The following is an 81,913-nucleotide window of genomic DNA, read 5'->3' as shown; positions in this document are numbered from 1 at the left end:
CTCGTTGCCGGCCGCACCGCCGGCCGCCGTGGAGCAGGCCGCGCCGCCCGCGGCCGCCGTGCCCGCCGAGCCGGCCAGTACCTCCGCGCCTTCCGTGCCCTCCGCGCCCGCTGCGCCTTCCGTTCCTCCGGCGCCGTCTGTACCGGCCGCGCTGCCGCCGACGCCGAACGGCCTGCCCCGCCGGGTCCGCCAGGCCGCCGCGAACGGCACGGCGCAGGACACCACCAACGGGGCGGCGGGCGCGCCCCTGAGCCCCGACGAGAACCGCCGCCGCTGGGCCAGCTACCAGCAGCAGACGGTCCGCGGCCGCGAACAGGCCGAGCAGGTTGGACAGGCGTCCGACGGCACCGGTGACCCGGGGTCGGGGGCCGACGACGAGAACCGGACCCGGTAGTGCGGCGGGACCTGGTAGAAGGAGACAGTTCGGTGCAGCAGAAACATCCGGTCGCTGAGTTGCAGTGGTTGCTCAACGACCTCGTCAAACGCGTCGGGCACCTGCAGCAGGCCGTGGTGCTGTCGGCCGATGGGCTGCTGCTCGCGGCGTCCGACGGCCTCACCAAGGACGACGCGGACCACTTCGCCGCGATCGCGTCCGGCCTGCAGAGCATCGCCCGCGGCGCCGGGCGCCGCTTCGGCACCGGCGCGGTGCGGCAGACCATCGTCGAGATGGAGTCCGGGTTCATGCTGGTGACGGCCGCCGGACACGGCGCCTTCCTGGCGGTCCTGACCGGCTCCGACGCCGACATCGGCCTCGTCACGTACGAGATGGCGATGCTGGTCGCCCGGGTCGGCAAGTACCTGGCCACCGCCGAGCGCACCCCCGCGGACCCGGTTGACGCGAAGTGAGCGGTCAGACCGACGGTCCCGGCTGGGCTGACGACGAGGCCGGACCGTTCGTCCGGCCGTACGCGATGACACAGGGACGCACCCGGCCGTCGGAAGGCGAGTTCGACCTCATCGCGGTGGTCGTGTCCACGCAGCCGGCCGCCGCGATCCGCGGCGACCTGCCGCCGGAGCAGGCCGCGATCCTGAACCTGTGCCAGCGGCCGCTGTCCGTGGCCGAGGTGTCGGCGCACCTGCACCTGCCGCTCGGCACCGTGCGGGTGCTGCTCGGCGACCTGCTCGGCGCCGGGCTGATCCTCACCAGCGGCCCCAGGCCGGCCGCGCAGCCGCAACGTCACCACCTACTCAAGGCGGTCATCAATGGTCTCAACGCTCTCTGAACCGGCCGACGGCGGCGGGCTGCTGCCCTCCACGGTGAAGATCCTGATCGCCGGCGGGTTCGGTGCCGGCAAGACCACGTACGTCGGCGCGGTCAGCGAGATCGAGCCGCTGACGACCGAGGAGCGGCTGACCGAGGTCGGTGTCGGCATCGACGACACGTCCGGCGTCGACGCGAAGACCACCACCACCGTGGCCATGGACTTCGGCCGGATCACCATCACCGCCGACCTGGTGCTGTACCTGTTCGGCACCCCGGGCCAGGACCGGTTCTCGTACCTGTGGGACGAGCTGGCGCTGGGCGCGATCGGCGCGGTCGTGCTCGCCGACACCCGGCGGCTGGCCGACTGCTTCCCGTCGGTCGACTACTTCGAACGCCACGGCACGCCGTTCATCGTGGCGGTCAACTGCTTCGACGGCGCGCCCGTGTACGACGCCGAGGAGGTGCGGATGGCGCTCGACCTGGACCCGCAGGTCCCGCTGGTCCTGTGCGACGCGCGGAACCGTACGAGCGCCAAGCAGGGGCTGATCAGCCTGGTGCAGCACGTGATCGCCTCGGAGGAGCCGGCGCCGGTCGGCTGACCGTATGATCATGCGGTGACCGCGATCGCTGATCTCCTCGCGCCGAGGGAGGCCGGCGCGGTCTGCGCCGTCGCCAGCCACGTCCAGCGGGACCTGATCGCCTGCGCCGGCGCGTACCCGGAGCTGTTCCCCGCGAAGCCGTTCGACGGCCCGTTCTTCAGTACGATCGCGCTGGCGAACACGTTCTGCGCCCCGTGGCTCGACGCAGGCCAGCTCCGCCCCGCCAACCGGATCACGATGTGGATCTTCGCGGTCGACCGGTTGATGGACCTCCTCGCCACCTCCCAGGCCGAGATCGACGCGATCGTGGCCCGCTGCCTCGCCGTCGTCGACGGCGGCCCGGCCCCCGCGGGCGACGAGCTGGCCGGCCTGCTCGCCGACATCCGCGCCGACCTCGCCACCTCACCGGCGTTCCCCGGCCTCGCCGAGATCTGGCAGGACGACGTCCGCCGGATGCTCGAGTCGATGACCCGTGACTGGCAGTGGAAGGCCGACCCCGCCGCGGCACTGCCCACATTGGACGAATACCTCGCCGGCGCCGAGTTCGGCTACTCCCTGGTGTTCCTGTCGCACTGGATCGCCACCACCGACGCACCCGTCACCGACACCGGCGCGCTGGTCGACGCCGGCCGACTGGTCCAGCAGATCATCCGGATCCTCAACGACTACGGCACCTACCAGCGGGACGTGACGTGGGGCGACGTCAACGCGTTGCTGCTCGGCGTCGACCGGGAGGTGGTCGACGCCAGGCTGGCCGCGCTCATCGAGGAGGCCGGCGAGCGGCTCGCGCCGCTGATGGAGACGGACCGGCCGCTGGCGACGTTCCTCGCCCGGCACATCACGTTCAACCAGGGCTTCTACGGCCTCGCCGACTACTGGGGCAGCCGCTGACCCACCGCGCCCGTCGCCCGCGGTGCGGCAGCACCGCCCCCGGGGCCGGTGCTGCCGCACCGGTCGTCAGCCGCGGGCGCCGTCGCGTCCGGTGCGTGCGGCGAGGCGGTGGACCTGCCCGTCGTGCACGTCGCTGACCCACTCCCAGCCCGGCTTGGCCGACGGGCCGATCCGCGGGTCGTCGGGGACCCGGCCCTCGCGCAGGGCGAGCACGTACGCCCGGTCCAGCTCGATCCGTGCGCGCACCTCACCGGCGCCGCCGACCGACCCGTGCCCGGGGACGACGACGTCGGCGCCGCCCGCCACGTCCTCCAGCAGCCGCAGCGCGGCGAGGTAGTCCTCGACCGGGTCGGCGGCGTCACCGTGCAGGTCGAGCATCGGGATCAGGACGTCGGAGAGCATGTCGCCGGCGACGAGCACGCCGCGCTCCTCGATGAGCAGCGCCGCGTGGCCCGGGGCGTGCGCCTGATGCTCGATGATCCGGACCTGCGGCCCGTCCCACGGAATCCGCGCCGTCTCTGCGGGCAGGGCGGTGACGAGGCCGTACAGGTCCAGCGGGACCTGGTCGGCGATCTCCGTCTCGGCCAGGTGGGCGGTGATGTTGGCCTTCGCGTCCGGGTCGGACAGCTCCTCCCGGACGCTGTCCGCGCAGCTGGCCGTGCAGTACCGCGGGGGCGCGCCGAGCTTGGCGTGCCAGAGCAGGTGGTCCCAGTGCGGATGGGTCGAGAAGCCGGCCACGACGGTCTGGCCCGAGGTGGACAGGTCGCTCGCCAGGCAGGCCATCTCGTGGTCCTGCACCCCGGGGTCGATGAGCAGCACACCGGCGCGGCCCTGCACGACGATGGCGTTGCTCTTCAGGAACTCGCTCTCGTGGACCAGCACACCGTCCGCGACCCGCGTCAGCACTGGCTCGCCTCCTTCGCGTCCCGCACCGAGTAGCGATGCATCGTGACGCCGTGCTCGAACGATCGCTGCTCGATCAGGTCGAGGTCGATCGGCAGGTCGTAGTCGTCGAACAGCGGCCGGCCGAAGCCGAGGATCGTGGGGTGGGTGAAGAGCAGCAGCTCGTCGAGGAGGCCCGCCCGGAGCAGCTGCGTGGCGAGCGTCGCGCCGCCCACGCCGATCGCGCCGCCGGTCTCGGCCCGGAGGGCGGCGAGCTGCTCGATCGCGTCGTCGCCGCCGATGACCCGGGTGTTGTGACCGGCGGTGTGCCGGGTGCGGGAGACGAGCACCTTGGGCGCGGTGGTCCAGATCTCGCCGTATTCGCGCATGACGTCCGGCAGCGACGCGTCCTCGCGGGCCCGTGGCCAGTACTCCTCCATCGTCTCGTAGACGACGCGGCCCTGGACCATGAGCGCGAGCGCTCGCGCCTGCGCGTTGAACTCGCGGTGCAGCTGCTCGTCGATGCGCAGCCAGTCGCCGGCACCGTTGTCCCCGGGAACCTGCTCGATCCGCAGGTCGAGGGACACGTTCATCCAGTAGACGAAGCGGCCCATCCTCACCCTCACCCTATAGTGGTTGCGTTCTGCAACCACTATATTGGTGGCGTCATACCTGTCAAGGAGGAGTCGTGGAACCACGGTCCGGGTGTCCGATCAACGCCGCCGTCGAGGTCCTCGGGGACCGCTGGTCGATGCTCGTGCTGCGCGACGTCATCTTCGGCGACCGCCGCTACTTCCGGGTGCTGCTCACCGGGTCGATCGAGGGCATCGCCTCGAACATCCTCGCCGACCGCCTCGTGCGGCTCGTCGAGGCGGGCATCCTCACCCGCGGCACCGCGTTCCGGGGGCAGCGCGCCCGCTACAGCCTCACCGAGGCCGGCATCCAGACGCTGCCGATCATCTACGCCCTCGGCAACTGGGGCCTCGACTGGCGCCCGGGCAGCGCCGAGCTGCGGACCCGGCAGCAGCTCATGCGCGACGAGGGCCCGGCGTTCATCGAGGAGCTCATGGACGAGCTCCGGGAGCGGCACCTGGACGCCCCGCCGAAGCCGCGCCACGGCCCGGGACCGCTCGAGCGTCTCGACGCCGCCTACGCCGCCTACGCCGCTGAGCAGGAACGCCTCGGCGAGGCAGGTCGACAGGCCTGACAAGAAGGTCCGTTCGAACAATTTACAAAGCCCACATTTGCCGGTGTTACTGAATGAGGACTGTCGCCGTTAGGGTCGGACCAGGGTTCCTCGCCGGTGAGGGAGAGCGTGGTGGCGCTGTCGTTCGAGGTGCAGAATGAGGCCGCTGGACGGGTGCTCATCGTGCTGCACGGCATGCTCGACAGCCACGGGGTGGCGGTGTTCCATCGCGCCCTCGCCGCGGCGCTGGAGTGGTATCCGACGCTGGTGGGCGTCGACCTGACCGAGGTCACGTGGATCGACTCCGCCGGCATGGGCGCGCTCGCGGCCGCGTTGCGCGTCGGCGGGCAGGTGGGATACCGGCTGGTCGTCGCCGCCGTCAGCGCGACCGCGCACGAACGCCTGCGGCGCAGCGGCCTGGCCGACTCCCTGGACGTCGCCGGGCCGAAGCGTCCCAGGCGCCCGGCGGGCTGACGTCGCTCTACTATCCGACGTGGACGTGCGGCCGGTGGATGCGGTCGGGCTCCTGCCGGCGCAGTACCTCGCGGGTGACCGGTGCGACCTCACCCTGCCCGAAGATCAGGAAGCGGAGGAAGTTGACGGCCGGGTTGCCCTCCGTCCACTCGAAGTAGATGTGCGGGCGCCGGCCCGTGCGGTCCCGGATGCCGAGCAGCAGCGCCGCGATCGCACTCGCGACGGCCGGGTTCTGCAGGGCTAGGACGCGGAAGCGTCCGTGCATGACCTCGCCACGCACGACGACGGCGGACGCGAAGTCGGAGGCGTCGGTGATGGACACCTCGACGAAGATCACGTCGGCGGCGTCGGGGATGTCGTTGTCCGCCAGGATCTGCTGGAGCTTCTCCCGGTAGTCGAGGGCCGTGCGGCGCGCGGGATCCTTGGCGACCAGCCGGATCGTACGCCGGGCGCACTCGTGGATGAAGGTGCTGGCGGTCGCGTCGAACTGCAGGTCGGTCACCCGCAGCTCGAACGACCGGTCGATCCGGGACAGCACCGACACCAGCACGATGCCGACGATGAAGAACCCGGCGATCTTCACCCCGTCCGGGCGTTCGGCGATGTTGGCGATCGTGGTGTACATGAGGACGGCGGCGATGACCACGAACGAGACGAACTTGCGGCGCTCGCGGTGCCGGCGGGCGGACAGCGCGGCAGCGACCGCCGCCGAGGTGATCAGCACGAGGACGCCGGTGGCGTAGGCACCGCCCTGGGCGTTGACGTCGGCCCGGAAGTAGACGGTGATCACGACCGCGATCACGAGGAACACCAGGACCAGCGGCCGCACCGCCCCGGCCCAGTCGGGCGCCATGCCGTAGCGGGGCAGGTACCGGGGCACCAGGTTCAGCAGGCCGGCCATCGCCGACGCCCCGGCGAACCAGAGGATGGCGATGGTGGACAGGTCGTACACGGTGCCGAAGACCGGACCGAGGTGCTCGTGCGCCAGGTAGGCCAACGCCCGGCCGTCGGCCTTCCCGCCCGCCTTGAACTCGGCCGGCGGGATCAGGACCGTGGTGACGACGCTGGTGGTGAGCAGGAACCCGCTCATGATCAGCGCGGCCGTGGTGAGCAGCTTCCTGGTGTCCCGGATCCGCCCCGCCGGCGCTTCCTCGCTGTCGCCCGGGTCACCGCGCACGTGCGGCATCACCGCCACACCGGTCTCGAACCCGGACAGGCCCAGCGCCAGCTTCGGGAACACGACCAACGCGATCGCCACGACCAGCAGCGGATTGCCGTGCTGGGCCGTCAACGCCGCCGACCAGTCGGTGACCGTCGACGGGCGGCTCGCGATCAGCCACAGGCCCTCGACGACCACGACCAGGTTCAGCGTCAGGTACAGCCCGACGATCGCGACCGCGATGCCGACCGCTTCGGTGAACCCGACGAGGAACACCGCGCCGAGCAGCACCAGCAGGACCAGCGTCACCAGGACCTCGTGGTCGCGCAGCGCCGCCGGCCAGAACGGGTTCTCGTCCAGGTGCGCGGTGGCGTCCGCCGCGGACAGCGTCATCGTGATGACGAAGTCGGTGGCGGCGAACCCCAGCAGGACCAGCACGAACAGCTTCCCCTGCCAGAACGGCAGCAGCCGCACCAGCATCGCGATGGACCCCTCACCGTGCGGGCTCTCCTGCGCCACCCGCCGGTACACCGGCAACGCCCCGAACAACGTGACCAGCACCAGCACCACCGTCGCCACCGGCGACAGCAGCCCGGCGGCGAGCGCGGCGATCCCCGGCTGATAGCCCAGCGTGGAGAAGTAGTCCACCCCGGTCAGGCACATCACCTTCCACCACGAGTGCCGACGGTCCGCGGCCGGTTTGGCCCCCGGACCCGCGTGCTGCAACGACCGGTCATTGATCCCCGACAGCAGCCAAGCCCGGAACCCGGCCGTCACCGGGCCCGACATACCTGTCCACCGTGACCGCCTCGCAAAGCGTCGGACATGTCCTGCACGGCGAGCCCCTACCCGACCGGCCCGGAAGTAGTAACCGCGAACGGATGACTACCCGCGCCCCTGAGCCGTCCCGTTACAGGACAAGGCCCTCCGGCTGACGGGATGCCGTTCTCCGTTGGGTGCAACACGCCACCCGTGTCACGGAGGGTCGTCGGTGTCGGCGGGTGGGGTGGGTGGGGCTGATTCCGCGTGGGCGGCGGCGCGGTAGCCGGCCACGGCGTGGTAGACGAACGCGCACGTCGGCACCGCGACGACGGCGCCCGCGATGCCGGCGACGAGGGTGCCCACGCCGATCGCGAGCAGGGTCACCACCGGGTGGAGGCGGACCGCGCGGCGCATGACCAGGGGGTGCAGCAGGTGGCCTTCGGTCTGCTGGACGAGGAGGACCGCGGCCAGGACGAGCAGGGCGGTGGTCGGGCCGCGGGTCACGAAGGCCACCGCCACGGCGATCACGCCGGCGACGGTCGCGCCGACGATCGGCACGAACGCGGCGATGAAGGTCAGCAGGATGAGTGCCAGGGCGAGCGGGACGCGCAGCACGACCAGGGCGATGCCGATGCCGAGCGCGTCCACCGAGGCGATCACGACGATGCCGCGCACATACAAGGTGACGGAGTGCCAGCCCGCTGCCGCCGCGGCCGTCACCCTGGCCCGCCGGTGCTCCGGCACGAGCGTGGTGGCCCGCTGCCACGCCAGCGGTCCGTCCCGCAGCACGAAGAACAGCAGCAGCAGGGTCAGCACGCTCGCGGTGAGGATCTCAGCGGCGCTCGCGGCTGCCGCCGGGCCGGGGATCGCGCTGCGGAGCGCCCGCACCGCCGCGTTCGTCAGTTCCGTGATCTGCCGGGCGTCGAGGTGCAGCGGCCCGGACACCAGCAGCTCGTGCAGCCGGCCCACGCCGGCGGTCAGCTGCCGCCGCAGGTCGCCGAACTGGCTCACGACCCGCACGCCGATCAGCACCAGGCTGCCGAGCAGGACGAGCAGGAGCAGCAGCACCGTCAGCAGCGAGGCCAGCCAGGCGGGCAGCCGCAGCCTCCGCAGCAGCCGGGTCAGCGGGCCGAGGAGCGCGCCGAGCAGCAGCGCCGCCACGACCGCCAGCACGACGGGAGCGATCACCACGAGGACCCGGATGAGCGCGTAGACGCCGGCACCCAGCACGAGCAGGCATCCGGTCACCGCGGCGGCGGTCAGCAGCCACCCGGGCACCCGAGCGGCCAGCCGCACCGAGTCCGGTCGCATGCGGCCGCCGTACCCGGTCCGGGACCTCCGAACCCCACCCGCACGGGCCGCGACGAGCCGCAGTTTCGAGGCCACGGCACCGGGTAGCCGCCCCGGCCACACGGCGAGCATGGAGGTGCCGCATGCACAGACGGCTTCTGGCGGCAGGCGTGTCCGCAGCCGTCGTGGCCCTGCACGCCGGTCCCGCGGTGACGGCGCTGCCCCTGGTCCGCCGGCACCTGCGGGCGCTGAGCGGCACCGGCCGCCCGGGCACCGTCGCGCTCACCCTGGACGACGGCCCCGACCCCGCGTCCACGCCGGCCTTCCTGGGGTCGCTGGCGCGGCTGCGCGTCCCCGCGACCTTCTTCGTGCTCGGTGCCATGGCGGCGAAGGCGCCCGGCCTGCTGCGCCGGATCCAGGAGGACGGGCACGAGATCGGGGTCCACGGCTGGACCCACCGCGATCACCTCCGGATGACGCCGGGCCGCGTCCACGACGAGCTCGCCCGGACCGCCGACCTGATCGCCGGCACCTGCGGGGTCCGGCCCGCCTGGTTCCGGCCGCCGTACGGCATCCTCTCCGCGGGGAGCCTGCTCGCGGCGGCCCGGCTCGGCCTGCGTCCGGTGCTCTGGAGCGCCTGGGGCCGCGACTGGGAGGCCGGCGCCACCCCCGGCACCGTGCTCACCCACCTCCGGTCCGGCGGCATCCGCGGCGGCGCCACCCTGCTGCTGCACGACAGCGACTGCGCGGCGGCTCCGGGCGCCTGGCGGTCGGCCCTCGGCGCGCTGGGGGCGGTCGCCGGCGACTGCGAGCGGCAGGGCCTGCGACTCGCCCGGATGAGCCAGCACGTCCCGTGACGGGCCGGCAGCCGTCGCGCCGGGCGGCGGTGCCGGTTACGGGCGCGGGATTGCGGGTAGCGCGCCGCCATGTGCGGCACGGATCTCTTCGCGGCGTCACGAGCCACCTCCTGCGCCCGGGGCGGGCGCCTGACATGAGCAGCGCGACGAGAGCGCCGGCGGCACCCGTACCGCTGGAGGCGCGGGCCCGGGCGGAGAACTTCCCGGTGGCGCTGCGGATCCTGCCCAGGGCCACCCGCGGGCACCTGTTCGCGCTGTACCGCTACGCCCGGTTCGTCGACGACCTGGGTGACGAGCCGGTCGTGGGGGTGACCGCGGCCGACCGGACGGCGATGCTCGACGTGTTCGAGGCGGAGGTCCGCCGGCTGTACGACGGGCGGCCGGTGCAGCACCCGGTGCTGTGCGCGCTCGCCCCCACGGTGGACGCGTGCCGGCTGCCCGCCGGGCCGCTGCTGCGGCTGATCGAGGCGAACCGCGTCGATCAGGTCATCACCCGCTACGCCACCGTCGAGGAGCTCGTACGGTACTGCTCGCTGTCCGCCGACCCCGTCGGCGAGCTGGTCCTGCACGTGTTCGACCAGGCGGGCCCGGCACAGGTACAGCTGTCGGGCCGCATCTGCACCGCGCTGCAGCTCGTCGAGCACCTGCAGGACATCGCGGAGGACCACCGGCGCGGCCGCGTCTACCTGCCCGCGGCGGACCTCGACCGGTTCGGCGTGCCCGAGACCGACCTGGCCGCGGCCACGGCGAGCGGCGCGCTGCGGGCGGCCGTCCGGTTCGAGGCCGATCGCGCGAAGGCGTGGCTGGACGCCGGCGCACCGCTGCTCGCGACCCTGCACGGCTGGGCCCGGGTGGCGGTCGGCGGCTATCTCGCCGGCGGGTACGCGACGCTACGGGCGCTGGAGCGCCGCGGATATGACCCGCTGCCCGGACCGCCAAGGCCGCGACGGCGCGACATCGCGGCGTCCTGGCTGGCCGCGATGGCCAGGAGCATCGGGTGAGCGCGGCCGCGACGGTCGACGAGGCGTACCGCCGGTGTGAGGAGATCACCGGCCGGGAGGCCCGCAACTTCTCCTACGGCATCCGCCTGCTGCCGAGGCACAAGCGGCGCGCGCTGTCCGCGGTGTACGCCACCGCCCGCCGTATCGACGACATCGGCGACGGCGACCTGCCCGCGGACGAGAAGCTGACCCGGCTCGACCGGGTCCGCGAGTCGCTGCACCGCCTGCCGGAGGCGGACGCAGACGACCCGGTGCTGCTGGCCCTGCACGACGCCACGCGGCGGCTGCCCGTCCCGCTGGACGCCTTCGACGAGCTGATCGACGGCTGCGCGGCCGACGTCCGCGGCACGACGTACGCCACCTTCGACGACCTCGTGTGGTACTGCCGGTGCGTGGCCGGCTCCGTCGGCCGCCTGTCGCTGGGCGTGTTCGACCCGGGCGCACCCGGACGGGCCGCCGGGCCGGCCGACGCGCTGGGCATCGCGCTGCAGCTGACCAACATCCTGCGCGACCTGCGGGAGGACCGCCACAACGGCCGGGTGTACCTGCCCAAGGACGACCTCGACCGGTTCGGCTGCAACCTGGAGCCCGACGGTGACGGCTTCGCCGACCCGCCCGACCGGTTCAGCGCCCTCGTGCGCTTCGAGGCCGAGCGGGCCGAACGGTGGTACGAGACCGGCCTGCGGCTGCTGCCGATGCTGGACGCGCGCAGCGCCGCCTGCACCGCCGCCATGGCCGGCATCTACCACCGGCTGCTGGACCGCATCGTGAGCGACCCGATGGCCGTCACCCGGACCCGGCTGTCGCTGCCGTCCCGGGCGAAGGCCACGGTCGCCGTCCGCGCGCTCGTCAGGCGGACGGCATGACGCCGGGCCCGCCGGCGGCGGACGCGGGCCGCGAGGTGTGTGTCGTCGGCGGCGGGCTCGCCGGCATCACCGCCGCCGTCCGCCTCGCCGACGCCGGGCACCGGGTGACGCTGGTGGAGCGGCGCGGCGAGCTCGGCGGGGCGACGTACTCGTTCGACCACGGCGGTCTCGCCGTGGACACCGGGCAGCACGTGTTCCTGCGCTGCTACGAGCGGTACCGGGACCTCCTGGACCGCCTCGGCAGCACCGGCCTGACGCGGCTGCAGCCGCGGTTCTCCGTCCCGGTCCTGGCGCCCGGGCGGGCGCCGCACGTGCTGGCCCGCGCCCGCGGCCTGCCCGCCCCGGCCCACCTGCTCCCGCCCCTGGCCGGGTACACCCTCCTGAACGTCCGGGAGCGGTGGCACGCGATCGCGGCGGCCAACGCGTTGCGCGCCGTGGATCCCGACGACCCAGGCAACGACCGGATCAGCTTCGGCGGCTGGCTCGCGGACCACGGCCAGGGTTCCCGCGCGGTACGCCGGCTGTGGGACCTGATCACCGTCGCGGCGCTCAACACCCCCGCGGAGCAGGCGTCGCTGGCCCTCGCCGCGCGGGTGTTCCGGACCGGGCTGCTGGAGCGGGCCGACGCCGGTGACATCGGGCGCCCGATCGCACCGCTGTCCAGCCTGCACGGCCGTCCCGCGCTGCGGCTGCTGGCCCGGCTCGGTGTGCGGGTGGACACCGGGCGGCGGGTGGAGCGGGTCGAGCCGGACACCACCGGGTTCCGGGTCGCGATCGGCGGCGCCGGCGGTCGCGCGGGCCGGGACGAGCTCGCCGCCGACGCGGTCGTCCTGGCCGTGCCGCATACGGCGGCCGCGCGGCTGGTGCCGGCCGCGGCCTGCGACGACCGGGCCGGCTGGCAGCGGCTGGGCAGCACCCCGATCGTGAACGTCCACCTGCGCTACGACTCGGTCGTCACCGGGCTGCCCTTCGCCGCGGCGGTGGAGTCCCCGGTCCAGTGGGTGTTCGACCGTACGCCGCCGTCGATGCCCGACGGTCAGTACCTCGTGGTCTCGATCTCCGCCGCGGACGACACCATCACGGTGCCCGCCGGGCGGCTGGCCGCCACCTACACCGCCGCCGTCGCCGGACTCTTCCCGGCGGCGCGGTCGGCGCGGGTGCTGGAAACGTTCGTCACCCGCGAGCCGCACGCCACGTTCCGGCAGGCTCCCGGCACCCGCGCGCTGCGCCCCGGCGCGGCGACCCGCCTGCCCGGCCTCGTCCTGGCCGGCGCGTGGACCGACACGGGGTGGCCGGACACGATGGAGGGCGCGGTCCGCAGCGGTCACCGCGCCGCCGACGTCGTGCTCGCCCACCTCATGTCTTCGAACCGAAATCTGGAGGGCACCCGTTGACCATCGCATCCGTTGCCTGCCTCGATCAGGTACCCGCCCTGGTCGAGCCCCGGATCAGGGACCTCCTCGGTCGCCTCGATCCCCGCAACCAGCGGGTCGGCGCCTACCAGCTGGGCTACTGCGACGCCGGCGGGGCACCCACCGCCGCCGGCGGCAAGGGCATCCGCCCGGCGCTGGCCCTGCTGTCGGCCCGCGCCGCGGGTCACCCACCCGAGCGGGGCGCGGCCGCGGCCGCCGCCGTCGAGCTCGCCCACAACTTCTCGCTGCTGCACGACGACGTCATGGACCAGGACACGATGCGCCGCCACCGCCCCACCGCCTGGGCGGTCTTCGGCACCGCCGCGGCGATCCTCGCCGGCGACGCCCTGATGGTCCTCGCGCACGACGCGCTCGCCGGCGACGGCGGGCCGGGCGGCGCGCAGGCGGCCCGGCGGCTGGACGCGGACGTGCAGCGGCTGATCGCCGGGCAGGCCGCCGACCTGGAGTTCGAGCGCCGCGACGACGTCAGCCTCGACGAGGCCCTCGCGATGTCCGCCGACAAGACCGCGGCGCTGATGTCGTGCGCCTGCACGCTGGGGGCGCTGCTGTGCGGCGCGCCCGAGGCGCTCACCCAGGGCCTGTCCCGCTTCGGCACGCACCTCGGGATGAGCTTCCAGCTCGTCGACGACCAGCTCGGCATCTGGGGCGAGCCCGCGCGCACCGGCAAACCGGTGGGGTCCGATCTGCGGGCGCGCAAGAAGTCGGTGCCGATCGTGCACGCGCTCACCTCCGGTACCGCCGCCGGCGACGACTTCCGGTCGCTGTTCGCGTCCGCGGAAGAGCTGCGGGAGGCCGACCTCACGACCGCCGGCCGGCTCCTGGAGGACTCCGGGTCCCGGGACTGGGTCCAGGATGAGGCCGACCGGCACCTGGCCCGCGCGCTGGACCAGCTCGCCGCGCTCGACCTGCCCGCGGACGTGCACGCCGACCTGGTGGACCTCGCCCGCCTGGTGACGGGGCGGGACCACTGATGACCCAGGTGCTGACGCAGGTTCCCGCCGGCGACGAGCTCCACGACCGGGCCCGGGCCGGGCTGGACCGGGCGGCGGCGCACCTGCTCGGCCTGCAGGACGCGGCCGGCTGGTGGAAGGGCGAGCTGGAGACCAACGTGACGATGGAGGCCGAGGACCTGCTGCTGCGCCGGTTCCTCGGCATCTGCGACGAGCAGCTGACCGCGCAGACGGCCCGCTGGATCCGCTCCCGGCAGCTCGACGACGGCGCCTGGGCGACGTTCCACGGCGGGCCGGGCGACCTGTCCACCACCATCGAGGCGTACGCGGCGCTGCGGCTGGCCGGCGACCCGCCCGGCGCGCCGCACATGGCGGCGGCGTCCGCGTTCGTCCGGGCCCACGGCGGCGTCGAACGCAGCCGCGTGTTCACCCGCATCTGGCTGGCGCTGTTCGGCGAGTGGCCCTGGCACCAGGTGCCCGCCATCCCGCCGGAGCTCGTCCTGCTGCCCGCGTGGATGCCCTTCAACGTGTACGACTTCGCGTGCTGGGCCAGGCAGACCATCGTGCCGCTGGCGGTCGTGCGGGCCACCCGGCCCGTCCGGTCGCTGGGCTTCTCGCTGCCCGAGCTGCGCACCGGGCTGCGGCCGCCGCCACCGCCGCCGCTGTCCAGCCGGGCCGGCTGGCTGCACCGCCTCGACCTGGCCGTGCGCGGCTACGAGCGGGTCGCCGCCCGCTCGGTGCGCCGCCACGCGCTGCGCCGCGCCGCCGAATGGATCGTGGCCCGGCAGGAGGCGGACGGTTCCTGGGGCGGCATCCAGCCGCCGTGGGTGTACTCGCTCATCGCCCTGCACCTGCTCGGGTATCCGCTCACGCATCCGGTGCTGCGGGCCGGGATCGAGGGACTGGAGCGCTTCACCGTCCGGGAGCAGACGCCCGGCGGGACCATCCGCCGGCTGGAGGCGTGCCAGTCACCGGTGTGGGACACCGCGCTCGCGGTCACGGCGCTCGCCGACGCGGGGCTCCCGGACGACCACCCCGCGCTCGCCCGCGCCGGGAGCTGGCTGGTCGGGGAGGAGATCACCACCCGTGGCGACTGGGCCGTGCGCCGCGCGGGCGTCCCGCCGAGCGGGTGGGCGTTCGAGTTCGACAACGACGGATACCCCGACACCGACGACACGGCCGAGGTGATCCTGGCGCTGCGACGCACCCCGCTGCGGGACCACGCCGTGCTGGACCGGGCCACCCGCTGGCTGGCCGGCATGCAGTCACGCGACGGCGGGTGGGGCGCCTTCGACGCCGACAACGACCGCGCGCTCGTCGCCGACCTGCCGTTCTGCGACTTCGGCGAGGTCATCGACCCGCCCAGCGCCGACGTCACCGCCCACATCGTGGAGGCGCTGTGCGCCCAGGGCCTGGCCGGCTCGGCCGTCACCCGCGGCGGCGTGCGATGGCTGGTGCGGGCCCAGGAGCCCGACGGCTCCTGGTTCGGCCGGTGGGGCGCCAACCACGTGTACGGCGTCGGCTGCGTCGTCCCCGCCCTGGTCGCCGCCGGCATCCGGCCGCAGCACCCGGCGATCGTGCGCGCCATGGACTGGCTGCTGCTGCACCAGAACGGTGACGGCGGGTGGGGCGAGGACATGCGCTCCTACGACACCGAGGTCATGCGCGGGCGCGGGGCGTCGACCGCGTCGCAGACCGCCTGGGCCCTGCTGGCGCTGCACGCCATCGGTCAGCACCGTGAGCCCGCCGCGCGCCGGGCGGTCGCGTGGCTGCTGCGCACCCAACGCCCCGACGGCACCTGGGACGAGCCGCAGTACACCGGCACCGGCTTCCCGGGCGACTTCTACATCAACTACCACCTGTACCGGCTCGTGTTCCCGATCAGCGCCCTCGGCCGCGTGCTGCGGGACGCCCCGCAGGAGGACCGATGAGCGCACCGGCACGGCAGCGGGCGGACGGTGACTGGGTGCTCTGCGCACCGATGCGCATGGAGGCGGCGCAGCTACGCCGCGCCCTGCCCGGCTCGGCCGGCACCGTCCTGCACACCGGTGTCGGGCGCCGCCGGTCCGAGCGGGCCACCCGCTCGGCCGCCATGACCGGCGCCGGGGCGCTCGCCGTGGCCGGTGTCGGCGGCGGGCTGGACCCGGCGCTGAAGCCCGGCGACGTCGTCGTGGCCACCGAGGTCCGCACCGCCCCGTGGGTCACCGGTCCGCCGGCGACGACCGTGCTCCCCGCGGCCGGTCTGCTCGCGGGCGCGCTGCGCCGGCAAGGGCTCACCGTCCGGACCGGCCCGGTGGTCAGCACGGAGTGGCCGGCCGGGGGGACGGCGCGGGACCGGCTCGCCGCCACCGGCGCGCTGGCGGTGGACCTGGAGTCGACCTGGCTGCTCGCCGGGCCCACCGACCGGCCCACGGACTGGCCGGCGGACCGGCCCGCGGCCTGCGTGCGGGTCGTCGCCGACACCGGTGCGCTGGTCCGGCCGGGCACCCTGGGGCAGCTGCGCACGGCGCTGGCGGCCCTGCCGACCGTGGCCGCCGGGCTGGACGAGTGGGCAGCCGCCACCACGCTCCGCCGGGTCGTGCTCGCCGCGCCCCGATCGTTCTGCGCCGGGGTCGAGCGCGCCATCCTCGTCGTGGAGCGCGCCCTCGAGCTGCACGGGCCGCCGGTGTACGTCCGCAAGCAGATCGTGCACAACACGCACGTGGTCGCCGACCTCGCCGCGCGGGGCGCCGTCTTCGTCGACGACGTCGACGACGTCCCGGAGGGGGCGGTGACCGTGTTCTCCGCGCACGGCATCTCGCCCGCGGTCCGGTCGGCCGCCGCCGACCGGCGGCTGGACGCCATCGACGCCACCTGCCCGCTCGTCACGAAGGTGCACAGCGAGGCCCGCCGGTTCGCCGACCACGGCGACACCGTCCTGCTCATCGGGCACGCCGGGCACGAGGAGACCGACGGCGTGCTCGGCGAGGCACCCGACCGGATCCGCCTAGTCCAGGACGTCCGGGACGCCGAGCAGGTGCGGGTCGACGACCCGCGGCGGGTGTCGTACCTGGTGCAGACGACCCTCGCCGTCGACGACGTCGCCGACGTCGTCGCGGTGCTGCGGGACCGGTTCCCGGACCTGGCCGCCCCGCCGTCCGACGACATCTGCTACGCCACGACCAACCGGCAGCGCGCGGTGTCCGAGGTCGCGGCCGCCTGCGGGGCGATGCTCATCATCGGCTCCGGCAACTCGTCCAACTCCCGCCGCCTGGTCGAGGTCGCCGAACGCGCCGGGACGCCCGCACACCTGGTGGACGGCGCGGGCGGCATCGACCTGCGGTGGCTCGCCGGGGTCCACACCGTCGGCGTGTCCGCCGGCGCCTCGGCACCACCCGTCCTCGTCGACGAGGTCGTCGGCGCGCTGTCCGGGCTCGGCGCGCAGGCCGCCCACGAGCACACCGCGATCAGCGAGGACGTCGAGTTCATGTTGCCCAAGGAGGTACGGCGATGAGCATTCCACTGCGGCAGCGGCTGCGGATCGGCCGGTACCTGGTCGCGCAGAAGCTGCGGCGCCGCGAGAAGTTTCCCCTGCTGGTCGAGCTGGAGCCGCTGTTCGCCTGCAACCTCAAGTGCGCCGGCTGCGGCAAGATCGAGCACCCGGCCGACGTCCTCAAGCGGCGTATGTCCGTCGAGCAGGCGCTCGCCGCGATCGACGAGTGCGGCGCGCCGATGGTGTCCATCGCCGGCGGCGAGCCGCTGATGCACCCGCAGATCGACACCATCGCCGCCGAGCTCGTCAAGCGCAAGAAGTACGTGTTCCTGTGCACCAACGCGGTCCTGCTGCCGAAGAAGATCGACAAGTTCCGGCCGTCGCGGTACTTCGCGTTCACCGTCCACATCGACGGCCTCCGGGACCGTCATGACGCCTCGGTGTGCAAGGACGGCGTGTTCGACGAGGCCGTCGCCGCCGTACGGGAGGCGCAGCGGCGCGGGTTCCGGGTCACGACCAACACGACGTTCTTCAACACCGACACCCCGCAGACCGTCGTCGACGTGCTCGACCATCTCAACGACGAGCTGCGGGTCGACGAGATGATGATCTCCCCGGCGTACGCCTACGAGAAGGCCCCGGACCAGGAGCACTTCCTCGGCGTGGAGCAGACGCGCGAGCTGTTCCGCAAGGCGTTCGCCAACGGCCGGCGGCAGCGGTGGCGCCTCAGCCACTCGCCGCTGTTCCTCGACTTCCTCGAGGGCCGGGTCGACTTCCCGTGTACCGCCTGGGCGGTGCCGTCGTATTCGCTGTTCGGCTGGCAGCGGCCCTGCTATCTGATGGCCGACGGATACGCCGCCACCTACCGGGAGCTGGTGGAGACCACCGAGTGGGAGCGTTACGGCCGGGGCCGCGACGCGCGCTGCGCCAACTGCATGGCCCACTGCGGCTACGAGCCGACGGCCGTGCTGGCGACGATGTCGTCGCTCAAGCAGTCGCTGCGGGCGTTGCGCAGCGGGTAGGCCCGCGTCAGCCGAACCGGGCGGCCAGCCGCCGGTACAGGCCGGGGGCCGCCCCGCGGACCGCGACCGGCAGCCGCAACCAGCCGGGCGCGTAACGTTCGGCGCTGCCGGTCGCGATCGCCCGGACCAGCAGGTCCGCGACCCGGTCCACGGGCAGCGGCCGGGGGCTGCTGCGCTCGTACGGCCGGCCGCGGCGCCGGAAGAACTCGGTCTGGACGACACCCGGCACGAGCACGCCGACCCCGACGCCCGAGCCTCGCGTCTCCAGCCGCAGGCTCTCGGCGAAGGTGTCGAGGCCGGCCTTGGTCGCCGCGTAGACCGCCTCGCCGGCCACGCCCGTCCGGCCGGCGATCGACGTCACGAACATCACGCACCCGTCCCGGCGGGCGCACATCGCCGGCAGCAACGCCCGGGTGAGCCGCACCGGCGCGACCAGGTTGACCGTGACCAGCCGGTCGATGTCCGGCGGCGTCATCTCGCCGAACGGCCCGGCCCAGCCCACGCCGGCGTTGTTGACGAGGATGTCCACCCCGCCGGCGAGCCGCTGCGCCTCCGCGGCCAGCCGGTCCGCCTCCTGCGGCTCGGCGAGGTCGCCCTGCACCGGCAGCCCGCCGGTGCGCCGGGCCAGCGCCGACAACCGCCGCCGGTCGCGGCCGTGCAGGACGAGCCGCGCGCCCGCGTCGGCGAGCCGGAGCGCCGCCGCCCAGCCGAGGCCCGAGGAGGCGCCGGTGACGAGCGCGACCCGGCCCGCGATCCGCATCGGATCTCCCTTTCCGCGAGCTTCCGGCGACGCCCGGCGGTTAGAACCGCACGGTTTCGCGGTAGATCGCCTGTCGTGTCAACCACCGAGTCTGGTCCGGCCCACGCAGACCCGCACCGCCGCATCGTGGTGATCTCGGCCAGCGTCGGCGCCGGGCACGACGGCACCACCCGCGAGCTGGCGGCCCGGCTGCGCGATCACGGCTTCCAGGTCGACTGCCTGGACCTCACGGACGTGTTCCCGTGGCGGCTCGGGCGGCTGCTGCGCGGCACGTACCACGGCCTGCTGTTGCGGCTGCCGTGGATCTACGACGGCCTGTTCGCGATCGCCTGCCGGTTCCGGGGGGCCGGGCCGGTCATCCGCGCCCTGCTGCGCCCGGTGCGCTCCCGGATGCTGCGGGCGCTGCCCGCCGACGCCACCGCGGTCGTGTCGACCTTCCCGATCGCCAGCCAGCTGCTCGGCCCGCTGCGCCGCGACGGGCGGCTCACCGTGCCGGTGATCACCTACCTGACCGACTTCGCCGCGCATCCGATCTGGTTCTCCCCCGGCGTCGACGCCCACCTCGTGGCGCACGAGACCGGCCGGCTCCAGGGGCTCGCCCACGGAGCCGGCGACGTCCGGGTGGCCGGCCGGGTGGTGTCCCCGCGGTGCCGCCCGGCGTCCGCCGCGGCGAAGCAGCGGGCCCGGGAGCGGTTCGGCCTGCCGCCGGACGGCCGGCTCGCGCTGCTCGTCGCCGGCGCCTGGGGGGTCGGCGAGGTCGCGCCGGCGGCCGCCGAGATCGCGGCCACGGGCGCGGCGATCCCGGTCACGGTCTGCGGGCACAACACGGCGCTGCGGCGCCGGATGACGCGGGCCGGCGCCGGGCACGTCCTCGGCTGGGTGGACGACATGCCGGAGCTGCTGCGCGCCGCCGACGTGCTCGTGGAGAACGGCGGCGGGCTCACCGCGCTGGAGGCCATGGCCAGCGGGCTGCCCGTGCTCACGTACCGGCCGCTGCCCGGCCACGGCAAGGCGAGCGCGGCCACCATGGCCGAGGCCGGGGTGACCACGCTCGTGCGCGGCCCGGACGAGCTCGGGCGGGCGCTGGCCGAGGCCGCCTGTGGCGAGCCGGGCCGGCGGTCCCGCGACGCCGGGATGGCGCTGTTCGCCACGGATCCGGCGATCGGCATCGCCGGCATCGCCGCACGCGGACGGCCGACGCTCGCGGGTGCCGATGCCCGCTCATGACACCCGCGGGCGGGCGTCATGAGCGCTGTCGCGGTTGTCGCGGCGCTGGGTTCGGCGGCGGCCTTCGCCGTCGGTGCCGCGCTCGAGCAGAGCGAGGCCAAGAAGGAGGAGCGGGCGCCGCCGCTCGATCCCCGGCTGCTCCTGCGGCTGGTGCAGCGGCCCAGGTGGCTGCTGGCCTGGGTGCCGGAGGGCATCGGCACCGTGCTGCAGGCCGTGGCGCTCACCTTCGGGCCGCTCATCCTCGTCGAGCCGCTGCTGATCACCGGCCTGTTCCTGGCCATCCCGCTGTCCGCGGCCCTCAACCGGCGACCCGTCCACACCCGCGACTACGCCGTGGTGGCGCTCGGCGGCGCCAGCCTGGCCGCGTTCCTCATCGCCGCCGATCCCCGCCCCGGCATCACCGAGCCGTCGGTGCGGGACTGGCTCGGGGTCGCGCTGTGGGCCGGGCCGATGCTCGGGGTGTGCCTGGCCGGCACGTTGTTCGCCCACAACGGGCTGCGGGCCGTGCTGCTCGGCGTCGCCAGCGGCCTGCTCTACGGCATCGCCGCGTCGTTGCTCAAGGCGTTGACCGAGCAGCTGTCCGTGGATCCGATCGCCGTCCTCACCCGCGGGCAGACCTACGCGCTCATCGTCGTCGGGCTCGCCGCGGTGATCCTCAACCAGAACGCCTTCCAGAGTTCGCGGATCGCCGTGCCGCTCATGGCGATCACCATCGTCGACCCCGCCGTCGGCGTCGCGATCGGGGTCACCGCGTTCCACGAGCAGATCGCCACCGACGGGCCGCGGCTCGCGATCCAGGTGGTCGCCGGGCTCGCCATGATCGCCGGCATCTGGCTGGCCAGCACCACCCGGTCGGACATCCACCAGCAACAGGTCGCGAACGGGCACGCCGGCCCGGCGCCGGAGCGCGGACCGGAGCAGAGCTGACGCTCACACAGAAAGGACGATGCCCTGTGATCGACTCCGGAGACTCGCCGCATCACTCCCGGCCCGGGTCGCTGCTCGATCTGATCACCGGCCCCGAGGACCTCCGCGCGCTCGGCCACGAGGAGCTCGTCCGGCTGGCGGCGGAGATCCGCGCCTTCCTGGTGCGCTCCGTGTGCCGCACCGGCGGTCACCTGGGCCCGAACCTCGGCGCGGTGGAGCTGACGATCGCGGTCCACCGGGCGTTCCGGTCACCGCACGACCGGATCATCTTCGACACCGGCCACCAGGCCTACACCCACAAGATCCTCACCGGGCGCCGGGACCAGTTCGACGCCCTGCGCAGCGCCGGCGGGCCGTCCGGCTACCCCAACCGGGCGGAGTCGCCGCACGACGTCGTCGAGAACTCGCACGCCTCCACCGCCCTGGCCTACGCCGAAGGCCTGTCCCGCGCGTACGCGCTCGACGGCGCCGACCGGGCGGTCGTCGCGGTCGTCGGTGACGGCGCGCTCACCGGTGGGCTGGCGTGGGAGGCGCTCAACAACCTGTCGGCGTCGCCCGGCCGGGTCGTGATCCTGCTCAACGACAACGGCCGCTCCTACGCGCCCACCGCCGGCGGCGTCGCCGCACACCTCGAGCGGCTCCGGAGCGGCGAAGGTGGTGGCGGTGGTGACCTGTTCGGCGCGCTCGGCCTGGCCTACCTCGGTCCCGTCGACGGCCGCGCTCGACGCGGCCCTCGCGCAGGCCCGGGCCTGCGGGCGGACGGTCGTGGTGCACTGCGTGACCCGCAAGGGCCTGGGGTTTCCGCCCGCCGAGACCGACGAGGCCGACCAGCTGCACACCGTGCCGGTGAGCGACCCGGCGACCGGACGCCCGTCCAGGCCGCCCGCGCGCACCTGGACGGACGTCTTCTCCGACGAGCTGCTGGAGCTCTTCACCGAGCGCGCGGACCTGGTCGCGGTGTCGGCGGCCATGACCGGCCCGACCGGGCTGGCCGCGCTCGGCCGGGTGTTCCCGGACCGGGTGGTCGACGTGGGGATCGCCGAGCAGCACGCGGTCACCGCCGCCGCCGGGCTCGCGCTCGGCGGCAAGCACCCGGTCGTGGCGATCTACGCGACGTTCCTCGGCCGCGCGTTCGACCAGGTGCTCCTCGACGTGGCGCTGCACCGCCTGCCGGTCACGTTCGTCCTCGACCGCGCCGGCATCACCGGCCCGGACGGCCCCAGCCACCACGGCATGTGGGACCTCGCCATGCTCGGCGTCGTCCCCGGCCTGCGGATCGCCGCGCCGCGCGACGCGACCACGCTGCGCCGGGCGCTGCGCGAGGCGGTGTCGGACCCCGGCCCGACCGTCGTGCGGTTCCCGAAGGCCGAGGTGACCGCCGACGTGGCGCCGGTGACGCGGGTCGAGGGCCTGGACCTGCTCCGCGCGCCCCGCCGGGCGGCCACGCTCCTGGTGCCGGTCGGCGGGCTGGCCACCGCCGCGACGGCGGCGGCCGACCTGGTGGCTGCGACGGGTGAGGAGTGCACCGTGGTCGACCCGCGCTGGGTGCGCCCGGTCAACCCGGCGCTGGCCGACCTGGCTCGCGCGCACCGCCTGGTGGTCACCGTCGAGGACGGCGTCCGTGCGGGCGGGGTGGGCGCGGCGCTCGCGCAGTACCTGTCCCGGCGCGGTGTGACCACGCCGGTGCGCGCACTCGGGCTGCCGACCAGGTTCGTGCCGCACGGCGGCCGCGACGAGCTGCTCGGCCGCTACGGACTCGACCCGGCAGGGATCGCCGCCGCGGTCCTCGACGGCCTGGCGGACCCGGAACCGCTCCGCAGGCACCCCGCTCAGCGGTGATGCCCGATCCCGACCCGCAGATGGGGCGCGTGGAACCGGTGCTGGTGGTGCGCCTCGACCAGCCGCGAGGCGGCCACCGCGTAGACGCCGGCGACCATCACCGCGAGCGCGACGACCTGCGCGACGATCAGCAGCGGCCCGACCTGCAACGCGCCGCCGAGCACACTGACACCGATGGCGATCCCGGCGAGCGGCTCCGCGGCGGTCACCGCCGGATAGGACACCGACAGCGGCGCCAGCTTGTACGCGCTCTGGGCCAGCAGGATGCCGACGGCGGCGACCGCCACGATCGCGTACGGCGTCCAGGACGTCAGCACCGCAGGCAGCCCGGCGTCGAACAGCCGGTGTGCGGCGGTGCTGGTCAGCGCCGCCTGGAGCCCGAACAGCATGCCGGCGCCGACGCCGAGCACCGACGCCTCGTGCTGTGGCCGCATCCGCCGGGCCACGTGGACCAGCCCCCAGGTGACCGATCCGATCGCCCCGGCGGCGAGCCCCCACTGCCACAGCGGGGCGTCCGCCCGTTGACCCGGCTCCGGCTGGCCGGCCACCAGGAAGGCGGCCAGGCCGAGGACGACGGCGAGCGCGCCGATCCACTCGCGGGGGCCGAGCCGGTACCGGCTCCAGATCGCCGCGACCGGCAGGGCGAACAGCAGCGACGTGACCGTCAGCGGCTCCACCAGCGTGACGGTGCCGAGGCCCAGCGACGCCCCGGTCATGATGTTGCCGGCCACGGCGATCCCGAGACCGGCCAGCCAGAGCCGCTGCCGGAGCAGGTACGCCAGCAGCCGCCAGTGCAGTGCGCTGCCGGCCGGTGCGCGCACCGCCGCGCGCTGCTGGATGGCGTTGCCGACGCCGCTCAGCGCCGCGGCGCACACCGCCAGGACGTAGATCATCGCCGCGAGCTATCCGACGGCGCGGTGCCGGGCATCCGGTGCCGCTGTCATACCCGTCGTTCCTCCTCGCGTCGTCGAAGCAGGACGCCATGCGCGTCACGCGGGCCGGGGTTGCGTCACGCGGGCCGCGGGATCGCGTCGCGCGGGCCCGGGATCGCGTCAGTCAGGCCCGGGGATGTGGAGGTGGCGCCCGAACCGCAACGAGCGCCACCGACTGTCACCACGCCTCACGCTACTCGCGGCACGGACCGGGCCGTCGCCACCGCTGGGTGATTGGCGGCCCGGGTTCCGCGCTCATCCGGTGCTCACCGCGGGCGCTCCGACCCCGTCGGATTGCCGCCCGTCCGGGTCCCGGTCCCGGTCCGGCCCGTCGTGAACAGGATCCCCACCGCGGCGAGGCCGAGCAGCAGCGTCAGCCCGCCGGTCACCGCGTTGGTCCAGATGATGCCGGCGCTCCACTGCCTGGTCACGAACGGCGCGATGATGACCCAGACACCGATCGCCGCCATCGCCCAGCTCAGCCGGTACATCCGCGCCGGCGCCCAGGTCAGGCCGAGCGCGATCACACTCACCATGACCCCCAGGATCAGGTTGTTGATCGTCACGCTGGGCGCGGACATGTTGAAGTGCACGATCCACGGGGAGATCGCCAGCCACGCGCCCGCCAGCAGCACGAGGCCGTCGACGACGATCGCCTGGCCGCTGGCGGTGATTCGCTCATAGCGCTCACGCATCTCGGCGACGTCCGGATGTTCCGAGATCGTCCGGTAGCTCGATACCTCGGACATGACGCACCTCCAAAAGCTCATCTGCGTCGTCCTTACGAATTCAGCTACCCCACCGGCCACGGGAATGCACGTCGGGGCGCCCCTCAGCAGGGCGGTAAACCGGGTGATTCTGGCGCCGCACCCGTGGAGGCGGGGCGCGCCGTGGCTTCAGGAGGACGCCGGCGGAAGTTCGCCGGACCCGCGGACGATGAGCTCGACGCCGATCGTGACCGTCTGCACCGGCCGGGTGTGGTCGGTCATGCGCTGGTGCAGCAGATCGATGGCGGTGCGGCCGATGGTGTCGCTGTCCTGGGCGATGACGGTGATCGCGGGCTGGAGCAGGTCGGCGAGCGCGAAGTCGTCGAAGCCGACGATCGCCAGGTGCGCGGCGGCGGGGCCGAGGTGGCGCAGGACCTCGAGGGTGGTGGACGCGTTGCCGGTGATGAGCGCGGTGGCCCGGGCCGGGCCGTGCAGGGCCGCGTCGAGGGCGGCCGCGATCCGGGCGGGCTCCGCGACGCCGGGGTGGACGAGGCCGGTGACCGGTTCACCGCTGGCGGCCATGCACGCCCGGAACGCGGCGGCCCGCTCGTGGCCGGTGAAGATGCGCTCCTCGTCACCGATGTAGGCGATACGGCGGTGGCCGTGACCGCGCAGGTGCCGGAAGGCCGTGCCGATGCCGGCGGCGTTGTCGGAGACGACCGCGTCGACCATGATGCCGCCGGCCGGCCGGTCGAAGGCGACGATGGGAGTGCCCGCGTCTGGCTCCACTGTGGATGGTCTGTACACGCAGCACACCGACTGGTGGAAGGCGTACTGGCTGCAGTCGTACGTCGACCTGAACGACGACGTGCTGGAGAAGTTCTACTACGGACACCAGTACCTGCTCGGATCGTCCATCCGGGCCGGCAAGACCGCTCCCGGGCTGTACGGCATCTGGGCCACGAGCGACAGTCTCCGGTTCAACGGCGACATGCACCTCAACTACAACTTCCAGGCCAGCTTCTACGGCGTCTACTCCAGCAACCGGCCCGAGCTGGCGCTGCCGTACGTCGACGCCATCCAGAGCTTCGTCCCCGAAGCACGCCGCAGGGCCCAGCAGGACCTCAGCCGGGTCAAGGCCGACTACGTGGCCGCCCGCTTCCCCAGCGGCGGCATGCCGAGCGGACTGTTGTTCCCCGTCGGCATTCCACCGTTCGGGATCGCCGCGGACGACTCCTACCACCAGCAGGTGGTGAACTCGCTGTTCGCGGCCACGCAGTACATCGCCTACTACGACTACACCCTGCTCAACGCGGTCATCAACGCGAGCACGACGCTGAACGTCGACTCCGGGCCGCGGGCCACCTGGCAGAACATCCTGAGCAGGCTCGCGCCCATCCCCACGACCGTCTACAACGGCCAGACGGTCTACGCGCTCGGGGACGCCGGCACCTTCTCCGGCAGCGACACGCGCCCCTTCCATCCGGGGGACAACACGGTCAATCTGGAGTTCATCCACCCGGGCGAGGTCCTCGGGGTCAACTCGTCGGCCGCGGACCGGCAGATGGCCATCAACACCATCAACGCCATGAACTCCTGGGGTCAGGAGAACAGCTTCCCCAAGGTGTTCACCCAGGCGGCGCGGGTCGGCTACCCGGGCCAGGCGCTGATCGACCAACTCAAGAACCAGATCAACCAGTGGACGGTCGCGAACCTGCGGATCTACGACCAGTCCCACGGGCTCGAGAAGGCCGGCGCCGTCGAAGCGGTCAACAACCTGCTGCTGCAGAGCAGCAACGGCATCATCCGCCTCTTCCCCGTGTGGCCCGCCGGCAAGGACGCCGGCTTCGTCAATCTCCGCGAGAAGAACGCCGTGCTGGTGTCCAGCCGCCTCCAGGGCGGCCGGGTCCAGTACGTCGACTTCACCACGCAGGTGGACGGCCAGGTGCGATTCCAGAACCCGTGGCCCGGCCAGTCGATCACCGTCACCCGCGTCGGTGGCGGTGCCGTCAGCTCCAGCGAGAGCGGCGGAGTCGTCACCTTCACCGGAGCGGCCGGAGCGACCTTCACCGTCAACGCACCCTGAGCAGACCGCACAGCCCGCGCCGGCGGCGGCGTTCACCTGCCGCCGGCGCGGTCCTCTTCACCCCGCCATGGTTGCCGCCAGCAGCTTGAGTTGACCCGTGACCGCCTCCAACGGCACCAATGACCGCTCCGCCCGGCACAGCACGACCGCGCCTTCACACGCGGCGAGCATCATCATGCTCAGGTCGGCGGCCTGCTGAGCGTTCAGGCCCGACGCCAGCAGCACCTCGGCGAGCGCCTGCCGCCACGACCGGAACACCGCCCCGGCGCGTTCGACCAGCTCGGGATCGTCCGAGCTCACCGTCACCGCCACCGCGGAGCAGCCGGCACCGAAGTCGGACAGCTCGAGGACGGCCCGCCACGCGCCGGCGAACCCATCGATGATCTCCACCGCGGTACGGCCATGCATGCCGCGCGCCAGCGCGACGGCGCGCGCCTCCGCCACGTCGATCGCCGCCGCGATCAGCTGCTGCTTGCCCCCGGGAAAGTGATGGTAGATCGATCCGCGCGGCGCCTGTGACGCCTTCAGCACCGCGCCGAATGACGCCGCCTCGAACCCGTGCTGGGCCAGCAGCAGGATCGCGCTTTCGATCATTCGCTCGGGAGCCCCGGCCGGCCGGCGCTCGCCCCGCTCCTCCTCAGACATCCCAGCCCATCCAGCCCCCGCCGTTGTCATGTCAATCAGCGGTCCAGGACGCCGCAGCCATCGTGATGGCGGTCGAGCAGGTCCCGAACATCCCGATGTTCCGCAAGAACACCGCCGGGTTCGTGCACGAGCTGCCGGCCACGGCGTTCTCGAACGTCGACGGCGACACCGACCACGTGCGGGTCCAGGTGCTCACCAATGCCGGCGGCCTGGACCGCGACAAGCAGGTCGCCGTCGTCGCCCAGCTCACGGACCTCGTCGTCAAGGCGTCCGGCGACGCCGGCCTCCGGGATCGCACCTGGGTCCTGCTGACCGAGGCCACCGATGGTGGCTGGGGGCTGTCGGGGCAGGCGAACACGAACGCCGACCTCGTCGCCGCCGCCCGGGACCAGATCGCCGAGCTCCAGGCCGGACAGTAGGTCCACCGCTTCCCCGGCCCACAGGCCGTTCCCGCGAGGTCTGACCTGCCGCGTGACGCCGCCGTGCGCCACGCGGCAGGCCGCCCACGCCGGAAGGCCGCTCCTCAGGGTCGCGGGGTATGGTCCGCGGGACGCGGCATGGGCTGGGCAAATTCGTGCCGGGTGGAGGGGGTCCGATGTTCCTGTGGGTGCACTACGCCGACATGGTGATCGCGTTGGTGCAGTTGCCGGTCGCGGTGGTGGCGTGGTGGGCCGCGACGGGGAGGCCCTCTCGGACGTCGGCGGTGGCGTTCGCGATGCTGCTCGGCGCGGCCGTGCTGCGGCTCGCGGCAGGGCTGGTGCTGCTGCGCTGGGGGTGGGAGTTCGCCGGGCTGCGGCTGGTGTGGGTGGCACCGGCGCTGCTGGCGGCGGCGACGGCGCACCTCGTGTGGCTGCGCCCGACCGGGCGGCCGGGTCGAGCGGGCGCGGTGGCCGGCGCCGCGGGCATCGTGTCGGTGGCGGCGATGGCGCAGCTGGCCGGGGTGGGCGCCGCGGCGGTCACGGGCGTGGCGATCGTCGCGGCTTCGGCGATGACCTATGCGTACCGGAGGCTGCCGCGCCGTCCGGTGCCGGCGGGGGCCGGGCGGTGGCGGGCAGCGGTGCGGGCGGCCGTCGGTGTCGTGGCGGTGACCGCGGCGACGTTGGGCCTGTCCATGGCCAGCGCGCTGCCGGCGCGCAGCAGCATGAGCGGCGGCGCCATGGACGACGGCGGCGGCGCCGTGGCGGGGCACCAGCACTCCGGCGGGATCAGCGTGACCGAGCTGACCGGCGCCGATGGTGGCGATGCGGCGGTCCGCCGGTTCACGCTGACGGCGCAGGCGGCCACGGTACGGCTGGACTCCGGCGCACAGGTGGCGGCGTGGACGTTCAACGGCGTCGCGCCGGGGCCGCAGCTGGTGGTGCGGCAGGGCGACCTGGTGGAGGTGACGCTGGTCAACCGGCTGCCCGGGGTCGGGGTGACCGTGCACTGGCACGGCGTCGACGTGCCGAACGCCATGGACGGGGTGGCCGGGGTGACGCAGGACGCGGTGGCGCCCGGGGCCACCTTCGTCTACCGCTTCCGGGCATCGCGGGCCAGCACGTACTGGTACCACTCCCATGAGATGGCTTCCGTGCAGGTCCGGCGCGGCCTGTTCGGCGCCCTGGTCGTGCTGCCCCGGGACGCGCCGGCGCAACAGGACGCCGTCGACGAGACGGTGCTGCGGCACACCTGGGGCGACGAGGACGGGGTGGCGACGCTCGGCCTGGCCGCCGGCGCGCAACGGCGGTCGGTGCCGGCCGGCCGGCCGGTGCGGCTGCGGCTGGTCAACTCCGACGGCAAGCCCGCCACGTTCACAGTGACCGGCGCACCGGTGCGCGTCGTGGCGATCGACGGCACCGACGTGCACGAGCCGGGTGTGCTGCCCGGGGTCCGGATCCTCGTCGGCGGCGGCGCCCGCTACGACGTGGAGTTCACGATGCCGGATGCCCCGGTGACGCTGCGCGCGGACGGGCCGGGCATCGTCTACAGCCCGCGCGGCGACGCTGGCCCGGGCCGTGCGGCGGCGGAGCCGGCGCTGCTGGACCCGGCCCGCTACGGCACCCCGACCGCGACCCCGTTCGCGGCGGGCAGCCACTTCGACCGGCGGTTCGTCCTGCGCATCGACGAGCGGATCGGCTTCTACGACGGCCGCCCGGCGGTGCGGTACACCCTGAACGACGCCTCGTTCCCGGACGTGCCGATGCTCATGGTCACCGACGGTGACCTGGTCGAGGTGGCCTACGTCAACCGCAGCGGCCAGCACCATCCGATGCATCTGCACGGCCACCACATGCTGGTGCTGTCCCGCGACGGCCGGGCCACCACCGGCAGCCCGTGGTGGGTGGACACCCTGGACATCGCCCCGGGCGAGACGTTCCGGGTGGCGTTCCGCGCCGACAACCCCGGCCTGTGGATGGACCACTGCCACGACCTCGAGCACGCCGCGAACGGCATGATCCTCCACCTCGGCTACACCGGGGTCACCAGCCCGTTCCTGACCGGCCCCGGCACCGCGAACCATCCGGAATGAGCCGGGCGGCGCCGCGTCATCCGCGCAGGGTCTGGCTGGGCAGTTCGCCGTAGGCGGCGTGGTAGTGCTGGCTGAAGCGGCTGCCGGTGAAGCCCCACCGGGCGGCGATCGCGGTCACGGGTCGGCTACCTGGGCAACAGCGACGGGCACAACGGCACGCTGACGGTCACCGGCGTGTCCGCGCCGCGGACCGGGCACGCCCAGGCGCAGATCCGCTACACCAACGGCGCCGCGGTCACCCGCATGCTCACCATGACCGTGAACGGCACCGACGCGACCGTCGTGGCGTTCCCGCCCACCGGCGGCTGGGACGTGACCAACACCGTGCCGGTCACCGTCATGCTGCGCGAAGGCGCCGGCAACCAGCTGTCGTTCGCCAACGCCACCGGCGGCGGCGCGGACATCGACGCGGTCGCCGTCGGTGCGCCGATCACGCTCAACGCGGCCGCGCTCACCGGCGGCCCGGTGACCGGCCCTGGCGGCCTGTGCGTCGACGTCGCCGGCGCCAACCGGGCCAACGGCACCGCGGTGCAGCTGTACACGTGCAACGGCAACGGCGCACAGCAATGGACCCTGCAGTCCAACGGCGCGGTCGAGGCGCTCGGCAAGTGCCTCGACGTCCCGGCCGGACAGACCGGCAACGGCACGCGGGTCTGGCTGTGGGACTGCAACGGCCTGCCATGGCAGCAGTGGACGGTCCGCGGCGACGGCGAGCTCCAGACCTCGGCCGGGTCCGGGCGGTGCCTGGAGACCCCCGGCACCGCCACCGCGCCCGGCACCGCCGTGCAGGTGTGGGACTGCGTCGGCTCGCCGTGGACCAACCAGAAGTGGTGGGCACGCGGCGACGGCTCGATCGTCAACCTCAGGTCGAACCTCTGCCTGGACACCCAGAACGGCGCCACCGCCAACGGCACCCGGCTGGTCGTCAACCCGTGCGACGGCCGGCCCTCCCAGCGGTGGCGCCCGCCGGCCCGCTGAACGCACGGCGACACCGCCGTCAGCGGCGGGTCCGCTCGACGAGCGCGGCGACGAACCCGGCCAGACCTTCGGCGCCGCGCGGGTCGGACGCCGGCCAGCGGGTCATCAGCAGCGGCGCGGCCCGGTCCAGCACCACGCCTTCGCGGGCGAGCACGAAGTACAGCGCGAGCGCCGCCGACCGCCCGTTGCCGTCGGCGAACGGGTGGAAGAACAGGACGTCGAGGTACACCCGCGCGGCCCGTGACGGCAGCGGCACGGCCGGGTCGGTGGCCTCGGCGAGGCACACGTCGAACGCCGCCGGCAGCTCGTCGCTGTACGCGTACCGCTCCCGGCCGGCCCTCGCCCAGGCGGACGTCGTGCGGAACGGCGCCGTGGGCACGGCGAGCACCTGCCGTTGCCAGGTCTCGAGGCGCGCGAACGTGAGCGGGCCGCCCTCGGCCGCGTCCGCGCGCACCAGCTGCAGCGCGACGAGGGCGCGGCCGGCGCCGTACTTCCGCTTCGCGAGGTGCTCGGCGATGCCGTCGCGTGCCGTGCGCGCCGGCCCGGAGACGTGCCCGGCGGCGTGCTCCCACCGGGCCGCCTGCCGGATCTGCCGCCAGGCCGCGAGGCTGTCGGGCACCTCCGGTGGTGCGGCCCGCCGTGGCGCCCGCGCGGCAGCGGGCAGCTCGGTGCTGCGCAGGCTCGGCCAGTCCTGCGGCCAGATGTCGGGCCACGCGTCGTCCGGTGGCGGCGTGACACCGGTGAGCGCCGCCGCGAGGGACTCCGCCACGTCGCCCACCTCCGCACCCAGCGGGGAGACGTAGCTCCAGAACCGTCCGCCGATCGCGGCGTCGACGAGCGCGTCGTGCCCGTCGCCCGGCACCTCGGCGACGGCGAGGAACCACTTCAGGGCCAAGGTACACATGGGAAACCAGTGCTCGTCCCTGCCGGACCGCGCCGCCACCGTCGCGACCAGGCCGGCGGCCGTGGCCTCCCAGGCGACGAACGCCGCGCGGGGCTCGGCGGGCAGCGGCAGGTGCCGCGCGAAGATCCCGGCCAGGTCCTCGAGGAACACCCGCCAGTCCAGCAGCGCCCCGGCGACGGCCGCGAGCGTCTCCTCCGGCGTCGTGATCGAGTCCCGGGCGCCGCTCCACCGCAGGATCAGCGCACCGTCCGCGGTGCGGCCGCCCATCTCGGCGGTCCAGCCGCAGGCCCAGGACCCGTAGCGCTCGACGAGAGCGGCGGTCATCGCCTGCTGCCAGTCCCAGCGCGCCTCGTCCGCGGCGCGGTCGAAGCCGCGGTCGGAGTCCCACCGGTACGGCGCCGGCACGCCGCCCGCCGGAGCCACCGCGCGCACGACGTCGAGCACGGTGTCCGGGTCGAACGGGTGCCGGGAGGGGTCGACGTCCGCCCAGGTGAGGTTGTCGATCCGCGGCAGCGGGTCGGCACGCTCGATCGTCATCGCCAGCCATCATGCCACGGTGCCGACCGGGGCGGTGTCCCGCTTCACCGGCGCCGTCAGCGCATTGTGGTAATGCCGCGTGGTCGACGACTGTCAATTCCCGTGCAGGGCATGCCACACAGTCGGATATGCGTCCGGATTTCGGCAACCGGCCCCGGTACCGGCTGGTCAAAGATAGCGCGGGGGCAATGCGACGCCAATGGCGAAGCCGTGCACGCATTGACGCATATACATGGAAGGGGAGGCGTGGCCGAAACGACAACGGAGACGACCGGAGATCTCGATCCGGCCCGGATCGCCGCCGTGGACACCCTCGCGGGGCTGGCGCGCCTGCTGCGCGAGCTGCGCCGCCGGGAGGCGCGGCGGCAGGGTGAGCGCGAACTGACCTACCGGGAGCTGGCCGCCGCCACCGGCTGGTCCAGCTCGGTCATCGGGGCGTACCTCACCGGCGAGACGCTGCCGCCGACGAACCGGTTCGACGCGCTGATCCAGGCGCTCGGCGCCGGCCCGGCCGAGCAGCGGCTGCTCGCCACGGCGCGGGACCGGGTCGAGGAGCGGCCGCGCGGCGGCGGGAAGGGCACGGTGCGCCTCGGCGGGCCCGCGCTCGTCGGACGGTCCGCGGAGCTGGGGGTGCTGCGGGCGGCCGTCGACGCCACGGTGCGCGGGGGCGGCGGCGCGGTGTTCCTGGTCGGCGACGCGGGCATCGGCAAGACGCGGCTGGCCACCGAGGCCGCGCGGTGCGCGGAGGCCGCCGGCCTGCGGGTGCTCAAGGGACGGGCGGTCTCGCCGGCGATGCAGTTCCGGCCGCTGCGCGAGGCGGTGCTGCCGGTGCTGCGCCGCGACGGGCCGCCGGAGGATCCGATGCTGGTGCCGTACCACGCCGCGCTGTCCCGGCTCGTGCCCGAGTGGCGCACCGACCGGCCCGACGGCGCCGACGGCTCGCTCGTCGTCCTGGCCGAGGCGGTGCTGCGCCTGGCCGTGACGATCGGCCGGCCGCGCGGCTGCCTGTTGCTGCTGGAGGACCTGCACGAGGCCGACCCGGAGACCCTCGCCGTCGTGGACTACCTCGTCGACAACGTCGCGGCGGAGCACCTGCTGATCCTCGGAACCACCCGGCCCGCGCCGGGCAGCGCGGTCGAGCTGTTCCGGGCCGCGCGCCAGCGGCGGTCGGCGGACCTGGTCGCGCTCGGGCGGCTCGACGAGGAGGCGGTCCGCCGGCTGGCCGGTGCCTGCCTGGACGCGCCGGACGACGAGGTGCCGGCGGCGGTGCTCGCCCGGCTCGCGACGATCGCCGACGGCGTGCCGCTGCACGTCGAGGAGCTGCTGGCCGGCATGGTCGGCGACGGCGTGCTGGTGCACGACGACGACGGCTGGACGCTGTCCGGCCCGGTCGACGCGACCCTGCCGGCCACGCTCGCCACCACGCTCGCCGGCCGCGTCGAGCGGCTCAGCGGACCAGCGCGCGCAATGCTGCACGCGGCCGCGCTGCTGGGCCGGCAGTTCCGCGCCGAGACCGCGGGCGCGATCGCCGACGTCGCGGGGCTCGCGCTGGTGGCCTGCCTGCGCGAGGCGGTCGGAGCGCAACTGCTGGTCCCTGACGAGGACGACCCCGCGCAGTACCACTTCCGCCACATGCTCACCGCCGAGGTGCTGCGCGCCCAGCTGCTGCCGGTCGAGCGCGCGCTGCTGTCCGGCCGCGCGGCCGCCGCAGTCGAGGCCGCCGCCCCCGACGGCTGGCCGCTGCTCGCCGCCGAGCTGTGGTCGGCGGCCGGCGAGCCGCACAAGGCGGCGACGCGGTTCGCCACCGCCGGCCGCCAGGCCACCGCCGAAGGTGCCCTGAGCACCGGCATCGCCCTGCTGGAGCGGGCCCTGAGCCTGGCCGGCACCGGCGGGTCCGGGCCGCGGCCGGAGATCGTCGTGGCGCTGGTCGACGGGTACGCCGACGCGGGGCGCATCGAGGACGCCCACGCCGTGGCCGCCCGGTTCAGCGGCCATGCCGAGATCCATCTGCGGCTGGCCCGGGTGGCCGCCGCCGCCGGGGACTGGCTGCCGGGCCTGGAACAGGTGGCCGTGGTGCGCGACCTGCTCGGCCCGGACCCGGACCCGGCCGTCGCCGCCCGCGTCGACGAGGTGGAGGCGCGCCTGGCGTTCGGCAACCCGACCGCGGACCGGCGCGCCAGCGCACGGGAGCTCGCCCAGCGGGCGCTGGACGCGGCCGGCGCGACAGGGCAGCCCGATGTGGCGGTGGGGGCGCTGGAAACGCTGGGCCGGTGCGCCCGGCTGCACGACATGACCGAGGCGGACGAGCTGTACCGGCGCGGGCTCGCCCTCGCCGACGAGCACGGCCTGGCCGCGCGCAGGATCGGGCTGCTGTACAACATCGGCGCCCACGACGGCATCCGCGACGGCGACGTCGACCGGCTCGTGGAGGCGCTCGCCGTCGCCCGGGACGCGGGCGCGGTCGTCACCGCGCTCGACATCGAGATCGAGCTGTGCATGGCGCGGATCTGCCGCGGCGAGTACGCGCAGGTGCAGGTGGCGGCCCAGCGCTGCGAGGAGACCGCGGCGCGGCTGCGGCTCACGCACTCCCGGCTGATCGCGCTCGGCGTGCGGATCATGGCGGCCGCGCACCGCGCGGAGCGGCGCGAGGTCGACACGCTGATGGCCCGCTTCCGGGACCTGGGCGGGGAGGAGGACGACTTCTCCGCCGCGGTCCATGGTGTCGGTCTCGCGTTCGGGCATCTGCTGTACGAGGAGCACGACCTCGCCCGCGACGAGCTGGCCCGGTCGGTGGCGCAGGAGTCGCACCAACCGACCTCCTACGTGTCCTTCATCAACGCCCCCCACCTGCTGCTGTCGGTCCGCGACGGCACGGCCGGCCGGGCCGAGTGCGCGGCCTTCGCCGCCTCGCCGCAGGCCGAGGCCGGCTGGAACCGGCAGTTCCTGCTCCTCGCCGAGGCCCTGGCGGCGGCCCGGGCCGGTGCGCCGGCGGAGGCGGCGGCGAGCATGGCCACGTTCCTGGCGTCCTCCGAGCGCTTCCCAATGGCGCGGTTCCTCGGGCTGCGCCTGGTCGCCGACGACGCGGTCGAGCGCGGCTGGGGCGAGCCGGTGGCGTGGCTGCGCACCGCCGAGGCGCACTTCCACGACTCCGCCCCGCACGTCGCCCGCGCCTGCCGGGACCTGCTGCGCCGGGCCGGCGCGCCGGTCCCCCAGCACCGGCAGGGCAGCGCGGTCCTGCCGCCGACCGCCCGCGAGCTCGGCATCACGGTGCGCGAGTTCGAGGTGCTCGCGCTCGTCGGCGAGCAGCTGAGCAACGCCGAGATCGGCCGACGCCTGTTCCTCTCGCCGCGCACCGTCGAGAAGCACGTGGGAAACCTGCTGGCCAAGACCGGGCTGCCGGACCGGGGCCGGCTCGCCGGGTTCGCCGCCGAGGCGGACACCGGCACAGAACATGGGTAGCCGCCCGCAAGAACCTACGGGCGTTCCCCGCCGCCGGGGACCTGTCCACCGTTCCACGATGGCTGCGTACCCGCACAACGAGAGGAATGCTCATGCAAGCCAAACGCTCGATGACCGTCGCGTTCACCGTCGCGGCAGCGCTGCTCGGCGCGCAGCCGGCGCACGCCGACGCCGGGGTGAAGTGGTCCGCCGCGCCGGCGGTGCCGCTGCGCTTCGGTGTCACCGCCGCCGAACTCAACGACGTGACGGTGCTGTCGGCGAACGACGCCTGGGCGGTCGGGGAACAGGCGGACGGCCAGCGCCACCCGATCGCCGCGCACTGGAACGGCGCTGGCTGGACGACCCCGAACCTGCCCGTCCCCACCGGCCCGCAGGGCCAGTACGGGCTGAGCACGGTCGACGCCACCGGCCCGAACGACGTGTGGGCGGCCGGCACCGACGCCTCCACCGCCCCGGTGTTCCTGCACGGCACCGCGACCGGCTGGCAGCGCGTGCCGTCGGCCGTGCCGGCCGGCACCGTCGAGGACCTCGACATGCTCTCCCCGTCCGACGGGTGGGCCGTCGGGAAGACCGCCCGGGGCACCGGGCAGCCGCTCGTGCTGCGCTGGCAGGGCGGCTCCTGGACGTCCGTGGCCGCGCCCGAGATCGACGGGAGCCTCACGGCGGTCCACGCGGTGACCGCCGACGACGTGTGGGCGGCCGGCAGCCAGACGGAGCCCGACGGCAGCACGTCCGGGCTGCTGCTGCACTGGGACGGCACCGCGTGGACGGTGGCGGGGCAGCTGCCGCCGCTGCCGGGCGCGGGCGACGTGGCGTTCGACGACGTGAGCGCCGCCGCGCACGGTGACGTCTGGGTGGTCGGCGCCCGCTGTACCGGCGAGGACGACTGCACGCCGCTCGCGCTGCACCTGGGTGCCGGCGGCTGGCAGGTGGTGCCGAGCGACGAGACCGCGACCCGGCTCACCGGCATCATCGCGTTCGCCGCCGACGACGTCTGGATGACCGGTTACGTCGCCGGCACGCTCGACGCGGAGTCCGTCCACGTCGAACACTGGGACGGTGTCCGCTTCACCACCGACCAGCAGGCCGGGCGGGACCCGTCGTCCCCCACCGACGGCCAGGGACAGCCCGCGTCGGGCCTCACCGCGATCGCCGGCGACCCGGTGAACCGGGACCTGTTCGCCGTCGGCTGGTCCCTCGAGGTGCACGTCACGCCGTACGCGATCCATCGCTGATCAGGTCAGGGGAGCACCCGTGCCGCCGTGGCACGGGCCTCCCCGCTCCGGCGTGAGCGGCCCTTCGCGGTACACGTCGAGGAACCGCTGCAGGCGATCGTCGCCGGCGTCGTCCAGGCGCAGCTGCCGGCCCCACGAGCTGGCCACGACCGGCGCCGGGAGCCCGGGATAGGGGCTGACGATGGTGTACGGCCGGCGCCCGAGCAGCCGCAGCGCCGCCACCTGGCCGGCGGGGAGGTCGGGCCGGTAGGTCACCCACACCGCGCCGTGCTCCAGCGAGTGCACCGCGTTCTCCGCCGGTACCGGCGCCGCGTAGACACCGCAGTTCAGCCACACCGGCGCGTGCGGCCCGCCGGCCGGTGGGGTCCGGTCGTACGGCACCGGATCGGTGGTGTGGTACCGGTCTTGGATCACGAGCCGCTCGACCCCCGGGATCCGCGGCTCCGGCTGCGGCCCGAACCGCCGGTAGGCGACCACGTCGGCGGCGAGCACGAGCCCGGCGACGGCGACCGCGACCGCCGTGGCGGCGGCGACCGCGCCCCGGCGGGGCCGCCGGGCCGGTTTCCCGGTCCACGGATCGACGTGCGCCCCGGACGGCGCGACGGTGGTGTCAGATGCCATCGGACGTTCCCTTCTCCGGCTCCCAGAGCCCGACGAGCTGGCGGTAGCGCGGGCTGCGGTCGACGAGCCGGTCGTGCGGCCCGGCGACGACCTTGCCGGCGTCGACGAGCAGCACCCAGTCGGCCCGGGTGGCGCTGCTGATGCGGTGCGCGATGACGATGAGGGTGCCGCCGCGGCGGCGCATCAGCAGCTCGGCGCGCAGCTCGGCGTCGGGGTCGAGGTGCGAGGTGGCCTCGTCGAGGACGACGATCGGGGCCGCCGCGAGGTACGTGCGGGCCAGCGTCACCAGCTGCCGCTCCCCCGCCGACAGCCCGGCCCCGCCGGAGCTGAGGCGCTCGTCGAGGTCCAGCCGCCCGAGCCCGAACGCGTCGGCGGCGTCGCGCAGGACCTCGTCAGAGGCCCCCGGCGCGAGGTACGTGAGGTTCTCCCGGACGGTGCCGGCGAAGACGTACGGCTCCTGCGGCGCCAGCGCCAGCACGCCGGATCCGGGCGCCGGTGGCGCGCCGCCGACCAGGACCGTGCCACCGGCCGGCGCGCGCACGCCGCAGAGCAGCGCGGCGAGCGTGGACTTCCCGGCGCCGCTGGGCCCGACGACCGCGACGTGCGCGCCGAACGGCACGGTGAAGCCGGCGCCGTCGAGCACGGGCGCGGCATCCTTCGAGTACGCGTAACCGACCGATTCGGCCACCACCACCGGCCGCGCCGACGAGCCGGAAGGGCCGGGCGACCGGACCGGCCGCGGTTCGCCGGCGGTGACGGCCTCGCTCATGAGGCCGCCGGCGGTGACGGCGTCACTCAGGCGGGTCATGAGGCCGAGGAGCTCGGCGAGCCACCCGGCGCCGCCGTAGACCAGGAAGCGCAGCGCGGGGCCGAGGGCGAACATCACGTAGTAGACGGCGGCGACCAGCTCGCCGGTGCCGAGGCGGCCGCGGCCGATGAGGACCGGAGCCAGGGCGAGGAGCATGACCAGACCCAGGTCGACGCCGACGCCGACGACACCGTCGTGCAGCGCGTCGGCCCGGCCGAGCGCCCGCGCCGCCAGCCGGGCCCGCTCGACCCGCTCCAGCACTGGCCGCGCCGCCGCGTCCTGGGCGGCGAAGGCGGTGACGTCCCGCCGGGCGCCGAGCGTCCTCACCACGTGTTCGGCGAGGTCCTCCTCGGCGAGCAGGGAGCGGCGCTGGCGACGCAACACGGCCCGGACCAGCAGCCGGTAGCCCGCCACGGAGGCGACCAGGCAGGGCAGCTCCACGAGCAGGATCGCCGGGTCCAGCACGGCGAGCCCGATGACGGCCCCGACCGCCACCGAGCCGGTGGCGTGGGCGTTGCGCAGCACCGAGGCGACGAGCATCCGCGCCTGCTCGACCTCGTCGACCGCCTGCCGCACGGCCGTCCCCGGCACCTGCGCGTCCTGGCGCATGGCTCGATGCAGCCCCGCGGTGACCACGGCGGTGACGAGCTCGTCGCGCAGCGGCTCGACCACCCGCACCAGCGGCGGGAACAGCAGCCGCCCGGCGACCGCGGCGACCAGCCGCACCTGCACGAGCAGGGCGACCCAGAGCAGCCCGGTCCCGGCCCGGTGGGCGAAGAACCCGTCGTCGAGCGCGTGCGCGACGGCGATCCCGGCGACCGTCGTCGGTGCCGCCAGCACGACCACCAGCCCGCCGACCGCGAGCAACGGCCGCGGCCGCCGGCGCAGCAAGCCCCACAGCAGCCGCCAGCCGCTCATGCCGCGCTCCCCTGGGGCACCGGGTCGTGCTCCACCGCGCCGAACAGCGCGCGGTATCCGGGCGCGGACCACAGCGTCCGGTGCGGGGCGTAGCCGCGGACGCGGCCGGCGTCGAGCCACAGCACGAGGTCGGCCGCGGCGGCCGTCGCCGCCCGGTGGGTCACCACGAGCGTGGTGCGGCCGTGCCAGGCGTCCCGCACCGCGTGCGCGACCTCCGCGGCCGTGGCGGTGTCGAGGCTGCTGGTGGCGTCGTCGAGGACGAGGACCCGGGCGGGCTGGGCGAACGCGCGGGCCAGGCCGAGCCGCTGGCGTTCGCCGCCGGACAGCGGCGCGTCGCCCGGCGGGGTGTCGTAGCCGGCCGGCAGGCGCCGCACGAACGCGTCCGCGCGGGCCAGGCGGGCCGCCCGCACCACGTCGTCGTCGCGCAGGTCCGAACCGGCGGCGATGGCCGCGCCGAGGGTGGCGCCGAACAGGTTCGGCTCCTCGAACGCGTAGGCCACCGCCGCCCGCACCTCATCCGCCGGCACCGTGCGCAGATCGTGGCCGTCGAGCAGCACCCGCCCGGCGTCGGGGTCGGCGAGCCGCCCCACGAGCGCGACGAGCCGCGACTTGCCCGACCCGGACGGCCCGACGACGGCCACGTGCGCGCCCGCCGGGATCGTGCACGAGACGTCGCCGCCGCGCCCGTCGAGGCGCACCCGGTCGAACGTCAGCCGGCCCGGCCCGGACGGGAGGCGGACCGTGCCACCCGGGTCGGGGGGTGGGGCGGCGAGCAGCTCGGCCAGGCGGCGGGTCCCGGCGAGGGCGCGCACCCCGGCCGCAAGCGAGTCGACCTGCTCCAGCACCATGAGGGTGAGCTGGCTGTACAGCAGGACGGCCAGGACGGAGCCGGGGCCCAGCCTGCCCGCGACCGCGCTGAGGCCGGCGACGGCGAGGACGACGGCGTTCAGCAGCGGGTCGAGCAGGCCCATGCGCCAGCCGACGTCGCGCTGGGCGCGCCAGGACAGGCGGCCCGCCGCGCGCAGGTCGGCGAGCGGGGCGAGGACGCGGCGCAGCTCCCGGTCGTGGGTGCCGAGGGCGGCGATGGTCCGGGCGCCGCGGTGGGCGTCGACGAGGAGGTCGGCGAGCGCACCGCGGGCGGCGCGGTAGCCGGCCTCGGGTTCGGCGCTGCCGCGCAGGAACGCCCGGACGACGAACCAGGACACGGCGAGCTCGGCGGCGACGACCACGGCGCTGCGCCAGTCGATGGTGCACAGCAGCACGAACGCGGCGAGGCCGCCCACCGACGTCACCGACGAGCTCAGGACGATGTTCGCGATCCGTGCCGGGGTCTCGGCGTCGGACGAGCAGCGGGCGAGCAGCTCACCGTCGGGGAAGCCGGCGTCGTACGGCGGCCGTCGCAGCGCCGCGGTGAACGCCGCACCGCGGTGGCGGGCGGTGGTGGCGCTGGCCCGGTCGGCCGACGCGCGGCTGGCCAGCGCCGATCCGGCCAGCGCACCGGCGAGCACCAGCGCGAGGACGAGCACCGGCCGGGCCGCCGGGCCGCGGCCGGACATGCTGTCGACCACGGTGGCGAGGGCCATCGGGGCGGCGAGCCCGAAGCCGATCGACGCGGCGAGCCCGAGCAGGCCGACCGCGGTGCGGCCGGGGTGGTGGCGCAGCAGGTCCTGGGCGATGAGTCGGTACACACTCGGCACGGGTCGCTCCACAGTGGACGAGGTGACACCAGGGTGAGCCCGGCACGGTTCGGCCGGGCCCACCCTGGTGTTCAGGCCGGGATCAGTTCGTCTGGCAGGTCTTGCCGCAGGAGTTGCCGCCACACGTGAACGAGCAGCAGCCGCCCTCCGGCGCCTTCGGCGCGTCCTGGTCGGCCGGAACGGCCTGCAGCGCCATGACATCGATGGTCATTGGATTTCACCTCCTCCGCTTCCGACGGGTCCGGGAACGGTGCGGACCCGGGGGCCCGCGCCGGGATCAGTTCGTCTGGCAGGTCTTGCCGCAGGACAGCCCGCCGCAGGTGTACGAGCAGCAGCCCGCCTCCGGGGCGTTCGGCGCGTCCTGGTCGGCCGGAACGGCCTGCAGCGCCATCACATCGATGCTCATTGCATCTTCACCTCCTCCGTGCTCCGATCGGTCGGGGACGGCGCGGCGAACACCGCGCCGGGATCAGGGGCCGTCACCGGCGGGTGGAACAGGCGGTCGCCGCCGTGCCGGAGCCGGGTGAGGAACGCCAGCGGGCCGGCGGCGCCGACGCCGTAGGCGGCCGAGAACTCGTGCCCGGACTCGTTCATGAGCACGGGCCGGCCGTCGCGGTAGACCCGCTCGGCCCACAGCTGGGCCGCCAGGTGCCGCGCCCAGTCCGCGAACTCGTCCAACCCGGTGGCGGCGGCGAGGTCGAGCAGGAACTCGCCGCTGCCGGCCAGGCCATGGCAGTGCGAGGTGCCGACGTCGCAGCGGGTCGCGACGACCGCGCGACCGGCGGCCACGGCACCCTCGCCGTAGCGGGCGTCGCCGGTGTACGTGTAGGCCCGGGCCAGGAACGTGCCCACGCCGGCCGAGCCGTTGCACCACCAGGTGTGCATCGAGGCCGAGCCGGGCCGGTCGGTCCAGTAGGCCGCGTCGCCGCGCCGGACGGCCACCGCGAGCAGCTCGTCCGCGCAGTCGCGGGCGGCGGCGGCGAAGTCGTCCCGGCCGGTGTGGGCGGCCGCGGCGAGCAGGAACGCGCCGATGCCGGCGGTGCCGTGGGCGTAGCCGTAGGAGCGGTGACCGGCGAGCGTGGAGTCGAAGCCGGCCGGCACCGTCCAGGCGGTCGCGCCGGGGTCGCGGGCGGCCAGGATCGCCTCGGCGCAGCGGACCGCGCGGCGGGCCGTCCCCGGTCTGCCGGTGGCCGCCGCGAGGTGCAGCAGCGCCGTGCCGAGGCCGGCCAGGCCGTGGGTCTGGTCGGGGTTCGGCCACACCGTCGGCAGCCCCTCGGCGAGGGCGACGGCCCGGTCGGTGAGGTCGGGCCGGTCGAACGCGGCGCCGGCCTCGAACAGCGCCCAGGCGGTGCCCGCGAAGCCGAAGTGCAGGCCGGGCAAGCGGTGCGGGACCGTGTCGAGGTGGCGGGTGAGCCGCCGCAGCACGACCGGGGCGAGCTCGTCGACGAGGCCGCCGATCGTCCCCCCGACGCCGTGCCGGCGCAGGCCGCTGAGCATCGCGAGCACGCCGCCGCTGCCGTACTGCACGGCGCACGGCTCGGCCGTCTCGCCCAGCCCGTACTCCCGCCACAGCCGGGGCCCGGTGTCGGGCGTCACCGTCGCGGCGAGGTGCCCGAGCACGCCGCCGACGAGCTGCTCCCACCAGCCGTCCGGATCGTCCGGCCGGTCCGTGGTGACACCGGCGGGCGGGGTCTGGCGGGCCAGGGCGATCACCTCGGCGAGCGGCATGCGCTCACCCGGCTCGGCGCGCAGCAGCCCGGTGACGATCCGGCGCACCGGATCGGCGAGCGTCTCCGGCACCGCCGGCGCGACGGTCCGGCCGGCGACGCGCTCCTCGAGCGTCCGGTGCGGCGGCTCGTCCAGCGCCAGTCGCGGGTTGCGCCGGGTCGCGTGGAACAGCACCAGGGCGCCCAGCGAGTACAGGTCGGCGGCGGCGTCCACGGGTGCGTTCCGGAACTGCTCCGGCGCGCTGAAGCCGGGGGTGCCGTGGCCGTCGCCGTGGACCGGATCCGCGGACCCGGGCCCGGTGCGCCGCGCGGACAGCTCCAGGTCGATCAGGCGCAGCGTGCCGTCCGGCAGCGCCAGCACGTTGTTGGGGCTCAGGTCGCGCAGCACGACGCCGCGCCCGTGCACCGCCTTGAGGATCCGGGCCAGCCGCAGCGCGACGCCCAGCGTGTCCGCGGGCTCCGGCGGCGCGTCCGCGCCGCGCACCGACGCCCCGCCCGCCTCGGCGAGGGTCCGCCCGTCGAGGAACTGCTCGACGAGGAACGCGTGGCCGCCCTGCTCGAACTCGTCGACGAACTCGGGCACCACGCCCAGCCCGGCCAGGTGCCGCAGCACGGCGGCCTCGTGCCGCAGGTAGTCGCGGGCGTCGCGGCCCTCCGCGTCGGTGCCGACGTGCGGCCGGGCCTCCTTGACCAGCACGGTGGCGCCGGTGGTGCGGTCCAGGGCGCGGTACACCCCGCCCTTGTTCGCGTGCCGGATCGCGCCGCGCACCTCGTAGCGGTCGTTGAGCAGCACCCCGCCGCCCCCGCCGGCGGCCGGCGGATCGGCGGCGAACGGCAGCTCGGCCCACGCCGGCGGGTCGAACACGGCCGGCCGCTTGTCCTCGACCGGGTTCGTCTCCGGGTCCAGGACGCAGTCGCGGTACGTGCCGTCGTTGCCGAGGACCCGGAAGCCGTCGAACGCGCCGTATCGGTAGTGCACGAGGCTGCCCGGGCGGTAGGCGCGGTCGGACAGGATGACCGGCCCCGGCAGGCCCGCCGTCGCCTCGTGCAGGCGCTCGGCCAGCTCGGTGAGCGTGGCCCGCTCCAGCGGGTACACCGTGATGAACTTGCCGGACTGCCCGCGGGGGCACTGGAAGTCGTTGAGCCGCTGCACGTCCGACGCGGTGCTCGCGAACTTGAACGACGTCGCGGTCGCCGCGATGAGGTCGAGACAGCGGCGCAGCACCTCGGGCGCGGACCACACGGTCGCCGACACGTGCAGCTTCCAGCCCTGCACCCGCTCCGGCCGCCCGGGCGGGTCGAGCACGGTCCACATGTCCCGGGTGGTGACCGTCCAGCCCTGGAGGCGGCAGGCGTCGATCCGGTCGGCGACGAGACTCGGCGGCTCGGGCAGCTCTGGCATGGCGGCTTCCTCAGGATCGGCGTCAGCGGCGAGAGCCACCTTGCCGGTGCGCGACGGACCGCGACGCCGATTCCGGACCCCGGCGGACGCCGGCGGACACGGCCGGACGTCCGGCGCCGTACCGGACGGCGCGATCCCCGGTGCACCCGCACAGCAACGCCGGCGGCCCCACGCTCAGGCCGCCGGCGAAGACGCATGTAGGTCGGTCCGCGTCAGGCGAGCGGGACCACTGCCGGGACCTCGCACGTGCTGCGGACCGTCACCGCGGCGCCGGTCGCCGCCGCCGTGTGCAGGCACTCCATGACGTCCAGGACGTGGTAGGCGAGCTCGCCGTTCGCGCGGGGCGGCGCGCCGGTGCGCAGCGCCTCGGCCAGGTCGGCCACGCCGGTGCCGCGTCCGGCGTCGCGGTAGCCGGCCCGTTCCGCCAGGCGGGTCCAGCCGTCGCCCGCGGCCCCGGTGAACACCTCCACCGGGCCGTCGAAGTGGTTGGGGTCGGGGACGCTCAGGGTGCCGTCGGTGCCGTACACCTCGATGCGCGGCAGCCGGCCGGCCCACACGTCGAAGCTCATCATGATAGTGGTCAGCGCGCCGCCAGCGTGTTCCAGCACGCCGGTCTGGTGGGTCGGCACGCGCACCGGGAAGACGGTCCCGGCGCGGGGGCCGTCGCCGATCGTGCGGGTCGCGCGCGGGGTCGAGGCCAGGCCGGTGACGCGGCGGACCGGGCCGAGCAGGGTGACCAGCGCGGTGAGGTAGTACGGGCCCATGTCCAGCAGCGGGCCGCCGCCGGGCTCGTAGTAGAACTCCGGGTCGGGGTGCCAGCGTTCGTGACCGGGCGTGACCATGAAGGCGGTCGCGGCGACCGGGACGCCGATCTCGCCCGCGTCCACGGCGGCGCGGGCGGTCTGGACGCCGGTGCCGAGCACGGTGTCGGGTGCGCAGCCGACGGTGCGACCGGCGGCCCGCGCCGCGTCGAGGATCGCCCGCCCTTCGACTGTGGTGGCGGCGAGGGGCTTCTCGCCGTAGACGTGCTTGCCGGCGGCGAGCGCGGCCAGCGCCACCTCGGCGTGCGCCCGGGGCACGGTGAGGTTGAGCACGAGGTCGACGGCGTCGTCGGCCAACAGGTCGTCTACCGGCACGGCCTGTACACCGGCGAAATCCGCGGCCAGGGCGCTCGCCCGGTCGGCGGCGAGGTCCGCGACCCGCGTCAGGGCGACGCCCGGCAGGCGGGCCAGGGTGGTGGCGTACTGCCGGCTGATCTTCCCGGCGCCGACGATGCCGACCTTCAGCGACTCGCCCACGTCAGCCCCCGCATGATGATCTCGTTGTGCTCGGGGACCTCGAGGTCCTTGAGCTCGTGGCCGACGGCGGTGACGAAGACGCGGCCGGCGCCGAAGCGGGTCGTCCACACGACCGGCACCGCGACGGTGTCGACGACGGTGACGGCGTGGACCTCGATCGCCGGGTCGACGTGCACCTGGTACAGCTCGGTGTGCACCGTGAACGGCGCGATGCCGGCCACGACCGGGTGGGTGCCGATCGGGGTGACGTCGTACGTGACGAACTCGGCCGGGTGGTGCACGAACTGGCCGCCGGTGATGCGCTGGTAGTCCGGCGAGCCGCGGAACGAGTCGATGATGCCGCCGTGCCAGCCGGCGAGTCCGGTGCCGGCCCGCACGGCGGCGGCCAGGCCGGCGACCTGCTCGCCGGTGGCCGTGCCCATCGTCCAGCAGTGCACGACGAGGTCGGCCCGGCGCAGCAGGTCGGCATCGAGGTACGTGTCGAGGGTCCCGGACGTGACGACCTCGTGCCCGAGCTGACGCAGCCTGGTCACGTAACGGTCGGTGGCCTCGACGGGGCGGTGCCCCTCCCAGCCGCCGCGGACCACGACGACGGTACTCACGAGCTCCGCCAGGTGTGCACGGGTGTGAAGCCGAGCAGTTCCCGGCACAGGTGGGTGGAGACGGGCACGGCGTATCCCTCCAGCGTCTCGGCGAGCATGGCTGAAGGGTGATACTCCGCCAGCAGCCGCGCCGTCGGCAAGGTCGCCGTGGTATCAGGCGCGGCCACGTTCACCACGGCGTGCCCATCCAGCGGCGCGGTGAGGGCGGCGGCGACCGCGGCGACCGCGTCGCGGGTGTCGAGCCAGCTCCACAGGTCGCCGCGGTGGCCGCCGAGGTCGGCGGCCACGTGGTCGAGGTGGTGCCGCAGCCGGGCACCGGTGCCGATGAACGGCAGGCGCAGGCTGACCGCGGGGATGCCGCACCGGTTGCTGACCGTCTCGGTGACGAGCTCGCCGACCCGCTTCGACAGGCCGTAGGGGTCGTCGCCGACGTACGGGTGGTCCTCGGTCAGTGGCAGCCGCACCGGTGAGGCGCCGCGACCCGACCAGGCCAGGCCGACGGCGGAGAGGCTGGACACGTAGACGATGCGCCGCACGCCGGCCGCCGCGGCCGCCTCGAGGAGGTGGAACGCGGAGCCGACGTTGTTGTCGAACACGTCGGGCTCGACCGGGGCCGGGATCGCGGCCGCGTGCACGACCGCGTCGATCCCGGCCACGAGCCCGTCCAGGCGGGTGCCGCGCAGGTCCCCGACGACCGTCTCGTCGGCGAAGGCGGAGGTGGAGGCGGCCGGCGGGGTGCGGTCGTGCGCGCGCACCGAGTGCCCGCCGGCCCGCAGACCGGCCACGACCGCCCGGCCGAGCATCCCGGCGGCGCCGGTCACCAGGATCTTCACGTGGCGTCCGCGACGAACGTGGCGGTCAGCGCGACCGGGGCGGTGACGGTGAACGGATAGGTCGCCGCCGTCGACACCACGACTCCCCCGGCGCTCCAGCCGGTGAACCGGAAGCCCCTCGCCGGCCGCGCCACCGCGGTGACCACGGTTCCCGGTTCGTAGTAACCGGGGCGGGTCGCGTTCCCGGTGAGCCGGACGGTGCCGGCGCCGTCCGGGACGGCCGTCACCGCGTGCTCGACGATGTTGATGACCATGACGTTGTACAGCGTCACGGCGCCCTGGCTCGTCGCGCCGTTGTACCGCATGAGGTTCACGACGGTCGCCCGACCGCCGTCGACCCGCACGGTGTGGCCGTCGCCGCCGAGGTTGTCGGTGCCGAGGTTGACCGCCCGCACGTCACCGGACTTCACCACGAGGCCGTTGTGCAGCCCGTACCCGAACGCGCCCGCGACGGTGAGCCGGCGGGCGCCGTCGACCGTCACCAGGTCGGCGTTGGTGCGCGTCCAGGCGTCGATGACCTGCGGGAACAGGTCGGCGCCCAGCACCCAGCGGGGCACCGCGAAGCCGGTCCGCACGAACGTGTTGCCGTTGGACAGCACGCCCTCGACGCGTCCGTCGGCGCCGCGGGCGGTGACGCCGTGCCGCACGAACGTGCCCTTGATCTTGCGCACGAGGAACCGGTCGCCGGTCATGTCGAGCGCGTTCCAGGCGTTGGGCAGGCCGAGGTTGACCGCGTACGTGCTGTCGCCGAGGGCACGCACGACGTACGGGTAGGGCACCAGACCGCCGGGCGCCGCGGGGTTGTTCTCCGGGTGGAACACCCGCAGCCCGGCGACACCGGCCCGGTCACCCCGTAGCGTGATCGCGGCCGGGTCGGTGTCGGCTGTGGTGCTGCCCCGGCCGGCGTATGCCCAGAGCACGGTGCCGCCGCTGCGGCCGTCCTCGTCGCGGTTGGGCACCGGCGAGGCGCCGAGCAGCTGCACCCCGGCGGGCACGCTGAGGCGCCCGGCGAGGCGGTACCACCCTGCGGGCAGGTAGACCACGCCGCCACCGCGACCGGCCTTGTCCAGGGCCCGCTGGATCGCCGGGGTGGCGTCCGCGGCGGGCAGGTAGCCGTTGCCGTGCGGCGCGTCCGCCTGGAACAGCACCCGCCGCGCCGGGCGGGTGGCGGTGCGGCTGCCGTCGTCGCCGGGCAGCGCGCCGTCCATCTGGTGCACGGTCCCGCGGACGGCGCCGCTCACCTGCGTGCCGGTGAGCTTCACGTAGCCGCCGCCGTTGTTGACCACGGCCGCCTCGTCGCCGCGCAGCTGGCCGCCGGCGATGGCCAGGCCCCACCGCTCGTCGAACCTGTCGACCTGCAGCGCGACGCCGGTCCGCTCGATGCGCACCCGGTCGAACACGCCGGTGAACTCGGCCCGCAGCCCGGCCACGACGTGGATGCCGATGCGGTAGTCGGCCGCGGCGAGGCCGGTGAACTGGTCCCACTCGAGGTCGCCGAGGACGAACCCGGTGCCGTTGGCCCGGGTCCATGCGTCCACTGTGGAGCGTGCCGGCGGCTGGTACGCGGCCGGGGCCTGCGCCCAGTAGGCGTTGCTGAACCGGACGTCCTCCCAGGTGCCGACGTCGGCGCCGTTGTACGCCTCGACGCCGCGGTAGAGCACGGTGCCGCGGACGTCGCGCACGGTCGCCGACTCGTGGGTCTGGCCGTTGCCGGGTGGGCGGCCGCGTTCGTCGCGCATGGTGCTGATGCCGATGCCGCGGAACGAGTTGAGCATCGTCACCTCGGCGACGGTGCTCATCATGTAGTTCTCGTCGGCGCCCGAGGCGCCCTTCCAGGCGCTGCCGGGGATCTCGAAGGTGAAGTTGTAGTGCACCGGGGCCGCCGCGTTCTGCCGCGGGTAGTAGGTGGTGAGCCCGACGACGCCGGCGCTGCCGCCGACGCGGAACAGCACCGGGCCGGCGTCCCCGGCCGGCAGGTCGGCGCTGACGACGGTGCCGTAGGAGCCGCCGCCGCTGTCGGGGTCGCGGCGGTCGCCGCGCAGGGTGCAGAACGCCGGCACCTCGACCGTGCCGGTGACCCGGTAGGTGCCCGCGGGCAGCCACACGGTCCCGCCGCCGGCGTCGTAGCAGTCCCACAGCGCCGCCTGCAGGGCGGCGGTGGCGTCGCGGCGGCCGGTGCCGTCCGCGCCGTACGCGGTCGCGTCGAAGTCGGCGACGACGACGTCCCCGGTCGGGAAGCGGGTGTCGACGAGCCGCGGTGAGGCCGTCACCGTGCGCCGGTCGCGGATCTCGAACGCGGCGACGTCGACGTGGTCGAGCCCGGCGGCGTACCCGGCGACGCTCAGCCGCACATACCGCGCGGTCGTCTCGGCGAAGCGGGTGCGCACCGCCTGGCCGCCGTTGTGCCCGGCCTCGGTGTACCGCACGCCGTCGGTGGACAGCTCGACGCGGTAGTCCGGGGAGAAGGCACCGCCCCACCGGACGAACACCTCGTCGACCGGGCGGGCGGCGCCGAGGTCGGCACGCAGCCACGCGCCGGTGCCGCCACTGGTCCACACGGTGCCGGGATCGCCGTCGTTGGCGTTGCCGGGCGCCGACCCGGCGGCGGTGCCGCTCGCGGTGAGCAGCGCGGCGCGGGCGAGGTCGGTGTCGACCGCGGACGAGCGGAACGCCCCGAGGACGTCGTACAGGTCGCGCAGCGCGGCACGGATCCGCTCCTCGGTCGCCGCGGCGTCGTCGAGGACGGCCCGGGCGCGGCCGATCGCGGCGGCGAGGGTGGCCTTGGCGCCGGCCGGGAACTGCCCGTCGCGGCTGCCTTCGCGGGCCGCGTAGTGGGCGAGGTCGGCGGCGGTGACGAGGTCGCGCAGCCCCGCCTTCGCGTCCAGCTGCCGCGGCACGACGGTGACCCGCACCGCGGCGATGGTCAGCTCGACCGGGGACCCGTCGTGGGTGATGCGGAGGTCGGCGCCGTTGGTGCGGTTGGTGAGCACGGCGTCGTCGAGGACGAAGTCGTGGGTGCGCCACTGCCCGCTGTCGCCGTACGTGACGGCCGCCGACGGCTTGAACCGGTCGGGCAGGCTCTCGCCGGGCGAGTCGTAGTGCAGGTACAGCGTGCCGCCGCCGGCGTCGAGGTAGTCGACGCTGACGAGGACGATGTCGCGGGTGTCGTAGGCGTAGCCGTCGGCGACGTTGAGGTACACGTAGTTGGTGCCCGGCGCGGGCGCGGCGGCGTTGGTGCGCCAGAAGCCGCGGCCGGCGGCCGTGCCGGTGACGAGCCCGGCCTCGTTGTCGCCGGCCCGGGCCGACAACCCGGTGTCCGACGCCGTGGGGCCGAGGACCGCCTGCGGCCCGCTCGCGGTGACCCGCACCTGCGCGACGGTGATGTCGGTGTCGCCGCCGAGCCGCAGCTCACCGGCGGCGAGGTCGGCGCCGGCGAGCCCGATGGCGGCGAGCTTCCAGGTGCCGGTGCCGGTGAGCTCGGCGACCGTCGTCGTCTGCCCGGCCGCGGTGCGCAGGGTCAGGGCGCCGGTCCCGTCGTCGTGGTAGGTGACGACCACGACCAGGCTGTCGCCCGCGACGGATGCGGCGTAGCCGGTGTCGGCGGTCAGCTCGAGGTACGTGGTGCCCGCGGCCACCTGCGTCTGCCAGTAGCCCTTGCCGTCCAGGGTGCCGGTGCGCAGCCCGGTCGCGGCGTCACCCGCGCGCACGGACAGCCCGAGCGTGCTCGGGACCGGGCCCAGGTCGGCGCCGACCCCGCGCGGGTACATGACCGGCCCTGGTCCGGCGGCCGCGGCGGTACCGGGGGCGACGAGCGCCACGACGAGCAGGACGAGGAACAGAAGTCTGCGGGATGTCATGCCTTCACCGCTCCCATGAGGCCGTTGACGACGTACCGCTGCGCGGCGGCGAACAGCAGGATCACCGGGATGACCACGATCAACGCGCCGGCCATGAGCACGTTGTAGTGCTGCACCGCGCCCGACTGCAGGTTCTGCAGGGCGATCGGCAGCGTGTACGTGTCGGGGTCGTTGAGCGAGACGCGGGTGAGCAGGTACTCGTTCCACGTCGGGATCGCGGTCAGCACGGCGATGGTGACGAGCACCGGCCGGGCCAGCGGAAGGTAGATGGTGCCGAAGATGCGCAGCTCTCCGGCGCCGTCGACGCGGGCGGCCTCGCGCAGCTCGGCCGGGACCGCCTCGAAGGCGTTGGTGAGCATGAGGACGGCCAGCGGGGCCGAGCCGTTGACGAACGGCAGGATCAGGCCCCAGTGGCCGCCGAGCAGCCCGAGCCGGTTCTCCAGCAGCACGATCGGCAGCAGGACGGCGACGCCGGGGACGAACAGCAACGCCATGAACATCCGGTACAGCGCGGTGCGGCCGGGGAACCGCAGCACCGCGAACGCGTAGCCGGCGGCGGCGTAGATGGCCAGGACCAGCACCACGGTCAGCGCGGTGACCTTGAGGCTGTTGAGGAAGTAGTCGAAGAAGTGCAGCTCCTGCCAGGTGTCGACGATCGTGCGCAGGGTCGGGCGGTGCGGGATCAGGTGCCCGCCGGCGACGACCTCGTACTGGTCCTTGAACGCGGCCGAGACCATCCACAGGAACGGGTACAGGCTGATCGCGGCGTACAGCAGCAGCAGCGCGCCGACGACGATCCGCGCCGCCCAGGCGCGTGCGGCGGTCATGTCGCCCGCCGCATCACGCGCAGGTTGACCGCGGCGAGGACGAGCGCGGCGACGAACAGCATCCAGCCCAGCGCGCTGGACAGGCCGAGCGTCGGGTCGAGCTGGGAGAGGAACGCGAGCCGGTACGTCTCCAGGCCGAGCACGTTGGTGTGGTTGCCGGGCCCGCCGTTGGTCATGATGAGGAACGTCTGGAAGCCCTGCAGCGAGTCACGCAACGACAGCAGCACGACGATCGCGGTGATGGGACGCACCAGCGGCCACACGATGTCGCGGGTGACCCGCCACGGTCCGGCCCCGTCGATCTGCGCCGCCTCGGTCAGGGCCGGGTCGACCGCCTGCAGGCCCGCGAGGTACAGCATCATCGACACCGGCACCGCGGACCACACGGTGATGACGATCAGCGTGGGCAGCGCGGTGTCGGGATTGCCGAGGAACCCCTGCGGCTGGCGCAGGCTGCCGAGGCCGAGCGCGCCGAGCAGCGCGTTGACGGCGCCGTCGGGTTGCAGCACGTACTGCCATGCGAAGTACACGGCGATGCCGGCGGTCACCTGCGGCACGAAGTACACGGAGCGCAGCAGCGTGCGCAGCCGGCGCACCGAGTTGAGCAGCACGGCGAGGGGGAAGCTGACCACGACGGTGAGCACCGGCACGGCCAGCATGACCCAGAACGTGTTGAGGGCCGCCTGCTGCACCCGCGGCGCGTAGCGGGGGCTCGCCCACAGCAGGTCGGCGTAGTTCTGCAGGCCGACCCAGATCCAGTGCGGCTGGAAGCCGTTCCAGGTGGCGAAGCTCAGCGAGAAGCCGTAGACGATGGTGTAGACGCCCATCACCAGGAACAGGACGATGGCGGGCAGGACGAAGGCGTAGCCCCAGACCGCCTCGGCCGGGGCCCGCCTCTTCGTATGACTCGCCACCGTCATTACTGCTTGGCCCAGTAGGAGTCGATGACCTTCGTCATCTCGGCGCCGGCCTGCTCGGCCGACTTCTTCGCCAGCGGCGTGTAGTCCATCAGCGCCGAGGCGACCGTGGGGCCGTCGTAGCTGTTGGGCCGGTAGGTGGTGTCGCCCGGGTTGTACGCCGACGGGCCGGAGCCGAACGCCTTGATCATCGCGCCCAGGGCGGGGCCGACGGCGGCGGCCGGGTCGGCGCCGAGGTCGGTCGGCGGGACGTCGAGGGCCTCCTTGGCGAACGTGGCGGACACGTCGGCCTTGGCGAGGTACTTCAGCCACTGGATGGCGGCGGCCCGGTTCTTCGTGGTCGAGGAGACCGACACCCCGGTGAGCGTGAACGGGGCAAGGGTCATGTTCTTGATGGCACCGGCGGCCGGCACCGGCACGGGGAACGTGATGACGTTGCCGGCGTCCATACCGTTCTGGGCCAGGAACGCCAGGGTGAACGTGCCGCCGATGTCGAACGTGGACTTGCCCTGCGCGAAGGCGAGGTCGGCGGCGTCGATGTCGAGGCTCTGGGTGCCCGGGTGCCAGTACGGCTGGACCTGCCCGTAGGTCTGCAGCGCCTGCACGCCGGCCGGGGAGGAGAACGTGCCGGCCTTGTCCTTGCCGAACAGGGCGTGGAACTTGTCGGGGCCGAGCAGGCCGTACGCCATGGGCTGCAGGAACCACTCCAGCCCGGTCGTCGGCGCCTTCAACCCGATGCTCACGCCGCCGTTGTCGGGGTACTTCGCCTTGACCTTGCCCAGGGCGGCGATGAACTCCTCCCAGGTGGCCGGGGCGCCGGTGACGCCGGCGTCGGCGAGGCGCTGCTTGTTGGCGTAGACGATGCCGAACGTGCCGACGGTCAGCGGGACGCTGAAGCGCTGGCCGAGCTTGATCCCGTGGGTCTTGGCGTCCTGGGCGAGGGACTGCTTGTAGTACTGCTCGGTGACGACACCGTCCTGGCGGACCGCCGGCAGGTAGTTGGCCAGCCAGGCGTCGTCGACGTCCTTGGCGAGGTCGGTGAGCAGGCCGGGGGCGCCGAACGCGAGGTCGTCGCCGTTGGTGTGCACCTCGAGCAGGTCGGGCAGGTTCTTGGTCTGCGCGGCGGCCTGCACCTTGGTGACGAACGCTTCGTCGGGGCCGTAGGCCTCGACCTTCACGGTGATGCCGGACTCCTTGGCGAAGGAGTCGGCGACCTTCTGCAGCGCCTTGACGTGCGACTGCTTGAACGTCCACATCGTCAGCGTCTTGGACTTCTCGTCGCCGGACCCGTCGCCGCCGCACGCGGCGGTGCCGGTGGCGAGGGCCAGGGTTATCAGGGCGGCCAGAGCCGGCCGCCACGCGCTTCGTGGGGGTGTCATCGCGCGGCCTTCGCGTCTGGGGCGCCATCGACGGGCGCCACTTGCCGAGAACGTAAATCGAATTGATGTACTCTGTCAATCCATGGACGAACTTCGGTACGATCCTTCGAAACTCATCGCCGCGGCGCCCTGGCCCGCCCGGGCGGACGCCGCCCGGATCACCCGGGTCCGCACGTTCCTGTGCGGGCCGCAGGGGTGCCCGTACCTGATCGTCCGGGTCGAGACGGACCAGCCCGGCCTGTACGGACTGGGCTGCGCCAGCGATCCGCAGCGGACCCTGGCGGTGCGGTCCGTCCTCGACGACTACCTCGGCCCGCTGCTGTGCGGCCGCGACGCCGGCGACATCGAGGACATCCACCGCCTGTTGCGCAACTCCGGCTACTGGCGGGGCGGCTCGATCGCCAACAACGCCCTCGGCGCCGTCGACGTCGCGCTGTGGGACATCAAGGCCAAGGCGGCCGGCCTGCCGCTGTACTCGCTGCTCGGCGGCCGGGCACGGCACGGCGCCGCGGCCTACACCCACGTCGACGGCGACGACCCGGCCCGCATCGCCGAGGACGTCCTCGCGGCCACCGAGGCCGGCTACCGGCACGTCCGGGTCCAGGTCGCGGTGCCCGGCGTGCAGAACTACGGCACCGCGTCCACCGGCAGCGCGTGGGACCCCCTGGCGTACCTGCGGCACGTCCCGCCCGCCCTGGCCGACGTACGCCGGCGGGTCGGCGACGGCGTCGAGCTGCTGCACGACGCGCACGAGCGGCTCACCCCGGCCCAGGCGGTCCGGCTGGTCGCCGCGCTCGCCGACGCGCGGCTGTTCTTCCTCGAGGACGCCCTCGCCCCCGAGGACAGCGACCACTTCCCGCGGCTCGCCGGCGCGGCCGGTTCGGCCGGCGCGGTGCCGCTCGCCGTCGGCGAGCTGTTCGACGACGTCGGGCAGTTCCTGCCGCTGCTGACCGCGCGGGCGATCGACTTCGTGCGGCTGCGCATCCCGACCCTCGGCGGCCTGACCCCGGCGCGCAAGCTCACCGCGGCGTGCGAGCTGTTCGGGGCCCGGATCGCCCCGCACGGCCCCGGCGACGTGAGCCCGGTCGCGCAGGCCGCCAACGTCGCCCTCGACGTGTCGACACCCGCGTTCGGCGTGCAGGAGGCGGCCCGGTTCCACGACGCCACCCTCGAGGTGTTCCCGGGCGCTCCGGTGCCGGTCGGCGGGGTCCTGTACCCGTCGGAGTCCCCCGGCCTGGGCGTCGACTTCGACGAGTCGGCGGCGCGCCGCCACCCCGCTCCCCCGCCGCTGCGGCACGACCGCTGGGCCCTCGTCCGGGGCGTCGACGGCGCCGCGGAGCGCCCCTGACCGCCGTTCTCAGCCGAGCAGCAGCGAATGGGGCTGGGCGGAGAGGAACTGCTCCAGCACCAGGCAGGCGGCGCCGATCGCACCGACGTCGATGCCCAGCCCGGTCGTCGTCACCACCGTCGGATGGATCCGCTCCACGAACGGCGAGCTCTCCACGATGCCGGGGACGATCGCCATGAACCGGTCGGCCAGCAGCGGCCAGATCGGCCCGCCGAACACGATCATCTCCGCGTCCACCAGCGTCGCCGCGGCGCTCACCCCCCGGCCGACCCGCACCGCCCAGCGGTCGATGATCTCACCGGCGGTCCGGTTGCCGGCCGCGGCCTGCCGGCACAGCGCGCGCAGGCTCTGCTCGGCGTCCCGCGGCCCGGCCGGCTTGCACTCCGGCCCGAGCACGCCCTCCTCGATCGCCTCGGCGACCAGGGCGTTCGTGGTGCAGGCGGCGTACAGCCCGCCGACCTCGCCGGCGTTGCCGGACAGGCCGCGCAGCACCACGTCGTCGACGACGAGCCCCATGCCGGACCCGGTGCCCAGGTAGAAGAACAGGAAGTTGCCGGTGCCGGTGGCCGCGCCCGCCCAGCGCTCGGCGACGGCGGCGGCGATCACGTCCTTGTCCAGCAGCACCGGCAGCCCGGTCGCCCCGGCGAGGTGGTCGCGCAGCGGCACCCGCCCCCAGCCGACCAGCTCGGGCGGCGCGATGACCAGCCCCGCCGCCACGTCGACCGGGCCCGGCGCGGCGATGCCCAGCCCGAGCATCGCGTCCCGCGCCACCCCGGACTCGGCCACCAGGGCGTTGATCGAGTCGCCCATCTCCGCCAGGGTGTGGTCCGGATCCGCGGCCGGCGGCGTCGGCCGCTGCGCCCGGGCCACGACCCGGCCCAGCAGGTCGAGCACGACCATCGTCACGACGGCCGGGTCGAGGTGGACCCCGACCGCGTACCGCGCCTCGGCGTTGACCTGCAGCAACCGGCGCGGTTTGCCGCTGCCCGTGGCCCGCGTCCCGGCCTCGTGGGCCAGCCCCGAGTCCAGCAGCCGCCGGCAGATGTTCGACACCGTCTGCGCCGACAGGCCGGTCGACTCGATCAGCTCGACCCGGCTGAGCCCCTCGGGCACCCGGCGGATCGCGTCGAGCACCACCGACTCGTTGAAGTCGCCCATGCGCGGCAGGTTGGTGCCGCGCCGCATCGGCAACTGTCTGCCCATCGCCGTCCTCTGCTCGCCCACCCGGAGGAATTTATCCATCGAATTGATTTAGGGTAGCATCGACCCTCACCGACGCCCCGCACAGGCTATCGGCGGTCGGCATCGTCGGGCAGCAGGGTGGCGGTCCTCCGCCTGACCGGCACGACCGCACCGAACCCGGATCTGGCGGATGTCCGTTCGATTGATCGGAGTCAGGCCACTCGTGTGAGAGTTCGGTGACGGACCGGCACGCATCGACGGGTACAGTCGTGACCGTGAGCTGGTGGAGACAGCGCAACGACGTCCGGGTCGTGCCAGTTGTCTCGCTCACCATCCCGCTGCAGCGCCGCCTGCTGGACGCGCTGTCCGTCGTTCCCGGCATGGGCGAGCTCGCGTTCCGGCACACCCTGCTCGCCGCGCTGCGCGAGGACCTCGGCGAGGTGCACTGCGAGGAGTCCCCCATCGCCCGCACACACATGCTGGCGATGATCCGCGCGTGTCACGACGCCGGCGGCTTCGAGGGCATCAAGTTCCTGCACCGGGCCGTCGACCTGCACCGGCCGGGCGCGGCGGCGGACCGGCTCGCCGCGCTCGTCGAGGAGTGCGAGACGCAGGCGAGCATCCTGTCCACCGACGAGCGCGCCGAGCTGGAGCGGCTCCTCGGCGTCCTGCCCCCGCCCGCACCCGCGCAACTGCAAATCCTGGTGCAGCGGGCACTCGGGACGAGAGTTCCCGGCACGGTCGGCGCGGCGCGGACGGTCGCCGAGACCTTCGGCGCGCTGGAAGGAGCGACCTGGCCGCCGGGTGGGCCGCATCCGCTGGTGATGTTCGCACTGTGCCTCGCCGACGAGCAGCTGGCCAGACCGGCGCGGGCACTGCTGACCTGGACGGAGCGGGTCGCGACCCGGATCGGATGCGATCCGACGGCGGTCCGCGAGGCCCTGCACGGCCTGCGTGCGGCGCGGGACGAGATCCCGGCCGACGCCTTCCTCATCGTCAAGATCGACGATCGCGTGTTCCCCGACGGCTACCAGCTCAGCGCCTGGTGGTACCGGTCAGACGGAGGCATGTCGGCGAAGGTCGAGGATGCCGCGCCGTGCCGGCGGGACCAGCTCGACGCCCGCGGTGAGGATCTGCTGGAGCGCACGTCGCAGTTCCTCACCGCCGGATTCGGCGAGCTCACGATCGAGTTCCTGGTGCCGCACCAGTTGCTCGGCCATCCGTTCGACGGCTGGCGCATCGCGGTCGGGCAGCCCGGCCAGCGACGGATCGGCATCTGCTACCCGGTGGTGATCAGATCCCTCGACCGGTTGCGGGACCGCTGGTCGCACGGCGACTGGCGGCGGCGCTGGCAGCGGCTGTCGGCCGATCCGTGTTCGGCGGCGAGCGTCCAATGGTTGCGGCCCGGCACCGGCACACAGCCGGCGCCGGACGCGGACGACATCGTCGAGACAGCTCACGGTGAGCCGTTCCTGCAGGCACTCCGCAGGCGGGAACAGCTCGTGTGCGTCGGGCTGACCTATCCGTACGTCCACGCTCAGGAGGCCGGCTTGGCATTCGCGATCCATGCCGGGGTACCGGCCGCGGTGTGGCGACGCGACGACGGCGCCGTGGCCCCACTGCGGCAGGCAGTGTCGGGGTTCGTCGCCACCGGCACGCTGGCAGCGCTGCCGGAGCGGGTCCTCGGCCTGCGCCAGGCCGCGGTGGAGAGCGACGTCGCGGCCGTCCGCGAGGTGAGCCTGGTGTGGGACGACCCCGAGCGGCTGCCGGAGCTGCAGGCGTCGCTGCGCGGGCCGTCGGTGGCCGGGGATGCGGCATGACCGGCCCGGAGCGCGACTGGTGGATCTACACCGGCAGCGGGGAGCCGCACGACGCGGTCGAGCATCGCCTCCCCGAGGCGCCGCCCTGGCGGACGTTCGCCGCGGCCGCGGACGACAACGACACCGCCAGCGAACGCCGTATCGGCCGGCACCACCTCGCCACCGCATACCAGCCGGACTTCAACGAGATCGAGCTGATCAACGCCGCGCTGTATCTGCGCCGCCCGCTGCTCGTCACCGGCAAACCCGGCACCGGCAAGTCGACGCTCGCCTACAGCATCGCGCACGAGCTGAACCTCGGCCCGGTGCTGCGGTGGTCGATCACCAGCCGCTCGACGCTCGCCGACGGGCTGTACCGCTACGACGCCATCGGCCGGCTGCAGGCGGCGAACCTCAACCGCACCGCCGCGGGCGGCGAGGACACCAACCCCACCGACATCGGGTCCTTCATCCGGCTCGGCCCGCTCGGCACGGCGCTGCTGCCCGGTGCCAAACCCCGGATGCTGCTCATCGACGAGATCGACAAGAGCGACGTCGACCTGCCCAACGACCTGCTCAACGCGTTCGAGGAGGGCGAGTTCGTCATCCCGGAGCTCGAACGCGTGGCCGGCGACGGCCGTCCGGTCGAGGTCCGCACCGGCGACCGCGACGGCCGCGCCCGCATCGCCGACGGCCGGGTCCGGTGCACCGCGTTCCCGTTCGTGCTGCTGACCAGCAACGGCGAGCGTGACTTCCCGACCGCCTTCCTGCGCCGCTGCGTGCGGCTGGACCTGCGCACCCCGAACCGGGAGCGGCTGATCCGGATCGTCGAGGCACACCTGGGGATGGTCACCGACGACGTCGCCCGGCGCATCGACGACTTCCTCGAACGGCAGCTCGACGGCCGGGACCGCGCCACCGACCAACTGCTCAACGCCCTGTATCTCGCCTCGGCGGGCACCGGGCGGACCGATCCCGAGCGCCGCGACGCGATCGAGGCGCTGCTGCGGCCACTGACCGACGACGACGAACGATGAGCCGGGGGGCGGCGTTCCAGGAGCTGGTGGGCCAGTGCCTGCAGTCCCAGCTCCTCGACGCCGCCGAGGTCGCCGACGCGCTGTGGCTGGCGACCTACATGTATCCGCAGCAGCGCCGTCCCCCTGCGGCGACACACGTGCCGGAGCCGCCACCGGCGCCGGCGGCCGAACCGCCCGACCTGGAGCCGGTGTACGTCGCGCCGCCGCCGGTGGTGCCGTTGCAGACGCCGACGGTCGCGTTGCATCCGGTCCACCGCCAGGAGCCGCCGGCGGCGTCCGGCACTGCCGAGGCCGGGCCGACCAGCGGCGAGTTCGCCCGGGCGCCCGGGGTGGCCGGACTGCACGACGGTCTCGACCTCTCCCGGGCGATGCGGCCCATGCGGCGCCGGGTCCCGGCGCCGGGCCTGAAGGTCATCGACGAGGAAGCCAGCGCCGTGCAGTCAGCCGCGTCCATGACCTTGGTCGCGGTGGAACGGCACGCCACGGAGCGCTGGCTCGAGGTCGCGCTCGTCGTCGACGACGGCCCCGGGATGGTCGTGTGGGAACGGGTGGCACACGAGCTCGCCCGGCTGCTGGAACGCCAGGCCGCGTTCCGCAACGTCCGCTCGTGGCGGTTGCGCGACGGGCGGGCGGGACTGTCGATCGTCCCGCTCAGCGCATCGGGGAGCATCACCCCGCGCAACTCCAGCGAGCTGCTCGACCCGACCGGCCGGCGCCTCGTGCTGTTGCTGACCGACGGCGTCGGCGCGAGCCACCACCAGGCCCGCGTGCTCCGCCTGCTGCAGCGCTGCCGGCAGGTCGGCCCGACCGCTGTCATCAACGCGCTGCCGAAGTCGATGTGGCACCGGACGGGCTTCGACATCCGTCCGGTCTGGCAACGCAGCTCAGGTGAGGGCGGCGGCCGGCCGCGGCTCCGTGCGGCCTCGTTCGCCGGGTCGCGCCCGACCGTGCCCGGCACGCTGATCCCGGTGCTCGAGCTCACCCCGAACGACCTGTCGCTCTGGGCGAGGATGCTGGCCGGACAGCTCACCGACGAGGTGGGCGGATACGCCCTCGACCCGGCACAGACCGGCCTCGCCGACCCCGAAGACCCTGTGCCGGCGGTGCCCAGCCCGGCCGAACGGGTCCGGCAGTTCCGCGCATCGGTGTCCGCGCAGGCGTTCGAGCTCGCCACCCAGCTGTCCGCGGTGCCGCTCACATTGTCGATCATGCGGCTGGTCCAGGCATCGATGCTGCTGGACAGCCGGCCCTGCCACCTGGCCGAGTTCTACCTCGGCGACCTCATCCAGCGGTTGGCGCCGCCACAACCGGGCGAGGACCCGGACACCGTCATCTACGAGTTCCGGCCCGGCGTCCGGGAGGAACTGCTCGGCCTGCTCAGCCGCATGGACGTCATCGACACCCTGGACGTCGTCCGGCAGGTGTCGGCGGTGACCGCGGCCCTGTTCGGCGGCTCGCTGGACTTCCGTGCGCTGGTCGACACCGGCACCGGCAGAGTCAACATCACGGCTGAGAACGAGCCCTTCGCGCGGGTCGCGGCGACGGTGCTGCGCAGCCTCGGCGGACCGTACGAGGAGATGGCGCGCCTCCTGACGGATCGCCTGGCGCGGGACACCGCCCACGCACGGCGGCTGCCCGAGGGCCGGGTCGCCGGCCGTGCCGATGTTCCGGCCACCAGTGTCGTCGTCGAGTCGGTCCACCCGGAGGTCTTCAGCGCCACCGTGTATGACCTGGTGGACGGTCCCGTCCCCAGGATCGACGGCGGCGAGGCGCTGACCCGGCGGGTCGTGGTGTTGGGACTGCGGTTCGAAGCGGACGAAGAGTCGCCGGATCTCACGATGCTCCAGGCCATGCTGGAGCGCGAGGCGGAGGCACGACGAATCCAGCTGCCGTCGGGCACCGTCGTCGCACCGAACCGGTACGTGATCGAGGTCGCGCCGGAGGTGCTCGCCGCGTACGACCAGGATTCGCTGAAGTCGACCGCGGCGGCGCTGGCCCGGTACACGGCCTGGTTCATCGGTGCAAGAGGCTGGCAGGTCGTCGACGACGTCTTCATCGACGTGTGGGTCAAACCGGGCCTCGACGCGCGGGTCGCCGTGATCATTCCGGAGATCTACGTCGATCCCGCGCGCGGCGGCATCACCGCATCCGAGGACACGGCCCAGGAACACTTCGAGGAACGGGCCGCGGACCTGCTCGCCCGGATCCGCGAAACACCCGGCCTCAACGTCGATCCGATCGCGGTGCTGCGCTCGATGCAGGTCGCCGCCCGTCAGCAACGCCGTTCCTCGTCCTCGGGACTGGCGCTCGTGCCCAACCGCTACGTCGTGACCCTGCCCGCGGACGACTATCAGCGCATGGGAGTCTCCGTCGCCCAGGATCTGGCGCAGGCGCTCGCCGACGCGCAGGTCGAGCTCATCCACGACGTGGCCTGGTCGGCGCCCGGTGACATCATCGTCGAGGTCGTGATGAGCGCGGGTCTGCAGTCGCGGCGGCACCTCGTGGAGGCCGAGTTCTACCAGACCGGCAGCATCGCGGAGACCGGCCAGACGCCGCTGGGCAACGCGCTGCGAAGGCTCCGGAGCCGCCTGCGGTACACCCTCGGCCACAGGGTGGACACCCTGCTCACCGGCTCGTTGCAACCCGCATACGTCCTGACCCAGCTGGATCAGTGCGCTCGGTCGGAGCACTGGACCGGCGCGGACGGAACCAACGTCGTGCCGAACCGGTACGAGGTGATCTGCTCCGAACACGACTTCGGCGCCGTCCGTCAGGACCAGGGACTGCTGGTCGCGGAGCTGTCGCGGGCGCTGTCCGAATGCATCGCGGAGTACGGCTGGAACGTCGTCGGCGACGTGCTCGTGACGTTCCGGCCCGCGCTGTTGATGGTGCGAGGTGCCATGGAGGTGGTCGGGTCCACCGACCCGCGGGCCATCCGGAGCCCACGCGTGCCGCTGCTGCCGGCGCCCCAGTTCACGTTCGCCGACAACGGGGCGAGATATGAGGCGGCGGGCGTCCACCATCTCGCCGTGGAGGTGGCTCGGCTGCTCGGCTCGGCCGGTGGATTCATCGGCCCCGGGGAACGGGCACAACAGCTGCGGGCGCTGGACCTGTTGCAGGCGCAGCAGCCGCAGCTGCAACTGACGGACAGCTCGATCGCCTACTCCAAGCTCGACGCCGACCTGTGGATCAGCCACGCCGTGGCGTATCTGGAGTACCTCACCGGCCAGCGTTGAGCCGCTGCGGGATCAGCCGGGCAGCAGCCCGAGTCTGACGAGTTCGGCCTTGAAGCGGGCCACGGCGCGGGAGTTCGGGAACACCGCCTCGACGGTCTCGATGAACAGCGGCCAGGGCGACGGGTCGACGGTGCCGAAGTAGCGGAACAGGTTGAGCGCGTCGACGGCCAGGACGCTGTGCTGCTCGTAGCCGGTGGTCAGGTCGGCCGGCAACCATCCGACCAGCTGCCGCCAGGTGGCGCTCATCGCGTGCTGGTCGAAGAGCAGGTCCACCAGCTGCCGCAGCTGCGCCGGAGTCAAGGGTGCCGGCTGCGCTCGGGCTGCCGATGGGCCGGCCGGCTGGTCCGCCGTCCCGGGCGTCCCGGGCATGCTGGGCACCGGGACCTTCGCGATCGAGTCGGCGGTGGCCCGGCCGGCCGCCCGGAGGTAGTCCAGTGCGGCCTCGGCGGCCAGCTCGAAGAACCACCAGCGGGCGCGTGCCTCGTGGTTGCGCCGGCCGACGAACAGCAGCCCGCCGACCACCGTGGCGAGCCGGATCTGCTGGCGCCATTCGTCGCTGAGCCCGCTGTCGCCGGCCGCGACCCAGGCCAGGCCCGCCTCGAGGATCGCCTCATGCGCCTCGGACAGCGCCATCGGCACCAACCCCCGGTCGCCGCCCGGCCGGCCCAGCAGCAACCCCCGCACGGCGGTGCGGGCGTCGTCGTCCAGCCGCGGCAGGTAGAGCGCGACCAGGGACAGCAGCAGGTGCACGGGGTCGCGGGCCAGCGACGCATCCGTGCGGAACATCGACAGGTCGATCAGCCGGAACTTCGCGTACCCGTGCTGCTCGGGCTGCTGCGGGAACAGGATGTTGCCGACGTGCAGATCACCGTGGGCGTTGCCGAGGAAGTCGGCCACCTCGGGGCCGTCGAACGCACCGGCGGCGAGCGCGAACGGGTTGGGCATCGGCTCGGCGACTCCCGGCAGCTCCAGCCAGCGCTGCTTGGCGTCCAGCTCGGGGTGATCGGCCAGCCAGTCGGCAAGGCCGTGGCGCGGCACGAGCCGGCTGCCGAGGGCCGCGGAGACGGTCGCGGATTCGGTGCGGAACGCCAGGTCGTAGGTCGAGCTCGGGTTCCAGTCCGAGAGCACCGCCGACACCACCGCCCGCGCGGCGGGTGCGACCCGCCGGTCGAGCACCATCGCGGCCATGCCCTGGTAGTCGGTGAGGCTGCCCCCGGCCAGACCTTGGAACATGAGGCAGCCGCCGTCCTCGAGGGCGACCGGCGGGAACGGCTGTGTCACCAGGTGTTCGGCGGCGAAGCCGGGGTGGGCGGCCAGCGCCTGCTCATGGGCCCGCGGTTCGCTGCGCAGCGCCGCTCCGGTGCCCGGTGGGCAGTACTTCAGGATGCACTTGGTGCCGCCGCCCTTGACCGGTCGCACGTACACCACGAACACCCGGGCGTCGGTCGTGCCACCGGTCATCATGCCGTCGGACGCGAGCCGGACCGCCATCTGGTGGTGGACCGCCCAGCTGTCCAGGACCCGCGCCGCGGGCCCGCTGAGCATTCCTTTGAGCCGCTCGTCGACGGCCGGCTGGTCAGGCACCCGGCGGGTCCGTGCCGGGCCGCAAGCGGTCGACGATCCGGGTCGCCGGCTTGCGGCGTTCCCTGCCTTCGCGGACCCGGCCGTGCGGACCCATCTGATAGTCGAGCACCGACAGCAGCCTGGTGCGCTGGGCGGCGGTGAACGTCAGGTCGTCACGGTCGAGGACGACGAGGGCGTGGTACTGCTCGAAGGCGGACCTCGAGTGCTCCACCGCGTCGATCGCGCAGTCGAAGTCGACCAGCCGCACGTCGCCCTGCATGAGCCCGAGCACGAAGATCCGGTCGCCGTCGGTGGCCCGCCAGAACATGTCGGTGACCTGCTCCGGCTGCCACTGCCCGCCGGTCGCCGCGGACCTGGCGGTGGCGATCAGCGTCTCCATCTCCGCGGTGCGTCCGGGGGTGGACGGGGTGGTGCTGCGCAGTTCCTCGTACCGCCGGGCGGTGTGCGACGCGAGCGCCGCCGCCGAGCGCCGCAACCGGCCCGCCTCCTCCGGGTTGCCGCGCGCCTCGACGACCTCGGCTCGGACGAACTGGTCCAGGGCGGCCCTGTCCGCCGACGACAGCGCGGGCGCCAGCCGGATCCGGGCGGTGAGCCAGCCCAGCAGGAAGCCGTACACGACGAAGTAGATCACCAGCCCGGCGCTGAACGCCTTGCCGCCACCCAGCTCGGGCGCCACCACGTCGAGCCCGCGCCCCGCGGCCCGCAGGATCCTGCCGAACTCGACGAGACCGACCCCAATGATGATCTTCGTGAGCCAGTCGGAGATCTGCTCCAGGTTGGTGTTGGGTGCGTACGCCCCGAGCGGCGCCTCCCCGTCCGCGCCCGGGTCCCGGGCGAGGACCCGCGGGATGCCGAACAGGAACCCCAGCAGCGCCCCACCGGCCGCGGCCGCCGCCGCCAGCATGCCCGCCGTGCCGAGCGCCGCCACGGGTTTCGCCGTGGTGAGGCTGTACGTGACCGTCGCGACCACCCCGACCGCGAGCGGCACGATCGCCAGCCACCTCGACCCCGCGGCCGCGGCGCGCCCGCCCGTTCCGCCGTTCACCGGCATCGCAGTCCCTTCAGCAGGAGCAGAGCGCCACTGTATCGGATCGTCACAGCACCGCTACCCACCCAGATAGAAGTTCGAGACGTCGTCGGCCAGCAGCTCCAGCACCGGCAGCCCGGCGTCGAGTCCCGCCGCGAACGCCGCCCACGAGTCGATCCGTACCCCATCGACCTCCGCGAACCCGTCGCCGGTGAGATACCGGGGCAGCAGGAACGCGTTCTGCACCAGCCAGTGCAGATAGCGGCCCTCCTCGGCCCAGCCGGGCAGTTGGCTGGCGGCCGAGAGATAGGAGCGAAGGTCGGCGCCGGTGGACCACCGCACCAGCCTCGACCGGTTGCCCAGATTGCGCAGATGGGGGTTGTACAGCAGGCTGCCGCCGGACCCGAAGTGGGCGCGGAACTGCTCCCACATCAGGCGGTCGTCACTACCGGCGTAGGCGAGGACCTCGGCCGCCGGCTCGGTGCGCAGCACGTCCTGGAACATCGTCCAGACGACCAGCGGGGTCAGCAGCCGGTTCGTGTTCCTGCTGAGCAGACTCTGCACGATCGCCGGGGCGTACTGCTCGAGGTCGCGCAACGCCAGGTGGGGCACCACGTTCGCGGCGGCCAGGACGCTGTACAGCGACGGGTTGCCGTCACCGTAGAACGTCCGGGCGATCGACCACGGGTGGTTGCCCGGCCCTCCGCCGTCGATGAAGTCCTGCAGCGACACCACCGTCGCGTCGGCGGCCGGGTCGACACGGTGCATCCATCGGCGGATGTCGCCGGCAACCGCCGCGCTCCAGGCGTGCCGTTCACGGACGCCGAAGTCGTCGAAGCAGATCATGACGCGGGTGCCCCGACGGCTCAGGGCCGCCGCGGTGACCGCCTGGACCGCGTTGATGAGGGATGCGGCGGGACGCAACCGGATCGGCCAGAACAACGTCCGCGGCACTCGCGGCGCGCCGTTCCAGTCCACCCCCCAGCCGAAGCGCCGCTCCAGCTGCACCAGCAGCGGCAGGGTCTCGGCCGGTGCCGTGTTGCCCGGGTGCGAGAGCAGCTCCCGCTCCCAGTCCAGGTGTCTGACCCGCCGGCGCGGGTCGGTACGCCGGTCCCCGGCCGGCACCTGCAGCCGCTCCGCCAGTCGGTTGAAGAACCGATCGCTGTCGACGCCGCGGTAGTAGACGGGCAGGTCGCCGAGCGCGTCGACGAGCTGTGGACGCGGCTCGCGTTCATGGAGCGCCCAATGGACCCGGACGCCTCGCACCCGACCGGCGGTTCGCACCGCGGCGAGGATGCTCGGGTCCCAGCCGCTGTGCCCGACGACGAGCAGATGCCCGTGCGTCACGAGCTCAGGACGCTCGACGGTCGTCGCGCCCTGCTGCAACAGCACCTCGGATGCGGCCGTCGGCCGCCAGTAGCCGTGCAGGTGCACGATGCGCACTGCGGCGGTGTCGTCGTGGTGCTCCGCGATGACGCCGTCCAGGTCCGCCGGTAGGCTGACGGCGAGCCGACCGGCGGTACGGACCGCGATCTCGATCAGGGGATCGAAGTTCGTCGTGAGCAGCCAGTCGCCGAACTCGCCGTGCCGCCAGGCGAGAATCCTGCCGAGGGCACGCACCCCGGGCGGCAGGTCCCACCAGTCCAGGCTGTTCTCCAGCCGCTCGCCGAGGCGCAGGTCTACGCGTTGCCAGATGCCGTGCGTGGCCAGGGGCGAGTCCGCGAGGTCCGGTGCGCGGTAGGCGCTCAGGACCGCCTGCTGGGCGATGACGTCGAACCCGCGCGGGGAGTACCACTCGGCGAACACCCGCCGGTAGGCCTGGTACGCATCGATCGGCTCGGCGTCGGGTGGCAGGGCCGCGCGGGACTGCTCCAGTGCGGCACTGAGCGCGCCGTCGTCACCGCGGCCCGTGCTGAACTGGTCGGCCAGCTGGAGGAGTCCGGTCACGCCGGGGACGGCCGGCGTGCTGACTCCCGATCCGACGAGCAGGGTGATTCGCTCGCCGCGGTTGACCGCGTCCACCAGCGTGCTGATCATCTGGTCTTCGCCGATGCCGGCGCCGGGACCGGTCATGGCCGGCCCAGGAGGTTCGCGTGTTCCCGCGCCCACAGCCGCTGCGGCGTCGGCGTCAGGACGATCCGGGCGTCCGCGGCGCTGAGCAGCAGCAGACCGTTGTCGATGTCGGTCTCGAGCTGATCCGGGCCCCAGCCGAGATATCCGGAGAACAGGCGCAGGCCGGCGACGGCGCCGGCCAGCGGTCCGGGATCAGCTGACAGCGACACCACGCCGATCCGGTCGCGAACGGAGCGGAAGTGCAACGGGTGCTCCGCGTCGGGGCGGAGGTCGGCGAGCGCGACGAAGCCGTCACCGCGGCTGAGCGGCCCACCGTCGAAGATCACCGCCGGCGGCGTGAGCAACTGTCGCCAGCCGGCGGCGAGGTCGGTCGGCAGTGGCCGGTCGATCGGCGTGTCGATCCGCACGCCGACGGTGCCGCGCGCCCGGTCGTGGCGCAGGATCAGCACCACGGCGCGGTGCAGGTCGATGTCGTCGACGGCTTCGGCCGCCACGACGATCCGGCCGACCAGGTCACGGTTGTGCCGGGCGGCGTTGCGCACGAGCCCCATCTCGGCGCCGGAGTTGCGCGCGCGGAGCTCCGGTAGTTCGTACCCTCGCTGGCGCAGCCGCCTGGTGAGCTCACGCCAGATGGTTTGCACGTCCAGGACCGCGGGACCGGTCGGCAGCCCCTCGTGCATGATGCGCAGCAACTCGCCGGTGAAGGCCGTGTACGGCTCGCCTTGCGGCGCCTGGGCGGTGCGGTTCCGGGCGGCCGAGACGAGCAGGACCGTCTCGTCGGTCTCCGACTGGTCGGCGATCGCCTGGCTGGCGGAGTCTCCGGCGGCGAGGTGTCCCGCGGCCCTGCCCGCGTAGCAGCAGTCGAGAATGACGATCCGCCGGCGGGCGCGGCTGCCCGCGACGGCGCGGCGGATGTGCTCGAAGGGCAGACCGTTCTCGTACGGCACTGCCGGGTCGGTGTCCTTGAGGCCGAGCACGAGACTGCCGTCGACCGGGTCGACGAGGCCGTGGCCCGCGTAGTACACCAACAGCAGGCCGTCGGTGTCGACGTCCGTCGCGGCCTGCCGCACCGCGCGGCCCACATCGCGCGGGTCGCCGGGGTTGGCCAGGACGGTGCAGTGTTCGGGAGCGAGCCCCCAGATCTCGGTGTTGGTCAGCGCCCCGGCGAGGGCGGTGACGTTCCGGCCGATCGACGGGACCTCGGGCAGGTGCTCGTGCTCGGCACTGCCGATGATGACCGCACGGGAGAGCCACGGATCGGCGAGGGGCACTCCGGCCGTCCGCGGCGGGGGCACCTGCGCGTACGTCCGGAGCACGGCGCCGGTGGGGGCTGGGCCGTCGCCGGACGTTCTGGACGGTGCCGGGTCGAGGTCGCGCAGCCGGGTGCGGATGCGTTCGGCGAGCTGACGGTGCTCGCCGCCGAGCCCGGCCAGCACCGCGGCCGCCACCCGTGCGAACGGCAGACCTGCCGCGGTCCGGGCCGGGTCGGTGCTGGACTGCTCACCGGCCAGCACCCGGAAGTCGAGCGTGCCGCCGAAGGCCGCCGCAACCGGTCCGGACACGTCGGCGAGCACGTTGAGCACGCGCTTGGCCTCGGCGCGGGACAGGCAGCTGAGCAGGACCGGCCGGACGCCGGGGCGGAATTCGTACAGCGGTTCGCGGTGGTCCCAGGCGACCCTGGCCAGCAGCCCCGACAGCATGACCTCGGCCAGCTCCGCGGTGCCGGACGAGGGCAGCACCGACTCCTGCACGAGCCGCATCACCGATGGGGTCAGCGGCGCGGCGGACAGGTGGCAGGCGAGCTCGAACGCCACCGGAGACGCGCCCGCCCGGAACTCGTTGACCAACCCGGCGACGCCGGTGGGCAGGGCGGGGGCGGGCTGCCGTCGCGGCGTGCTGTGCAGGGGCATGACCTTCAACGAAACCGGCCGGCTGGAGGGCTTCGCCATGAGATCGGACCAGTTGCCCAGCCAGTCGGGGCTGAGCTCGAGCACCGGCAGCGCCGGCCGGCCGTGCAGCGAGTCGAACGGTTCGCGGACCGTGACCTGCCAGCTCACCTGCGGGGCGCCGGGCCGCGGGCAGTGCACCGACGCCGGGAGTGGCTTGATCCCGGTGCGGTGCCAGAGCGCCTCGGGCAGCAGGTGCACGATCGCTACGGGGCACCGCCGGGACCAGCGGTCCAGCATGCCGTGCAGTTCGGTGGAGCGCCACGCCGTGCCGATCCCGTCGGTGAGCACGAGCACCGCTCGCGGGCCGCTGCCGTCCATGACCTGCCGCGGGTCGCGTTGCTTACCCGCGGACCGGCCGTGCCGCCAGCCACCGGCGGTCCGCAGGACGGGGCGGGACTCGTCGGTGTCGACGCCCCAAACCTGCACGGTCCGGAAGAGGCCGCTGCCCTGCAGCAGGTCGTGGAGCTCCTCGACGGTGCGCCCCCACAGGCCCATCGAGGTGGACCGGTCCAGCACCAGCGTGAGGGCCAACCTGCGGCCGCGGACCGGACGGAACACCGGCACCAGTGACCGCGCCTCCGCGCTGGCCCGGGCGGTCCGCGCCTCGTCGATCGTGACCCGGCCGGTCGGGCCGGTGAAGTGCCGCAGGCCGCGAAGCTGCCGGGTGATCTCCAGCCGGCCGTCCACCGCGGGACGGCCGGGCAGGCGGACCGGGTCGCCGAAGACCGGCGCCAGCTCGTCGGTCGCGGGCAGGTGCAGGGTGACGTCCGTACCCGCGGTGGTGCCGGGCTGAGGGACCGGCATCGCGCGGCGAAGCTCACCCGGGTCGGGGATGCGCACGATCCCTTCGGGCGGTGGCGGACCGGCCCCGGGTTCCGCGGCGGCCGGCGCCGCCGGCAACGGTCCCGGCGTGGGCGGCGGCCCGAGTCTCGGCACGAGCCAGAGGGCGTCGAGGACCTCCAGCGGGCTCATCGTGGTCCGCGCCGCGAGCACGTCGATCAGCCCGTCGGCCGCCCGGCCCGGATGCGCCGGCGGGTCAGTCATCGAAGGACCGGTTCAGCGGTCGCAGGGCTTCGGCAACCGCGACGGCGGTGCTCTGTGGATCGTCCTGTCCGCTGCTGGCCAGGAAGATCGCGTTGAGCAGCTGGTCGGCGGCCAGGTCGTCGCCGGCCTGCTGCTTGGCGAGGAAACTCTGGATGTACGGGTCGGCCGCGTCGAGTCCCGCCGTGCCGAGATGGGCCTCCACGATGTCCCGGAGCCGCTGCTCGTCCGGCTGCAGGATGTTGAGGCGGATGCAGCGGCGCAGGAACGCCGGCGGGAAGTCCCGCTCACCGTTGCTGGTCAGCACCACCACCGGGAACTGGTGGCACCGCACGACGCCGTGTTCCACGGTGGTGGAGCTGCCGTCGTGCAACCTGACCCGGACGGTCGGCTGGTCGGCCAGCCGGGCCAGCTCGGTGATGACGAACTCGGCCTCCTCGAAGATGGTGAGCAGGTCGTTGGGCAGGTCCATGTCGCTCTTGTCGATCTCGTCGACCAGCAGCACGCGGGGGCGCCGCCAGGGCACCAGCGCGCTGCCGAGCGGACCGAGCCGCAGGAACCGGCCCACGTCGGTGTCGCTGTCGTCCGCGCGACCGGGGTCGGCACCGGCCATGTTCAGCGCCTGCAACCGGCCCATCGCGTCGTACTCGTACAGGCCGTCGCCGAGCGTCGAGCGGCTGGTGATCGGCCAGTAGAGCACCGAGCCCAGCCCGAGCTCCGCGGCGATGCTGTGGGCGAGGGTCGACTTGCCGGTGCCGGCCTTGCCCGTGACCAGCAACGGGCGGCGCAGCAGCAGGGCGGAGTTGACCACGTCGAGCACCCGGGTGTCGAGGCGGACCGGTGACTGGCCACCACCGAACTCGCCCAGGCGCCGTTTGGTCGCGGCCACGGCCGGCGCCGGCGGCTCGGGCCAGTCCACCCCGGCGGGCGGGGCGCCGTCGAACGTGCGCCACGGCGGGGGTTCGGGGAACTGCACCGGCCCGGCCTCGGACACGCTGCCCGTCCCGCGGTAGACCCACCAGCTGCGGTCGATCGGCATCGGTCCGGTCATGTGCGGGGTACCTCCAGGCCGGGAAGGGCGAGATCGGTGAGCGGTTCCGGGGTGGTGGTCGGGTCGTCGTACAGCAGCGCCACGTGCCGGCCGCAATGCTCCCGGCCCGTCGTGCCCGCCCGGGCCTGCCGGCGCAGGTGCAGGACCTGCCGCGGCAGTTCGGCGAGCTGGCGCGCCGACTGCAGCAGCGACAGGGTCTCGCGGATCTCGTGCATCGGTCCGCCGTCGCGCCGCCAGACCGCGATCGGCACGCCCGCGCGCACGACCGCGGCCATCGGGTCGTACCGCACCGCCGCAGGTGGGTCGGTGCAGGCCGGGTAGCCGAAGGTGAACCCGACGCAGACAACCTCGCTGTCCCGCGTCGTGAGGATGGCGTGCAGCTCGTCGCTGTCGGCGCCGCCGACGACGACGTCGGCCGGGTCCAGCGGCACCGGCGGGTGCAGGTGCAGCCAGCAGGTCTCGCCCCCGGCCGGCAGCGACGACCAGGATCGGCGCCACTGCGGCAGCGCGTACGGAAAGAGCAGCCGGTCCAGGGAACGCACGACCACCGGGCAGTGCAGCGCGAGCTCGCTCGCGTCGCGCAGCCGCCATGACTCGACGGGAGTGCCGAGCTGTGACCACGGCAGCAGGAACTCGACCATGACCTCGCCGTAGCCGCCGCTGAGCAGCCCCCGGCCGATGTCGTGCAGCAGTGCCTCACCTTCGCGGGCGAGGTGTTTGCCCAGCACCGGCTCGGTCCGCTGGATCTTGTCGACCACGGTGCCGTCGCTGTACAGCCAGGCGGACAGCCGGAACTGCGCGGCACCGTCGTGCTGGCGGCTGGTGGTGCCGACCTCGTCGATCTTCAGCAGGACTCGAGCGGCCGCTGCCTGATCCGGACGCTGCGGCCGCGTCGGCGGCGGCCCTACGGGTCGTCCGGTCAGCTCCGCCGACCATGCGCGGAGCTGGGCCGCACGCAACGGTGCGAGGTCGCGGGTGCCGGCCAACGCGTCCACGAACGCGATCAGCGGTGGCGGGGTGACGCCGTCCGGGTCGAAGTACGCCTCGTCGAGCTGGCGTGCGGCGCCCAGCAGGCCGCTCGGCGGTTGCTTGAGGGTGAGCACGGACCGAAGGGCAGGACGCCAGCAGTCCGCCGGATGGGTGTCCTGGATCCCGGTGAGGATCTCCCGGAGCCGGCGGCGCTGCGGCAATGTCACCTGCGAGCTCTGCGGCCGGTCCACGTCGATCGCCGCGGCCAGCCGGCCGGCGAACTCCGGTCCGTCGGTCTCGCGGACGGCGGCGATGAGCGCGGCGAACCCACCCCACTGCTCGTCGCAGGCGCGGATGACCGACACCGCCCGGAGGCGGAAGGTGCCGGCGTCGACGACGTTGAAGTCGGAGACGCCGAGGATCTCGATGATCTCCTGCAGCAGCAGCGCGAACCCCTGCTGCGTCTTCACCGCCTCCGCCTTCAGCAGCACCTCGCGTGCCTCGCTCAGCGCAACGCCGCCGGCCAATGCGCTCCCTCCGTCACCGTGGTCAGATCGACGCCGGCTTGCCGGCCAGTTGCGCGAACTCGCCGACGCCCGCCGAAGCGTCGCCGAAGACAACGCGGAGCACGACGACGAGCTCCTGGAGTCCGTCCGGCTGGTCCCGCAGCACTGACAGCAGCGACATTCCCTGCAGCCGCGGGGGGCCGTTGCGGTCGACCATGGTCGCCGCCGGCGGAGGCAGCAGGTCCAGCACGATGTTCCAGGTGGCGGGGATCGTGATGCCTGGGATCGCCAGCAGCGCATCGGCGAGCTGGGCGTGCTCGGCGGGCGTCACCACGGCACCGTGCCGAGAACCGCCCGTCGCATGCGATCCATGATGCCGTATCTCCGCGCGGAGATGCGGCACATGATCGATGGACCATGCGTCCGGGCGGGCAACTGCAACCGATCGGACCAACCGCGCGGTCGGGCTTCAGGACGGGGTACGGCGGCGGTAGTACCTGGCCTGGCGGTCGCGGTGGGCGCAGGACTCGTGGCAGTACCGGCGGCGCGGGTGGTGCTGCACGAAGAACAGGCAGCAGTCCGGGGTCTCGCAACGGCGCAGCAGGCGGGCCGGGCCGTCGGTGAGCAGTCCGGCGCAGGCGGCGGCCAGGGAGCCGAGCAGCGCCGCGTCGCCGGTCGCGGCGCCCCGGCTGTCCGCCACCAGCTCGCCGGTGGGTCGCCGGACGAGGTGTGGGTACGTCGGCGCCTGCGCCGCGGCCGTGTTCACGTGTGCGATCGCGGCGGCGGGTGGGGCGGTGCCGGTGACCGCGGCCGTGAACAGCGCGTGGACGCTGTCGCGCAGGGCCCTGGCCGCGGCCGCGTCGCGCGGCGGTCGGGCGCCGGCGGTGGTGAACCACAGCCTGGACAGCTCGGCCGTGCCGAGGAAGTCCTCGCCGCCGTGCAGCGTGTTGGCGAACTCCACCACCAGCGGTTCGGTGCCCAGGATCGGCAGCTCCACGTCGTGCATGCGAAATATTCTATGCTGACGGTAAGAGGATGCTGTTACCGTCAGCGGCATGATGACCTGGCGGCACGTCACCCCGCGGGACTTCCCGTTGCTGGCCCGGTGGCTGGCGGCACCGCACGTGGCCCGGTGGTGGGATCACGAGACGTCGGCGGAGGCCGTGGAGCGCGACTTCGGGCCCTCCGTCCGCCGCGAGGAGCCCAACGAGGACCTCCTGGCGCTCCTGGACGGCGCGCCGCTCGGGCTGGTGCAGCGCTCGTTCTGGCACGACTACCCCGAGTACGTCCAGGAGATGGCGCCGGCCATGGCGGTGCCGCCGCGGGCGATGACGATCGACTACCTGATCGGCGACGTGGCGGACGTCGGGCGCGGGATCGGCACCCGCATGATCCGCTCGGCGCTCGAGCACCTGTGGGCCGAGCACGACGACGCCGAGTGCGTGATCGTGCCGGTGCACGCCGACAACATCGCGTCGTGGCGGATGCTGGAGAAGGCCGGCCTGGTCCGCGTCGCCCACGCCGACCTGGAGCCCGACAACCCGATCGACGACCGGCGGCACTACGTCTACCGGGTGGACCGCCCCTCGGCCTGATCGCCGGCGGCACGGTCCCGTTCGGGTGTCGTGCCCCCGGATCCGTGGCCCACCTGACCGGATCCGGGGACGATTGTCCTGTGCGCGTTCGATCGACCGCCGCGGCGGGTACCAGGTAGCCGACCCCGATCGAAGGAGGCGGCTCATGCAACCCAACGCCGTGGCCACGCTACGGGCCGCACCGCAGCAGGCCCGCGTCTGGCTGCGCGCCGCGGGGCGCCAGGCCGGCCCTCTGAACGGCGTGCTCGGCTGGTGGGCAGTGACGAGCTTCGGCCTGCTGAGCCTGCTGCTCGCGGTCTTCGCGATGGTGTGGCCGTCGTCGGTACGGACGTTCGGCGCCGCCGCGGTCGGCTCCTGGCTGCTGTTCGTCGCACTCGGCCGGTTCGGCGGCGGGCAGCTGCTACGGGCCCGGTACGGCGGCGCCCGATGGTTCCAGGCCGGTGCCGCGCTGCTGGCGGTGGCCGGTGTGATCGTGATCCAGCTGCCGGCGTACGACCCGACGGTCGCGGTCGCGGCGATCAGCCTCGCCCTCGGTGTCGCGGCGGCCGGCGACGCCGGGGCCGCGGCGCAGTTCCCCCGCCTCGCCCGCGGCTGCCTGCGGATGCGGGCCCTGTGCGGACTGGTCGCCGCGATGACGGTCGCCGTCGCGCCGGCGACCGGCCTCGTCGTCGCCGCCGCGTGCGTGGGCCTCGGCGAGCTCATGTTCGCGGCACGCCTCCTGCCGGAGGTGGAGCGGCTGTCCGGGATGCTCGACCGCGAAGCACCCTGGACAGACCCCGACGACGACCTCGGTTTCGTGCTGCCGCTGCCGGACGCCGACCGGCCGTAGGCGCCCGCCCGGTCGCCCACGGCATCGGGTCATGCCGCGCGTCAGGGCTGCAGAAGGACCTTGACCGCGCGGCGCTCGTCCATCGCCCGGTACGCCTCGGCGGCCTGCTCGAGCGGGAGGGTCAGGTCGAACACCTTGCCCGGGTCGATCGTCCGGCTGGTGATGAGGTCGATCAGTTCGGGCAGGAACCGCCGTACCGGAGCGGGCCCGCCGTGCAGGTGGACGCCGGAGTTGAACAGCTCCCGCCCCGGCAGGCTGACGTCGTGGGAGACGCCGACGAAGCCGACGTGCCCGCCGGCGCGGGTGGCCCGGATGGCCTGCAGCATCGACTCCTGCGTGCCGACGGCCTCGATGACCGAGTGCGCGCCGAGCCCGCCGGTGAGGTCCTTGATCCGGGCGACGCCCTCGTCACCGCGCTCGGTGACGATGTCCGTGGCGCCGAAGTCCAGGGCCAGCTTCTGCCGGTCGGCGTGGCGGCTCATCGCGATGACCCGCTCGGCGCCGAGCTGCCGGGCGGCCAGGACGCCGAGCAGGCCGACGGCGCCGTCACCGACGACGGCGACGGTCTTGCCGGGTCCGGCCTGCGCGGCGTCGGCGGCGAACCAGCCGGTGCCGAGCACGTCGGACGCGGTGAGCAGGCTCGGGATCAGGTCGGCGTCCGGCTGGCCGGGCGTGGCGACGAGGGTGCCGTCGGCGAGCGGGACGCGGGTGTACTGGGCCTGGGAGCCGGTGCAGCCGGGCTGGCGGTTGACGCAGTGGGTCTGGTACCCGGCCCGGCAGATCTCGCACGTGTTGTCGCTGGCGAAGAACGTGCCGACGACGAACTGCCCCGGCTTGACCGTGCGGACTTCGCTGCCGACCTCCTCGACGACGCCGACGTACTCGTGGCCCATCGGCGCCGGCTCGCCCACCGTGTCGGCGCCGCGGTACGGCCACAGGTCGGAGCCGCAGACACAGGCCGCGGCCAGCCGGATGACCGCGTCGGTCGGCTGCTCGATGGCCGGGTCCGGGCGGTCCTCGACGCGGACGTCGCGGGGGCCGTGCAGGACGGTTGCTCGCATGGTGCTGCTCCTCCGTGGATGTGCTGTCAGCCGGTGAAGACCTGCTTGGCGACGGTGATCGCGGTCATGGCCTTCGGCCAGCCGGCGTAGAACGCGAGATGGGTGATGGCTTCGACGAGCTCGGTCTCGGTCAGGCCGTTCTCCCTGGCGCGACCGAGGTGGAAGCGCAGCTGCTCGGCGTCACCGCCGGCGACCAGTGCGGCGACGGTGACCAGGCTGCGGTCGCGGGCGGCCAGCTCACCGCGGTTCCACACGTCGGCGAAGAGCACGTCGTCGGTGAGCTCGGCGAGCTTCGGCGCGATGTCGCCGACGGCGCGGCGCCCACCGCCGACCTGCTTCGGCTGCTCGGGCATCGGGAGGTCCCTCCGGTCGGGATGGTCGATGGTCGGGATGGTCAGGCCTGGTTGCCGGCGACGTACTGGACGGCTTCGGTGGCGGCCCACGAGGCGAGCAGGGCGAGGGCCTGCGCGGCCGGTGAGTCCGGCGCGGCGGCGTAGATCGTCATGCCGACGCCGTCCTCGGCCCGCAGGTCCATGGTTTCGTAGGCCAGTTCGAGCTCGCCGACGATGTGATGGCGGAACGTCTTGGTGCCGGTGCCGTGGATGCGGACGTTGTGCGCCGCCCACCGCCGGCGGAAGTCGTCGCTGCGGGTCGACAGCTCGCCGACCAGGTCGTGCAGTCCTCTGTCGTGCGGATCCTTGCCCGCGGCGGTCCGCAGGTTCGCCACGAGCATGTCGGCGGCGAGGTTCCAGTCCGGGTAGAAGCGGCGCGCCGCGCTGTCGAGGAACGTGAACCGGCCGAAGTTCGGCGCGCCGGCGGCGCCCGCGTAGACGTCGCTGTACATGGCGCGGCCGAGCAGGTTGGCGGCGAGCAGATCCTGCCGGTTGTTCACCACGATCGCCGGTGCGGTGATCGAGTCCAGCGTCCACTGCAGACTCGGCCGCACGGTGAAGCTCTTGGGCCGGCGGCTCGGCCGGACCAGCACGGTGCTGCCGTTGGCCTCCTGCGCCAGGCGCATCAGATGCGCGCGTTCGGCGTCGTCGAGCCGCAGGGTGCGGGCGATCGCCTCCAGGACACCGGCGGAGACGCCGGCCAGCGCGCCGCGTTCGAGCTTGGCGTAATACTCGACGCTCATTCCCGCCAGCGAGGCCACCTCGCTGCGGCGCAGCCCGGGCACGCGCCGCTGCCCGGCCGCCGGGATGCCCGCCTGCTCCGGGGTTATCTTCGCGCGGCGCGTGGTGAGGAAGTCGCGCACCTCGGCTCGGTTGTTCACACCTTCGACGGTACGGCGCGACCTGCTGAGCTGCGATGTACTCCTGGTACACGCCTCAGCGTCGCGACAGATGTCGAACGGCGACATGGCATAATGCATTGGCACGCGAACGGTTGCCCATTCATCGGGCTTGTGCGACGAATGTCGGTCATCGCTATTGGTGAACATTCGCGCAAATAAAGCCGTATCCGGAAGTTCCCGTAAATCACCGGGCACGCCCGTTGATCGATTTGCCCGTTGTCGCCCGAAGCGCCGCGCCGACCGTCCGTGCGGGCCGGGCCGGCTCCGAGCTGGCTCCCAGCTGTCCATTGTGGACGACGATGTGCGCAACCTGGTGTCCCTGCGCAGGCCCGTGATAGGCCCTATGAGATCAACTGGCGCCCCCGGAGCAACACACGCGCCCCCAACCAACCAGAGGAGAACCGATCGTGCGCACATCTGGGTTGAACCCCAGGCGCTGGCGGGGCAGGACGCTAGCCGCGTTCACTGCCGCCGCCGTCGTGGCGACGGGTGCGGTGACCGCCGCGCCCGCCGCTGCCGATCCCAAGCCCAACCCCGGAAAAGCCCATGACGTCGAGGGGCACGGCCCGCACGACGTCGACAACCGCCGCGGCGGCAAGGCGCCGACCGCGAAGCAGAAGGCGGCCGCCGACCGTGTCGGCGCCGCGAAGATCCGCTGGAACTCGCTCGGTGAGCCCGAGGCCGTCGGCCCGGACAAGGCCCTGGCCACCGGCCTGACCGGCGACCCGGTCGCCGCGGCCCGCCAGTACCTGCTGGACAACCACGACCTGTACGCGCTGAACGCCCCGGCCGTCGCCGCGATGGAACCCCTGCTGGTCCAGAAGCTCGGCACCGGCAACGTCGTGCTGCTGCGGCAGACTTTCGGCGGCCTGCCCGCCGGGCACGACGGGCTCGTGTCGATCCTGATCGACAAGGGCAACGTCGTGCGGGTCACGTCGTCGCTGACGCGGGACACCGCCGCACCGGAGCCGGCGACGCTGTCGGCGGCCGACGCCGTCGCCGCGGCCCTGACCGACGCCGGGCTCACGGCCGGTCAGGTCAGCGAGCCCGACGTCATCGAGGTGGGCGTGCCCACTCCCGAGGACGGCGTGCGCGCCGCCTACCAGGTGAGCCTGGTCTCCACCGATGCCGACAACCCCACGGCGTACTCGACCTTCGTCGACGCGCGCTCCGGCGGCATCCTGGTTCGCGAGGACATGGTCGACTTCGACTCCGACAACCCGACCTGGGCCGTCTTCCCGGCGACCGCGCCGCAGACGCTCCCGGCGGGCACCGACCCGCGGGTGACGTGGTGCTTCACCCCGGCGCTCAACTGCATCAAGCCCGTGAAGGACGCCGCGTCGGGCAAGGCCTGGGACGTCAACCAGGTGACCGGCCAGCCGACGTTCACCTCGTCGGGCAACGCGGCCAACAACGTGGTGCAGTGGGGTGGCGGCGTCGCCGCGTTCCCGGCGGCGACCCGGACGGACCGCAACTACACCTACCCGTTCACCGACGCGTGGCACGAGGCCAAGTGCAACCTCGACGTGTTCACCGCGGCCGGGCGCAACGACGGCGACGCGGCCGTGGCGAACCTGTTCGCCATGCACAACCGGATGCACGACTTCAGCTACCACCTGGGCTTCACCGAGGCCGCGTGGAACATGCAGGTCGTCAACATCCAGCCCGGCGGCCTGGGTAACGACCCGGAGCAGGGGCGCGCGCAGTCCGGCGCCCTCAGCGGCAGCCGCAACAACGCCAACCAGAGCACCGGCCGCGACGGCCAGGCGCCGACGACCAACATGTTCCTGTGGCAGCCCGTGGCCGGCTCGGCGTACCCGCCGTGCGTCGACGGCGACTACGACATGACCGTCATCGGCCACGAGTACACCCACGCCATCACCAACCGCATGATCGCCGGGCCGAACAACGGCATCACCGGCACGCAGGGCGGCTCGATGGGCGAGGGCTGGGGCGACCTGGTGGCGGCCGAGTACCTGTTCGAGAACGGCCTGCGCGCCGCCGGCGACACCCCGTTCGTCACCGGCGCGTACGTCACCGGCAACATGCACGAGGGCATCCGCGACTACGACGCCAGCAAGAGCCCGCTGAACTACTCGGACTTCGGGTTCGACCTGGTCGGTCCCGAGGTGCACGCCGACGGCGAGATCTGGGTGGCCACCAACCTGCGGGTGCGGCAGGAGTTCGTCAACCGCTACGGCCTGGGCACGCCCGAGCTGCAGCAGCAGTGCGCCGACGGTGCCGTCGACGCCGCCTCCTGCCCCGGCAACCGGCGCTGGATCCAGCTGATGTTCGACTCGTACCTGCTGCAGGCGGCCAGTGGGGCCACCATGACCAGCATGCGCGACAACATGCTGGCCGCGGACCTGGTCCGCTTCGGCGGGGCCAACCAGGACATCATCTGGAAGGCGTTCGCCGAGTCGGGCCTTGGTGAGGGCGCGACGGGCGCGGCGTCGGACACCGACCCGACGCCGAGCTTCCACTCGCCGTACGCCGACAACGCCACGGTGACCCTCCGGCCGATGGCCGGCTCCTCGGGCGCGAACGTCACGCTGTACGTCGGCGACTACGAGGCACGGGTGACCCCGGTGGCCGACACCGACCCGTCGACCCCGCTGCCGGCCACGTTCCAGATCCTGCCCAACACCGAGTTCCACTTCGTGGTCAACGGCAAGGGCTGGGGCAGCCAGAAGTTCACCGCTTCCTTCAAGCCCGGCAAGGCGCAGGACCTGAAGCTGAAGCTGCCGCAGAACGTGGCCTCCTCGACGCTGGGCGCGGTGGCGTCCGGCGACGGCGTCAACGTCGACAAGATCAACGACGAGACCGAGGGCACCAACTGGGCGTCGGTGAACGGCGTGGCCGGCAAGCAGGTCACGATCGACCTGGCCGGCGACAAGCCGGTCAACGTCCAGTCGCTCAACGTCAGCGCCATGCTGCGCCCGGCCCTCCGGGGCGACGTCGACGCCAGCACGGCGAACCAGAACAGGTTCAGCGCGCTGCGCTCGTTCGCGGTCCTCACCTGCGACGCCACCACGGCCGACTGCAGCAAGGACGCGAGCTACACGGAGGCGTTCCGCAGCACCGACGACGCCTTCCCGGGCGGCGCCTGGCGTCCGGTGGCACCGCAGCTGAACCTGCGTGCCTTCGACATCCACCCGACGCTGGCCACGCACGTGCGTGTGGTCGTGCTGACCAGCCAGTGCACGGGCAACCCGCTGTACGCCGGTGAGCAGGACAACGACCCGCGGGCGAACACGGACTGCGCTGCCAACAGCCAGTTCCGCAACGAGGTCCGCATCGCCGAGGTGCAGGTCTTCGGCGCCAGCGGCAAGATCACACCGGAGCAGTAGCCCGGCACCGTCAGGGCCCCGTCGGCGTCGTCCGGCGGGGCCCGCCCGCGTTCTCAGGCGCCTACCCGATCAGGCCGAGCTGCTGCAGGTGGCTGACGTCGTCGCGGACGCCCCAGTGGTCGGTGACCCGGCCGTCGGCGCCGAAGCGCATCCAGTGCATCTGCCGGAACCGGAACGGGCGCCGTGTCGGGGCGTTGCCGAGGAATGGGCCGAGGTGGGTTCCGGCGTACCAGTTGCGCATCACCACCACGTCGCCGGTGCCGGTCATGTCCTCGATCTCGGTGCGGGCGTCGGGGAAGGCGGTGCGCAGCATGGAGACCAGCCCGGCGACCGCCTCCGTGCCGGTGCGCAGCGGCTCCGGCGCGGTGTGGTTGACCAGGCCCGGGGCGAAGTGCTCGGCGATCAGGTCGGTCCGGCCCTGATCCATGATCAGCTCGTAGATGCGGCGCATGGTGCGCTTGTTGCGCTCGACGGTGTCGTCCGCCGGCAGTGAGATCGTCATGACCCGAACGGTAGGGACGCACCGGCGGGCCGCCCATCCCGAGAATTCGGGGGTCCCCGCCGCGGGGCGGGGCACTAGCGTTGAGTCCATGCCCGAGACCGCCCAGGATCGCACCCGCCGCGCGGTGCTGCGCCTGTCGCATCTGGGGCTGGACCTGACGGCGTACCGCACGCGGCTGGACGCCGTGCTGCGCGCCGCGGTCGGCTGGGACCTGGCCGCCTGGTCCACCACGGACCCGGCGACGCTGCTGTTCACCAGCTGCGTGCTCGTCGGCCGCGACGAGGACCACGCGCTCGAGCAGCGGCTGTTCGACCTGGAGTTCGGCGAGCCGGACGTGAACACGTTCGCGGCGCTGTTCGCGGACGGTACCGTCGCCGCCGGACTGCACGAGTCCACCGGCGGCGACCTCGCCCGCTCGCCGCGCTGGCGCGGACTCCTGGCCGGGCTCGGGGTGAGCGACGAGCTGCGGGCCGTCTTCACCGACCGGGGCGAGTGCTGGGGCACCCTCGTCGCCTACCGGCTGGGCGGCCCGCCGTTCACGACGGCGGACGCGCAGCTGCTCGCCACGCTCGCCCCGGTCATCGGCGACGGGCTGCGGCGCTGCCTGCTCAGCGCTGCCGCGGACGCGCCGCCCGGCCTGCCGGAGCCGCCCGGGGTCCTCGTCATCGACGCCGCCGGCGCGATCACCGGGCGCAGCGCCGCCGCCGAGCGGTGGCTGGCCGAGATGGACGGCCCGGACGCGCTGCCGAGCGCGGTGCGGTCCGTGGCCGCGATGGCCAGGGCCGCGGGCGCCGGCACCGG

The 81,913-nt window shown here is 73.8% G+C and carries 66 protein-coding genes and 2 pseudogenes; 32 read left to right on the top strand and 36 right to left on the bottom strand.

Features of this window, described 5'->3' with window-relative positions; all coding sequences use genetic code 11:
- From AB0J72_RS45715 to AB0J72_RS45695, 5 genes and pseudogenes are all read left to right on the top strand, one after another.
- Positions 1-394, top strand: a pseudogene (locus AB0J72_RS45715) (hypothetical protein); the annotation flags it as partial.
- Positions 395-426: 32 nt separating this feature from the next.
- Positions 427-846, top strand: coding sequence for a roadblock/LC7 domain-containing protein (locus AB0J72_RS45710; protein ID WP_344500208.1), 420 nt, complete (start codon positions 427-429; stop codon positions 844-846).
- A 65-nt stretch (positions 847-911) separates the two neighbouring features.
- Positions 912-1,223 (top strand): DUF742 domain-containing protein, encoded by a 312-nt coding sequence (locus AB0J72_RS45705; RefSeq protein WP_363411769.1) that lies wholly within the window; start codon positions 912-914, stop codon positions 1,221-1,223.
- A complete protein-coding gene (locus tag AB0J72_RS45700; protein ID WP_363411767.1) occupies positions 1,204-1,803 on the top strand; it encodes an ATP/GTP-binding protein in 600 nt (199 codons plus the stop codon). The genes AB0J72_RS45705 and AB0J72_RS45700 overlap by 20 nt, the downstream gene beginning before the upstream one ends.
- A 15-nt stretch (positions 1,804-1,818) precedes the next feature.
- Complete coding sequence (locus AB0J72_RS45695; protein ID WP_363411765.1) at positions 1,819-2,694, top strand: terpene synthase family protein; 876 nt, start codon at positions 1,819-1,821, stop codon at positions 2,692-2,694.
- A 66-nt stretch (positions 2,695-2,760) separates the two neighbouring features.
- Here the strand turns inward: AB0J72_RS45695 and AB0J72_RS45690 are convergent, their stop codons facing one another.
- Together AB0J72_RS45690 and AB0J72_RS45685 are read right to left on the bottom strand one after the other, a co-directional pair.
- On the bottom strand, positions 2,761-3,600 hold the full coding sequence (locus AB0J72_RS45690) for an MBL fold metallo-hydrolase (RefSeq protein ID WP_363411763.1): 840 nt from the start codon (positions 3,598-3,600) through the stop codon (positions 2,761-2,763).
- The gene (locus AB0J72_RS45685) at positions 3,594-4,190 is read right to left on the bottom strand and encodes a dihydrofolate reductase family protein (RefSeq protein ID WP_363411761.1); all 597 of its coding nucleotides are present in this window, start codon (positions 4,188-4,190) and stop codon (positions 3,594-3,596) included. The genes AB0J72_RS45690 and AB0J72_RS45685 overlap by 7 nt, the downstream gene beginning before the upstream one ends.
- Before the next feature lie 74 nt (positions 4,191-4,264).
- Between AB0J72_RS45685 and AB0J72_RS45680 the strand changes: the two genes are divergently transcribed.
- Both AB0J72_RS45680 and AB0J72_RS45675 read left to right on the top strand, forming a co-directional pair.
- The gene (locus tag AB0J72_RS45680; RefSeq protein WP_363411759.1) at positions 4,265-4,783 is read left to right on the top strand and encodes a helix-turn-helix domain-containing protein; all 519 of its coding nucleotides are present in this window, start codon (positions 4,265-4,267) and stop codon (positions 4,781-4,783) included.
- A gap of 96 nt (positions 4,784-4,879) precedes the next feature.
- On the top strand, positions 4,880-5,236 hold the full coding sequence (locus AB0J72_RS45675) for an STAS domain-containing protein (RefSeq protein WP_363411757.1): 357 nt from the start codon (positions 4,880-4,882) through the stop codon (positions 5,234-5,236).
- A 10-nt stretch (positions 5,237-5,246) separates the two neighbouring features.
- Here the strand turns inward: AB0J72_RS45675 and AB0J72_RS45670 are convergent, their stop codons facing one another.
- The gene (locus tag AB0J72_RS45670) at positions 5,247-7,058 is read right to left on the bottom strand and encodes an amino acid transporter (RefSeq protein WP_363411755.1); all 1,812 of its coding nucleotides are present in this window, start codon (positions 7,056-7,058) and stop codon (positions 5,247-5,249) included.
- Between the two features lie 312 nt (positions 7,059-7,370).
- Positions 7,371-8,468 (bottom strand): AI-2E family transporter, encoded by a 1,098-nt coding sequence (locus AB0J72_RS45665; RefSeq protein WP_363411753.1) that lies wholly within the window; start codon positions 8,466-8,468, stop codon positions 7,371-7,373.
- A gap of 122 nt (positions 8,469-8,590) precedes the next feature.
- Here AB0J72_RS45665 and AB0J72_RS45660 point away from each other — a divergent pair, with 122 nt between their 5' ends.
- From AB0J72_RS45660 to hpnH, 8 genes are all read left to right on the top strand, one after another.
- Complete coding sequence (locus AB0J72_RS45660) at positions 8,591-9,304, top strand: polysaccharide deacetylase family protein (RefSeq protein ID WP_363411751.1); 714 nt, start codon at positions 8,591-8,593, stop codon at positions 9,302-9,304.
- 134 nt (positions 9,305-9,438) lie between these two features.
- A complete protein-coding gene (hpnC, locus tag AB0J72_RS45655) occupies positions 9,439-10,305 on the top strand; it encodes a squalene synthase HpnC (RefSeq protein WP_363411749.1) in 867 nt (288 codons plus the stop codon).
- A complete protein-coding gene (gene hpnD / locus AB0J72_RS45650) occupies positions 10,302-11,171 on the top strand; it encodes a presqualene diphosphate synthase HpnD (RefSeq protein ID WP_363411747.1) in 870 nt (289 codons plus the stop codon). The genes hpnC and hpnD overlap by 4 nt, the downstream gene beginning before the upstream one ends.
- Positions 11,168-12,565, top strand: coding sequence for a hydroxysqualene dehydroxylase HpnE (gene hpnE, locus AB0J72_RS45645; RefSeq protein WP_363411745.1), 1,398 nt, complete (start codon positions 11,168-11,170; stop codon positions 12,563-12,565). The genes hpnD and hpnE overlap by 4 nt, the downstream gene beginning before the upstream one ends.
- Complete coding sequence (locus AB0J72_RS45640) at positions 12,562-13,575, top strand: polyprenyl synthetase family protein (protein ID WP_363411743.1); 1,014 nt, start codon at positions 12,562-12,564, stop codon at positions 13,573-13,575. Before hpnE ends, AB0J72_RS45640 begins: the two co-directional genes overlap by 4 nt.
- On the top strand, positions 13,575-15,485 hold the full coding sequence (gene shc / locus AB0J72_RS45635; protein WP_363411741.1) for a squalene--hopene cyclase: 1,911 nt from the start codon (positions 13,575-13,577) through the stop codon (positions 15,483-15,485). The genes AB0J72_RS45640 and shc overlap by 1 nt, the downstream gene beginning before the upstream one ends.
- Positions 15,482-17,047: a 4-hydroxy-3-methylbut-2-enyl diphosphate reductase gene (gene ispH, locus AB0J72_RS45630; RefSeq protein ID WP_363411739.1), complete on the top strand. Its 1,566-nt coding sequence runs from the start codon at positions 15,482-15,484 to the stop codon at positions 17,045-17,047. The genes shc and ispH overlap by 4 nt, the downstream gene beginning before the upstream one ends.
- Entirely contained in the window at positions 17,044-18,048 is a 1,005-nt protein-coding gene (gene hpnH / locus AB0J72_RS45625; protein ID WP_363411737.1) for an adenosyl-hopene transferase HpnH, read from the top strand. Before ispH ends, hpnH begins: the two co-directional genes overlap by 4 nt.
- A gap of 7 nt (positions 18,049-18,055) precedes the next feature.
- On the opposite strand, the gene AB0J72_RS45620 is transcribed toward hpnH, so the two are convergent.
- Entirely contained in the window at positions 18,056-18,808 is a 753-nt protein-coding gene (locus AB0J72_RS45620) for an SDR family oxidoreductase (RefSeq protein ID WP_363411735.1), read from the bottom strand.
- Positions 18,809-18,883: 75 nt separating this feature from the next.
- Here AB0J72_RS45620 and AB0J72_RS45615 point away from each other — a divergent pair, with 75 nt between their 5' ends.
- The 3 genes and pseudogenes from AB0J72_RS45615 (at position 18,884) to AB0J72_RS45605 (ending at position 22,801) form a co-directional block, all read left to right on the top strand.
- Positions 18,884-20,035, top strand: a complete 1,152-nt coding sequence (locus AB0J72_RS45615; protein WP_363411733.1) for a glycosyltransferase — start codon at positions 18,884-18,886, stop codon at positions 20,033-20,035.
- An 18-nt stretch (positions 20,036-20,053) separates the two neighbouring features.
- Positions 20,054-20,962 (top strand): DMT family transporter, encoded by a 909-nt coding sequence (locus AB0J72_RS45610; RefSeq protein ID WP_363411731.1) that lies wholly within the window; start codon positions 20,054-20,056, stop codon positions 20,960-20,962.
- Between the two features lie 26 nt (positions 20,963-20,988).
- Positions 20,989-22,801, top strand: a pseudogene (locus tag AB0J72_RS45605) (1-deoxy-D-xylulose-5-phosphate synthase).
- On the opposite strand, the gene AB0J72_RS45600 reads toward AB0J72_RS45605, so the two are convergent.
- The 3 genes from AB0J72_RS45600 to AB0J72_RS45590 all read right to left on the bottom strand — a co-directional run bounded on the left by AB0J72_RS45600 (position 22,792) and on the right by AB0J72_RS45590 (position 25,229).
- Positions 22,792-23,694 carry a DMT family transporter gene (locus tag AB0J72_RS45600; RefSeq protein ID WP_363411729.1) on the bottom strand — a complete coding sequence of 301 codons (903 nt, stop codon included), beginning with the start codon at positions 23,692-23,694 and terminating at the stop codon, positions 22,792-22,794. The pseudogene AB0J72_RS45605 and the gene AB0J72_RS45600 sit on opposite strands and share 10 nt — an antisense overlap.
- A gap of 305 nt (positions 23,695-23,999) precedes the next feature.
- On the bottom strand, positions 24,000-24,482 hold the full coding sequence (locus tag AB0J72_RS45595; protein ID WP_363411727.1) for an SPW repeat protein: 483 nt from the start codon (positions 24,480-24,482) through the stop codon (positions 24,000-24,002).
- A 147-nt stretch (positions 24,483-24,629) separates the two neighbouring features.
- Positions 24,630-25,229, bottom strand: a complete 600-nt coding sequence (locus AB0J72_RS45590) for a substrate-binding domain-containing protein (protein ID WP_363411725.1) — start codon at positions 25,227-25,229, stop codon at positions 24,630-24,632.
- Position 25,230: 1 nt separating this feature from the next.
- Here AB0J72_RS45590 and AB0J72_RS45585 point away from each other — a divergent pair, with 1 nt between their 5' ends.
- Complete coding sequence (locus tag AB0J72_RS45585) at positions 25,231-26,526, top strand: hypothetical protein (protein WP_363411723.1); 1,296 nt, start codon at positions 25,231-25,233, stop codon at positions 26,524-26,526.
- A gap of 57 nt (positions 26,527-26,583) precedes the next feature.
- Here AB0J72_RS45585 and AB0J72_RS45580 read toward each other — a convergent pair whose 3' ends face one another.
- Entirely contained in the window at positions 26,584-27,171 is a 588-nt protein-coding gene (locus tag AB0J72_RS45580; RefSeq protein WP_363411721.1) for a TetR/AcrR family transcriptional regulator, read from the bottom strand.
- A gap of 62 nt (positions 27,172-27,233) precedes the next feature.
- On the opposite strand from AB0J72_RS45580, the gene AB0J72_RS45575 reads away from it, so the two are divergent.
- The 3 genes from AB0J72_RS45575 to AB0J72_RS45565 all read left to right on the top strand — a co-directional run bounded on the left by AB0J72_RS45575 (position 27,234) and on the right by AB0J72_RS45565 (position 30,658).
- Positions 27,234-27,590 carry a hypothetical protein gene (locus tag AB0J72_RS45575; protein ID WP_363411719.1) on the top strand — a complete coding sequence of 119 codons (357 nt, stop codon included), beginning with the start codon at positions 27,234-27,236 and terminating at the stop codon, positions 27,588-27,590.
- A 176-nt stretch (positions 27,591-27,766) separates the two neighbouring features.
- Positions 27,767-29,680, top strand: a complete 1,914-nt coding sequence (locus AB0J72_RS45570; protein WP_363411717.1) for a multicopper oxidase family protein — start codon at positions 27,767-27,769, stop codon at positions 29,678-29,680.
- A 174-nt stretch (positions 29,681-29,854) separates the two neighbouring features.
- Positions 29,855-30,658, top strand: coding sequence for a ricin-type beta-trefoil lectin domain protein (locus AB0J72_RS45565; RefSeq protein WP_363411715.1), 804 nt, complete (start codon positions 29,855-29,857; stop codon positions 30,656-30,658).
- A 19-nt stretch (positions 30,659-30,677) separates the two neighbouring features.
- Here the strand turns inward: AB0J72_RS45565 and AB0J72_RS45560 are convergent, their stop codons facing one another.
- Complete coding sequence (locus AB0J72_RS45560) at positions 30,678-32,099, bottom strand: Fic family protein (RefSeq protein ID WP_363411713.1); 1,422 nt, start codon at positions 32,097-32,099, stop codon at positions 30,678-30,680.
- A 246-nt stretch (positions 32,100-32,345) separates the two neighbouring features.
- On the opposite strand from AB0J72_RS45560, the gene AB0J72_RS45555 reads away from it, so the two are divergent.
- Complete coding sequence (locus AB0J72_RS45555; protein ID WP_363411711.1) at positions 32,346-35,558, top strand: AAA family ATPase; 3,213 nt, start codon at positions 32,346-32,348, stop codon at positions 35,556-35,558.
- A 92-nt stretch (positions 35,559-35,650) separates the two neighbouring features.
- Complete coding sequence (locus AB0J72_RS45550; protein WP_363411709.1) at positions 35,651-36,793, top strand: hypothetical protein; 1,143 nt, start codon at positions 35,651-35,653, stop codon at positions 36,791-36,793.
- Here AB0J72_RS45550 and AB0J72_RS45545 read toward each other — a convergent pair whose 3' ends face one another.
- From AB0J72_RS45545 to AB0J72_RS45485, 13 genes are all read right to left on the bottom strand, one after another.
- A complete protein-coding gene (locus tag AB0J72_RS45545; RefSeq protein WP_363411707.1) occupies positions 36,794-37,414 on the bottom strand; it encodes a DUF3105 domain-containing protein in 621 nt (206 codons plus the stop codon).
- Positions 37,404-39,140, bottom strand: coding sequence for an ABC transporter ATP-binding protein (locus AB0J72_RS45540; protein WP_363411705.1), 1,737 nt, complete (start codon positions 39,138-39,140; stop codon positions 37,404-37,406). Before AB0J72_RS45540 ends, AB0J72_RS45545 begins: the two co-directional genes overlap by 11 nt.
- Entirely contained in the window at positions 39,137-40,837 is a 1,701-nt protein-coding gene (locus AB0J72_RS45535; protein WP_363411703.1) for an ABC transporter ATP-binding protein, read from the bottom strand. Before AB0J72_RS45535 ends, AB0J72_RS45540 begins: the two co-directional genes overlap by 4 nt.
- Positions 40,838-40,919: 82 nt before the next feature.
- Positions 40,920-41,048 carry an ALQxL family class IV lanthipeptide gene (locus AB0J72_RS45530; RefSeq protein ID WP_344500148.1) on the bottom strand — a complete coding sequence of 43 codons (129 nt, stop codon included), beginning with the start codon at positions 41,046-41,048 and terminating at the stop codon, positions 40,920-40,922.
- A 66-nt stretch (positions 41,049-41,114) separates the two neighbouring features.
- Positions 41,115-41,243: an ALQxL family class IV lanthipeptide gene (locus AB0J72_RS45525; protein ID WP_344500146.1), complete on the bottom strand. Its 129-nt coding sequence runs from the start codon at positions 41,241-41,243 to the stop codon at positions 41,115-41,117.
- Complete coding sequence (gene lanL / locus AB0J72_RS45520) at positions 41,240-43,966, bottom strand: class IV lanthionine synthetase LanL (protein ID WP_363411701.1); 2,727 nt, start codon at positions 43,964-43,966, stop codon at positions 41,240-41,242. The genes AB0J72_RS45525 and lanL overlap by 4 nt, the downstream gene beginning before the upstream one ends.
- Before the next feature lie 212 nt (positions 43,967-44,178).
- On the bottom strand, positions 44,179-45,264 hold the full coding sequence (locus AB0J72_RS45515) for a Gfo/Idh/MocA family oxidoreductase (protein WP_363411699.1): 1,086 nt from the start codon (positions 45,262-45,264) through the stop codon (positions 44,179-44,181).
- Entirely contained in the window at positions 45,249-45,866 is a 618-nt protein-coding gene (locus AB0J72_RS45510; protein WP_363411697.1) for a ThuA domain-containing protein, read from the bottom strand. The genes AB0J72_RS45515 and AB0J72_RS45510 overlap by 16 nt, the downstream gene beginning before the upstream one ends.
- Positions 45,863-46,699, bottom strand: coding sequence for an NAD(P)-dependent oxidoreductase (locus AB0J72_RS45505; RefSeq protein ID WP_363411695.1), 837 nt, complete (start codon positions 46,697-46,699; stop codon positions 45,863-45,865). Before AB0J72_RS45505 ends, AB0J72_RS45510 begins: the two co-directional genes overlap by 4 nt.
- On the bottom strand, positions 46,696-50,556 hold the full coding sequence (locus AB0J72_RS45500) for a glycosyl hydrolase family 28-related protein (RefSeq protein ID WP_363411693.1): 3,861 nt from the start codon (positions 50,554-50,556) through the stop codon (positions 46,696-46,698). Before AB0J72_RS45500 ends, AB0J72_RS45505 begins: the two co-directional genes overlap by 4 nt.
- Positions 50,553-51,383, bottom strand: a complete 831-nt coding sequence (locus AB0J72_RS45495) for a carbohydrate ABC transporter permease (protein WP_360567950.1) — start codon at positions 51,381-51,383, stop codon at positions 50,553-50,555. The genes AB0J72_RS45500 and AB0J72_RS45495 overlap by 4 nt, the downstream gene beginning before the upstream one ends.
- Positions 51,380-52,297 carry a sugar ABC transporter permease gene (locus AB0J72_RS45490; RefSeq protein WP_363411690.1) on the bottom strand — a complete coding sequence of 306 codons (918 nt, stop codon included), beginning with the start codon at positions 52,295-52,297 and terminating at the stop codon, positions 51,380-51,382. The genes AB0J72_RS45495 and AB0J72_RS45490 overlap by 4 nt, the downstream gene beginning before the upstream one ends.
- A gap of 5 nt (positions 52,298-52,302) precedes the next feature.
- Positions 52,303-53,679 carry an extracellular solute-binding protein gene (locus AB0J72_RS45485; RefSeq protein ID WP_363411688.1) on the bottom strand — a complete coding sequence of 459 codons (1,377 nt, stop codon included), beginning with the start codon at positions 53,677-53,679 and terminating at the stop codon, positions 52,303-52,305.
- A gap of 82 nt (positions 53,680-53,761) precedes the next feature.
- Here AB0J72_RS45485 and AB0J72_RS45480 point away from each other — a divergent pair, with 82 nt between their 5' ends.
- Positions 53,762-55,027 (top strand): enolase C-terminal domain-like protein, encoded by a 1,266-nt coding sequence (locus AB0J72_RS45480; protein ID WP_363411686.1) that lies wholly within the window; start codon positions 53,762-53,764, stop codon positions 55,025-55,027.
- A 9-nt stretch (positions 55,028-55,036) separates the two neighbouring features.
- Here the strand turns inward: AB0J72_RS45480 and AB0J72_RS45475 are convergent, their stop codons facing one another.
- Complete coding sequence (locus AB0J72_RS45475; protein ID WP_363411684.1) at positions 55,037-56,251, bottom strand: ROK family transcriptional regulator; 1,215 nt, start codon at positions 56,249-56,251, stop codon at positions 55,037-55,039.
- A 233-nt stretch (positions 56,252-56,484) separates the two neighbouring features.
- On the opposite strand from AB0J72_RS45475, the gene AB0J72_RS45470 reads away from it, so the two are divergent.
- From AB0J72_RS45470 to AB0J72_RS45460, 3 genes are read left to right on the top strand one after another with little or no spacing between them, the layout of a single operon-like run.
- A complete protein-coding gene (locus AB0J72_RS45470; RefSeq protein ID WP_363411682.1) occupies positions 56,485-58,029 on the top strand; it encodes a hypothetical protein in 1,545 nt (514 codons plus the stop codon).
- A complete protein-coding gene (locus tag AB0J72_RS45465) occupies positions 58,026-59,045 on the top strand; it encodes a MoxR family ATPase (RefSeq protein ID WP_363411680.1) in 1,020 nt (339 codons plus the stop codon). Before AB0J72_RS45470 ends, AB0J72_RS45465 begins: the two co-directional genes overlap by 4 nt.
- Positions 59,042-62,281, top strand: a complete 3,240-nt coding sequence (locus tag AB0J72_RS45460; protein WP_363411678.1) for an FhaA domain-containing protein — start codon at positions 59,042-59,044, stop codon at positions 62,279-62,281. Before AB0J72_RS45465 ends, AB0J72_RS45460 begins: the two co-directional genes overlap by 4 nt.
- A 12-nt stretch (positions 62,282-62,293) precedes the next feature.
- On the opposite strand, the gene AB0J72_RS45455 is transcribed toward AB0J72_RS45460, so the two are convergent.
- The 8 genes from AB0J72_RS45455 to AB0J72_RS45420 all read right to left on the bottom strand — a co-directional run bounded on the left by AB0J72_RS45455 (position 62,294) and on the right by AB0J72_RS45420 (position 73,487).
- Positions 62,294-63,865 (bottom strand): hypothetical protein, encoded by a 1,572-nt coding sequence (locus AB0J72_RS45455; protein ID WP_363411676.1) that lies wholly within the window; start codon positions 63,863-63,865, stop codon positions 62,294-62,296.
- A complete protein-coding gene (locus AB0J72_RS45450; protein ID WP_363411674.1) occupies positions 63,858-64,910 on the bottom strand; it encodes a hypothetical protein in 1,053 nt (350 codons plus the stop codon). The genes AB0J72_RS45455 and AB0J72_RS45450 overlap by 8 nt, the downstream gene beginning before the upstream one ends.
- A gap of 60 nt (positions 64,911-64,970) precedes the next feature.
- Positions 64,971-66,929: an SIR2 family protein gene (locus AB0J72_RS45445; RefSeq protein WP_363411672.1), complete on the bottom strand. Its 1,959-nt coding sequence runs from the start codon at positions 66,927-66,929 to the stop codon at positions 64,971-64,973.
- A gap of 32 nt (positions 66,930-66,961) precedes the next feature.
- Positions 66,962-69,958 (bottom strand): YqgE/AlgH family protein, encoded by a 2,997-nt coding sequence (locus AB0J72_RS45440; protein ID WP_363411670.1) that lies wholly within the window; start codon positions 69,956-69,958, stop codon positions 66,962-66,964.
- Complete coding sequence (locus tag AB0J72_RS45435; protein ID WP_363411668.1) at positions 69,951-71,006, bottom strand: MoxR family ATPase; 1,056 nt, start codon at positions 71,004-71,006, stop codon at positions 69,951-69,953. The genes AB0J72_RS45440 and AB0J72_RS45435 overlap by 8 nt, the downstream gene beginning before the upstream one ends.
- Positions 71,003-72,502 (bottom strand): hypothetical protein, encoded by a 1,500-nt coding sequence (locus tag AB0J72_RS45430; protein ID WP_363411666.1) that lies wholly within the window; start codon positions 72,500-72,502, stop codon positions 71,003-71,005. The genes AB0J72_RS45435 and AB0J72_RS45430 overlap by 4 nt, the downstream gene beginning before the upstream one ends.
- A 22-nt stretch (positions 72,503-72,524) precedes the next feature.
- Positions 72,525-72,812: a hypothetical protein gene (locus AB0J72_RS45425; protein ID WP_363411664.1), complete on the bottom strand. Its 288-nt coding sequence runs from the start codon at positions 72,810-72,812 to the stop codon at positions 72,525-72,527.
- A gap of 138 nt (positions 72,813-72,950) precedes the next feature.
- Complete coding sequence (locus tag AB0J72_RS45420) at positions 72,951-73,487, bottom strand: ABATE domain-containing protein (RefSeq protein WP_363411662.1); 537 nt, start codon at positions 73,485-73,487, stop codon at positions 72,951-72,953.
- Positions 73,488-73,536: 49 nt separating this feature from the next.
- On the opposite strand from AB0J72_RS45420, the gene AB0J72_RS45415 reads away from it, so the two are divergent.
- Both AB0J72_RS45415 and AB0J72_RS45410 read left to right on the top strand, forming a co-directional pair.
- Complete coding sequence (locus tag AB0J72_RS45415) at positions 73,537-74,076, top strand: GNAT family N-acetyltransferase (protein WP_363411660.1); 540 nt, start codon at positions 73,537-73,539, stop codon at positions 74,074-74,076.
- A gap of 145 nt (positions 74,077-74,221) precedes the next feature.
- Positions 74,222-74,905 carry a hypothetical protein gene (locus AB0J72_RS45410; RefSeq protein ID WP_363411658.1) on the top strand — a complete coding sequence of 228 codons (684 nt, stop codon included), beginning with the start codon at positions 74,222-74,224 and terminating at the stop codon, positions 74,903-74,905.
- 41 nt (positions 74,906-74,946) lie between these two features.
- Here AB0J72_RS45410 and AB0J72_RS45405 read toward each other — a convergent pair whose 3' ends face one another.
- The 3 genes from AB0J72_RS45405 to AB0J72_RS45395 are packed head-to-tail and all read right to left on the bottom strand — an operon-like array spanning position 74,947 to position 77,239.
- Positions 74,947-75,966 carry a zinc-dependent alcohol dehydrogenase family protein gene (locus tag AB0J72_RS45405; protein WP_363411656.1) on the bottom strand — a complete coding sequence of 340 codons (1,020 nt, stop codon included), beginning with the start codon at positions 75,964-75,966 and terminating at the stop codon, positions 74,947-74,949.
- Between the two features lie 26 nt (positions 75,967-75,992).
- Positions 75,993-76,319 carry a carboxymuconolactone decarboxylase family protein gene (locus AB0J72_RS45400; protein ID WP_363411654.1) on the bottom strand — a complete coding sequence of 109 codons (327 nt, stop codon included), beginning with the start codon at positions 76,317-76,319 and terminating at the stop codon, positions 75,993-75,995.
- 41 nt (positions 76,320-76,360) lie between these two features.
- Positions 76,361-77,239 (bottom strand): helix-turn-helix transcriptional regulator, encoded by an 879-nt coding sequence (locus AB0J72_RS45395; RefSeq protein ID WP_363411652.1) that lies wholly within the window; start codon positions 77,237-77,239, stop codon positions 76,361-76,363.
- Positions 77,240-77,667: 428 nt separating this feature from the next.
- Between AB0J72_RS45395 and AB0J72_RS45390 the strand changes: the two genes are divergently transcribed.
- Positions 77,668-80,610, top strand: a complete 2,943-nt coding sequence (locus tag AB0J72_RS45390; protein WP_363411650.1) for a M36 family metallopeptidase — start codon at positions 77,668-77,670, stop codon at positions 80,608-80,610.
- 61 nt (positions 80,611-80,671) lie between these two features.
- Here the strand turns inward: AB0J72_RS45390 and AB0J72_RS45385 are convergent, their stop codons facing one another.
- Positions 80,672-81,112 (bottom strand): ester cyclase, encoded by a 441-nt coding sequence (locus AB0J72_RS45385; protein ID WP_363411648.1) that lies wholly within the window; start codon positions 81,110-81,112, stop codon positions 80,672-80,674.
- An 88-nt stretch (positions 81,113-81,200) separates the two neighbouring features.
- On the opposite strand from AB0J72_RS45385, the gene AB0J72_RS45380 reads away from it, so the two are divergent.
- Positions 81,201-81,913: hypothetical protein (locus AB0J72_RS45380; RefSeq protein ID WP_363411646.1), on the top strand; the 713-nt coding region annotated here is incomplete at its 3' end.

Origin of the sequence: Dactylosporangium sp. NPDC049742 (assembly GCF_040674675.1) — a bacterium.
Lineage (GTDB): Bacteria > Actinomycetota > Actinomycetes > Mycobacteriales > Micromonosporaceae > Dactylosporangium > Dactylosporangium maewongense.
Note: the sequence above shows the minus strand (reverse complement) of the source record. Positions and strands in the feature narration are given on the sequence as shown.

Excerpts from the sequence above, each read along its gene's own strand:
- AB0J72_RS45705 (WP_363411769.1), top strand. The coding sequence starts at position 912 with ATGACACAGGGACGCACCCGGCCGTCGGAAGGCGAGTTCGACCTCATC.
- AB0J72_RS45700 (WP_363411767.1), top strand. The coding sequence starts at position 1,204 with ATGGTCTCAACGCTCTCTGAACCGGCCGACGGCGGCGGGCTGCTGCCC.
- AB0J72_RS45685 (WP_363411761.1), bottom strand. The coding sequence starts at position 4,190 with ATGGGCCGCTTCGTCTACTGGATGAACGTGTCCCTCGACCTGCGGATC.
- AB0J72_RS45670 (WP_363411755.1), bottom strand. The coding sequence starts at position 7,058 with ATGTGCCTGACCGGGGTGGACTACTTCTCCACGCTGGGCTATCAGCCG.
- AB0J72_RS45665 (WP_363411753.1), bottom strand. The coding sequence starts at position 8,468 with ATGCGACCGGACTCGGTGCGGCTGGCCGCTCGGGTGCCCGGGTGGCTG.
- AB0J72_RS45660 (WP_363411751.1), top strand. The coding sequence starts at position 8,591 with ATGCACAGACGGCTTCTGGCGGCAGGCGTGTCCGCAGCCGTCGTGGCC.
- hpnC (WP_363411749.1), top strand. The coding sequence starts at position 9,439 with ATGAGCAGCGCGACGAGAGCGCCGGCGGCACCCGTACCGCTGGAGGCG.
- hpnE (WP_363411745.1), top strand. The coding sequence starts at position 11,168 with ATGACGCCGGGCCCGCCGGCGGCGGACGCGGGCCGCGAGGTGTGTGTC.
- shc (WP_363411741.1), top strand. The coding sequence starts at position 13,575 with ATGACCCAGGTGCTGACGCAGGTTCCCGCCGGCGACGAGCTCCACGAC.
- ispH (WP_363411739.1), top strand. The coding sequence starts at position 15,482 with ATGAGCGCACCGGCACGGCAGCGGGCGGACGGTGACTGGGTGCTCTGC.
- hpnH (WP_363411737.1), top strand. The coding sequence starts at position 17,044 with ATGAGCATTCCACTGCGGCAGCGGCTGCGGATCGGCCGGTACCTGGTC.
- AB0J72_RS45620 (WP_363411735.1), bottom strand. The coding sequence starts at position 18,808 with ATGCGGATCGCGGGCCGGGTCGCGCTCGTCACCGGCGCCTCCTCGGGC.
- AB0J72_RS45610 (WP_363411731.1), top strand. The coding sequence starts at position 20,054 with ATGAGCGCTGTCGCGGTTGTCGCGGCGCTGGGTTCGGCGGCGGCCTTC.
- AB0J72_RS45600 (WP_363411729.1), bottom strand. The coding sequence starts at position 23,694 with ATGATCTACGTCCTGGCGGTGTGCGCCGCGGCGCTGAGCGGCGTCGGC.
- AB0J72_RS45595 (WP_363411727.1), bottom strand. The coding sequence starts at position 24,482 with ATGTCCGAGGTATCGAGCTACCGGACGATCTCGGAACATCCGGACGTC.
- AB0J72_RS45580 (WP_363411721.1), bottom strand. The coding sequence starts at position 27,171 with ATGTCTGAGGAGGAGCGGGGCGAGCGCCGGCCGGCCGGGGCTCCCGAG.
- AB0J72_RS45570 (WP_363411717.1), top strand. The coding sequence starts at position 27,767 with ATGTTCCTGTGGGTGCACTACGCCGACATGGTGATCGCGTTGGTGCAG.
- AB0J72_RS45560 (WP_363411713.1), bottom strand. The coding sequence starts at position 32,099 with ATGACGATCGAGCGTGCCGACCCGCTGCCGCGGATCGACAACCTCACC.
- AB0J72_RS45550 (WP_363411709.1), top strand. The coding sequence starts at position 35,651 with ATGCAAGCCAAACGCTCGATGACCGTCGCGTTCACCGTCGCGGCAGCG.
- AB0J72_RS45545 (WP_363411707.1), bottom strand. The coding sequence starts at position 37,414 with ATGGCATCTGACACCACCGTCGCGCCGTCCGGGGCGCACGTCGATCCG.
- AB0J72_RS45540 (WP_363411705.1), bottom strand. The coding sequence starts at position 39,140 with ATGAGCGGCTGGCGGCTGCTGTGGGGCTTGCTGCGCCGGCGGCCGCGG.
- AB0J72_RS45530 (WP_344500148.1), bottom strand. The coding sequence starts at position 41,048 with ATGACCATCGATGTCATGGCGCTGCAGGCCGTTCCGGCCGACCAGGAC.
- AB0J72_RS45525 (WP_344500146.1), bottom strand. The coding sequence starts at position 41,243 with ATGAGCATCGATGTGATGGCGCTGCAGGCCGTTCCGGCCGACCAGGAC.
- lanL (WP_363411701.1), bottom strand. The coding sequence starts at position 43,966 with ATGCCAGAGCTGCCCGAGCCGCCGAGTCTCGTCGCCGACCGGATCGAC.
- AB0J72_RS45500 (WP_363411693.1), bottom strand. The coding sequence starts at position 50,556 with ATGACATCCCGCAGACTTCTGTTCCTCGTCCTGCTCGTCGTGGCGCTC.
- AB0J72_RS45495 (WP_360567950.1), bottom strand. The coding sequence starts at position 51,383 with ATGACCGCCGCACGCGCCTGGGCGGCGCGGATCGTCGTCGGCGCGCTG.
- AB0J72_RS45485 (WP_363411688.1), bottom strand. The coding sequence starts at position 53,679 with ATGACACCCCCACGAAGCGCGTGGCGGCCGGCTCTGGCCGCCCTGATA.
- AB0J72_RS45480 (WP_363411686.1), top strand. The coding sequence starts at position 53,762 with ATGGACGAACTTCGGTACGATCCTTCGAAACTCATCGCCGCGGCGCCC.
- AB0J72_RS45465 (WP_363411680.1), top strand. The coding sequence starts at position 58,026 with ATGACCGGCCCGGAGCGCGACTGGTGGATCTACACCGGCAGCGGGGAG.
- AB0J72_RS45460 (WP_363411678.1), top strand. The coding sequence starts at position 59,042 with ATGAGCCGGGGGGCGGCGTTCCAGGAGCTGGTGGGCCAGTGCCTGCAG.
- AB0J72_RS45445 (WP_363411672.1), bottom strand. The coding sequence starts at position 66,929 with ATGATCAGCACGCTGGTGGACGCGGTCAACCGCGGCGAGCGAATCACC.
- AB0J72_RS45440 (WP_363411670.1), bottom strand. The coding sequence starts at position 69,958 with ATGACTGACCCGCCGGCGCATCCGGGCCGGGCGGCCGACGGGCTGATC.
- AB0J72_RS45435 (WP_363411668.1), bottom strand. The coding sequence starts at position 71,006 with ATGACCGGACCGATGCCGATCGACCGCAGCTGGTGGGTCTACCGCGGG.
- AB0J72_RS45420 (WP_363411662.1), bottom strand. The coding sequence starts at position 73,487 with ATGCACGACGTGGAGCTGCCGATCCTGGGCACCGAACCGCTGGTGGTG.
- AB0J72_RS45415 (WP_363411660.1), top strand. The coding sequence starts at position 73,537 with ATGATGACCTGGCGGCACGTCACCCCGCGGGACTTCCCGTTGCTGGCC.
- AB0J72_RS45410 (WP_363411658.1), top strand. The coding sequence starts at position 74,222 with ATGCAACCCAACGCCGTGGCCACGCTACGGGCCGCACCGCAGCAGGCC.
- AB0J72_RS45405 (WP_363411656.1), bottom strand. The coding sequence starts at position 75,966 with ATGCGAGCAACCGTCCTGCACGGCCCCCGCGACGTCCGCGTCGAGGAC.
- AB0J72_RS45400 (WP_363411654.1), bottom strand. The coding sequence starts at position 76,319 with ATGCCCGAGCAGCCGAAGCAGGTCGGCGGTGGGCGCCGCGCCGTCGGC.
- AB0J72_RS45385 (WP_363411648.1), bottom strand. The coding sequence starts at position 81,112 with ATGACGATCTCACTGCCGGCGGACGACACCGTCGAGCGCAACAAGCGC.